Source organism: Paenibacillus sabuli, assembly GCF_014705605.1.
Classification (GTDB): domain Bacteria; phylum Bacillota; class Bacilli; order Paenibacillales; family Paenibacillaceae; genus Paenibacillus_D; species Paenibacillus_D sabuli.
Map to the genome: position 1 here is coordinate 1 of NZ_JACXIZ010000017.1, position 113325 is coordinate 113325.

113 protein-coding genes are annotated in these 113325 nt (G+C 60.2%); 86 read left to right on the forward strand and 27 right to left on the reverse strand.

The features are described from left to right. Positions 1-314 precede the first annotated feature (314 nt). Positions 315-1772: a collagen-like triple helix repeat-containing protein gene (locus tag IDH44_RS10460; protein ID WP_190917386.1), complete on the reverse strand. Its 1458-nt coding sequence runs from the start codon at positions 1770-1772 to the stop codon at positions 315-317. Between the two features lie 101 nt (positions 1773-1873). After that, positions 1874-2716, reverse strand: coding sequence for an AraC family transcriptional regulator (locus IDH44_RS10465; RefSeq protein WP_190917388.1), 843 nt, complete (start codon positions 2714-2716; stop codon positions 1874-1876). A gap of 173 nt (positions 2717-2889) precedes the next feature. Between IDH44_RS10465 and IDH44_RS10470 the strand changes: the two genes are divergently transcribed. Beyond that, entirely contained in the window at positions 2890-3957 is a 1068-nt protein-coding gene (locus tag IDH44_RS10470) for a Gfo/Idh/MocA family protein (RefSeq protein WP_190917390.1), read from the forward strand. 163 nt (positions 3958-4120) lie between these two features. Here IDH44_RS10470 and IDH44_RS10475 read toward each other — a convergent pair whose 3' ends face one another. Further along, complete coding sequence (locus IDH44_RS10475; RefSeq protein WP_190917392.1) at positions 4121-4573, reverse strand: MarR family winged helix-turn-helix transcriptional regulator; 453 nt, start codon at positions 4571-4573, stop codon at positions 4121-4123. A gap of 182 nt (positions 4574-4755) precedes the next feature. Between IDH44_RS10475 and IDH44_RS10480 the strand changes: the two genes are divergently transcribed. The 21 genes from IDH44_RS10480 to IDH44_RS10580 all read left to right on the forward strand — a co-directional run bounded on the left by IDH44_RS10480 (position 4756) and on the right by IDH44_RS10580 (position 30575). Further along, positions 4756-6264 carry an MDR family MFS transporter gene (locus IDH44_RS10480; protein ID WP_223869564.1) on the forward strand — a complete coding sequence of 503 codons (1509 nt, stop codon included), beginning with the start codon at positions 4756-4758 and terminating at the stop codon, positions 6262-6264. Between the two features lie 358 nt (positions 6265-6622). After that, entirely contained in the window at positions 6623-7885 is a 1263-nt protein-coding gene (locus tag IDH44_RS10485; RefSeq protein ID WP_223869565.1) for an MFS transporter, read from the forward strand. Between the two features lie 154 nt (positions 7886-8039). Next, a complete protein-coding gene (locus IDH44_RS10490; RefSeq protein WP_190917396.1) occupies positions 8040-9638 on the forward strand; it encodes a spore germination protein in 1599 nt (532 codons plus the stop codon). Positions 9639-9655: 17 nt separating this feature from the next. After that, on the forward strand, positions 9656-10861 hold the full coding sequence (locus IDH44_RS10495) for a Ger(x)C family spore germination protein (protein ID WP_190917398.1): 1206 nt from the start codon (positions 9656-9658) through the stop codon (positions 10859-10861). Between the two features lie 5 nt (positions 10862-10866). After that, on the forward strand, positions 10867-11100 hold the full coding sequence (locus IDH44_RS10500; RefSeq protein ID WP_190917400.1) for a hypothetical protein: 234 nt from the start codon (positions 10867-10869) through the stop codon (positions 11098-11100). Between the two features lie 16 nt (positions 11101-11116). Beyond that, the gene (locus tag IDH44_RS10505; RefSeq protein ID WP_190917401.1) at positions 11117-12208 is read left to right on the forward strand and encodes a GerAB/ArcD/ProY family transporter; all 1092 of its coding nucleotides are present in this window, start codon (positions 11117-11119) and stop codon (positions 12206-12208) included. Positions 12209-12350: 142 nt separating this feature from the next. Beyond that, entirely contained in the window at positions 12351-14420 is a 2070-nt protein-coding gene (locus IDH44_RS10510) for a bifunctional aldolase/short-chain dehydrogenase (RefSeq protein WP_190917403.1), read from the forward strand. A gap of 13 nt (positions 14421-14433) precedes the next feature. Continuing rightward, on the forward strand, positions 14434-14805 hold the full coding sequence (locus IDH44_RS10515) for a sensory rhodopsin transducer (protein WP_190917404.1): 372 nt from the start codon (positions 14434-14436) through the stop codon (positions 14803-14805). Between the two features lie 34 nt (positions 14806-14839). Beyond that, positions 14840-16060, forward strand: coding sequence for an L-rhamnose isomerase (gene rhaI, locus IDH44_RS10520; RefSeq protein ID WP_190917406.1), 1221 nt, complete (start codon positions 14840-14842; stop codon positions 16058-16060). After that, positions 16057-17526, forward strand: a complete 1470-nt coding sequence (locus IDH44_RS10525; RefSeq protein WP_190917408.1) for a rhamnulokinase — start codon at positions 16057-16059, stop codon at positions 17524-17526. The genes rhaI and IDH44_RS10525 overlap by 4 nt, the downstream gene beginning before the upstream one ends. Before the next feature lie 876 nt (positions 17527-18402). Beyond that, a complete protein-coding gene (locus tag IDH44_RS10530) occupies positions 18403-19161 on the forward strand; it encodes a DeoR/GlpR family DNA-binding transcription regulator (protein WP_190917410.1) in 759 nt (252 codons plus the stop codon). 271 nt (positions 19162-19432) lie between these two features. Next, positions 19433-20161 (forward strand): (Fe-S)-binding protein, encoded by a 729-nt coding sequence (locus tag IDH44_RS10535; protein ID WP_190917412.1) that lies wholly within the window; start codon positions 19433-19435, stop codon positions 20159-20161. After that, positions 20158-21687, forward strand: coding sequence for a LutB/LldF family L-lactate oxidation iron-sulfur protein (locus IDH44_RS10540; RefSeq protein WP_190917414.1), 1530 nt, complete (start codon positions 20158-20160; stop codon positions 21685-21687). Before IDH44_RS10535 ends, IDH44_RS10540 begins: the two co-directional genes overlap by 4 nt. Beyond that, positions 21680-22411: a LutC/YkgG family protein gene (locus IDH44_RS10545; RefSeq protein WP_190917416.1), complete on the forward strand. Its 732-nt coding sequence runs from the start codon at positions 21680-21682 to the stop codon at positions 22409-22411. The genes IDH44_RS10540 and IDH44_RS10545 overlap by 8 nt, the downstream gene beginning before the upstream one ends. Positions 22412-22418: 7 nt before the next feature. Further along, the gene (locus IDH44_RS10550) at positions 22419-23126 is read left to right on the forward strand and encodes a FadR/GntR family transcriptional regulator (protein WP_190917418.1); all 708 of its coding nucleotides are present in this window, start codon (positions 22419-22421) and stop codon (positions 23124-23126) included. 335 nt (positions 23127-23461) lie between these two features. Then, positions 23462-24229: a sugar phosphate isomerase/epimerase family protein gene (locus IDH44_RS10555; protein WP_190917420.1), complete on the forward strand. Its 768-nt coding sequence runs from the start codon at positions 23462-23464 to the stop codon at positions 24227-24229. 267 nt (positions 24230-24496) lie between these two features. Next, positions 24497-25444, forward strand: coding sequence for an ABC transporter permease (locus IDH44_RS10560; RefSeq protein WP_317890158.1), 948 nt, complete (start codon positions 24497-24499; stop codon positions 25442-25444). A 52-nt stretch (positions 25445-25496) separates the two neighbouring features. Next, positions 25497-26366 carry a carbohydrate ABC transporter permease gene (locus tag IDH44_RS10565; RefSeq protein ID WP_190917422.1) on the forward strand — a complete coding sequence of 290 codons (870 nt, stop codon included), beginning with the start codon at positions 25497-25499 and terminating at the stop codon, positions 26364-26366. Positions 26367-26400: 34 nt separating this feature from the next. Beyond that, on the forward strand, positions 26401-27924 hold the full coding sequence (locus IDH44_RS10570) for an extracellular solute-binding protein (RefSeq protein ID WP_190917424.1): 1524 nt from the start codon (positions 26401-26403) through the stop codon (positions 27922-27924). A gap of 96 nt (positions 27925-28020) precedes the next feature. Beyond that, complete coding sequence (locus IDH44_RS10575; RefSeq protein ID WP_190917426.1) at positions 28021-28776, forward strand: response regulator transcription factor; 756 nt, start codon at positions 28021-28023, stop codon at positions 28774-28776. Positions 28777-28793: 17 nt separating this feature from the next. Next, on the forward strand, positions 28794-30575 hold the full coding sequence (locus IDH44_RS10580; RefSeq protein WP_190917428.1) for a sensor histidine kinase: 1782 nt from the start codon (positions 28794-28796) through the stop codon (positions 30573-30575). A 52-nt stretch (positions 30576-30627) separates the two neighbouring features. Here IDH44_RS10580 and IDH44_RS10585 read toward each other — a convergent pair whose 3' ends face one another. After that, positions 30628-31488, reverse strand: a complete 861-nt coding sequence (locus tag IDH44_RS10585) for an AraC family transcriptional regulator (RefSeq protein WP_223869566.1) — start codon at positions 31486-31488, stop codon at positions 30628-30630. Then, positions 31485-32654 (reverse strand): LacI family DNA-binding transcriptional regulator, encoded by a 1170-nt coding sequence (locus tag IDH44_RS10590; protein WP_190917430.1) that lies wholly within the window; start codon positions 32652-32654, stop codon positions 31485-31487. The genes IDH44_RS10585 and IDH44_RS10590 overlap by 4 nt, the downstream gene beginning before the upstream one ends. A 558-nt stretch (positions 32655-33212) precedes the next feature. On the opposite strand from IDH44_RS10590, the gene IDH44_RS10595 reads away from it, so the two are divergent. Beyond that, complete coding sequence (locus IDH44_RS10595) at positions 33213-34712, forward strand: tagaturonate epimerase family protein (RefSeq protein ID WP_190917432.1); 1500 nt, start codon at positions 33213-33215, stop codon at positions 34710-34712. A 518-nt stretch (positions 34713-35230) separates the two neighbouring features. On the opposite strand, the gene IDH44_RS10600 is transcribed toward IDH44_RS10595, so the two are convergent. Next, positions 35231-35788, reverse strand: a complete 558-nt coding sequence (locus tag IDH44_RS10600; RefSeq protein ID WP_190917434.1) for a hypothetical protein — start codon at positions 35786-35788, stop codon at positions 35231-35233. Positions 35789-35885: 97 nt separating this feature from the next. On the opposite strand from IDH44_RS10600, the gene IDH44_RS10605 reads away from it, so the two are divergent. From IDH44_RS10605 to IDH44_RS10630, 6 genes are all read left to right on the forward strand, one after another. After that, on the forward strand, positions 35886-36479 hold the full coding sequence (locus IDH44_RS10605) for a TetR/AcrR family transcriptional regulator (protein WP_190917436.1): 594 nt from the start codon (positions 35886-35888) through the stop codon (positions 36477-36479). Positions 36480-36672: 193 nt separating this feature from the next. Further along, positions 36673-37419 (forward strand): SIMPL domain-containing protein, encoded by a 747-nt coding sequence (locus IDH44_RS10610; RefSeq protein ID WP_190917438.1) that lies wholly within the window; start codon positions 36673-36675, stop codon positions 37417-37419. Between the two features lie 187 nt (positions 37420-37606). Next, positions 37607-38056: an L-fucose mutarotase gene (gene fucU, locus IDH44_RS10615; protein WP_190917440.1), complete on the forward strand. Its 450-nt coding sequence runs from the start codon at positions 37607-37609 to the stop codon at positions 38054-38056. Beyond that, positions 38046-38897 (forward strand): amidohydrolase family protein, encoded by an 852-nt coding sequence (locus IDH44_RS10620; protein ID WP_190917442.1) that lies wholly within the window; start codon positions 38046-38048, stop codon positions 38895-38897. The genes fucU and IDH44_RS10620 overlap by 11 nt, the downstream gene beginning before the upstream one ends. Then, complete coding sequence (locus tag IDH44_RS10625) at positions 38897-39322, forward strand: hypothetical protein (protein WP_397326762.1); 426 nt, start codon at positions 38897-38899, stop codon at positions 39320-39322. Before IDH44_RS10620 ends, IDH44_RS10625 begins: the two co-directional genes overlap by 1 nt. 9 nt (positions 39323-39331) lie before the next feature. Continuing rightward, entirely contained in the window at positions 39332-40348 is a 1017-nt protein-coding gene (locus tag IDH44_RS10630; RefSeq protein ID WP_190917689.1) for a zinc-binding alcohol dehydrogenase family protein, read from the forward strand. Here the strand turns inward: IDH44_RS10630 and IDH44_RS10635 are convergent, their stop codons facing one another. Continuing rightward, complete coding sequence (locus IDH44_RS10635; RefSeq protein WP_190917443.1) at positions 40349-40570, reverse strand: DUF2905 domain-containing protein; 222 nt, start codon at positions 40568-40570, stop codon at positions 40349-40351. Between the two features lie 131 nt (positions 40571-40701). After that, on the reverse strand, positions 40702-40929 hold the full coding sequence (locus IDH44_RS10640; RefSeq protein WP_190917445.1) for a 3-dehydroquinate dehydratase: 228 nt from the start codon (positions 40927-40929) through the stop codon (positions 40702-40704). A gap of 182 nt (positions 40930-41111) precedes the next feature. On the opposite strand from IDH44_RS10640, the gene IDH44_RS10645 reads away from it, so the two are divergent. Further along, positions 41112-41726, forward strand: coding sequence for a hypothetical protein (locus IDH44_RS10645; RefSeq protein WP_190917447.1), 615 nt, complete (start codon positions 41112-41114; stop codon positions 41724-41726). A 38-nt stretch (positions 41727-41764) separates the two neighbouring features. Here the strand turns inward: IDH44_RS10645 and IDH44_RS10650 are convergent, their stop codons facing one another. Further along, entirely contained in the window at positions 41765-42745 is a 981-nt protein-coding gene (locus IDH44_RS10650; protein WP_190917449.1) for an aldose 1-epimerase, read from the reverse strand. A gap of 132 nt (positions 42746-42877) precedes the next feature. Between IDH44_RS10650 and IDH44_RS10655 the strand changes: the two genes are divergently transcribed. From IDH44_RS10655 to IDH44_RS27150, 17 genes are all read left to right on the forward strand, one after another. After that, positions 42878-43459 (forward strand): thioredoxin family protein, encoded by a 582-nt coding sequence (locus IDH44_RS10655; protein WP_190917451.1) that lies wholly within the window; start codon positions 42878-42880, stop codon positions 43457-43459. Positions 43460-43571: 112 nt separating this feature from the next. Beyond that, complete coding sequence (locus IDH44_RS10660) at positions 43572-44264, forward strand: response regulator transcription factor (RefSeq protein WP_190917453.1); 693 nt, start codon at positions 43572-43574, stop codon at positions 44262-44264. Further along, positions 44261-45745, forward strand: coding sequence for a sensor histidine kinase (locus tag IDH44_RS10665; RefSeq protein WP_223869567.1), 1485 nt, complete (start codon positions 44261-44263; stop codon positions 45743-45745). The genes IDH44_RS10660 and IDH44_RS10665 overlap by 4 nt, the downstream gene beginning before the upstream one ends. 97 nt (positions 45746-45842) lie before the next feature. Next, the gene (locus IDH44_RS10670; RefSeq protein WP_190917455.1) at positions 45843-46964 is read left to right on the forward strand and encodes a TolB family protein; all 1122 of its coding nucleotides are present in this window, start codon (positions 45843-45845) and stop codon (positions 46962-46964) included. A gap of 112 nt (positions 46965-47076) precedes the next feature. Next, positions 47077-48009: an aldo/keto reductase gene (locus tag IDH44_RS10675; RefSeq protein ID WP_190917457.1), complete on the forward strand. Its 933-nt coding sequence runs from the start codon at positions 47077-47079 to the stop codon at positions 48007-48009. After that, positions 48009-48797, forward strand: coding sequence for an alpha/beta hydrolase (locus IDH44_RS10680; RefSeq protein WP_190917692.1), 789 nt, complete (start codon positions 48009-48011; stop codon positions 48795-48797). The genes IDH44_RS10675 and IDH44_RS10680 overlap by 1 nt, the downstream gene beginning before the upstream one ends. A 492-nt stretch (positions 48798-49289) precedes the next feature. After that, the gene (ehuB, locus tag IDH44_RS10685) at positions 49290-50396 is read left to right on the forward strand and encodes an ectoine/hydroxyectoine ABC transporter substrate-binding protein EhuB (RefSeq protein ID WP_317890159.1); all 1107 of its coding nucleotides are present in this window, start codon (positions 49290-49292) and stop codon (positions 50394-50396) included. Positions 50397-50400: 4 nt separating this feature from the next. Beyond that, positions 50401-51057 (forward strand): ectoine/hydroxyectoine ABC transporter permease subunit EhuC, encoded by a 657-nt coding sequence (gene ehuC / locus IDH44_RS10690; protein WP_190917459.1) that lies wholly within the window; start codon positions 50401-50403, stop codon positions 51055-51057. Between the two features lie 3 nt (positions 51058-51060). Further along, positions 51061-51720, forward strand: a complete 660-nt coding sequence (gene ehuD, locus IDH44_RS10695; RefSeq protein ID WP_190917461.1) for an ectoine/hydroxyectoine ABC transporter permease subunit EhuD — start codon at positions 51061-51063, stop codon at positions 51718-51720. A 170-nt stretch (positions 51721-51890) separates the two neighbouring features. Then, on the forward strand, positions 51891-52709 hold the full coding sequence (gene ehuA, locus IDH44_RS10700) for an ectoine/hydroxyectoine ABC transporter ATP-binding protein EhuA (protein ID WP_190917463.1): 819 nt from the start codon (positions 51891-51893) through the stop codon (positions 52707-52709). A 35-nt stretch (positions 52710-52744) separates the two neighbouring features. Continuing rightward, positions 52745-53257 (forward strand): diaminobutyrate acetyltransferase, encoded by a 513-nt coding sequence (gene ectA / locus IDH44_RS10705; protein WP_190917465.1) that lies wholly within the window; start codon positions 52745-52747, stop codon positions 53255-53257. A 101-nt stretch (positions 53258-53358) separates the two neighbouring features. After that, positions 53359-54648 (forward strand): diaminobutyrate--2-oxoglutarate transaminase, encoded by a 1290-nt coding sequence (gene ectB, locus IDH44_RS10710; RefSeq protein WP_190917696.1) that lies wholly within the window; start codon positions 53359-53361, stop codon positions 54646-54648. Between the two features lie 31 nt (positions 54649-54679). Continuing rightward, complete coding sequence (locus IDH44_RS10715; RefSeq protein ID WP_190917467.1) at positions 54680-55063, forward strand: ectoine synthase; 384 nt, start codon at positions 54680-54682, stop codon at positions 55061-55063. Between the two features lie 91 nt (positions 55064-55154). Continuing rightward, positions 55155-56048 carry an ectoine hydroxylase gene (thpD, locus tag IDH44_RS10720; protein ID WP_190917469.1) on the forward strand — a complete coding sequence of 298 codons (894 nt, stop codon included), beginning with the start codon at positions 55155-55157 and terminating at the stop codon, positions 56046-56048. A gap of 3 nt (positions 56049-56051) precedes the next feature. Beyond that, positions 56052-56570, forward strand: coding sequence for a DUF2179 domain-containing protein (locus IDH44_RS10725; protein ID WP_190917470.1), 519 nt, complete (start codon positions 56052-56054; stop codon positions 56568-56570). A gap of 196 nt (positions 56571-56766) precedes the next feature. Beyond that, entirely contained in the window at positions 56767-57594 is an 828-nt protein-coding gene (locus IDH44_RS10730) for a CAP domain-containing protein (protein ID WP_223869568.1), read from the forward strand. Positions 57595-57685: 91 nt separating this feature from the next. Further along, a complete protein-coding gene (locus IDH44_RS27150; protein WP_190917472.1) occupies positions 57686-58330 on the forward strand; it encodes a 3D domain-containing protein in 645 nt (214 codons plus the stop codon). Between the two features lie 82 nt (positions 58331-58412). Here the strand turns inward: IDH44_RS27150 and IDH44_RS10740 are convergent, their stop codons facing one another. Beyond that, positions 58413-59666, reverse strand: a complete 1254-nt coding sequence (locus tag IDH44_RS10740; RefSeq protein ID WP_190917474.1) for a methyl-accepting chemotaxis protein — start codon at positions 59664-59666, stop codon at positions 58413-58415. Positions 59667-59878: 212 nt separating this feature from the next. Here IDH44_RS10740 and IDH44_RS10745 point away from each other — a divergent pair, with 212 nt between their 5' ends. Continuing rightward, positions 59879-60289, forward strand: coding sequence for an O-methyltransferase (locus IDH44_RS10745; RefSeq protein WP_223869586.1), 411 nt, complete (start codon positions 59879-59881; stop codon positions 60287-60289). A gap of 54 nt (positions 60290-60343) precedes the next feature. Here the strand turns inward: IDH44_RS10745 and IDH44_RS10750 are convergent, their stop codons facing one another. From IDH44_RS10750 to IDH44_RS10760, 3 genes are all read right to left on the reverse strand, one after another. Beyond that, a complete protein-coding gene (locus IDH44_RS10750; protein WP_223869569.1) occupies positions 60344-61297 on the reverse strand; it encodes a TIGR03943 family putative permease subunit in 954 nt (317 codons plus the stop codon). A 13-nt stretch (positions 61298-61310) separates the two neighbouring features. After that, positions 61311-62351 (reverse strand): permease, encoded by a 1041-nt coding sequence (locus tag IDH44_RS10755; RefSeq protein ID WP_397326763.1) that lies wholly within the window; start codon positions 62349-62351, stop codon positions 61311-61313. 144 nt (positions 62352-62495) lie between these two features. Beyond that, complete coding sequence (locus IDH44_RS10760) at positions 62496-62900, reverse strand: hypothetical protein (RefSeq protein WP_223869571.1); 405 nt, start codon at positions 62898-62900, stop codon at positions 62496-62498. Positions 62901-63440: 540 nt separating this feature from the next. On the opposite strand from IDH44_RS10760, the gene trpS reads away from it, so the two are divergent. Beyond that, the gene (gene trpS / locus IDH44_RS10765; RefSeq protein WP_190917478.1) at positions 63441-64430 is read left to right on the forward strand and encodes a tryptophan--tRNA ligase; all 990 of its coding nucleotides are present in this window, start codon (positions 63441-63443) and stop codon (positions 64428-64430) included. A gap of 26 nt (positions 64431-64456) precedes the next feature. Here trpS and IDH44_RS10770 read toward each other — a convergent pair whose 3' ends face one another. Continuing rightward, entirely contained in the window at positions 64457-64639 is a 183-nt protein-coding gene (locus IDH44_RS10770; protein ID WP_190917480.1) for a DUF5325 family protein, read from the reverse strand. Positions 64640-64771: 132 nt separating this feature from the next. Here IDH44_RS10770 and IDH44_RS10775 point away from each other — a divergent pair, with 132 nt between their 5' ends. Next, the gene (locus IDH44_RS10775) at positions 64772-64990 is read left to right on the forward strand and encodes an alpha/beta-type small acid-soluble spore protein (RefSeq protein WP_190917482.1); all 219 of its coding nucleotides are present in this window, start codon (positions 64772-64774) and stop codon (positions 64988-64990) included. 125 nt (positions 64991-65115) lie between these two features. Here IDH44_RS10775 and IDH44_RS10780 read toward each other — a convergent pair whose 3' ends face one another. Further along, the gene (locus tag IDH44_RS10780; protein ID WP_190917484.1) at positions 65116-66099 is read right to left on the reverse strand and encodes a metal-dependent hydrolase; all 984 of its coding nucleotides are present in this window, start codon (positions 66097-66099) and stop codon (positions 65116-65118) included. A gap of 121 nt (positions 66100-66220) precedes the next feature. Here IDH44_RS10780 and IDH44_RS10785 point away from each other — a divergent pair, with 121 nt between their 5' ends. Beyond that, entirely contained in the window at positions 66221-66520 is a 300-nt protein-coding gene (locus tag IDH44_RS10785) for a hypothetical protein (protein WP_190917486.1), read from the forward strand. On the opposite strand, the gene gerQ is transcribed toward IDH44_RS10785, so the two are convergent. Further along, a complete protein-coding gene (gene gerQ / locus IDH44_RS10790) occupies positions 66495-67007 on the reverse strand; it encodes a spore coat protein GerQ (protein ID WP_190917487.1) in 513 nt (170 codons plus the stop codon). The two genes, IDH44_RS10785 and gerQ, sit on opposite strands and share 26 nt — an antisense overlap. Positions 67008-67028: 21 nt before the next feature. Further along, positions 67029-67451, reverse strand: coding sequence for a cell wall hydrolase (locus IDH44_RS10795; protein ID WP_190917490.1), 423 nt, complete (start codon positions 67449-67451; stop codon positions 67029-67031). 234 nt (positions 67452-67685) lie between these two features. On the opposite strand from IDH44_RS10795, the gene cyoE reads away from it, so the two are divergent. Further along, on the forward strand, positions 67686-68543 hold the full coding sequence (gene cyoE / locus IDH44_RS10800) for a heme o synthase (protein WP_190917492.1): 858 nt from the start codon (positions 67686-67688) through the stop codon (positions 68541-68543). 65 nt (positions 68544-68608) lie between these two features. After that, positions 68609-69550, forward strand: coding sequence for an AEC family transporter (locus IDH44_RS10805; protein WP_190917494.1), 942 nt, complete (start codon positions 68609-68611; stop codon positions 69548-69550). A gap of 6 nt (positions 69551-69556) precedes the next feature. Here IDH44_RS10805 and IDH44_RS10810 read toward each other — a convergent pair whose 3' ends face one another. Both IDH44_RS10810 and IDH44_RS10815 read right to left on the reverse strand, forming a co-directional pair. Next, entirely contained in the window at positions 69557-69913 is a 357-nt protein-coding gene (locus IDH44_RS10810; protein WP_190917705.1) for a toprim domain-containing protein, read from the reverse strand. 60 nt (positions 69914-69973) lie between these two features. Beyond that, positions 69974-71131 carry an MFS transporter gene (locus IDH44_RS10815; protein WP_190917496.1) on the reverse strand — a complete coding sequence of 386 codons (1158 nt, stop codon included), beginning with the start codon at positions 71129-71131 and terminating at the stop codon, positions 69974-69976. 139 nt (positions 71132-71270) lie between these two features. On the opposite strand from IDH44_RS10815, the gene IDH44_RS10820 reads away from it, so the two are divergent. The 19 genes from IDH44_RS10820 (at position 71271) to IDH44_RS10910 (ending at position 95999) form a co-directional block, all read left to right on the forward strand. Continuing rightward, the gene (locus IDH44_RS10820) at positions 71271-71723 is read left to right on the forward strand and encodes a hypothetical protein (RefSeq protein WP_190917498.1); all 453 of its coding nucleotides are present in this window, start codon (positions 71271-71273) and stop codon (positions 71721-71723) included. A 36-nt stretch (positions 71724-71759) separates the two neighbouring features. After that, positions 71760-72920 (forward strand): transglutaminase domain-containing protein, encoded by a 1161-nt coding sequence (locus IDH44_RS10825; RefSeq protein ID WP_190917500.1) that lies wholly within the window; start codon positions 71760-71762, stop codon positions 72918-72920. Between the two features lie 368 nt (positions 72921-73288). Beyond that, a complete protein-coding gene (locus IDH44_RS10830; protein WP_223869573.1) occupies positions 73289-74896 on the forward strand; it encodes an amidase in 1608 nt (535 codons plus the stop codon). 690 nt (positions 74897-75586) lie between these two features. Further along, positions 75587-77413, forward strand: a complete 1827-nt coding sequence (locus tag IDH44_RS10835; protein WP_190917502.1) for a cache domain-containing sensor histidine kinase — start codon at positions 75587-75589, stop codon at positions 77411-77413. Next, positions 77388-79226 (forward strand): response regulator, encoded by a 1839-nt coding sequence (locus tag IDH44_RS10840; protein WP_190917504.1) that lies wholly within the window; start codon positions 77388-77390, stop codon positions 79224-79226. The genes IDH44_RS10835 and IDH44_RS10840 overlap by 26 nt, the downstream gene beginning before the upstream one ends. Before the next feature lie 425 nt (positions 79227-79651). Continuing rightward, complete coding sequence (locus IDH44_RS10845) at positions 79652-80566, forward strand: carbohydrate ABC transporter permease (RefSeq protein WP_190917506.1); 915 nt, start codon at positions 79652-79654, stop codon at positions 80564-80566. Positions 80567-80568: 2 nt separating this feature from the next. Continuing rightward, positions 80569-81414, forward strand: a complete 846-nt coding sequence (locus IDH44_RS10850; RefSeq protein WP_190917508.1) for a carbohydrate ABC transporter permease — start codon at positions 80569-80571, stop codon at positions 81412-81414. 117 nt (positions 81415-81531) lie between these two features. Then, a complete protein-coding gene (locus tag IDH44_RS10855) occupies positions 81532-82875 on the forward strand; it encodes an ABC transporter substrate-binding protein (protein WP_190917510.1) in 1344 nt (447 codons plus the stop codon). 98 nt (positions 82876-82973) lie between these two features. Next, the gene (locus tag IDH44_RS10860; RefSeq protein ID WP_190917512.1) at positions 82974-83864 is read left to right on the forward strand and encodes a glycoside hydrolase family 43 protein; all 891 of its coding nucleotides are present in this window, start codon (positions 82974-82976) and stop codon (positions 83862-83864) included. Between the two features lie 162 nt (positions 83865-84026). After that, positions 84027-86078, forward strand: coding sequence for a glycoside hydrolase family 65 (locus IDH44_RS10865; protein WP_190917514.1), 2052 nt, complete (start codon positions 84027-84029; stop codon positions 86076-86078). 236 nt (positions 86079-86314) lie between these two features. After that, the gene (locus IDH44_RS10870) at positions 86315-87073 is read left to right on the forward strand and encodes a Cof-type HAD-IIB family hydrolase (RefSeq protein WP_190917516.1); all 759 of its coding nucleotides are present in this window, start codon (positions 86315-86317) and stop codon (positions 87071-87073) included. Positions 87074-87079: 6 nt separating this feature from the next. Further along, entirely contained in the window at positions 87080-87559 is a 480-nt protein-coding gene (locus IDH44_RS10875) for a DUF456 domain-containing protein (protein ID WP_190917518.1), read from the forward strand. A gap of 1 nt (position 87560) precedes the next feature. Continuing rightward, complete coding sequence (locus tag IDH44_RS10880) at positions 87561-89216, forward strand: putative polysaccharide biosynthesis protein (protein ID WP_190917520.1); 1656 nt, start codon at positions 87561-87563, stop codon at positions 89214-89216. A 251-nt stretch (positions 89217-89467) separates the two neighbouring features. Further along, on the forward strand, positions 89468-91051 hold the full coding sequence (locus IDH44_RS10885) for a copper amine oxidase N-terminal domain-containing protein (protein WP_190917523.1): 1584 nt from the start codon (positions 89468-89470) through the stop codon (positions 91049-91051). A gap of 26 nt (positions 91052-91077) precedes the next feature. Continuing rightward, positions 91078-91428 (forward strand): thioredoxin family protein, encoded by a 351-nt coding sequence (locus tag IDH44_RS10890; RefSeq protein ID WP_190917525.1) that lies wholly within the window; start codon positions 91078-91080, stop codon positions 91426-91428. 264 nt (positions 91429-91692) lie between these two features. After that, complete coding sequence (locus IDH44_RS10895) at positions 91693-92631, forward strand: COX15/CtaA family protein (protein WP_317890160.1); 939 nt, start codon at positions 91693-91695, stop codon at positions 92629-92631. A gap of 1 nt (position 92632) precedes the next feature. Beyond that, positions 92633-94396 (forward strand): UbiD family decarboxylase, encoded by a 1764-nt coding sequence (locus IDH44_RS10900; protein ID WP_190917528.1) that lies wholly within the window; start codon positions 92633-92635, stop codon positions 94394-94396. Between the two features lie 43 nt (positions 94397-94439). Next, a complete protein-coding gene (locus IDH44_RS10905; RefSeq protein WP_190917530.1) occupies positions 94440-95159 on the forward strand; it encodes a Cthe_2314 family HEPN domain-containing protein in 720 nt (239 codons plus the stop codon). A gap of 69 nt (positions 95160-95228) precedes the next feature. Beyond that, on the forward strand, positions 95229-95999 hold the full coding sequence (locus tag IDH44_RS10910) for an SDR family oxidoreductase (protein ID WP_190917709.1): 771 nt from the start codon (positions 95229-95231) through the stop codon (positions 95997-95999). Positions 96000-96102: 103 nt separating this feature from the next. On the opposite strand, the gene IDH44_RS10915 is transcribed toward IDH44_RS10910, so the two are convergent. Next, positions 96103-96345 (reverse strand): NifU family protein, encoded by a 243-nt coding sequence (locus IDH44_RS10915; protein ID WP_190917532.1) that lies wholly within the window; start codon positions 96343-96345, stop codon positions 96103-96105. A gap of 83 nt (positions 96346-96428) precedes the next feature. Between IDH44_RS10915 and IDH44_RS10920 the strand changes: the two genes are divergently transcribed. After that, positions 96429-96698, forward strand: a complete 270-nt coding sequence (locus IDH44_RS10920) for a YuzB family protein (RefSeq protein ID WP_190917711.1) — start codon at positions 96429-96431, stop codon at positions 96696-96698. A gap of 180 nt (positions 96699-96878) precedes the next feature. Here the strand turns inward: IDH44_RS10920 and IDH44_RS10925 are convergent, their stop codons facing one another. Next, positions 96879-97940: an NAD(P)/FAD-dependent oxidoreductase gene (locus tag IDH44_RS10925; protein WP_190917534.1), complete on the reverse strand. Its 1062-nt coding sequence runs from the start codon at positions 97938-97940 to the stop codon at positions 96879-96881. A 41-nt stretch (positions 97941-97981) separates the two neighbouring features. Next, positions 97982-99085 carry an aminofutalosine synthase MqnE gene (mqnE, locus tag IDH44_RS10930; RefSeq protein ID WP_190917536.1) on the reverse strand — a complete coding sequence of 368 codons (1104 nt, stop codon included), beginning with the start codon at positions 99083-99085 and terminating at the stop codon, positions 97982-97984. A 447-nt stretch (positions 99086-99532) separates the two neighbouring features. Here mqnE and erpA point away from each other — a divergent pair, with 447 nt between their 5' ends. Next, complete coding sequence (erpA, locus tag IDH44_RS10935; protein WP_190917538.1) at positions 99533-99892, forward strand: iron-sulfur cluster insertion protein ErpA; 360 nt, start codon at positions 99533-99535, stop codon at positions 99890-99892. 429 nt (positions 99893-100321) lie between these two features. On the opposite strand, the gene IDH44_RS27155 is transcribed toward erpA, so the two are convergent. Then, positions 100322-101308 carry a methyl-accepting chemotaxis protein gene (locus tag IDH44_RS27155; RefSeq protein ID WP_190917540.1) on the reverse strand — a complete coding sequence of 329 codons (987 nt, stop codon included), beginning with the start codon at positions 101306-101308 and terminating at the stop codon, positions 100322-100324. Positions 101309-101569: 261 nt separating this feature from the next. Between IDH44_RS27155 and IDH44_RS10945 the strand changes: the two genes are divergently transcribed. Next, entirely contained in the window at positions 101570-102241 is a 672-nt protein-coding gene (locus IDH44_RS10945; RefSeq protein ID WP_190917542.1) for a YheC/YheD family protein, read from the forward strand. A 252-nt stretch (positions 102242-102493) separates the two neighbouring features. Further along, positions 102494-102637, forward strand: a complete 144-nt coding sequence (locus IDH44_RS26965) for a sporulation histidine kinase inhibitor Sda (protein WP_190917713.1) — start codon at positions 102494-102496, stop codon at positions 102635-102637. Positions 102638-102749: 112 nt separating this feature from the next. Here the strand turns inward: IDH44_RS26965 and IDH44_RS10955 are convergent, their stop codons facing one another. Then, on the reverse strand, positions 102750-103748 hold the full coding sequence (locus tag IDH44_RS10955; RefSeq protein WP_190917544.1) for an NAD(P)/FAD-dependent oxidoreductase: 999 nt from the start codon (positions 103746-103748) through the stop codon (positions 102750-102752). Positions 103749-104063: 315 nt separating this feature from the next. Between IDH44_RS10955 and IDH44_RS10960 the strand changes: the two genes are divergently transcribed. Both IDH44_RS10960 and IDH44_RS10965 read left to right on the forward strand, forming a co-directional pair. Continuing rightward, positions 104064-105257 carry an NAD(P)/FAD-dependent oxidoreductase gene (locus tag IDH44_RS10960; protein WP_190917546.1) on the forward strand — a complete coding sequence of 398 codons (1194 nt, stop codon included), beginning with the start codon at positions 104064-104066 and terminating at the stop codon, positions 105255-105257. Then, positions 105257-105499, forward strand: a complete 243-nt coding sequence (locus IDH44_RS10965; RefSeq protein WP_190917547.1) for a hypothetical protein — start codon at positions 105257-105259, stop codon at positions 105497-105499. The genes IDH44_RS10960 and IDH44_RS10965 overlap by 1 nt, the downstream gene beginning before the upstream one ends. A gap of 62 nt (positions 105500-105561) precedes the next feature. Here IDH44_RS10965 and hemQ read toward each other — a convergent pair whose 3' ends face one another. Next, positions 105562-106308 carry a hydrogen peroxide-dependent heme synthase gene (gene hemQ / locus IDH44_RS10970; protein ID WP_190917549.1) on the reverse strand — a complete coding sequence of 249 codons (747 nt, stop codon included), beginning with the start codon at positions 106306-106308 and terminating at the stop codon, positions 105562-105564. Between the two features lie 151 nt (positions 106309-106459). Between hemQ and IDH44_RS10975 the strand changes: the two genes are divergently transcribed. The 3 genes from IDH44_RS10975 to dnaI all read left to right on the forward strand — a co-directional run bounded on the left by IDH44_RS10975 (position 106460) and on the right by dnaI (position 109378). Further along, on the forward strand, positions 106460-106747 hold the full coding sequence (locus IDH44_RS10975) for a YuiB family protein (RefSeq protein ID WP_190917551.1): 288 nt from the start codon (positions 106460-106462) through the stop codon (positions 106745-106747). Between the two features lie 141 nt (positions 106748-106888). Continuing rightward, positions 106889-108403, forward strand: coding sequence for a replication initiation and membrane attachment family protein (locus tag IDH44_RS10980; RefSeq protein ID WP_190917553.1), 1515 nt, complete (start codon positions 106889-106891; stop codon positions 108401-108403). 12 nt (positions 108404-108415) lie between these two features. After that, a complete protein-coding gene (dnaI, locus tag IDH44_RS10985) occupies positions 108416-109378 on the forward strand; it encodes a primosomal protein DnaI (protein ID WP_190917555.1) in 963 nt (320 codons plus the stop codon). 138 nt (positions 109379-109516) lie between these two features. Here the strand turns inward: dnaI and IDH44_RS10990 are convergent, their stop codons facing one another. Next, complete coding sequence (locus IDH44_RS10990; protein WP_190917557.1) at positions 109517-109846, reverse strand: helix-turn-helix domain-containing protein; 330 nt, start codon at positions 109844-109846, stop codon at positions 109517-109519. A gap of 155 nt (positions 109847-110001) precedes the next feature. Here IDH44_RS10990 and IDH44_RS10995 point away from each other — a divergent pair, with 155 nt between their 5' ends. From IDH44_RS10995 to IDH44_RS11010, 4 genes are read left to right on the forward strand one after another with little or no spacing between them, the layout of a single operon-like run. Next, positions 110002-110655 carry a hypothetical protein gene (locus IDH44_RS10995; protein ID WP_190917559.1) on the forward strand — a complete coding sequence of 218 codons (654 nt, stop codon included), beginning with the start codon at positions 110002-110004 and terminating at the stop codon, positions 110653-110655. Continuing rightward, a complete protein-coding gene (locus tag IDH44_RS11000; RefSeq protein WP_190917561.1) occupies positions 110615-111127 on the forward strand; it encodes an accessory gene regulator B family protein in 513 nt (170 codons plus the stop codon). Before IDH44_RS10995 ends, IDH44_RS11000 begins: the two co-directional genes overlap by 41 nt. A gap of 4 nt (positions 111128-111131) precedes the next feature. Next, positions 111132-111254 carry a cyclic lactone autoinducer peptide gene (locus IDH44_RS11005; protein WP_190917563.1) on the forward strand — a complete coding sequence of 41 codons (123 nt, stop codon included), beginning with the start codon at positions 111132-111134 and terminating at the stop codon, positions 111252-111254. A 16-nt stretch (positions 111255-111270) separates the two neighbouring features. Continuing rightward, entirely contained in the window at positions 111271-111636 is a 366-nt protein-coding gene (locus IDH44_RS11010) for a LytTR family transcriptional regulator DNA-binding domain-containing protein (RefSeq protein ID WP_190917565.1), read from the forward strand. Positions 111637-111744: 108 nt separating this feature from the next. Here IDH44_RS11010 and IDH44_RS11015 read toward each other — a convergent pair whose 3' ends face one another. Beyond that, positions 111745-112188, reverse strand: a complete 444-nt coding sequence (locus tag IDH44_RS11015) for a protein-tyrosine phosphatase family protein (protein ID WP_190917567.1) — start codon at positions 112186-112188, stop codon at positions 111745-111747. Positions 112189-112391: 203 nt separating this feature from the next. On the opposite strand from IDH44_RS11015, the gene IDH44_RS11020 reads away from it, so the two are divergent. Then, positions 112392-113216: an alpha/beta hydrolase family protein gene (locus IDH44_RS11020; protein ID WP_190917568.1), complete on the forward strand. Its 825-nt coding sequence runs from the start codon at positions 112392-112394 to the stop codon at positions 113214-113216. The last annotated feature ends 109 nt before the right edge of the window (positions 113217-113325 follow it).

Consider the following 113325-nt stretch of genomic DNA (forward strand, 5'->3'; position numbering starts at 1 on the left):
ATGGCTTCCTGGCGAAGATTGACTGGTACATCGGCAAACGGCTGATGATCTTCTGCAGGAAGAAATACAAGCGATGGAGATTGAGGCAATCCAACTTCTTCGAGGTTCTCAAGACAGAAATGCTGAAATCCGCTACCACATGGCGAAGTACGTACTGCGCAAGGTGAAGAACGTCGGAAAGCCGTATGCGGGAAAACCGCACGTACGGTTTGATGAGGAGGGGCTGGTGCTACCAGTCCTTTACTCTACAGAGCTGTTCGCCAGTGCGCTCGCCCCATTCCGGGGCTGTCTTCTTCGGGTAAAAAGAGGTTGCCTTATCGCTGATCGCTGATTGTAGCAGTGCTATTGTTGGCAGCCAGCGCAGTGAGCGGATCGTAGGGCGGGCCGGAGATCGTGCCTGCGAGCAGCGCGATATCGACGGCGTTGACCGGACTCCCCCAGGAATTTCCCGACAGAACGAAAACGGCGCCATCAATGACAAATCCGCGAGTATTGTACACCACGTTATCGAGTATGTTGCCGGTCGAATTCGGATTGAGATAGGCCGGTTGCCGCAAGGAATAGAACAAGCAATCGCGCACTATCAAGTTGGTCACGTTGGATTGGGTGACAAATCCGCGATTGACGACCCATCCGGTGGAAGGCCCGGCCTGCGGCGGACCGTAAATGACATTGTTGGAGAGTCTGTGATTAGAGCCGGCCAATTGAATAAATTCGACGGGGTATGGCAGGTCGCTCGTAATCGTCAGTCCATCGACCGTAATTCCTGTACCCGTAATCAGGAACGGGATGACAGCAGCTTGAAGGACGATCAGCGCATCGGGATAGCCTTGCAGGGTTACTCCCGTCTTGTTGACGGTTATCTGGTCAGCAAGGGGATACGTGCCCCCGAGAATATGCACAGTACCCGTTGGAGCAACGGCGGTTACGCCGGTCTGGATCGTGCCGAACGGGCTCGCCTGAGAGCCGTCGCCGCCGACCGCGCCGGCCTGCACAAAAACATCAAACGGACTGGGTTCGAGCGTGCCGGTCGGTCCCGTCGGCCCAATATCACCGGTCGGCCCAGTTGGCCCAGTCGGTCCGGTCGGTCCGGTGACGCCCGTCGGGCCGGTAGCGCCGGTGGCGCCAGTGTCGCCAAAGCCGGTCGGTCCTGTCGGTCCGGTCGGTCCGGTGATGCCTGTCGGGCCGGTAGCGCCGGTGGCGCCGGTGTCGCCAAAGCCGGTCGGTCCCGTAGGTCCGGTCGGTCCGGTGATGCCTGTCGGGCCGGTAGCGCCGGTGGCGCCGGTGTCGCCAAAGCCGGTCGGTCCTGTAGGTCCGGTCGGTCCGGTGATGCCTGTCGGTCCGGTAGCGCCGGTGGCGCCGGTGTCGCCAAAGCCGGTCGGTCCCGTCGGCCCCGTCGGCCCTGTGGGTCCCGTCGGCCCGGTCGGCCCAGAGGCGGGTCCTGTAGGTCCTGTAGGTCCGGTTGGACCGATCGCGATTGGCGTGCTGAGAATGCTCTCCAGCTTCGCCTGAAGCAGCCATTCTTTGTTTGTCAACACTTTGACCGTATCGCGCACACTGGCATTCATGCTTAGCAGATCGCTGATTGTGGCCGGGGGCGCGGTCACGCCGGGTAATGTGCCGAGCACGTATTGAAGATTCTCTCCTTCGGCATTGAGGATATGGCTGAGGCCTAGCTCCTCCAGTGCAATCGAGGACAACAATAATGTGATGGCATCGTCTCTGGTCACATTAATAACCGGCGTTATGTTGGGGATATTCCCCTGAGACACGGCTGCACCTCTTTTCGATTGGAAAAATTTACTTCATCTTATTCCTGCTTTCTACGATTGGTGTCTTCGCCTCATCTGAATGAAGGGGAAGCGAAGAATGCTTAGCCGCCGAAACGCGCAGGGGCGGCTGCGGGCTCGCTGTCGCGATATTGACTCGGCGCCAGCCCGAACCGGCGTCGAAAAGCGCGGCTGAAGTAGGGGTAGCTGCGGAAGCCCGCCGCCCGTGCGACCTCCTCCAGCGAGGCGCCGCTGGAGGCGATGCGCTCGGCCGCGATGGCGAGACGCACCTCCACCACATAATGCATGATGGATTGGCCGAAGGCCAGCTTGAAATGATGGCAGGCGCCGGAGATGCTGACGCCGAGGGCGCGTGCGATGCGCTCCAGGGTCAGCGCATCCGTGGCATGCTGCTCCACATATCGTTTGATCGCATACGCGACATGCGATCCGCCGCGTGCGAGCTGCCGCTGCTCGACTTGAATCAACCGATCGAGCGACAGGCAGAGTACCCGCACCAGATAGTCCTGCAACTCTTCGTTGCCATCGCTCAGGTTGCGCTTCTCCAGGATCAGCTTGCGCCACGTAGAAAGCAGACCTTCGTCAAGCGGAACGCGTACGATGGTCGAGCGGGACGAGCGGCTCCACCATTGGCGCATCCATTCCCCCCTGCAATTCAAATGATAATCGCCGCTATCGATGCAGCCGCTCACCGGGTCCGCGCTGCAGGCTTCCTCGACGTGAAGGACGTATCCTCCTCCGGGAGGCGAGAGGATCAGATCGCCCGGTCTGATCAAGTGATCCTCGCCGTCCAAGATCGCCCGGCATACGCCCTGAACTTGCAGACGAAGAAGATAACGATCGAGATGATTGCGCACACTTGATGCATATGGCTTGGTGTGGTGGGAATAACCGACGCCTTGCACGATAATTTCCGGAATCTTCATGCTCTCCTCCTGTATCTTCTTTTAGAAGCGGATAAGGTCACCCTACAAAAATTTGCAAGATAAGTCAAATGAATAGTCGATCGGGTATTCCAATTTTTTGTCGCCACGGTATACTAGGAGCAGAATAAATGCAAGCGCTTGCCTGATAAGCGCTGAAACAGGAGGATCATTAGATGAACAAGACGTACAAAGTGGGGATCGTCGGAACAGGCAACATTTTTAAAAGTGCGCATTTGAAGCCGTGGCTGGAGCACGACGAGGCGGAACTGGCGGCACTCTGCGATACAAATGGCGCGCGGGCGCAAGCCATTGCCGATGCCCATGGCATTTCGGATGTATACACCGATTATCGCGAGCTGCTGGCGGATCCGAGCATTGAGGTGGTGGACATTTGCACGCCTAATCTGTACCACTCCGAAATCGCGGTTGCCGCGCTCAAGGCTGGCAAGCACGTCTTCTGCGAAAAACCGGATGCGGTAAGTCCGGAGGAAGCGCAGCGCATGGCGGATGCGGCGGCGGAAAGCGGCAAGCTGCTGATGGTGATGCGCAACAACCGATTTACGCCGGCTTCGCGATTTCTCAAGCGCTACATTGAAGAAGGACGAATGGGAGACATTTATACCGGACGCTGCGGCTGGTTGCGCCGTCGCGGCATTCCGGGCAAGGGCGGCTGGTTCACGACCAAGGAGTTGTCTGGTGGCGGGCCGCTGATCGATCTGGGCGTGCATTTTATCGATCTGGCGATCTGGCTGATGGGCAATCCCAAGCCCGTCGCGGTCAGCGGCGCGACCTACACCAAGTTTGCGAACAACGAGCTTTCGGACTCGATACATTCCAATTTTGGCGAGAAGCAAGACAACGGCACCTTCGATGTCGAGGATTTGGCGACCGGCTTTATTCGCTTCGACAACGGCGCCACGCTGCAGCTGGAATTCAGTTGGGCCTCCAATGTCGGAGAGGAGATGAATTTCGTCGAGTTGCGCGGCACCGAGTCCGGCGCCAGCATCAAGCGCGGTGAATTGCAGATCTTCTCGGAGGCAGCCGGCGGTCTGGTCGACGTTCAGCCGCTGTTGCACAAGCAGAAAGCCGCGCCGGCGCACGGCGAGAATATTCGTCATTTTGTCGATTGTCTGCAGGGCCGCTCCGAACCGACGATCCGGCCGGAGCACGGCGTCGATATGATCAAAATTTTATCGGCAATTTATGAATCTGCAGCGAGCGGCCGGGAGGTCCGGCTGTAGCAGCGCTTGATCAACTGTTTTCGAGCATTACAAAATAAGCAAAGTTGAAATTTTCGCTTTTTCTACGTTCACAAAAACGCCTTGGCCTTGCGGCATTGCCGCAAGGCCAAGGCGTTTTAAATGCCGTTATCGTTGTGAGCCAACCGCGGACCGGGCGATATCATTAGCTGTGATCCTTCATCAGAATCGTACGCACTTTGTTCATGTGCTCGATCATTTCCGTCAAGTCGTTGTTGTCGAATTCACTGAGCATATGCTTGAATTTATTGCTAACGACACGCTGCATCTGCTCGCATACCTCGTCGCCATAGCCGGTAATGCTGACATCTACGGCCCGGCGGTCGTGCTCGCACACCCGGCGCTCGGCGAGCCCGAGACGGACGAGCCGATCGACGAGCGGCGTCATGTTCGGACGCGATATATTGAGCTGCTCGGAGAGCACGGATACCGTCGCGCTGCGATGCTCCTGCAGCAGCACGAGCACGCGGCAGGCGGCAGGGGTGAGCTTGATTCGCGGCACCTCCTCGGCCCCGATGGTATCGAATACTTTCTTTTGCAGCAAGGGCAGCATAATCATGAATTGCTCCGCCAGGGTGTCGATCAATTCAGCCCGCAAATGCACACCTTCCCCGTTCAAAATGGTTGCTTTTAGTTTAGCATAAGCTTTGTAAAAAAGATATTGCTTCATAATAGTTATTAAACTATAATTAGTTTCGGATTGGAGGTTGGTTCAAAAAATCAGAGCAACTTGCTGTCACAAAAAAGAGAAGAATGAAATGCAAGAAGGAGGAAACCAACTTGAATAGCGCAACTGCCGCCGGTGCCCCGCATCGGGATCTCGGCGAGGTCAAGCGGCTGCCGATTTTGATTTCGCTGATCATCGGCGCCTTTTTTTCGATTCTGAACGAAACGTTGCTTAATATTGCGTTTTACGATCTGACGATCGACTTGGAAGTTCCGTACTCGACGATTCAATGGCTGTCCACCTCATACATGCTCACCGTTGGCATTTTGATTCCAGTGTCTGCCTTGCTCGTGCAGTGGTTCACTACCCGCCAGATGTTCCTGGGCGCGATGATTCTATTCTCGCTGGGCACGCTGATCTGCGGCCTCGCGCCGGAGTTCCCGGTGCTGCTCGTCGGACGGATCGTACAGGCGCTCGGCACAGGGCTGATGCTGCCGGTCATGATGAATACGATTCTGATCCTGTACCCGCCGGAGAAGCGCGGCGCGGCAATGGGCAGCATGGGGCTGGTCATTATGTTCGCACCTGCAATCGGCCCGACGCTCTCCGGCCTCATTCTGGAGTCGCTGCATTGGCGCTGGCTGTTTTTCCTGGTGCTGCCGTTTGCGATTTTTGCGGTCATTTTTGCGGCCGCCTTTCTGAAAAATGTATCCGACGTGACGAAGCCGCGGGTCGACATTTTGTCCATTCTGTTGTCGACGATCGGCTTTGGCGGCATCGTATTCGGCTTCAGCAGCGCCGGCGAGGGAGGCGCCGGCGGCGAGGGCCACGCGGGCTGGTCGAGTCCGCAGGTATACTGGTCGATCATTGTCGGCGGAGTCGCGCTGCTGCTGTTCATCTGGCGTCAGCTCAAGTCCAGGGAGCCGATGCTCGACCTGAGAGCCTTCAAGTTCCCGATGTTCGGCCTGACGGCGGTGCTGCTTATCATCGTCATGATGTCGCTGTTCTCGACGATGCTGCTGCTGCCGATCTTCTTGCAGCAGGGGCTGCTGATGACGGCATTTGCGGCAGGACTGGTGATGCTGCCGGGCGGCGCGCTCAACGGGGTGCTGTCACCGTTCATGGGCAGGCTGTTCGACAAATTCGGACCGCGTGTGCTGGTCATCCCCGGGACAATCCTGCTGATTGCCGTCATGTACATGTTCACCCGCATCAACCTCGAGACCACGAGCGGGTACCTGATTCTGCTCCACTGTCTGATGATGGTGGCGCTGGCGATGATCATGATGCCGGCCCAGACCAACGGACTCAACCAACTGCCGCGGCGCTATTACCCGCATGGCACGGCGATCCTCAATACGCTGCAGCAGGTTGCCGGAGCGATCGGCGTCGCGTTTTTTATCAGCATCATGACGCGCGGTTCGAATCGCTATCTGGCGGGCTCGAGCGATCCGACCTCTCCTCAGGAGCTGCTCGTGGCGCTCAAGGAAGGGGTGCAGGGCTCGTTCCATATCGGGATGTACCTGGCCATCGGCGCACTCGTGCTCGCACTGTTCATTCGCCGGACGAAGGCGCCGGAGGAGCAGGCAGCGCAAGCGACTCAATCGCAAGCGCCGCATTAATCTAACATTTGGTACTGTCAGGGGGCGTCCTTCAGTCATTTTTAATGACTGAAGGACGCCCTTTCTTCGATTTGTTGCACAGCGCATTTTCTGTCATCTGTAACGGACGGAAATGACCGTTACAACGCTGAAGCCGTCGCATTCGAATTGTAACGGACACATTTGTCCGTAAGCGGGATCTGGTGCCTGCGTTCCTGCCAAGATCTATGTCTAACGGACAAAAGTGTCCGTAAGGTGAAGGGGTCTCAGTTTCTCCGTCCACATGTGATCGTTTGATTTTTTGGCTATTCAAGCGGCCGGGATTCGGTGTATGATTAGACAGGCTCTCACGAATTCATCCGGGAAGAGGAATATGCAAATGATGCTTAAGACGAATCGGCGGAAGCGGCAAGACGCGACTGTCGAATCGCAAGACGGAGCTGCCGTATCGCAAGACGGAGCTGCTGTCGGGCCGCAGGACGCGACTGGCGCGCGCAGGGCTCCGCAGCTCAAGCTGCTGCGCGGGCTGACGGCTTCTTATCTGGCGACCAATGCGATTATCGTGCCGTTTTTGCCGATTTACTTCGGCAATCAAGGGTACTCGCCCTCGCAGATTGGCCTGCTGATGATGCTCGGCCCATTTTTGTCGATTTTTGCCCAGCCGTTTTGGGGCTTTGTCAGTGACCGGTACAATACGCTTAAGCGAATTATCGCGCTCTTGTGGATTATGACGGTCGTGGCGAGCGTCGGGGTTTTCAACTCGAGCTCGTACGCGGTGACGCTTATTTTTATGCTGGCCCTGTTCTTTTTCGTCTACCCGTCGACCGCGCTGCTCGACAGTCTGTCCGTGCGGACGGCGGCCGAGGCGGGCCGCAGCTACGGCTCGATTCGCCTTTGGGGCTCGGTCGGCTTTGCAGCGGTGGCGCTCAGCTCGGGTGCGATCCTGCCGCTGATCGGCGGCGTCGAGCACGTGGCGTACTTGTATTGGGGCGTGTGGGCGGCGGCGCTGCTGCTGTTGTTCTTTTTGAAGGACGAGCCGGGCACGGGGGCGCGGCTGTCGGTGCGTCAGCTGGGCGCGCTGCTCGGCCACAAGCCCTTTTTGCTGCTGCTCGCGGTCTCCTTTCTCATTATGGTACCGCACCGCATGAATGACGTGCTGTTCACGCTTCATTTGCAGGAATTGGGCGGTACGGATGCGATGGCCGGCCTGGGCTGGGCGCTGGCGACGCTCGCCGAGATCCCCACCTTCGCGCTGCTGGGCCGCTTCTTGCATCGCTATCAAGAGCTGGCGCTGCTCGGCATCGCGGCGTCGCTCTATGTGGTGCGCTGGCTCGCCTATGCCTGGATCGACGATCCCGTTTTGCTGATTGCGTTGCAGGCGAGCCATATGGTCACCTTCGCGGTATTCTGGATTACCGGGATTCATTACGCCGTCAAGCTGGCGCCCGAGTCGATGCGCTCGACTGCACTGGCCTTGTTCTCGGCCGTCTTCCTCGGCCTGGCCGGCATCGTCGGCGGGCTGGCCGGCGGCGCCATCATGGATCAGTGGGGCGGATCGGCCATGTACGTGGCGGGGGCCGGCTTGTCGCTCGTCGCGGCAGTCGGGTTGATGGCGGCGCGCTGGCGGATTCGGGTACGTTAAAGGTGCGAGCAGACTTGCAGCCTCGCGGCATGCCGCGAGGCTCTTTGGCGTGCTGATGCATCCCGCTACCGAATATTGGTCATACTACTGGTCAATTGGCAGTCAGCCGCGAGCTGCGCCGAAATACGCAACTTGAGCAGGCAGGTGATGCCCGATGGGCATGCTAACGAAATTGTTGCGAAGCTGGGTCGCGCGCAGCACGCCCGCCCCTTCCAAGCCGAGCGAAGACGATCGCGCACGCCCGATATCAGGCAGGCTCGGTCAAGACTTTGCCGTCATCAAGCAGGCTTTTGGCGGCTCGGTCGATGTAGCGGGCGTCGAGATCAGTCTCGATCCGCAGGGGCGGCAAAAAATCGGGCTGGCGTATATCCAAGGTCTGGTCAACAGCGCAGCCGTTCAGGATTTGACGAAGGAATCGTTGATTTTGCGGGCTTCGGACTTTGGCGACGCCCTCATCCAATCAAGCAGTATAGCAGAAAAGGAAGCGCTGCTGCGCAATCTGATTGCGCCAATCGGCAGCATCGCGAGGGTCGGTACGATCGACGAGGTGCTGGCCGCCATGCTGAGCGGCTTTGCGGTCATATTGGCGGAGGGCTTGCCATGCGGATTCTCCACCGACACGCGCAAGGACAGCGACCGCACGGTGGAAGAGCCCGCTACGCAGTCCGTCGTGCGCGGACCGCGCGAAGGCTTCACCGAATCGCTGGAGACGAACGTGTCGCTAGTGCGCAAGCGCATTCGCTCGCCGCAGCTGTGGCTGGAGACGTCGCGGATCGGACGCGCGACGCAGACCGAGGTCGGCTTAATGTATCTCAAGGGAACGGCCGATGAAGCGGTCATCGAGGAGGCTAGAAGACGCCTCGCCCGAATCGACATCGACGGCATTCTGGAGAGCAGCTATATTGAGGAGCTCATTCAGGACGAGACCGCCACGCTGTTTCCGACGATGTACAACACCGAGCGACCGGATGTGACGGCAGCAGGCCTGCTGGAGGGGCGCATTGCGATCGTCGTCGACGGTACGCCGTTCGTATTGCTTGCTCCGGCACTGTTTATCCAGTTCTACCAATCCGCGGAGGATTATTACCAGCGCTTCGAGTTTGCCACGCTGATTCGGTTGCTGCGGTACGTTTGTTTTTTCATTACGCTGCTCGCGCCGGCGTTATATATCGCCATTACGACCTTTCATCAGGAGCTGCTGCCCAGCCCGCTCTTGTTTAACCTGGCGGCGCAGCGCGAGGGCATTCCGTTTCCGGCTTTTGTGGAGGCGCTCATCATGGAGGTCACTTTCGAGATCCTGCGCGAGGCCGGCGTCCGCTTGCCCAAGACGGTCGGGCAAGCAGTGTCGATCGTCGGCGCGCTCGTCATCGGCCAATCGGCGGTAGAAGCGGGGCTGGTCTCCCCGGGCATGGTCATTGTCGTCGCGATCACGGCGATTTCCAATTTCGTCATCCCTTCGTTTAATATGGGTATCTCGATTCGGATCTTGCGGTTCGTACTGATGGTCATCGCCGCGATCTTCGGGTTGTTCGGCGTGACGATGGGGCTCGTTGCGATTGTTCAGCATTTGTGCACCCTGCGCTCGTTCGGCGTACCGTATATGTCGCCGATGGCGCCGTACAACAATGCCGATCAGAAGGACACCATTTTACGATTGCCGCAATGGGCGATGTTTGCGCGTCCGCGCCATCTCACGCGCAACCGGATTCGCCAGCGCGATGCCAGGGCGGCCGGTCCCAGGCACAAGGACTGATAGCGGAGGGAACTCGGATGCAACGAAAACGTCAGGCCTTAATTCTCTTATGCCTCTGCGTACTGGGGCTGGCGCCGGGCTGCTGGGACAGCCGCGAGCTCAACGAGCTGGCGATCACGGTCGGCCTGGGGCTGGACAAGAGCGGCGACAATGTTAAAGTCACGACGCAAATTGTCAATCCCGGCGAGGTCGCCTCCAAGCAGGGCAATCAGGGCAACCGCATGCCGTTCACGACGATCAGCTCGACCGAGCAGACGGTGATCGAAGCGCTCCGCAAGCAGACCATTATCCTGCCGCGTGCCGTTTTCACCTCGCATCTGCGCATATTGGTCATCGGCGAGGAGCTGGCGCGAGACGGTATCCTCAAGGTGATGGACGGCTTGTCGCGCAATCGCGAGATGCGCTCCGATTTTTATATCATTGTCGCGCGGGACGCCGAGGCGGAGGATATCCTGGCGACCTTGACCCCGATGGAGCGCATCAGCGCCTACAAGATGTTCAAGACGCTGGAGATGTCGGCCGAGGAATGGGCGCCGACGGTGGATGTGGAGATGGACCAGCTGCTGCATGATCTGGCCAATCCGCTCAAGGATACCGTGCTGGCCGGGATGGTCATCGAGGGGAACAAGGAGGTTGGCTCGGAGGCTCACAACCTGGATCGATCCAAGCCGTTTACCTCGCTGGTCTTCTCGGGCCTGGCCCTGTTCCGCGACGACAAGCTGGTCGATTGGCTGAACAGCCAGGAGAGCAAGGGCTACAATTACATCATGAATAATGTCGATACGACGGCGGGGCATCTGGCTTGTCCGGACGGCGACGGCTTCATCGCGATGGAGGTCACACATGCCAAGTCCAGCATCAACGGAAGCGTGGATCAAGAAGGAGAGCCATTCATCGATCTATCCTTTCAATTGGAGGAAAACGTCGGCGAGGCGCAATGCGAAATGGACTTGAGCGATACCGCGTCCTTGGAGCGGCTGGAGCGAGTGGCGACCCGGCAGCTCGAGGAAATTGTCCGTCAGACGATCGCCAAGGCGCAGCGCAACAAAGCGGATATTTTCGGCTTCGGGGAGCGCATCGAGGATGCGGCGCCGCGGGAGTGGCTGCGGCTGAAAGACGATTGGCGCGAACGCTTCGCCAAGCTGAAGGTCAACATCGAGGTGGATCTCAAGGTCAGACGAATCGGCACGACGATCAATCCGTTGTCGGATAGGAAGGAGTAGCGAATATGCTGGGCACGCTCGCCATCTTGTTTGCCGGCGCGGGTATCGCGGCGCTTGAACTGCCCGCTCTGCTGCGACGGCACAAGTTCAAAGACGCTGCGATTTTTTTGAGCCTGTTGGCGCTGGGCCTGATCCTTGCGATCTGGACGGCCTTGCCTCAGGAATTGCCCAATCCGCTGGATTGGATTATCTGGATGTTCGAGCCCTGGGGAGAGCAGCTTCATCGCATACTGAGTTGAAGGGAGGCTGGAGGCTATGCTGGACAAGGGCCGAATCGGGCTGCATCAATTGACGGTGCTTGCCATTTTGTTTACAGTAGGCAGCTCCGTCCTCATTGCGCCATCCTCCCTCGCCTACGAGGCGCGCGAGGATGCCTGGATCGCGGCGCTGCTGGCGCTCGTCGTAGGATTGCTGGCCGTAGGCTTGTACAATGGACTCGCTCGCCTCTTTCCCTCCGCGACCCTGGTCGGGATGGCGCGGCTCTCGCTCGGCCGCTGGCTGGGCGGGGCGGTAAGCTGGCTTTATCTCGGTTATTTTTTTATGTTGTCCGCGCTTGTATTGCGTAACATCGGCGATTTTATGACGACGCAGGTGCTGCCCAAGACGCCGATTCAATTTATTCATATCTTTTTTTTGCTCGTGGTCGTCGCGGGCATTCGCAACGGCCTGGAGCCGTTCGCACGCGCGGCGGAAATTTTTCTGCCCTGGGTCATGTTGTTTTTTGTCACGATGGTGGTCCTGCTCCCCCCGGAGTTCCATATTGAAAATTTGCAGCCGGTGCTGGGATACGGGATCAAGCCGGTGCTGCGGGGCACGATCTCGTTATTCAGTACGCCGTACACCGAGGTCGTACTGTTTCTGATGATTATTCCGCTCGTCCGCAAGCGCGACCGCTCAGGCAAGGCGCTCTTGACCGGCGTGCTGATCGGCGGCTTGATGCTGGCGATCATCGCCTTGCTCTCGATCCTCGTTCTGGGCGCCGACCTTGCCACCAAGCAAGCCTTCCCGAGCTACAGTCTGGCCAAAAAAATCAGCATCGGCGATTTCCTGGAGCGGCTGGAGGTCGTCATGGCGGGAATCTGGTTCATTACGATCTATTTCAAATTAGGACTTTGTTTTTACGCTTCCACAATGATCCTGGGCGAGTTGACGGGCGCCTCTGATGTGAAGCCGTTTTATTTGCCGCTCGGCCTGAGTTTGCTCGCGCTCTCTATCGTCATTTATCCCAATTTTGCGTATTTCGTGACGTTTGCTTCGCGCGTCGACTTTCTGTATTCGCTCCCGTTTGCGCTCGGGTTTCCGCTATTGTTTTGGATTGGATGGCTGATCCGCGGCAGACTGGGCTAGTTCGCGACAAGCGTGCCTGTATCGGCATGCTTGTTTTTGTTTTTGTTCGAAATAAAGGTATTCAAACAAAAACAAAAGTGATATACTCCGTATAAACAAAAGAAATTCAAACACTTTATTCTACTGCTACGGAGGTAATCAAATGGTACAAAGCTTGTGGGACAACTCCGCCGCCGAGGCGCTCTCCGGCGGTCTGGACGAGCTCGTCTACCGCTCGAACATCATCGGCGCCGATCGCCGCGTCTGCAACTGGGGCGGCGGCAACACGTCGAGCAAGACGATCGTGCAGGATTTTCGCGGTCGCGACGTCGAAGTGATGTATGTCAAGGGCAGCGGCTCCGATCTGGCGACGATGAAAGCGGGCAACTTCACCGGATTGCGCATGGACGACATTCGGCCGCTGATCGAGCGAGGCGAGATGCCCGACGAGGAAATGGTCGCGTATCTGGCGCATTGCATGATCGACGCCAAGCATCCGCGCGCCTCGATCGAGACGCTGCTGCATGCGTTCCTGCCGTTCAAGCATGTCGATCATACGCATCCCGATGCGATCATCAGCCTGTGCTGCGCCGACAACGGCAAGGAGCTGGCAAAAGAGATCTTCGGCGATCGCTTCGTCTGGGTGCCGTATGTGCGTCCGGGCTTCACGCTGTCCAAGATGATCGCCGAGGGCGTCAAGGCGAATCCGAACGCGGAGCTCGTATTGATGGAGAAGCACGGCCTCGTCACCTGGGGCGACACGTCAGAGGCCTGCTACGCGCAGACGATCAAGATCATCAACGAGGCGGAGAGCTACATTGAAGCGCGCGTCGACGAGGCGAGCCTGTTCGGCGGCACGAAGCACGAGCCGCTGGCGCCCGAGCTGCGCCGCAGCATCGCCGCGCAGGTGATGCCGCTCGTGCGCGGCGCGGTATCGGACGAGAAGAAGATGATCCTCACCTTCGACGACGAGGACGACGTGCTCCAGTTCGTCGGCGGGCGCACCTCGCCGGAGCTGTCGCAGGTCGGCGCGGCCTGTCCGGATCACCTCGTGCATACGAAGGTCGTGCCGCTGTTCATCGACTGGACGCCGGTTACCGACGACGTGGAAGGGCTGAAAGCGAAGCTGCAGGAGGGCATCTCGGCCTACAAGCTGAAGTATGCGGAATACTTCGAGCGCAACCGCAGCATCGGCGACGTGATGTTCGAGGCGGCGCCGCGCGTCATCCTCATCCCCGGCATCGGCATGATCAACACCGGCAAGAGCCATGCGAACGCGCAGGTGAGCGGCGCGCTGTACCATCGCGCGATCGCGGTCATGCGCGGCGCGACGACGCTCGGCAGCTTCGTCTCGCTGAGCGAGAACGAGTCGTATAATGTGGAATACTGGCCGCTCGAGCTGTACAAGCTGTCGCTCGCGCCGGCCGAGACCGAATTCTCCCGCAAGGTCGCGCTGATCACCGGCGGCGCCGGCGGCATCGGCAGCGAGACGGCGCGCTGCCTCGTCTCCGAAGGCGCGCATGTCGTGCTGGCCGACCTCAATCTAGAGGGCGCACAGAAGGTCGCGGGCGAGATCAACGGCGAGTACGGCGCGAATCGCGCACTGGCGGTCAAGATGGACGTCACCAAGGAAGACGACATCGCCGCGGCTTACGCCCAGACGGCCCTCACCTACGGCGGCGTCGACATCCTGGTCAACAATGCCGGTCTGGCCACCTCGAGCCCGTTCGAAGAGACGTCGCTCAAGGAATGGAATCTGAATATGAACGTGCTCGGCACCGGCTACTTCCTCGTCGCCCGCGAGGCGTTCAAGCTGATGAAGGAGCAGGCAATCGGCGGCAGCATGGTATTCATCGGCTCCAAGAACTCGATCTACGCCGGCAAGAATGCCAGCGCCTACAGCGCGGCGAAGGCGCTCGAGGCCCATCTGGCGCGCTGCATCGCGGCCGAGGGCGGCGAGCTCGGCATCCGCGTCAACACGATCCTGCCCGACGCGATCCTGCAGGGCTCGGCGATCTGGAATTCGAATTGGCGCAACGAGCGGGCCGCGGCCTACGGCATCGAGCCGGATCAGCTCGAGGAACATTACCGCAAGCGGACGACGCTGCTGGTCAACATCTACCCGCGGGACATCGCCGAAGGCATCGCCTTCTTCGCCTCGTCCAAGGCGGAGAAGACGACGGGCTGCATGCTGACCATCGACGGCGGCGTGCCGGCGGCGTTCACGCGCTAGGGAGGGACGACGCATGGCGGCAGGCAAGGGAGAGAAGCACTGGATCATTCCGGACGGGTATATCCCCGAGATCAGCTCGGGCGTGCTGGAGAGCCACGAATCGATCTGCGTGCTCAATGCGGGCCGCGAGGACGCGCTCCTGACGATCACGATCTTCTACGAAGATCGTGATCCGCTGGAGGAGATCGCCGTCTTCGTGCCCGCGCGCCGGACGAAGCATATCCGCACCAAGGAGCTGCAGGCGGGCGGCGTCGCGATTCCGCACGGCGTGCCGTACGCGATCGAGGTCGTCAGCGACGTCCCGGTCGTCGTGCAGTACAGCCGGCTCGACGCGACGCAGGCTGAGAACGCTTTAATGACGACGATGGGCTATCCGTTGAAATAGGCTGGATTCATTTATCCGACAGGAGGGTGTCACGATGAGCGACAAGGCATATGCATTATTCGAGGAACAGCAGCAGGCGCGGGGGATCGATCTGGGCTGGGTGAAGCAGCAGCTGTCCAAGCTGAAGATTGAAACGCCGTCCTGGGGCTACGGCGATTCGGGAACGCGCTTCAAGGTATTCCAGAAGACCGGCGTGCCGCGCAATCCGTTCGAGAAGTTCGAGGATGCGGCGCAGGTGCACAAGTATACCGGACTCGCGCCGTCGGTCGCAATCCACATCCCGTGGGACAAGGTGGACGACTACGGCAAGCTGCGCAGCCACGCGGAGGGCCTGGGCCTGGCGATCGGCGCAGTCAATCCGAACCTGTTCCAGGAGGAGGAGTATGAGCTCGGCAGCGTCACCAACGCCGACGCCGCGATCCGCCGCAAGGCGACCGATCATCTGCTGGAATGCGTCGATATCGCCAAGGCGACCGGCTCGCGCGAGCTGAGCCTGTGGTTCGCCGACGGCACCAACTACCCCGGCCAGGGCGACATTCGCCAGCGCAAGGCGTGGATGCAGGAGGCGCTGACCGAGATGTACAAGGCGATGACGCCCGAGATGCGCATGCTGATCGAGTACAAGTTCTTCGAGCCGGCCTTCTATCATACCGATCTGGCGGACTGGGGCATGGCGTACAATCTGGCGCAGAAGCTCGGCCCGCAAGCCGAGGTGCTCGTCGATACGGGCCACCACGCACAGGGCACCAACATCGAGCACATCGTCGCCTATCTGATCGACGAGCAGCGGCTCGGCGGCTTCCACTTCAACAGCCGCAAGTACGCGGACGACGATCTGATCGTCGGCTCGGTCAACCCGTACGAGCTGTTCCTGATCTTCTATCAGATCATCGGCGCGGGACTGGATCAGGATGCGGGCGTGCGCCGCACGGTCGAGGATATCGCCTACATGATCGACCAGTCGCACAACATCGAGCAGAAGATCCCGGCGATGATTCGCTCCGTGCTCAACGTGCAGACGCAGTACGCCAAGGCGCTGCTCATCAACCATGAGGAAGTCGCCGAGGCGCAGCGCCGGGCCGACGTGCTGGGCGCCGAGGATGCGGTGCGCAAGGCGTTCGAATTCGACGTGACGCCGCTGCTGCATGCGCTGCGCGAGGAGCAGGGGCTGCCGCTCGATCCGATGAAGGCGTACCTGGACACTAGCTACGGCAAGGACATCCTGGTGCGGGGCAAAGGCGGAGCGAGCTGGTGATCGCGCTCGCATACGACCTGGGGGCGAGCAGCGGACGCGCGCTGCTCGGCCGCCTCTCCGGCAACCGGATCGAGGTGGAGGAGATTCACCGCTTCCCCAACGATCCGGTGCAGGCCGGCGGACGGCTGTACTGGGACATCCTGCGACTGTACCACGAGATCAAGCAGGGGCTGCTGGCGGCCAAGCACCGCGGCGCGCTGCCGCAGACGCTGGCGATCGACTCCTGGGCGGTCGACTTCGGCCTGCTCGGACGCAGCGGCGAGCTGCTGGCCAATCCGTACCACTACCGCGACGCGCACACTGAAGGCGTGATGGAGCGGGTGTTCGAGACGGTGCCGCGCGCGGACATCTTCGCCCGCACGGGCATTCAGTTCCTGCCGTTCAACACGATCTACCAGCTCGCAGCGTTGAAGGCGGCCAGAGCGCCGCAGCTGGACGCGGCCGAGCACTTCCTGATGATCCCCGATCTGCTGCGCTACTTCCTGACGGGGGAGCGGGCTAGCGAATTCTCCAACGCCACGACGACGCAGCTGTACAATCCGCTCGCCGGCGACTGGGATGGGGAGCTGCTGACGCGGCTCGGCCTGGAGCGGCGCTGGTTCGGCAAGGTATTGCAGCCCGGCGAACGGGCAGGCAGGCTGCAGCCGTCTGTCTGCGAGGAGCTGGGGGTGCCGGCGATCGAGGTCGTGGCGGCGGCGGAGCACGACACCGGCTCGGCGGTCGTAGCGGTGCCGGCGCGGCAGCGGCCGTTCGCCTATCTGAGCTGCGGCACGTGGTCGCTGATGGGTACCGAGACCGAGCAGCCGGTGATGGGGGAGCAGGCGCTGGCGCTCAACTTTACCAACGAAGGCGGCTACGGCGGCACGTATCGGCTGCTCAAAAACATCATGGGGCTGTGGATCCTGCAGGAGACGCGCCGGGAATGGGAGAAGCAGGGCCAGTCCTACGGCTTCCCCGAGCTGGTGGCGCTGGCGGAGCAGTCGCCGGCCTTCGGCGTCTGGATCGACCCGGACGACGCGGCGTTCCTGGCGCCGGGCGACATGACGCCGCGCATTCGCGATTATTGCGCGCGGACCGGGCAGCGGGCGCCGCAGACGCCGGGCGAATTCGTGCGTTGCATTATGGAGAGCCTTGCCTTAAAATACCGCTATGTGCTCGAAATGACGGAGCGGCTCTCGGCGCAGCGCTTCGAGGGGCTGCACATGGTCGGCGGCGGCATCCAGAACACGCTGCTGTGCCGCTGGACGGCGAGCGCGATCGGCAAGCCGGTGTGGGCCGGTCCGGCCGAGGGCAGCGCGATCGGCAACCTCGCGGTGCAGTGGATCGCCCAGGGCGCGTTCGCCGACATCTGGGAGGCGCGCGCGGCTATTGCCGACTCGTTCCCGGTGACGACGTACGAGCCGCGGGACGGGGCCGCCTGGAACGAGGCCTACGGCCGCTTCCGCGAGCTGGCGGGGCTAGGCTGAGGCCGAGCCAGACGAGGCGGCGAATCGGGGTTCCCGCAGACCGAGAGCGATGAGGCGAATCGGGGAGCCTGCGAGGTGCCCTGGCTGAGCATGGACAGCATGTGGAGCGTGAGGCCGGGCGGGATGAGGCCGCGGAGCAGGAAGCGGGAGGCTGAGCGAGCTGGGGCGGCGAGGCGCCCACAGATCAGGCGAATCGGGGAATCGGCGAGTCCGGGAGCCTGGTAGACCGGGCGAGATCCGGGAGAACGGGCGGGATGAGGTCGCGAAGCAGGAAGCGGGAGGCTGAGCGAGTTAGCATGTAGAGCGGGATGCCTGTAGACCGAGCGAGCTGAAGCGGGGAGGCGGGGTGCCCGTAAGACCGAGCGAGCCTGAGGCGGAGAAGCGGGGTGCCAATAGGCCGAAGAAATCGTGACGTCACCGCGCCCGCATCCCATCCAACGGAAGGCGAACTGCAAAAGTACAGTTGGGACGTCGCATTTTCATGGAATGGGAGAAACGAACTGTAAAAGTACAGTTATTTTTTCAATATATCGAGCTTTTTGACGAAAAAGCGCGATTTAAACTGTACTTTTGCAGTTGATGGACCCAAATTGGCGGATCGCGCTGATTTTAACTGTACTTTTACAGTTCGCATTAGCGCCACCGCGCCACCGGCAACCACACTAGGGTCGCAGCCCGCAGCCCGCAGGCACGCAGCTGCATGCGTGTGCGACTCAGCACGCGGCACGCAGCTGCATTTGCTAGCGACTGCGGCAACGTGGAGGAAGCCGCACTGCTGGCTTGCATGTCGGTGAGGAGCGACTATGCGGCATGACGTGACACAAGTTGAGACGCCGCCGGGTGCAATTGAACGTACAAGGAATGGGGGATGGCCGGATGTTGGTCGCAGAACGATATGAGCGCATCGTGCAGCTCGTCAACGATAGAGGCAGCATCCGGGTATCCGAGCTGAGCGAGATCTGCGGGGTGACGGAGGAGACGATCCGGCGCGATCTGGACCGGCTGGAGCAGGCGGGGCGGCTGCGGCGCTCGCACGGCGGTGCAGTCAGCGTCCGGGAGCAGCAGCCGGAGATTCCGTATCTGGAGCGGGAGATCACGCACGCGGAGCAAAAAATGCGGATTGCGGACGAGGCGATATCGCGCATCGCGCCGAAGGATCGCATCCTGCTCGACGCGAGCACGACGGCCTGGTACATGGCGGCGCGGCTGCCGGATATGCCGCTGACCGTGCTGACCAATTCGATCCGTGTCGCCACGGAACTGAGCGCCAAGGAACGGATCGAGGTCATCTCCACCGGCGGCCAGCTGGCGCGCCGTTCGCTGTCCTACGTCGGCCCGCTCGCCGAGCGCTCGCTGGAGAGCTATCATGTGCACAAGCTGTTCCTCTCCTGCAAGGGCGTTCATCTGGAGCGCGGAATCAGCGAGTCCAACGAACTGCAAGCGCGTCTCAAGCAGCGCATGATCGGCATGGCCGACGAGGTGCTGCTGCTCGCCGACGGCAGCAAGTTCGGGGTGCAGGCGTTCACCCATGTGGCGGATCTGACGGAGGTCGACACCATTGTCACCGATAGCGGGATCGCGCCTGATCTGCTACGCGAGCTGCGGGAGCGAGGACTGGACGTGACGGCAGTGTAGGAGGCTGGGCCGCGATGGCTGTTCCTCCAAGCCGTTGCCTCGCTTTTCCTGCTTTGTCGTAACAGGCCCGGCCTCACCCGACGACCCTTGCGGTGGCGCGTCAAAGCGTTACGCGCATGCATTCCCTTCCGGCTCGCGCCTATGCAAGCGCAATTTTTTTCTTCAAACTTGTCTGACAACCTGATATAATACACGTAAGCGATTCTGCGAAAAGGAGAAACGTATACGCGAGATCATTTACTTTCTATCATTTGAAAGAAGAGGTGCGACGATGAAGGTATCGTTATTCATCACATGCTTGAGCGACGCCATCTACCCGCGGGTCGGCGAAGCGATGGTGCGGCTGCTCGCCAAGTACGGCGTGCAGCTGGATTTCCCCAATGTGCAGACGTGCTGCGGCCAGCCCGCGTTCAACAGCGGCTACTGGGACGAGGCGCGCGCCACGGCGCGCACGATCATCGACGCGTTCGAGGACAGCGACTTCGTGATCTCGCCGTCGGGTTCGTGCACGTACATGATCCACCATTACGCCGACCTGTTCAAGGACGATCCGGCGATGCTGGAGCGGGCGCAGCGGCTGCAGGCCAAGGCGTACGAATTCACCCAGTTCCTCGTGCAGGTGCTGGGCGTCAGCGACGTCGGCGCGGTGTTCAATCACAAGGTAACGTATCATCCGTCCTGTCACGGCAGCCGGCTGCTCGGCGTCAAGGACGAGCCGATGCAACTGCTGCAGGGCGTCGAGGGGCTGGAGTTCGTGCCGCTGCCGTTCGCGGAGGACTGCTGCGGCTTCGGCGGCACGTTCGCGGTCAAGATGGCGGACATCTCCGGGGCGATGGTGAGCGAGAAGGTCGATCATATCAAGGAAACGGACGCAGAGGTGCTGGTCGGGCTGGACATGGCCTGCCTGATGAACATCGCCGGCAATCTGCGCTACCGCGGCGAGCCGGTGCGCGTCATGCACCTGGCCGAACTGCTATACGAAGGGGTGACGCAGCGATGAGCCACGCATCGACGGCTACGAAGCCAAAGACGGTCAAGGCCCGCGCCGATCTGGCGCTCAACGACGAATTCCTGCGCAAGGCGGTCAAGTTCACGACCGAGCGGCTGCGACTGGGCAAGAAAAATGCCTCCGAGGAGCACGGCAACTGGGATGACTGGCGCGAGCGCGGTCGCCAGATCCGGCTGCACACGATCGCCCATCTGGATTATTACTTGAATCTGTTCGTGGACAATGCGCGTGCGAACGGCGTGCATGTGCACTTCGCGGACACGGCGGACGAGGCGGTGAAGCTGTCGCTCGCGATCGCCGAGCGCAAGGCGGCCAAGTCGGTCGTCAAGTCGAAGTCGATGGTCACCGAGGAGCTGCATCTCAACCATGCGCTCGAAGGCATCGGCGTCGAGGCGGTGGAGACCGACCTGGGCGAATATATCATACAATTGGCGGGCGAGACGCCCTCGCATATCATCATCCCCGCGATTCACAAGAATCGCTATCAGATCGCCGAGCTGCTGTCCAAGGAAGCGGGCGAGACGCTCGAGCCAGACACGCAGGTGCTGGCGGGCTTCGTGCGCAAGAAGCTGCGCGAGAAATTCCTGGAGGCGGACATCGGCATGACCGGCTGCAACTTCGCGATCGCCGAGACCGGCTCGATGGTGCTCTTCGAGAACGAGGGCAACGGCCGCATGGTGTCGACGGTGCCGAAGACGCAGATCACGCTGATGGGCATGGAGCGGATCATCCCGTCCTTCGAGGACCTCGAGGTGATGGCGACGCTGCTGCCGCGCTCGGCCACCGGGCAGAAGCTGACCGTCTACATGTCCGGCATCACCGGACCGCGGCGCGAGGTGGACGGCGACGGCCCCGAGGAGATGCACATCATCATCGTCGACAACGGGCGCTCGCTCCAGCTCGGCGATCCGGAGTTCCAGGAGCTGCTCAATTGCATTCGCTGCGGCGCCTGTCTCAATGCCTGCCCGGTATACCGCCATATCGGCGGCCATGCCTACGGCGGCACGTACAGCGGTCCGATCGGCGCGGTGCTGACGCCGGCGCTCAACAAGAACGTCGGCGAGTGGGACGACATCGCCAATGCGTCGAGCCTATGCGGGGCATGCTACGAGGCCTGTCCGGTGAAGATTCCGCTGCATGACATGCTCGTCTATCTGCGCCGCCGCAAGGTCGAGCGCGGCCACGGCAACCGCGCCGAGGGGATGGGCATGAAGGGCTTCGCCGCGGTCGCGGGCAATTCGGGCCGTATGGCGCGGGCGCTCAAGCTCGGCAAGCTCGGGCAAAAGCTGGTCGCGCGCGACGGCGGCATCCGGCTCAAAATTGGCCCGCTCAAGGGCTGGAACAGCTACCGCGTCACGCCGGAGCTGCCGAAGCAGTCGTTCCGCGACACGTGGAAGACGCTGGAGGGCGAGCTGCGCGGCGGCTTGCAGGAGATGGACGAGGCGACCAGGGATCGGATGGCGAGAATTGTACAGGAACGCGGCCAGGGCGGCAAAGGAGGCGGGCATCATGGCTAATTCGCGCGAGCACGAGGCGTGGCTGCAGGAGCTGGAAGCGGCCTCACGGGTCAAGCAGCGCACCTTCATGGACGGCATCGCCGGCAAGCTGAAGCGGCCGCGCGTCACGGAGGCGCCGGCTCACCCGTATCGGGGCGCGCCGGACTTCTGGCGGGAGATGGAGTGGGACGAGGAGGAGCGCGTACAGCGCTTCACCGACAACTTCAAGAGCGTCGGCGGCCATGTCGTGCGGCTCGCCGGCATGGAGGAGGCGAGTCGCTTCATCGCGGACAAGGCGCAGGAGATGAGCGCGCATTATATCCTGCGGCAGCAGGAGTCGGAGCTCGATGCGCTCGGACTGGAAGCGGCGCTGCCGGAGGCGCAGGTCTCGGTGTGGAACAGCGACCCGGATACGGACTGGAAGGCGCGCGCCGCCGAGGCCGACTTCGGCGTCGTGCTGGCCGACTATGCGGTCGCCTACACCGGCTCGATCACGGTGCTGTCCGCGGCGGGCAAGGGGCGCACGGTCAGCCTGCTGCCGACGGTGCTGATGGCGATCATCCCGGTGGAGCGGCTGCGGACGCGGCTCGGCGAGGTGCTGACGGGCTTCGACCAGGCCGAGCGCGAGCAGCTGCCGGCTGGCATCCACTTCATCTCCGGGCCGAGCCGCTCGGCCGATATCGAGAACGATCTGACGATCGGCGTGCACGGACCGGGCATCGTCTACGCGATCCTCGTCGGGTAGCCGGGCGATGGAGATTACGAAGCTCACCAAGCGCAATCATTACGAGGCGATCACCGAGCAGCTCGCGCGGCTGATCACCGAAGGGAGATTCAAGGTCGGCGACAGGCTGCCCTCGACCAAGGCGATGTCCGAGCAATTCGGCGTGGGACGCTCGACGACCCGCGAGGCGCTGAGCGCGCTCAAGGCGATGGGCCTGATCGAGATCCGCCAGGGCGGCGGCTGCCGCGTCGTCAGCCAGACGCCGCGCGACCCGGCCTTGCCGGGCCTGGAGGCGCTGCGGCTCAATCAGACGCAGCTGCTGGAGCTGCTCGAGGCGCGCCAGGCGCTGGAAGTGTCCAATGCGTCGATTGCGGCGCGCAAGCGCACCGACGCCGATCTGGCGGAGCTGGACGGGCTGCTCGCCGAGATGGAGGATGCGATCGGCGACGACATCGAGGGCGAGCGTACCGACCTCGCCTTCCACCAGCTGCTGGCGCGGGCGACGCACAATGCGATTATGGTCCAGCTGCTTGATACGATCCTGGCGCAGATGGAGATGGCGATCCGCGAGATCCGGCGCGTGGAGCTGTACGCCAGCCGCGCGATTGCCGAGCAGCTGTACCGCGATCATCTGGCGATTGCGGAGGCGGTGCGCACCGGCGACCGGGAGGCGGCGGCCGCGAGCATGCGCCGCCATCTCGAGCGCGTCGAAGGCATCCTACGTAAATATATATAGAAGTGTGGTGAAAAAGTGCCAGAGTGACCGAAATTGCGTTGGAGAAAAGCATATGCTTTCGAAGTTGCAGAACGTTTCAGCGTCTGCCATTTTGCTCCTCGATTTCTCCCGATAAATAGGATAATTCAAGAAATCGAGGAGGTACAATGTTTCGAAGAAACATCGCTACGGGAGCATGCGGAAACGCATTTCGGACACGTCGGCATTACTTTTTCATCACACTTCTGGCGAACCACAGTCAAGTATTCGCCCGTATACCGCACTGACAGAGAAGCGGGCGAGGACTTGGCATGGTATAATGAGGATCAAATTGTGCATGTTTAGGAGGGGCTTGGATGAAGCTTTCAACAATTGGCGCGCAATTGTACACCGTGCGCGAGTTCACGAAGACACCGGAAGACCTGAAGGAAACGTTCCGCAAGATTAAAGATATCGGCTATACGACGGTGCAACTGTCCGCCATCGGCCCGATGGATCCGGAACAAGTGAAGGCGCTTGCAGACGAGGCCGGCCTGTCGATCTGCGCGACGCATATTCCGTTCAATCGGCTGCAGGATGAGCTGGATCAGGTGATTGCCGAGCATAAGCTGTGGGACTGCAAGTATGTCGGGCTGGGCTCGATTCCTCCCGATTATCGCAACGCCGGCGCGGCCGGGTATGCCAAATTCGCCGCAGACACGGCGGGATTCACGAAAAAGCTGCATGAGAACGGGCTTCAATTTGTGTATCACAATCATAAATTCGAATTCGAAAAATTCGATAACGGACGCCTCGGCATGGACATCCTGATCGAGGATACGGACCCGGCTCATTTCGGCCTCGAGCTCGACTTGTATTGGGTGCATGCGGGCGGCGCCGATCCGTCCGAATGGGTGCGCAAGGCGTCCGGCCGTCTGCCGGTCGTGCATCTGAAGGACATGGCGATCGTGAACAACGAGCAGGTATTCGCGGAGATCGGCGAAGGCAACCTGAACTATCGCACGATCGTCGATGCCTGCCGCGCCAGCGGCGTCGAGTGGTACGTCGTCGAGCAGGACGTCTGCCGCCGCGATCCGTTCGAGAGCCTGGCGATCAGCTTCCGCAATCTGAAGGAGCTTGTGTAAAAGAAAGATTCGCTTGTCTGCGAAAAGCAGACCCCCTACGCTGCACGGTGTGAAAAACGCCGTGTGGCGTTTTTTTGTTTTGATTTGCACCGCGTTTACTGACCGTCGGGAACTCCGCTTAATATTACCCGAAATTGTGATGTTACCGTGTACCTTTATCGCGCGAAGCGTTCTATAATGGGATACAGCAATCATTTGTAAGTGCTTACAATAGTGATGCTCAGACAATCAAGCACCATGATTCAGACAGGCGAAGGAGGAGTGGAAGTGGACGCACCGGCTGTGAGCGGTACCGGGAAGCGCAGCGGAGCGAAAAGAAGAGTCAAGGATCTGCTGCTGGATTATCAGCTCTATCTCATGCTGATGCCTGCGTTGGCCGTTTTGCTAGTCTTCAAGTATATCCCCATTTACGGCGCGTTAATTGCGTTTAAGGATTATAACCTGGTTGAAGGCGTTTTCGGAAGCGAGTGGGTGGGACTCAAGCATTTTCACGATTTGTTTCAATCCGACAAGTTTTATGAAGTATTTGTCAATACGCTGTTGATCAATTTGTACAAGCTGGTCTTCCAGTTCCCGATTCCGATCATACTGGCGCTATTGATTAATGAAGTCCGAAGCACGTTTTTTAAACGGTTCAGCCAGAGTGTGACCTATTTGCCGCATTTCCTGTCCTGGGTCATTGTCAGCGCCGTTTTTGCGAACCTGCTGTCGCCGACAGGCGGCATCGTGAACGAACTGCTGGGCTACTTCGGCATCGACCCGATCATGTTCATGAGCGACGAGCGATTTTTCCGCACCGTGCTGGTCGTGTCCTCCGCATTCCGCGAGAGCGGGTGGAGCTCCATTATTTATCTGGCGGCGATCATGGCCATCGATACCCAACTGTATGAGGCGGCGCGCATCGACGGGGCGGGCAAGCTGCGCCAGATCTGGCATATTACGCTGCCCGGCATACGCAGTGTCATCGTGTTCATCATTATGCTCCGGCTCGGAGCGGCGCTGGCCAACGATCTGGAGCAGGTGCTGATGTTCTATAGTCCGATGGTCTATCGCGTAGGCGACGTCCTCGGGACCTACGTCTATCGCGTCGGGTTGGGACAGATGAAATACAGCTTCAGCACGGCCGTCAATCTGTTCCAGTCCGTCATCGGCTTTGTCCTGATCATCGTGGCCAATACGATCAGCAAGCGATACGGAGACCGCGGATTATGGTGACGGGCTGGCAGCGAACCGTGACGATCGTCGCGGCAGGAAGGAGGAAGTTCCGTTGAAATTAAAAACGAGCGGCGAGAAGGTATTCGATGTCGTGAATGTGGGGCTGCTCAGCTTCATCATCGTGATCTGCCTGCTGCCTCTCCTGAACATCGCCGCGAAGTCGTTCAGCAGCGACGCATACGTGCTGGCGGGGGAAGTGTTCATCTGGCCCAAGGGATTCAGCGTCAATGCGTACGAAATCGTGCTGGGGAGCCGGCGATTCTGGGATTCCTTCGGCAATACGGTATTTATTACGATCGTCGGCACGGCTTTAAATACGTTTTTAACGATTCTTGCCGGTTATGCGCTTTCCAGGAAGCGGCTCAAAGGACAGCGGCTCTTTATGTTCCTGTTTATTTTCACCATGCTGTTTAATGGAGGCATTATTCCGACCTATCTGGTGGTCAAGGAAGTCGGCTTGCTGAATTCCTTGTGGGCGCTCATCATACCGGGGCTGGTGGCGCCGTTCAACATGATTATCATGCGGTTGTATTTCTTCAACATTCCGGACAGCATGGAGGAGTCGGCCAAGATAGACGGCGCTTCCCATTTCCGTATTTTATTTTCGATCATGATCCCGCTTGCCATGCCTTCGATCGCTACGATTTCCTTGTTTTATGCGGTTGAATACTGGAACAATTATTTCGAAGCACTGATCTATATTACCAATCACGAGCGCTTTCCCCTTCAGGTCTTCCTGAGAGAGATGATTAGCAACGCTTCCAGCGCGGACATCAACAATATGGACTTGATGATGAACACCGCCCAGGAGTCGGTGCGCGGGGCGACCGTTGTAGCGGCTACAGTACCGATCCTGCTCGTCTATCCGTTCCTGCAGAAGTACTTCGTCAAGGGCGCCATGCTCGGCGCCGTGAAGCAATAACGAATCCTTACACCATAACCGGGAGGTCATACAAATGAAAGAAAACAGATGGATGAAAGCAAAGAGCGGTCTGCTTGTCCTGCTGGCGGCGATGCTGATTGCGGGCTGTAGCGGGGGCGGGAGCCCGTCCGAGGGCGCGAATGCGGGCGAATCCGGCCAGGATAGAACCGCGCAAAGCGAAGACGGGACGAAGCTGCGGGTGTATGTGCCGTCGAATGTGGAGGAATTCCCGGCGGGCACGAATCTGAACCATAACGAAATCGCTGCCTATATCGCGGAGCAGACAGGCTTCGATATCGAGTGGGAACTGCAGCCGAAGGAGAATCCCGATCAAAAAATCAACATTATGATGGCGTCCGGGGAAACACCGGATCTGATTATCACGCCGAGCAAGGATATCTATGCGAACCTCGCGCAGCAAGGTCTGCTGGCGCCGCTCGGCGAAGCGCTGGAGCAGCATGGGCCTCGCATCATGGAGAGCGTGCCGGAAGAGACGTGGCAGGCGGTCACCTACGACAATCAAATTTACGCGATCGGCGTTCCGCAGAACCAGAAATCCACATTCGGGATGCTGGTTCGGACCGATATTCTGGAAGAGCTGGACATTGCGATTCCGAAGACACTCGAGGAGTACGACACTGCCATGCGTCAAATCCACGACAAGAAACCGGATCTGATTCCTTACGTCGGCGGAGCCGCTAATAATAACGGCAATGCGTTCGGCTACATCGAGAGTTTCGCGGGCGCGTTCGGACTGGGCGCAGAATATGTTGTGGAAGACGGTGAGGTTGTGCATACGTACACGCAGCCTTACGCCAAGGACTTCCTCGCTTATATGCGGGAATTGTACGCCGACGGGATCCTTGGCCGCGAATATCCGGTGAACAAAAGTGCCAACATTCAGGAAAAGATGATCAGCGGTCAAGCCGTGATGACCACGGCCGGATGGGTGGATGCAAAAGTCATTACGGAAGCGCTCCAAGAGAAGCAGCCGGACGCAAAGCTGGAGCTGATTCATCCGCCTGTCGGCGCGGACGGTCAATTCGGCTACGAGCAGAGGACGCCTGTACGTGTCTACATGATCGTACCGAGAGCAAGCGCAAAGGTGAACGAGGTCGTGAAATTTATTAATGCCTATATGGCTGAGGACGTGCTGAAGGTCGTATCGTACGGCTGGGAAGGCGAGCATTACACGGTGAAGGACGGCGCCATTGTAGCCGAGCCTGCGGCCGAGGACATTCGGTACCGCATCTATTATCAGTTGTGGGATTCCGAGGAGAACTTCGTGAATCGGGTGACGTTAAAAGGCTTTGGCCCGTATTACTTCCCGCTGACCGAATTCCCGACCTACACCAATATTGTGCAATACGCGCCACCGATCGCGACCGTCGAGGAGAATGCGCAGACGCTGACGGATTTACGGAATGAGTATTTTATCAAAATCATTTCCGGAGCATTGCCGCTGGAGGCCTTCGACGAATACGTGTCCAAGTGGGAAAGTCTTGGAGGAAAAGAATCGCTGGAGGAAATAAGGTCCTGGTACGCTACCGTTCAGTAACAAGCGATCATGAAACTTCTAGTCATGGTATAATGAATGTCGTGGCAAACGCTTTCAATAATCGCACGACGGAGCAGCGGCTGGAGGGAACAAGGCATGATATCCATGATCCTGGTAGACGATGAGGAAATTATCCGGGAAGGCTTGCGGGATTGCGTCGATTGGGCAAGTGTGGGCATTACAATATGCGGCGAGGCTTCGGATGGCAAAGAAGCGTTGCAAAAAATAAAGGAATTGCGGCCGGATATCCTGCTTACCGATGTTGTCATGCCTGGCATGAACGGCATCGAACTGATCCAGGCCATCCGGACGGAGGCGATTCCGGTGGCGATTATCGTCCTGAGCGCATTTGAGAATTTCCAATATATTCAATCCGCGCTCAGGCACGATGCAGCCGATTATCTCGTCAAGCCGTTCAACGAGACGGAGCTGGCGCTGGTGATGAACAAGGTCGTGCAGCAGGTGAAGCGCAACCAGCTGATTTCGGAATACATTCCGGAGCATGCCCTGCTCCCCGAAACGGGTTCGCGCGATCAACGCATTTCGCAAGACATCGCCAGGCTGATCGAGGATCGATACGCCGAGAAGCTGACGGTGCAGGACATTGCCGGCGAGATTTCGCTCTCCAGCAATCATATGATGAACATCTTCAAGAAGGAGACGGGAGAGACGGTCGGGGACTATATGACAAAGGTTCGGATGCGTCACGCGAAGCGGATGCTGCGGGATCCGCTCGTCAAAATTTACGAGATTGCGGAGGGCGTCGGCTACGCAGACCCCAATTATTTCGCCAAAGCATTCAAAAAATATACCGGCCTCAGTCCGAAAGACTATCGGGACGGACATCTGTGAGAATGGGCGGAAGGAGGGTGCGCCTGACGTTTCGCCGCAAGCTCGTATTGTCTTATCTCGCGCTGGTCGTATTGTCTACGGCATTGATCGGCATCTTCTCTTACCTCAACGCGACAAGGATCGTTGAAGAGCAAATCAGCGTCACGTACAAGCAGGCGCTGCATCAGGCCAACATCAATATTGTATATCGGCTCCGGGAAGTGGAAAACGTCTCGGAGCTGATCCTGATGGACACACGCTTGCAAGAAGTTCTGAAGCGGGAGCAGCAGGGGTACAGCTTGCAGCAAAGAGAGCAGATGCTGGACGATTATTACGCGCTCATGGATGTCATCACCAACCTCGAGAGCAATCGGAATATTTTTCGGATCCGACTGTTCGTGTCGGGAGATGCCTTGTACGCAAGGGAACATAATAATATCTTCAATATGAGGGAGCTGGATGAGGTTCTGCGCCAGCAGCAGTTGCAGCAGCAGCGAGAGATGTTGTGGAAGAGCACGTATGAGCAGGAATACTTGCCGATGCATCGCCTGCAGGTGCTGTCTTTGTTTCGCTCGATTTACGATTTCAAAAGCTTGACCTCCAGGCTGGGTATCGTCGCTATCGATGTCAGAGAGGACACGCTGCGCGAGGTCATTGAAAGCGTCAATTTCAGCAGGAATGGGGCCATCTACGTCTATAACGGCAAGCAGCGGATCACCTCCCTCGCTTCGTCCTCCCTGGCTTCCTATCCCGAGGATGAGATGATGCGTCAATTGCTGACGGTGGATCGCGCCGCCAGGATGCCGATTCTGAACGTGGGTGGCGAGGATTATTTTACGATCTTCCAGCCGATCGATTATAACGGCTGGGAGATCGCGGCGCTGGTGCCCGTAGACGAAATCCGGGGGATGAGCGATGTCATCGGTCAGTATACCGGCCTTATCGGGCTGCTGGTGGTCGCGATCGCCATCCTGCCGGTCATTCTGCTCTCGAACCGGTTGACGCGCGGTCTTCGTTCGTTGGTTCATCATATGCAGGAGGTCAAGCAGGGACATTACGGCACGCTTGTGCCCGTGACGGGCAATGATGAAATTTCCGGCCTGCAAGCCCAGTACAACAGCATGCTTCTGCGTATTCGAGAGCTGGTGGACACGGTTTATCGTATGGAGATTCGCAAGCAGGCCGCTGAGCTGATCGCGCTTGAGTCGCAGATCAAGCCCCACTTCCTCTACAATACGCTGGACACGCTGAAGTGGATGGGCATGAAAATCAAAGCGGAGCGGATCGTGCTGCTCGTCGACGCGCTGTCCAAGTTTTTTCGGCTCGGCTTAAATCGCGGCAGGGAATTGACGACGCTGGTGGGCGAGCTGAATCATGTTCAGGCGTTCATGAATATTCAGGATATCCGCTATGCCGGCAAGCTGAACTATTATTGCGAGGTGGACAGCGATGTCCTGAGCGTGCCGATCATGAAGCTGATTCTCCAGCCGATCGTCGAGAATGCCGTGCTGCACGGCATTCAGCAGAAGGAAGATCACGCGGGAACCGTGATCGTGCGCGTGGGCATCGCAGACAAGCAGCTTATTTTTGACGTCATCGACGATGGGGTAGGCATGTCCGCCGAGCAGGCGAGAGTGCTCCTGCAGGAAGGCCGGGGACGGGGATACGGCGCCAAAAATGTGCATCAGCGCATCCGGCTGTATTATGGCGAGCCATACGGAGCGGAATGCTATAGCCGGCAAGGCATCGGCACATTAATACGCATCCGTCTGCCCTTGGATGTCGCAGCCCGGCACGAGATGGACAGGATCAAGCTGTAATACGCAACAAGCGACAGGGTGGGTCAACCATTGCGCGCCAGCCATGCAGGTATCAGAATCGCCCCTCCGAACGGTAGGAGCCCGGCGTGCGGCCGACGATGCGCTTGAAGACGCGGTGGAAGTGGGGCAGGCTCTCGAACCCGCACCGGGCGGCAATCTCGCCGATGCCGTCGTCGGTCCGGGCCAGCAGCTCCTTGGCGCGGACGATGCGCTTGGTGGTAATGTACGCCGTCACATTGAGCCCGGTCAGCTGCCGGAAGACGCGGCTGAAGTGGGCGGGGCTGACCGCCGCGCGACGCGCCAGCAGTGACAGACTGAGCGTCTCCGTGAGGCGATCGTCGATGAAGGCCATGCTCTCCCGCATCCAGGGGGGACCGGCCGTCTGCGGTCCCTCCGTGCCGCCGCTCTGCAGCCGGCGGCCAATGAGCAGCAGCAGCTGCAGGAGCAAGAGCCGCGCCGCGCTGCGGGCGCCATGCCCGAAGGCGCCGAGCTCCGCGTGCACTGCGTCCAGCAGCGTCCGGGTCTGCCGGCCAAAAGCCTCGTCGCCGGTGTACTTGTACGCCTGATGCGCAGCGCAGTAGCGGAAGCTGTCGAGATAGGCAAAGTCGTCGTACACCGTCTGCTGCACAAGTGCAGGGCTGAAGTAGAGCGCTGTCGAGGTGACCGGATTGGCGGCCTCGGGGAAGGCGCGGTGAATCGTATTGCCGGGAATCAGGAACAGATCGCCGGCCTTCATCTCATAGAGGGAGCGATCGATGAAAAAAACACCCGAGCCGGCGTAGACATAGACAAGCTCGTACCAGTCGTGCAAATGGTCGGGCAGCTCGCATTGCGAGCTCTTGGTGTCGCGGTAGGCAAGCGCGAGCGGCATGTCCTCGGCGGCGAATTGCTTGCGCAGCGGCGCCGGTCTCATGTCGCGCGCCCCCGGCGCTCGGGCGGCGCGGTGGAGCCGCGGTCGACGAGCTCCGGCGCCAGTTGCAGCGAGGCTCCGCCCGCGCCCGCTTCGGAGTCGCCGTCTCGAGCGTCCGCGGGCCAGACTGCGCCGCCCTCGTCCGAACGAACCGAAGCGTCCGCTGCGGAGGCGGCTTCGTGCGGCGCATCGGGCGCCCTGGCGCCGCCGTCCTCCGCTCCGGTCATACGCATCAATTGCGCGGCGATGGTGCGTGCGATCCGGCGCACGTCGACGCCGACGGCGCTGATCGGCGGCTGCAGCTCCGCCATCCGGGGGATATGGTCGTAGCTGATCAGCGACAGCTGGACGGGGATGTCCAGCTCCAGCTCGGCGGCGGCGCGCAGGATGCCGCGCGTCAGATCGTAGCTGCCGCTGATGATCGCGCTCGGGCGCGCGGCGGCAGCGGACCCGGCGCCGCTGGCGTCCGAGCCTTCCGCCGGGCTATGCACGCCCAGCACCTGCATCGCGGCCAGATAGCCGTCATGCGATTCGAGACTGTGCACGGGCACGCTCTGCGCAGGCAGGCCGAGGGCGGCCAGCTCCTGCTCGTAGGCGGTGAGCTTCTCCTGCTGCAGCAGATCGCGGTACGCGGGGGCGCCGAGATAGGCGATCCGGCGATGGCCGAGGTCGTACAGGTGCCGCACCGCGAGGCGGATCGCCTGATCGCGCATCACGTCGACGGCGGCATACGGCGTCTGACCGCCGAGTCCGTAATAGAGGACGGGGATCCGGGTCGGGTAGGGCATCCGTTCGACGAAGGTGGCGTCGCGGTCGTAGAAGATCAGGATGGCGTCCGTCTGGAACCGGTTGAACACCTCGAGCGCCGAGTCGATGCGGTTCATGGAGAGCAGCGTGGTGTAGCCGCGCTGCTCGAGCTCCTCATTGATGAGTGTGATCAGGATCGACGGCGTCACGCGCTCGACGCTCGGCCAGACGACGCCGACGGCGCCGCTGCGGCGGGAGACGAGCCGCCGGGCCGCGTTGTTGGGCTGATAGCCGAGCTCCTCCGCGATGCGGCGGATTTTGGCTTTGGTCGCTTCTTGGACGAGCGGACTGTCCCGCAGCGCTTTGGAGACCGTCGAGAAGCTGACGCCGGCTACCCGGGCAATATCCTTGATCGTGGTCATGCGCGGGCGCCTCCATTTCTAACGGTATTGTTCGTGCGTAGGGTGAGCAGGCTTTGCAGGGCTTGTAGCGCTCCTGGGCGCGTAGCGGCCGAATCGACCGCAAGACTGTCCCCATTATAGCTTATTTTTTTGTGGAATAACAACGTTGTTAACGCACAGGCCTGGCTGCGGCAGCAGTCGACACGGCGAATCGCAGGCGGGGCGAGGCAAATCATCGCAAGTAATGTAAGTTACCCGCATTCTCGCATTTGGACCCATTTCGGCACGATAAGCTTTGACGGGCAATAACAACGTTGTTATAATGGGCATGACAACGTTGTTATTTAGCAAACATCCGGTTGCCGACAAGCGTCTCAAGTCAGGGTGTCGCTGCAAGCATGATCAAGCTGTATGGGATCTGTCTTGCATGATCGCCCTGCTTGAACATCCCACCGGCTTGTACGTCTCGCATGATCATGCCGCATGATGCAGCATGTGGATTCGTATGGCATGGTTAGTGCCGGAATCGGATCGGATCGAACTTTTGCATTGCAATCTAACGAAGAGGTGAATCGAACAATGAGTGGAATCGCAGCAATTGCGCGCCAGCTCGCCGCCGAAGCGAAGGCGCCGGCCGACAGCGCAGCAGTCAAGGTATACGAAGCCTCCTATTCGGAGCATGGACCGACCCGCGTGGTCATGGTGCGCGACGGCATCGACAAAAAGCTGCTGGCTGCAGGCGGCGGCGAGCTGTACGAGGCGCTGCAGGGCGAGGAGCAGGACGGTGTCAAGCGCGCGCCGCTCTCGCATGAGAACCGGCTCGTCTTGAATCGTTATTTCGACTATACAGTGCCCAAGGCGTTCGGCAAGCAGGTCGCGACGTTCGGGCTGGGCGACCGGCTCGGCCTGGCGAGTCCCGGCCATATCCAGACGATTCGCGGCCGCGACGTGAAGCCGATCCTGGCGCAGCAGAGCATCCGCGAGTTGGCGCTGACCGGCCGCAACTATCGCGAGGTCATCGACGCGGCGTGCTATGCCGCTTTTCAGGAAGGCTACAAGGACGGATTCGGCGCCGACGGCGACCATCTCAAGGTTGAGGACGACATTCGGATGTCGCTGGAGCTCGGCTTTACGATGCTGACGCTCGACTGCTCCGAGTACATCGACAATGACATCGAGGGGCTGGACGAGGCTGCGCTGCGCGCGAAATATGCCGAGGTGCCCGCCGACAAGCGCTCGCATTACGAGGCGACCTATCTGAACCGCAGCTTCGAGGTCGGCTCCGAGCAGGTGGCATTCGACGAACTGAGCCTGATGAAGAACGTGCTCACCTACGATCCGGCGATCGGCTACATGCTGCATATCTACGACACGTTCATCAAGACGGCCGGTCGCGAGATCGACTTCGAGATCTCGATCGACGAGACGATGACGCCGACCGCGCCGGAATCGCATTATCTGGTGGCGAAGGAGCTGTACGACCGCAAGCTGGACATCTTCAGCATGGCGCCGCGCTTCTGCGGCGAGTTCCAGAAGGGCATCGACTACATCGGCGATCTGGCGCAGTTTGAGCGCGAGCTCAAGGTGCACGCGGCGATTGCCGACCACTTCGGCTACAAGCTCAGCATTCACTCCGGCAGCGACAAGTTCAGCGTATTCGAGCTGGTCGGCAAGTACACCGGCGGACGCTTCCATGTCAAGACGGCCGGCACGAACTGGCTGGAGGCGGTGCGCACGGTCGCCAAGGTCAATCCGGACCTGTATCGCCGCATGCATCAGTACGCGCTCGATCATTTCGAGGAGGCGCTGGCGTACTACCACGTCACGACCGATCTGTCCAAGATCAAGCCGCTGGCAGACGTATCGGACGCCGAGCTGCCGAATTACATGAACGAGGACAATGCGCGTCAGCTCATTCACATCACGTACGGCATTCTGCTGCAAGCCAAGAACGAGCAGGGCGGGCCGCTGTTCCGCGACGAATTCTACCGCACGCTGATCGAGCAGGAGGCGCAATACGACAGCTCGCTGGCCGCGCACATCGGCCGCCATCTCGACCTGCTGGGCAAGCGCAAGTAACCGGCTAATCGGCGCGCCTCCAGGGGAGCCGTGCCAGGCTATCAAGCATGTACAGCTTGCAGAGAGTCGGTGCGCTCGGCATGCAATGCAATGACGCACCGGCGTTCCATGGGTGTGCTGTTGTCCAATATTCGCTGGCGCTCTATGCGGCGCTCTAAGGTGTGCTGCCCGTTGTCGCACTGACGCTCCATGTGTGTGCGTGCGTCTCATGTCCCAAGCACTTCGTAATTGGTGATCCGACGCCGTCCCTGTTCAGGGGCGGTCTTTTTTTTATGACTATGCGATCGTATGCTGGCTGTACTTGTAATGGACATCAGAGACGCTTAGCGCCGTTTTTTGGCTTCCTGCTCTGTGTAACGGTCATGAGCGACGCTTAGCGGGGGTTATGGGCCGTGTAGGTGGCGGAAATGTCCGCTAAGCGTCGCTGGTGTCTGTTAGAGCTGCCATGAGTAGGCCCGTCCCGCGCTGTTCCGCGCGCATTGCGCTTGTCTGGCTGCCCAGCTCGCGAACGCGGCGCATCAATCGGGCTCCAGTTCGCGAACGACACGCGCTCTTCGCGGCCAAATGGAGAAGCTGAAGCTGTACAGAAAGTCAATTGCAACGATAACGGACCACAGCTGCAGAATGCGGATCAGGCTCTCCGTGCGGGACGCGTCCCGAACATACGCGATCATACCAAGCAGGACTGCCCCTCCAATCATCCAGGCAAGCCAATGACGGAGCCACATGCGACGCTCATAGCTCGCATGTTCCGGGCCGCGCTTGGGTCGAGGCTCAGGAGCAGGGCCTCCTGCAAAACGGTAGGCGAACCGTTTATCCGCCCACCGGATCATTTGGTGACCGTAAGCAATGGACACGCCAATATAAATAGCCGCAATGCCGTGGATGGCGGTTGCGGTGGCGCCGCCGCGCAGATCGAGGGCTGTCGCAACGATCAGAACGAGATCGACTACGGGCGTCAGCAGCAGAAGCATGGCGCCCAGCTTAGGCCAACGAAGCAAGTAGCGACAAGCGAGACCCGCGAGCACGAGCCCCCAGAAGCCGATCTCGCAGCCAATAATCAATGCAGGAATCATAGGAAAATACGCTCCTTTTTAATACACTCGTATTATTAATGAATGGCGCTATTATCGCACAATTGTATTAAAAAATCCAGTATGTTAAATTAAAAGTATGCCAAAAATCGTGAATCACGATGAGCGCAAAGAACAGCTTGCGGAAGCGGCTTGGCGCGTCATACGCCGGGATGGCTTGGAGGGAGCCTCCGTGCGAAGCATCGCGGACGAGGCGGGGATGTCCCTCGGCTCGTTGCGGCACTACTTTATGACGCAGGCAGAGCTGCTGCAATTCTCCATGCGGCTGGTGTCGGAACGCGTTCGAGCAAGAATTGAACATAAGGTGTACAGTGGCGACCCCTACCGGGATATCGCGGCAATTATTGGCGAACTGGTGCCGCTGGACGAGGAGCGGCTGGCGGAATGCGAGGTCTGGCTGGCCTTCGTCGGGAGCTCTGTTGCCGATCCGGCCTTGCGAGAGCTTGGGCAGGAGGTGCACAACGAGCTGTATAGGGGCTTTCGTCAAATTGTGGACTCGCTCATTCGGCTCGGTCTAGCGAGGCCGGGAATCGACGCAAGCCTGGAGACGATGCGTCTTCACGCACTGGTGGACGGGCTTGTGGTGCACGGTGTGACGCGTCAGGGAACGATGACCCGGGAGCACATCCAGCAGATTATCGCCTATCATATGGATGAGTTGTCGGGCAACTAGGGAGATCTGTTTTGAAATCGAGCCGATCCTGCGCTGCAGATGCAGGAAGAGCCGCTCGATTTTGCGGAACGAAGTGTTGCGCGGACGGAAAATTGTCCGCGCCACTTCGCCTTACCTGCAACCTTCCCCGCGCCCCCTGCGTCTAGGACAGTAGCAAGTGGGAAAACCTACCTCGCGAAAGGAGAACGAAACGATGCAGATGAAAAAGTGGGTCCAGACCGGTCTGATCGCCGGAGCGTTGATGCTCGTCTATACGGCAGGAGGGCTCGTCCAGCAGCACGCTCCCCAGCAGGCCGCGGCACAGGAGGAGACACAAGTGAACAGTACGATCACCGTGCAGGGCACGGGCATGCTGAGCGCCAGCCCCGACTGGAGCGAACTGCGCGTCGGCGCCGAGACGGAGGGCGAGACGGTAGCCGCAGCGCAGAGCGCCACGGCCGAGTCGATCGCCGCCATCAAGGAGGCGCTGCTGAAAAACGGCGTGCAAGCCGAGGACATCAAGACGGCGGAATTCAACGTTCGCCCGAATTATCAGTATGACGAAAAGGGCAGTCGCAGTCTGAACGGCTTCGTCGTCACGCATATACTTCATGTCGGCTACGGCGAGCTCGGCAGCGTGGGCAAGGTGCTCGATGCGGCGGCCAAAGCCGGAGCGAACCGAATCGACAATGTGCAATTCACCATCGAAGACCGCGGCGACCTCGAGATCAAGGCGCTGGAGAAGGCGGGCAAGCATGCCCGCGCCAAGGCAGAAGCACTAGCCGCGGCAGCAGGTAAAACCATCGTCGATATCCAGCAGGTCACCGAGCAATCCGGCGGCGGCGGTCTGATGGGCTTCGAACGAGCCGCGGCGGATGATTCGGACGGAGGCAGCACCTCGATCGAAATCGGCCAAGTGGACGTGAGCAAGAGCATCAGCGTGACCTATATTGTGAAATAAGCGCGACTAGACTACGCGTGAATCTAGAAAAGGCCCGTGGCCGCTGACAGGCGCACGGGTCTTTCGCATGTCGTCGGACGCACAACACAGATCAAAATCGGGTATAACGTTGCAAAAATTGATTCTTTCAATATCGTAAATTGTTGTTACAATAAAGGGGAATCGGTTTTGAAAGGTGGTTGCTAGCATGCTGAAAGGCATTCCGAACATTTTGCCCCCAGAGCTGCTCAAGCTGCTCATGGAGATGGGACACGGCGACGAGCTGGTGCTGGCGGACGGCAATTTCCCCGCCGCATCGACTGCGTCGCGTCTCGTGCGCTGCGACGGTCACGCCATCCCCGCGCTGCTGGATGCGATCCTGCAGCTGATGCCCCTCGACCAGTACGTGCCCCGTCCGGTCGCGCTGATGGAGGTCGTGCCCGGCGATCCGGTGGACACCCCGATATGGAAGCGGTATCAGGAGACAATTGTACGTCACGGCGGGCCAAAGGAGCCGTTTGAACAGATGGAGCGCTTTGCCTTCTATGAGCGGGCCAAGCGGGCCTATGCCGTCGTGGCGACAGGCGAAGGCGCGCAATATGCCAATCTGATCCTGAAAAAAGGGGTCATCCGGGAGGGAGACGCCGATGCGCATTGACGCACACCAGCATTACTGGAAGCTGAGCCGCGGCGATTACGGCTGGCTGTCGCCGCAAATGCCGACGCTGTATCGCGATTATTTGCCGGCCGATCTGCAGCCGTCCCTGGCGGCGCACCGGATCGACGGCACGATTGCGGTGCAGGCGGCGCAGACGCTGGAGGAGACGGATTATTTGCTGGAGCTGGCCGAGCGCGAGCCTTCGATCCTCGGCGTAGTCGGCTGGCTCGATCCGGCCGATCCGGCGTGCGTGGCGCATTACGAGCGGCATAGCCGTCATCCCAAGTATGTCGGCTTCCGAATCATGATCCAGGAGCTGGCCGACGCCGAGACGATCCTGGAGCCGGGCTATGTCGCCCGGCTGCGCGAGCTGGCGCAGCGGGACGCGCCGATCGATCTGCTCGTGCTGGCGCATCAATTGGATCCGCTCGTTCGGCTGCTGGATCAGATCCCGGAGCTGCGCGGCGTGGTCGATCATCTGGCCAAGCCGCCGATCGCGGCGGGCGAGCTCGAGCCGTGGCGCAGCCGGATGGCCGAGATCGCCGCCCATCCGGGCATCTATTGCAAGCTCTCGGGCATGGTAACAGAGGCGGATCATGATGGGTGGCGTCCCGAGGACCTGACTCCGTATGTGCGGGCCGTGTGGGAGCTGTTCGGTCCGGAGCGTGTCATGTACGGCAGCGATTGGCCGGTCTGCCTGCTCGCTTCGAGCTACGACCGACTTGCAGAGGCGCTGGAGCAGGCGCTGCCGGAGGGCCTGAGCGCGGCGCAGCGCGGCGCCCTGTACGGCGGCAATGCCGCCGCCTTCTACAAGCTGAACACGAAAGGAGACGTGCGCTAATGAAGGTTCGCAAGCTCGGAACCACCGGTCTGGAGGTGTCCGCACTGAGCTACGGCGCAGCGGCGCTCGGCTCGGTATTCCGCGATATCGATCCCGCCGAAGGCGTGCGTACGGTGCACGCCGCCGTCGACGGCGGCGTCAATCTGATCGACGTCAAGGCGGCATGCCGCGACACCGCCCGATGGTGCGCCGACCAGGGCGTCGATCTGGCCAAGCTGGCGGTGCAATATGCCACGCAAGCACGAGGCTATCCCGACGACGCTCGTCAGCACGGCCAACCCGCGCAATATGGCGCGCAACATCGCCTGGGCGGAGGAGCCGCTCGACCGCAGCGTGCTGGAGCAGGTGCTGGAGCGGCTGCGTCCGGTGCACAATATGACGTGGCCGAGCGGCCGGGCGGAATACGACACGACAAAGGCAGGTGAACGCACATGATGAAGCAGATTGTATGCGAGCAGCCCGACCGGCTGCGCATGGAGGAGGCGCCTGTGCCGACGCCGCAGGCGGGAGAGGCGCTCGTGCGGATCCGGCGCATCGGCATCTGCGGTACGGATATGCATGCCTACAAAGGAAATCAGCCGTTCTTCACCTATCCGCGCGTGCTCGGCCACGAGCTCGCGGGGATCGTGGAGCAGGTGGAAGGACCGGATGCCGGTATCCGCATCGGCGATCAGGTGGCCGTCGTGCCGTACCTGGAATGCGGGCGCTGCATCGCCTGCCGGGCCGGCAAAACGAATTGCTGCACGCAGATGCGCGTGCTAGGCGTGCATGTCGACGGCGGCATGCGGGAGCGGATCGTCGTGCCCGCCGATCATTTGCTCCGGACCTACGGCCTGTCGCTCGATCAGGCGGCCGTCCTGGAGCCGCTGAGCATCGGCGCGCATGCGGTGCGCCGCAGCGGGCTGGAGGCGGGCGAGACTGTGCTGGTCATCGGAGCGGGCCCGATCGGGCTCGGCGTGATGGCCTTCGCCCGCCATCGAGGCGCCAAGGTTATCGCAATGGATATTAATGAGGAAAGACTTGCATTTTGTCGCTCGTGGGCGGGGGCGGACGAGGCCGTAAATGCGCTGGAGGAGCCGTTGCAGGCGCTGGAGGCGTTGACCGCCGGAGATCTGCCGACCGTCGTGTTTGACGCGACCGGCAACGTCCGCTCGATGACCGACGCCTTCCGGTACGTCGCGCATGGCGGCAAGCTGGTGTATGTCGGCCTGGTCAAGGCCGATCTGTCATTTCACGATCCGGAGTTCCACAAGCGCGAGCTGACCTTGCTGGCCAGCCGCAACGCGACGCGGGAGGATTTTGCGGTCGTGATGGAAGCCGTGCGCGGCGGCGCGGTCGACATTGCCCGCTACATCACGCATCGTGCGGCGTTCGCGGATATGACGGACCGCTTCGAGGGCTGGCTGAAGCCGGAGTCCAAGGTCATCAAGGCGATGGTGGAACTGGATTGATCACTTGGTGAGCCAGCGGACGACGGAGAGAATGACGGTGCCGACGACGCTGATCAAGATGCAGGTGACGATCGGAAAGTAGAAGCGGGCATCGCCTTTCTCCACGACGATATCGCCCGGCAGCCGTCCGAGTCCAAACCATCGCCCGCCAAGCATCCAGACGGCCCCGATGAGGACCAGCACGGCCCCGGCCACGATCAGCAGCTTGGGAACATTGTTCATGAGCGCCCCCCTTTTGATGCAATCGTTGTATTTATGTATTGGATACCCAAAAAGACCGGATTCTACACGGATTCCGGTCTTTTTGTATGAGTAGAATAGCCTGTATAAAAAGAAAGGATCGTTTGTCCTGTTTAAAATAATGAAATGGTCAGCGTATCTTTTTCGTTGATGGCGTGGAGCGTCGCTTCGCTGCCTACAACCTCGACGCTGATTAAGGAACGCAGACAATTCTTCAACGCGTTTTTGCCAAAAACCCATTTGCGGTTCAGCGTTTCGGCGAGCCTGTCCATCGTCTTTTTATTGCTCTCCGATAAATAAACGGGAATTGTACGGTTTTGGAACATGATCACGGTTTGCATGCCAGGTCACTCCAATCCTATAGAGTTTCTTATCTTATACGGTCAAGTATAATGGAAGATTATTAAAAATATCTTAAAAGCAATTTACAATATTGTGATCTTTCAGAATTCGGATGCGAAAAGCGAACAGGAATTGCTCGGTTTGTGTCGAAGGGAGTCTATACAGAGAGGAGAGATCGTGCTTGCGATTGTTGTGGTTCATTGTATGGGTATTGTTCATTGGCTACGCGGTATGGCTCGCGCCCGGCGAGGGCGTAGGCGACGATCCGATCTTTGCGGAGTTGCTCCGGCTGCAGGCGGAGGAGCCGCTGGTGCTGATGATGTTCGCGTTGCTTGGCGTGTTTCCGCTCGTATATGCTTGTCTGCTGCTGCGCGACGACCGCGGCTCCTGGCCGGCATGGCCGTTTGTAGTGTTGTCGCTTGGACTCGGCGCATTTGCGCTGCTGCCCTATTTTTTTGTGTCGTTGCCCGGACGTCGCATCCATCATCGCGTCTCCGGCGGACTGCGCAGCGTATGCGAGAGCCGGCTCGTTCAATTGCTGCTGCTGGCGCTGACGCTTGGACTGGTCGCGTGGGGCGTCGGCAGCGGCGATCCGGAGGCGTATGCGGAAGCCTTCATGGCTTCGCACTTCGTGCATGTCATGACGCTCGACTTCGTACTGCTCGCGCTCCTGTCGGTGTATGCCATCGCCAATCAGCAGCGTGGGTATCGCAGCAGGCCGGGGGCAGCCTGGCTCGGCCTGCTGCCGCTCGTCGGTCCACTGCTGTACACGCTGTTCTCCCGCGTCCCGCGCTAGCTAGCTGCGATCCGCCGCTATATCCAGCTTCCGCCCGGCTAGCGCGCGCTCACGCTGATCTGGGTGACTGCGACCGCCCGCTGCCCCGGCGCGACCGCGCGCAGCCCGGTCAGCTCGGCGGGGGCCTTTACATTCGGCGCATTGGTGACCCAGGTATACGGCTCGGGGCAGAGAAAGCCGGATTCGCCCCCCGCATTGTAGACGACCCACTGGCCGAACTGGCTGTCGGCGCGGTAGACGATGCGCAGCCCGGCCTGTTCATCGGTCAGCACGGCTTCATTGTCGCCCTGATCCCGGGACTGGAACACGTCGTCGAGCGCGATGCCCTGCAGCGACAGGCCCTGCTCCAGCTCCTCGCGGCGCGGCGCAGGCAGCAGCCGTCCGGTGGGCAAGAGACGTTCGCCCAGCTCCCAGATCTGATCCGTCTGCAGTTGGAAGGTGCAGTGCGACAGGTCGCCGCCCGCGGTCAGCGGAAAATGAAAGGTCGTATGATAGCCCAGTCCCCACGGCATCGGCGCTTCGTCGTCGTTGTCGACGGTGAAGGTCTGCGTGACACGTCCCTGCTCGAATACGAACCGCATGCGCGCGGTAAAATCATGCGGCAGCGCGGCGAAGACGGCCGGCACGTCCTTGGCCCGCACGGCCGTCTCGACGACGGCTGCGCCCTCATCTGCGGCAGTATGCGCAATGGTCCAAGGGGCGTCGACCAGCACGCCGTGGATGTGATTGCCCTTGTCCTTCTCGTTGACGGGGAAGGTGTAGGTGCGTCCGTTGAAATCGAAGGTGCCGCCGTCGATCCGATTGGGCGGGAACAGCACGGGCGTGCCGTGCAGCACCGGCTTGGCCAGATACGCCTCCCGGCTGGCCGGGGTGCGTAGCAGCGGCGTGCCGCTCTCGCGCCAGATCAGACTGATCAGATTGGTCCCCCAAGCGGGGACGATGATGCCCTCCAGCAGCGGTGTCCGCACGCGCAGCGCCGCTTCTTCCATATACGTGATGTGCTCGATCGTTGTGCTCACTGTTCATCATTTCCTTTCCTGCATTGATTCCCCTCCATTATACCACGCCACCACGCCGAGCGTGGACAGCTGTAAGCGTTTTTGCTATACTCCACACAAGACCCATGCTAGGCATGGAAGGAGGAGAAAGGGATGGCCTTTACGCTCGAACTCGGCGCCCAGGCGCCCGAATTTTCGCTCCCGGCCACGGACGGGAAGACGTACGGCTTGGGCGATTTTGCCGACGCCAAGGTGCTCGTCGTATTTTTTACCTGCAATCATTGTCCGTACGTCGTCGGCTCCGACGAGGTAACTCGCGCCACGGCGCTCAAGTATGCGGACCAAGGGGTGCGTTTCGTCGCAATCAATGCCAACAGCGTCAATACGAAGCCGGACGATTCCTTTGGCCATATGGTGCAGCGGATGGAGGAGCAGCAGTTCCCGTGGACGTATCTGCATGACGAGAGTCAGGCGGTCGCCAAATCGTATGGCGCGCTGCGTACGCCGCACTTCTTCGTGCTGGACGACGCACGCCGGCTCGTATACACCGGACGCGGCGTCGATCAGCCGCGCGACACGTCCAAGATGACGGTCAACAATCTGGACGAAGCGCTGGCCGAGCACTTGGCCGGCAAGCCGGTGTCGACTCCGCTGACCAATCCGATCGGCTGCAACGTCAAGTGGGACGGTCAGGACGAGCACTGGATGCCGGTAGAAGCCTGCGATCTCGTATAATTGACAACTGACGCGATGTCTTGCGAAGCCGCTCCGGCAGGGGCGGCTATTTGACGTGGTGGGCACAGGCCGCCTGCTGGGGTACAATAATGAAAAAAGGGAGGGATGCGCGATGACGGCTGAGCCGCGCTTATTGGTGGTCGATGACGAGCCGGGCATCGTCGGCGCGATTGCCTATGCCTTCCGGCGCGAAGGCTACGCGGTGGAGACGGCGCAGGACGGCGAGGAGGCGCTCGCCAAGGTGGCGGCGTTCCGGCCGCAGGTGATGGTGCTCGATGTGATGATGCCGGGGCTCAGCGGCTACGACGTCTGCCGCCGTCTGGAGCAGCGCCAGGGGCTGGGCATCATCCTGCTGACGGTCAAGGACGATATTGTGGACAAGGTGCTCGGGCTCGAGCTGGGCGCGGACGACTATATGACCAAGCCGTTCGACGTGCGCGAGGTGGTGGCGCGAGTGAAGGCGCTGCTGCGGCGCATGGAACGCGATCATCAGCAGCATGAGCCGGGCGAGCTGAGGCTCGGTCCGGTGACGATCCGCCCGGCGAGCCGGAGCGCCGTCGCCGGCGAGCGGGAGCTGGAGCTGACGCCGAAGGAATTCGATCTGCTGGCGCTGCTCGCGGCCCATCCCGGACGGGTCTATACGCGTGAGCAGCTGCTAGAGTTCGTATGGGACATGGACTATGCAGGCGGGACCCGCACCGTGGATATTCACATCCGGCGCCTGCGGCAAAAGCTCGGCCAGGTCGGCGCGGAGCTGCTGCAGACCGTGCACGGCGTCGGCTACCGCGCGAGCGCGGCGCCATGATGCGCATCAGCATCAAGGTCAAGCTCAGTCTGCTGCTGACGGTGCTGATTGTCGCCGCGGTGGCGATCCTGGCCCGGCTCGTGCTGCAGGGCATCGACGCCAGCCAGCGCGCCGAGACGGAGCGCGAGCTGGCGCGGCAGAGCGAGATCGCAGGATTACGCGTGCGTCAAGCGTACATGCTCGGCGACCGCAAGGACGACGACGAATTTTTGCGGTTGCGGGGGCAGGGGCTGGCGATGGAGATCAGCAGGCAATCGGGCCTGCCTGTCGTCATCTACGACCGCGCTGGCGAGCCTGTCGGCAATTCGCTGCAGCAGCTGGAGGCGCTCGACATCCGCGATACGCTCGACTATGCGCTGTCCGGCCGCACGGCCTACCAGGTGTCCGGCGCCTCGCTCGTATACATGGCGCCGCTGGCCGGGTCCGCCGGCCAGGTCGGCGTGGTGCAGTTCTACTATTCCCTGCAGACGCAGCAGGCGTTCCACGCCTCGATCAAGCGGCTCTTCCTCACGACGGGAGCGGCGGTCGCCGGCGCCGGTCTGCTGATCGGCTATCTGTATCTGCACCGGTTCAGCGGCGCCATCTATCGGCTGCGGGATCTGGTCGGCGCGATCCGGCGGGGCGACTATCCGCACGCCGCCGCGCGGGTGCGCGGCGACGAGCTCGGCGAGCTCGAGGCGGGCATCTACTATATGAGCGATGCGATTCGCAGCAATATCGACGGGCTGCAGGCGGAGCGTCACAAGCTGACGCTCGCGGTGACCAAGCTGCAGGCGCTCGAGCAGCGCCAGAAGCAATTCATCGGCAGCATCAGCCACGAATTCAAAACGCCGCTGACCTCGATCCGCGCCTACGGGGATCTGCTGGAGATGTACGCCGACGATCCCGAGCTGGTGGCGGAGGCGCAGGTCAATATCAGCCGCGAGGCGCAGCGGCTCCAGGAGATGGTGGACAAGGTGCTGCGGCTGTCGGCGCTGGAGAAGTACGAATTCGAGAGCGAGGCCGGGCCGGTCGCGGTGGATGAGCTGCTGGGGGAGCTGTGCGGGCGGCTGCGCGGCAAGGCGGCGCGCTTCGGCATCAGCCTGGAGAGCCGGCTCGAATCGGCTGCCGTATGGGGCGACCGCGAGCTGCTCAGCTCGATTTTTATGAATGTGCTGGATAATGCGATCAAGTACAACGTCCGGGGCGGCGAGGTCTGCGTCACTTGCGCCCAGGAGGACGGACGCGTGCGCGTCGCGATTGCCGATACGGGACTCGGCATCCCCGCCGAGGAGCGCGCGCGCATCTTCGAGCCGTTCTACACCGTGAGCAAGGACCGGGCGCGCCGCACGGGCGGCAGCGGACTCGGCCTGGCGCTCGTGCGCGAGATGACGGACAAGCAGGGCGGCGAGATTGCCGTGGAGGCGGCGTGCGGCGCGCGCGGGGGCACGCGTTTCATTTTGACCTTTCCCGGGCATTCGAGCGAGCGCTCGACCGACTAGCGCAGTCGCCAGATGTTACAATTCGGAAACAACTCGGGCACGAAGTGGAAATAACCGGTTGGTATGCTGAAGGCATCCAATACGGGAGGGATACCAGATGAAAAATCAACGGAACCATCAACCAACCAAACGCACAGCGCTCGCGCTGATGGCGGCCTGTCTGCTGGCGGCGGGCTGCGGGCAGAGCAACGCCAACGAAGGACGCGAAGTGATCGAAAAGCCGGACAAGGAGATTACGGTGCTCGAAAACGGGGCGCAGGCCCAGGACAGCGCAGCGCAGGTGCAGACGATCGACGAACTGGAGGCGCTGCGCGGCTTCGATTGGCTGAACGAGGAGGAAATTATCGTCAGTCAGCCGAACGAAGAGGCCGAGCCGATCACGGTCGAAGGCGAGGCGCGCTACCCGAACCATCTCTATGCGTACAACCTGACTACGGACGAGCTGGAGCCGCTGCAGGAGAGCGACGAGGAACAGAACTTTGCGCTGCTGTCGCCGGACCGCAAGCATTTGTTCTACAAGGTGATGGAGGAAGCGAGCGGCTTCCCGCATATGCTGGATCTCGAGTCGGGGGAATCGATCCGGCTCATGGAGGACCAACTGTTCGCGTATGAAGGCGACTGGGCGGACAATACGCATGTCGTGTTCGGCACGGTGACCGGCCAGATCGTCAGCGCCGACGTGGAAGGCAACGTCGAAGTGCTGGCCGAGGCCGGCGGCGTCGTATCGGATGTGCACCGCATCGACGATCGCCTCTATTATCAGAACGGCGGCGTACTCTACATGCTGGAGCTGGCGGACGACGGAACGGCCGGCGAAGCGCGCGAGCTGATGGAGGGCGTCGACTGGGTCGTGCCGTCGCCGGACGGTCAGCAGCTCGCGATCGTGCGCCAGAGCGGCGAGGCCGAGCGGACGCTGATGCTGACCGATCTGGAAGGCAACGAGAAGACGTCGCTGGCGACGTCCACCCAGATCTTCGGCACCTCCTGGGCGCCGGACGGCACGCGCCTGGTCTACAATGCCGTATCCGAGTCGGGCGGCGACAAGGGTGTCTTTATCGCCGACGCGGTCACCGGCCAAACGACGCAGATCGCCGTCGATATGGAATACGCCGCCGACAAGATTCGCTGGAGCCCTTCCGGCGCGCGCCTTCTGACTGCGCAATCGGTCGAGACGGATGAGGGCTATACGTTCAAGACGTATGTCATCACCTTGCAATAAGCGATCCGAAAATCGTTATATTGCAGGTGAAAACCCTTTTATATGCGTGCAAGCGACTCTCGTTTATAATAGAATCGATATTGAAATTGTAAACGCGAGGAGATGAGCGGCAGTGAAGCAATTGACGATTGAAGGTCTGAATAAAGGCGTATCGCGGCTGATCATGGGGTCGGATTATTTCCGGCCCTCCGTCTACGAGCTGGTCTGCGCCAACCTCGATGCCTACACGGCGATCGGGGGCAATACGATTGACACGGCGTTTATTTATTGCGGCGGGGAGAGCGAGCAGGCGATCGGCATGTGGGTCGAGGAACGCGGTAATCGCGACGCAATCAACCTGTGGACCAAAGGCGGCCATCCCAACAAGGACGGCAATCGAGTCAACAAAGCGGCGATTGCCGAGGAACTGACGATCAGCCTGGAGCGGCTGCGGACCGACTATGTCGACCTGTACGCGCTGCACCGCGACGATCCGGATATGCCGGTAGGGGCAATTCTGGAGGCGCTCAACGAGCACGTCGAAGCGGGGCGAATGCTGGCATTCGGCGCGTCCAACTGGAGCTGGGAACGGCTGCAGGAAGCCAACGCCTATGCCGCCGAGCACGGCCTGCGCGGCTTCACCTTCAGCAGCCCGAACCTGAGCCTGGCCAAGGCCAAGGAGCCGTATTGGGCGAATTGCGTCAGCGTCGATGAACAGACCCAAGCCTGGCACGAGGAGAGCAAGCTACCCATCCTGTCGTGGTCGTCGCAGGCGCGCGGCTTCTTCACCGGGCGCTTCACGCCGGAGGATACCTCCGACGCCGATCTGGTGCGGGTATTCTACAATGACGACAACTGGGAGCGGTATCGCCGTGCCGAGCAATTGGCAAAGGAAAAAGGCGTCGAAACGATTCAAATTTCGCTGGCGTATGTGCTCAGCCAGGAATTTCCGACGGCGGCGATTATCGGGCCGCGCAACGAGGCCGAGCTGCGCTCCTGCCGCGAGGCGGTCGACATCGATCTCACGAAGGAGGAAGTGCGTTGGCTGGATCTGAGAACGCGGTAATGGAGCTATGGCCCGAGGGTGCGCCGCACGCGGCGGGGAGCGGGGATGAGGATCGCCCCGCTATCACCGCTTACCCGGCGCCAGGCGCCCGCTCGGCTGTCATCGTCTGTCCCGGCGGCGGGTACAGTCACCGGGCCCAGCACGAGGGAGAACCGATCGCGCAGTGGCTCAATACGCTGGGCGTCTCGGCGTATGTGCTGCGATACCGGGTGGCGCCCTATCGCTACCCGTGCGCGTTGCTCGACGTGCAGCGCGCGGTGCGTACCGTGCGTGCCGGCATGGCGGCCGGACAAGCCGAGGCGCCGGAATTGGTCGGCGTGCTCGGCTTCTCGGCCGGCGGCCATCTGACGGCGACGGCGGGGACGCATTACGACAACGGCGATCCTGTGGCCGAGGACCCGATCGAGCGGCATTCCTGCCGGCCCGACGCCATCGTGCTCTGTTATCCGGTTGTGACGCTGCAAGATCCTTACGCCCATGCCGGCTCGCGAACCAATTTGCTGGGAGAGGAGCCCGATCCTGAATTGGTGGCCAGTCTTAGCAACGAGACCCAAGTGACGCCGGACACGCCGCCGACGTTCCTGTGGCACACCTCCGAGGACGGCGCAGTGCCGGTGGAGAACAGCCTGCTTTTTGCCGGCGCGCTCAGCCGCAGCGCCGTGCCGTTCGACCTTCATGTGTACGATCACGGCGGCCATGGGCTGGGACTGGCAGGGGATGATTCGCATATTGCAAATTGGTCCGATGTATGCGGAAAATGGCTGAAAACACGCGGGTTTTACAGTTAAAAGACGCAAATAACGTGAATCATTACCCCGTAAAACGTTATTTGAAACAATTTAGAACGAATTTGGGCGAAAAAGCAGCGAATCATGCCGGTTTTAAGGCAATTTGCTGCTTTTTCGTTTGTTTTCGAGCCGTAGCTTCACCGCATAACATAAAACCAAAATCGGGTAAACGGCCGATATTGCAATGATAAGGCCCTATACGGGAGGAATAAGGAGGCTCAGCCAGTTAATCTCTCCTCTTCCCAATTGAGCGCGTTTTCAATGGAATTATGGAAGGCTACTGGAAATGACCGGTACCGCTTATCCATGTTAGCATTATTGTTGACCCCGAAGCGCAAGGCAAATTTTCCACCTCGTGCGACGCGAAATGGACGCGAAATGTTCGTTACATTCGCGACTCAACTTGCGGGATACCCGATCCCCATCTCCGGAATACTACTACTGCAAACTTGAAAATCATCATGTTTATGCAGCGGCAAGTTGGTTTAATACATGACGGTATGGAAAAGCCCGCTGCGCGATGGTGTGGTCCAGGCGGCCTGCGCCCCTGCAACGAGCACTGGAGCAAAGAGGGGGGAAATTAAAGAAATGAAAGGTTGTGGACCGAACGTGAAAGCAAGAAAGACCATGGTTATGGTATTGCTGGCTGTCGTGTTGGCGATCGCTACTGCATGCGGCGCGAACAATGAAGGGACCAACAACGGAGGAACGACGAATACCGGGGGCAACACGAATACGGACATGAACACCGGAAGCAATGACGGCGGCAACAACGCCGACAATGCCGGTGAAAACGACGGAGACATGGGCGACGCGGAAAGCACGCTAGAAAAAGCGCGCGCTGCCGGAACGATTAACGTAGGCTTTGCCAACGAGGAGCCATACGCGTATCAAACGGCGGACGGCGAGCTCACCGGCGAAGCGGTGGAAATTGCCCGCGTCATTCTGAACAATCTGGGAATCGAAGAGATGAACGGACAGTTGACGGAATTCGGCGGGCTGATCGGCGGCCTCAAAGCGGAGCGTTTTGACATCATTACCGCCGGTATGTTCATCAATCCGAACCGTTGCTCGGAAGTGGCGTTTGCCAATCCGGAATACAGCATCGGCGAGGCGATCGCAGTGCCGGCCGGCAATGAAATGGGCATCATGAGCTACGCTGACATCGCCGAGAAGGGCGCGAAGGTAGCAGTCATGACCGGCGCCATCGAGATCGAATACCTCGAAGCGGCCGGTGTCACCGAGGACCAAATGGTCATCGTACCGGATCAAAATGCCGGCATCAGCGCCCTGCAATCGGGCTCGGCGGACGTCTTCACCGCTACAGGTCCGGCCCTGCAATCCCGACTGGACGCTGCCGGCGACAGCAACATCGAGCGCGTAGCAGACTTTGAACAACCGACGAATGCCGACGGTGAGAGTGCCAGAGGCTACGGCGCAGCGGCCTTCCGTCAGGCCGACGCCGAGTTCGTCGAAGCTTACAACGAAGAGCTGCAGAAGATGAAAGAATCCGGACAGCTTCTGGAAATTCTTCAGGAATTCGGCTTTACCGAAGCTGAGCTGCCGGGCGATATGACGGCTGCGGAGCTGTGCGGATAAGACGATGAATCCATCCCTATGGATGGAATGGGCGCCGCTGCTTTGGAAGGGATTGGTCACCACTGTACAGGTGGCCCTCCTCTCCGGGGTGGTCGCACTGTTCCTGGCGGTGTTGACGGGCATCTGCCGCCTCTCCAAATACAAGCTGATCCGTGGAATTGCTTACGTGTACGTCATGCTGTTTCGCGGGGTGTCGCTGCTGGTATTGCTTTTTTGGGTCTACTTTTCGCTCCCGGCACTCGGCATTGAGTTTTCGGCTATATCCGCCGCCGTGCTGGCATTCGGCCTGAATTACGGCGCTTTCGGCTCGGAGATCGTGCGCAGTTCGATTCTGGCGGTGCCGAAGGGACAATGGGAGGCCGCGCTTGCGCTCAACCTGACGCCGGCCCAGCGCATGTTTCGCATCATTTTACCGCAGGCTGTCGTACGCATGCTGCCGCCGATCAACAACCTGATGATTGAGTTGCTGAAGGCGACTTCGCTTGTATCGTTTATCACGCTTGCCGACTTGACCTTTCAATCGCAGATTTTGCGCGGTCAGTTTTTCGGCAATACGATTGAGCTGTTCACCATCGTATTGATTCTGTATTTCATCTTGTCTTCGTGCATCACGCTGGTTGCCCGGCTGTTGGAGCGCAAGCTGTCAGCGGGGAGGATGTAAGCTATGGAATTGGATTGGGAATACGCGTTTTCAATACTGCCTACCCTGCTCAAGGGTCTGAAGACGGCGCTTTACGCGACGGTGGTCGGCTTTGTGATCGCCTGTGTGGCCGGTCTCGTACTGGCACTGCTCGTGCGCGTTCGCGTCAAAGTCGTCAAGTGGGTCACAAATGCGTTTATCGAATTCGTTCGGAGCACGCCGCTTTTGATCCAGCTGTTTTTCCTGTATTTCGGCCTCAACAAGTATTTTCAACTTTCGGCCTTTACGGTGGGCGCAGTCGCGCTCGGTATCCACTACAGCACATATCTTGCGGAGGTGTACCGCTCCGGCATCGACAATGTCGAAAAGGGACAATGGGAAGCTTCGCGGGCGCTTAATTTTTCCAAGGGGCGTACTTGGACGTCGATCATATTGCCGCAGGCAATTCCGCCAATTTTGCCGATTATGGGCAATTACTTGATCGTCGTGTTCAAGGAAACGCCGCTGCTGGCCGGCATCACCGTGCTGGAGATGCTGACGCGCAGCAAAAACATATTGTCCAGGGACTGGAAGCCGTTTGAGCCGTATACGATGGTCGGTCTGATTTTCCTGGTGCTGAGCTTGACGATGGCCATTGTGTTCGAGTTGATGGAGCGGAGGATGAATCGTCGCTTTACCAAATAAATCGGAAGCCTAATCTTGACTATTGCTGTGTTTTGCCTAAGGGCAAAGGGGTGAGCATAGATTGCGCTGCTTGAAAGCTAAGTTTTCAGATGAAAATAATCGTTTTGTACCCGTGCCTGTTTTTGGGCGGCGTCAAGCGGGTATAAGGACCAAAGAAGGGAGGCCTAAAGATGAGCACGACAGTACAAGAGCGTGAGCCGCATGCCGTTTCGGGAGGGGAGACTGCCCTGCCGATCGTCAAATATAACGACGTCAAAAAGTCGTTTGGCGATCTTGAAGTGCTGCACGGCATCAATCTGGAGATGCGTCCCGGCGAAAAAATTGCCATTATCGGGCCGAGCGGATCAGGCAAAACGACGCTCGGACGGATGCTGATGACGCTCGAGGAGCCGACTTCCGGCACCATTGAGGTCGACGGCGAGCTCTTGTGGCACATGGAGCGCGGCGGCAAGCTGGTGCGGGCGAGCGAAGCCCACCTGCACCGTATGCGGACGAAGATTGGCATGGTGTTTCAGCATTTCAACCTTTTTCCGCATATGAAGGTGATCCGCAATGTCACCGAGGCCCCGCGCAAAGTTCTCGGTCTGTCCAAAGAAGAAGCGCATGAGCGTGCAGTAGAAATGCTGCGCAAGGTCGGTCTCGAAGACAAGCTGGATGTCTATCCCTCCAAGCTGTCGGGCGGACAAAAACAGCGGGTGGCGATCGCCCGAGCGCTCGTTATGCGCCCCAAGGTCATGGTGTTCGACGAAGTGACCTCGGCGCTCGACCCCGAGCTGGTGGGCGAGGTGCTGGAGGTCATCAAGGAGATCGCGCTCGAAGGTGAAATGGCGATGATGCTGATTACCCATGAAATGGATTTTGCCCGCGAGGTGGCAGATCGAGTCATTTTCGGGGCCGACGGCCTCATTGTCGAGGAAGGCCCGCCAAGCGAGCTCTTTGAAAATCCGGAGAGCGAGCGCCTGCAATCTTTTCTGAGACGCATGAATTAATACCAAGCTTGAATACCTTGAAGGAGGCGACGCACATGTCCCCATCTCATCCAATCTCGCTGCGTCCTCCGACCAAGCAAGACGGCACGCCCGTATGGGAACTGATCCAGCGAGCTGGAACCCTGGATCTGAATTCCACCTATTGTTATCTGCTGCTGTGCGACCTGTACGCCGATACATGCATGGTGGCCGAGCAGCACGGACGTCTGGTCGGATTCGTATCGGCGCTGCTGCGCCCGGACAATCCGGAAGCGCTATTCGTCTGGCAAGTGGCCGTCGACCCCGAAGCAAGAGGGCAAGGATTGGCCAAACGAATGCTGACCGAGCTGCTGGCGCGGCCGCAAGCGGATGGAGTTCGCTATGTCGAAGCGACAATCGGTCCGTCAAACGCGGCGTCGCGCGCGCTGTTTCGCTCCTTGGCGAAGGTCGGCGATTGCAGCATGGAAGAGTCGCATGAACAGGGCTACGGCTCGACGCTTTTCCCCGCTGGTCAGCATGAGGATGAACCGCTCATTCGAGTTGGACCGCTTGCGCGGCGACCGAGCTGAGCGCATACGACTAATTTTTAATGATCATTTTTCAACCAACTAACCTATGAAAACAATCCGGGAGGGATTCGGTGAGTACTCACAAGCAAGAGAAACCGTCGATGAAGGTGTTTGAACAACTGGAATCCGAGGTTCGCAGCTACTGCCGAAATTTTACCACCGTATTCCAAAAGGCACGCAATGCGAAGCTTTGGGATGCAAGCGGAAAAGAATATACCGATTTTTTCGCTGGTGCAGGCGCACTGAACTATGGACACAACAACCCGCGTATCAAACAAAAGCTGATCGATTATTTGCTGGATGACGGCGTAACGCACAGCCTCGATATGGCCACGATGGCAAAGGAAAACTTCCTCACTCGCTTCCAGGAGCTGATCCTGAAGCCGCGCAACCTCAATTACAAGACGATGTTCCCCGGCCCGACGGGAACGAATACGGTCGAAAGCGCAATGAAGCTGGCCCGCAAGGTGACCGGCCGCACGGAAATTGTCTGCTTCACAAACGCCTTCCACGGCATGTCGATGGGCGCGCTGTCGGCAACGGGCAACGGCTTCAAGCGCGGAGGCGCAGGCGTATATCTGCCGTATACGACCTTCATGCCGTATGACGGCTACTTCGGCCGTCTCGTCAATACAGCCGCTTATCTGGAGAAGCTGCTGGACGATCCGGGCAGCGGCGTAGATACGCCGGCAGCCGTCATCCTTGAGACCGTACAGGGCGAAGGCGGTCTAAACGTGGCCAGCGACGCCTGGCTGCGTCAAATCGAAGAAATCTGCCGGGCGCGCGACATTCTGCTCATCGTCGACGATGTGCAGATGGGCTGCGGCCGCACGGGCACGTTCTTCAGCTTCGAAGAAGCGGGCATCGAGCCGGACATCGTCTGCCTGTCGAAGTCGATCGGCGGCTACGGACTGCCGATGGCGCTGACGCTCATTAAGCCGGAATATGATGTCTTCAACCCGGGCGAGCACAACGGCACGTTCCGCGGCAATAATCTGGGCTTCATCGCCGCCGCCGAAGCGCTGGAATATTGGGCTGACGCCAAGCTCGAAAAAGAAATTGCCGAGAAGGCCGACATGATCAACGGCGCACTCAGCAAAATGGTGAACGAGCATCGCGAGATTGAGGCCGAGCTGCGCGGTAAAGGCTTTATTCAAGGAATTGCCTTTACCGGAGAGCCCGAATTGGCTTCCAAGCTGTGCGCCGCCGCCTTCGAGCGCGGCATCATCATGGAGACGTCGGGTCCGCGTGACGAGGTAGCCAAACTTATGCCGCCTCTGACGATAGAAAAAGAATTGTTGGAGCGCGGCCTCGCAGAAGTCGTCGAAGCGATGAACAGCATCATGAGCGCATTCAAGCAAGAAGAAAAAGAGCTGCAACTGCAATCTTAATCGCCATTAAATCGAGAGGAGCAATCGCAACATGATCGTAAAACAACTGAGCGATATTTTGAACACGAAGGACGACGTCGATACGCCGACATGGAATGCCAGGAGGCTGCTGCTGAAGCAGGACAATATGGGCTTCTCGCTGCATGACACGGTCATCAAGGAAGGGACCGAAACCTACATCTGGTATAAGAACCATGTGGAAGCCGTCTACTGTATCGAAGGCGAAGGCGAGATCGAGGTGATCGGCGGGGAGACGTATCCGCTGCGTCCGGGCACGCTGTATGCGCTCGACGGCCACGAGAAGCACTGGCTGCGGGCGAAAAAACAGCTGCGCATGGTATGCGTGTTCAATCCTCCTCTCACCGGCCGGGAGGTACACGACGAAGAGGGCGTCTATCCGCTCGTCGTCGATTAAGTACGACAACATGATTGACTATAAATATAAGTTGGATGAAGGATGATGCAACTCGCGTTATCGCGAAATATTCTGAGGGAGGAATTCATTCATGTCTGTGAATCTGGAAACGAATGCTGCCGTCGACAAATACCCTTCGCGCATCAGCGACAAGCCTGAGCTGCTGGATCGCAAGGATCCCGTGGTGTATACAGAATGGAAGGAAAGCAGCGGCGTGACGAAGGAGCAGTTTGATTCGTACGATAAAAACGGCTATCTGATGCTCGACAGCTTTTTCTCGGAGGCGGAAATTGCCCAGTGGCGGGCCGAGCTGGCGCGTCTGCAAGAGGAATTCCGCACGAAGCCGAAGGAAGAAGTGATTCGGGAGCCCGGAGGCGACGAGGTGCGTTCGATCTTCGCCGTGCACAAGCAGAATGAAATCTTCAAAAAAGTGTCGGAGCATCCGCGCCTGAAGCAGCTTGTGGATAACCTGCTCGGCAGCGAGACGTATATTCATCAGTCCCGCATCAATTACAAGCCAGGCTTTAATGGCAAGGAATTTTACTGGCATTCCGATTTTGAGACGTGGCACGTCGAGGATGGCATGCCTTCGATGCGCGCACTGAGCTGCTCGATCGCGCTTGAAGACAATTTCCACTACAATGGCGCGCTGATGGTCGTGCCCGGCTCGCACAAAAAATTTATCACCTGCGTCGGCCAAACGCCGGAAAATCATTATAAAGACTCGCTCCGCAAGCAGGAATACGGCGTGCCGGATCAAAACAGTCTGACGCAAATCGTCAAGGAGGGCGGCATTGACACGGCCGTCGGCAAAGCGGGCTCGATCCTGCTGTTCGATTGCAACACGATGCATGGTTCGAACAGCAATATTACGCCGCTGCCGCGCAGCAACGTGTTCCTGGTCTTCAACAGTGTGGAAAATCGTCTTGTAGCGCCGTTCTCTGGCCAACAACCACGTCCGGAGTACATCGCCACCAGGGATTAGTCTATGGTATGGTCGCTCATCGGGACGATTATTGTCATTAATGTCGTCTATGTCTCGACTTTTACGCTGCGTCTGATCCTCGTGATCAAAGGCCGCACCATTGCGGCTTCGCTGTTGTCGATGGTTGAGGTGTTCGTTTACTTGACCGGCCTCAACCTTGTCCTGGACAATCTCGACAATCCCTTTAATATGGCGGCATACTGTCTCGGCTTTGGCATTGGCGTCTACCTCGGCGCACGCATCGAGGAGTATCTCGCCCTGGGTTATCTGGTCGTACAGGTCATCGTCAACGAGCTGGAGGTCGAGCTGCCCAACAAGCTGCGCGACCATGGCTATGGCGTATCTTCTTGGCCGGCCGACGGTCGGGACGGCAAGCGGCTGGTCATGCAAGTTCTGGTGAAGCGCAGCAATGAGAAAAGATTAATGGACACCATTAAAAAACTTTCCCCAAAAGCATTTGTTATTTCCCATGAACCGAAGCAATTCAAAGGCGGTTTTTGGGTCAGAATCACCAATCGCTAAAGCAAAAAACGGACATCACAGCCTGAATCTCAGGAGCGTGTGTCCGTTTTTTTGTTTGTAATTTTCCAATTTCACCATTAAAAAAGATTAATCTTCCAATAATTATGGCGTGAAAACGAATTCGCTTCATGTTACCATGAATGGCGTCGACAACGAAGTCCTTATCACTTTTTATACACACGAGGAGGAATGACCCATGATGAAGCAAAAAACGGTTCGCCGCGGCTTTGCCTTGTTGATGACAGCCGGTCTCGTAGTAGGTGGCACCGCAGTAAGCGCGGCGTCGACCGGCAGCACGCCGACAGCGAATGTGATCGTAAAGCAACTGCAATTCACAGATTCAAATGACCTCGCGCAGCAGCTCGGCGGGCTCGATCTGAACGAGCTGCTGGGACAGCTGCCCTCGGGCGAAGGCGGTCTTGACCTGAGCGGTGTCCTTGGCCAGTTGCCTACGAATGGAGGCGGCCTGGACCTGAACGAATTGCTGGGTCAACTGCCGACGACTGGCGGCAACGGCTACGGAGGCAGTGGGACAGTGGAGGAGACGCAAGACGAGGTTGATACGCCTGCCGTACCGAGCACGCCCGCTCAACCTTCGCAGCCTGCAGTCCAGCAGCCTGCAACGGACAATGACGCAGCCGATACCGCACAGAGCGATAGCGGGTTCGAGGCGGAGGTCGTCCGCTTGGTCAACGCCCAGCGCGCACAAGCCGGACTAACGGCTCTGACCTCCAATGCGGAGCTTGCCGAAGTGGCCATGGCCAAGGCGAAGGACATGGACGCCAATAATTATTTTGACCACACGTCGCCGACCTACGGCTCGCCCTTTGACATGATGCGGCAGTTCGGCATCAGCTTCAACTATGCGGGCGAGAACATTGCCAGTGGTCAGCAATCCCCGCAGCAGGTCATGAACGATTGGATGAACAGCACCGGTCACCGTCAAAACATCATGAGCGCGAACTTTACGCAGATCGGTGTCGCTTATTACAATGGCGAATGGGTGCAAATGTTTATCGGTTAACGCTGACTCATTATTAAAATGCCCGCCTTGTCCGGCACCGTCCGGGCAAGGCGGGCGAATCCTGAGCTGTCCAAGGAAAGGGGAAATTACAATGAAACGATACATAGCAAAAGGCGGAGCTACGTTAATGCTCGCTGCAGCGCTGGTGTGCTCCGGCGCAGCTGCAGCGAGCGCGGCGACGACGCATGTCGTCAAGGATGGGGATACCTTCTGGAAGCTCTCGCGCAGCTACCAGGTTCCTCTGGATCGTCTGATAGCAATGAACGCGCAGTATGATCCGCTGAACCTGTATGGCGGCCTGAAGCTAACGATTCCGGACTCGGCCCAAAAGACGGCTGTCGCGAACACGAACCAAACCGCCCAAACGACCCAAGCCGCGAAAACGGTGAGCGTTAACGGCTCTGCACTGGGGTTCACGAAGGTCGTGCAAGCCAAAGCGAGTGCGTATACGGCGGCCGCGGAGGAGAACGGGGGTTGGGCGGGACTTGATTACTTCGGCAATGCGCTGCGCATCGGCACTGTGGCGGTCGATCCGTCCGTCATCCCGCTCGGCTCCAAGCTGTACATCACCGGTTACGATTATGACGGTCTTCCGACCGGAGGAATGCTGGCGACGGCAAGCGATGTCGGCGGAGCGATCAAAGGGAACCGCGTCGATCTGTTCGTAGCGGATTCGCGCCAAAAAGCGCTCACGTTCGGGTATCAATATGTGAAAGTCTACGTACTGGCCGAGTAAAACGGCTGGAATGTCCAAATCCCCCTTACCGCCGTAAGGGGGATTTTTGCTTCTTGGACAAAGCCTTAACTTCGTCACGATGCTAAAACTTGAAGATTTGAATTGTGCGCTGCAGTTGCACGACCATTTGCTGCATGCGCTCAGTTTCTTCCACGACGGCTTGTACGGAGGCGATCTGCTCGTTCATCGAAGCGGATACCTGCTCTGTGCCGGCTGCGGATTGCTCGGTGATGGCGGAGATGTTTTGAATCGCGCCCGAAATTTTTTGGGCGCTGTCCAGCATCGCGTCGCTTTCGCTGGAGAAGACCGCAATTTGTTCCGTTATAAACTTGACGCTGGTCACGATTTCTTTAAAAATTTCCTCGGAATCCCTCAGCATGACATCCTGCTGTTTGACCACCTCTTCATTGATCTGCATGTTCGAAATGGCTTCCTGTACACCTTGCTCAATACTGCGGACGAGCTGAAAAACCTCTTTCGTCGAGGAGGAGGATTGCTCGGCCAGCTTACGGACCTCTTGGGCGACGACCGCAAAGCCGCGCCCGTGCTCGCCCGCGCGCGCCGCTTCAATCGAAGCGTTGAGCGAGAGGAGGTTCGTCTGCTCCGCCAAATCGGAGATCGATTTGGTAATATGGGAAATGCCTGCGGCTTGTCTGGACAATGCTTCGATCGTACTGGCTACGGCTGCGGTCGCCTCCAGATTGCGGCGCATGCCTTCGGCCTGGCTTTCGACGGCGTCGCGTCCGCGCCCGACGAGGACAAGCGCGCTCTCAGAGCGTGCATTCATCGTTTTGGTGGAGCTGGCGTATGTGGATACCTTTTCTTCAATTTCGCGAATCGATTCGCTCATGCCGGTGACATCCTCGGCAATTTCGTTCGCGCCGACTGCGAGATCGTTGGACGATTGTGTGACCTGCTCCAGCACGGTCTTCAAGTTGGTATTCTTATTGTAAATGCTTCGACTTGTATCCGAGACATGCCGGGTGATGCCGGAGGTCTCGTTCAAAATTTCGCGCAGCTTGTCGATCATGCTGTTGAAGGAATGACCGAGCTCGCCGACCGAAGAGGTGACATCGACGCGTTGCGAAAAATCGCCCTTCGCAATGCGGAAGGCTACGCTGGTCATCTCGTCGATGGACTCGGTGAGCGTACGCTCGACAAGGCGTGAAACAGGGAAAGTAAGCGCTACCAGGATGACGATAACAAGCAGGGCGGCAAGAAAATTGACCCCCGACAAAAGGACCAATGCTAGGATGGAAACGGCGCTTAAAGTCACAATTGCATAGCTACCGGCCAAAATTTTGTTGCGAATCGACAACGAATGCAGCCATTGCATAAGCCTCTTCTCCTTTATCTATGTAGAGTACCCACATTATAGCATTGATGTGCCGGTATGGTCTATTAGTAGTTTTCGATAACGTGTCCCAGGTCCTACGTTTTGTAGCAAAAGGTTGTAATCTACCATAGCCAGTTTTATAATGGTTCTCATGCACTGCATATAGTAGCTTTAACTAATATATAGGTGTACTGGAGGGAATAGACGTGAATATGGAGGGAATGCCGTTGGCGCGCCAGGTCGACATGGTTTTTCGTAAGCTGGAGGAGGAGCTTACCGATGCCGTCGCAGGAACCGTAAGCATATGCATACGCAACAACAGCATCGGCAAGTTTGGCGTTCGGCATAACCCGATCGAGAGCCGAGACGGACACTTGGAGGAAGCGGCCAAAGGAATGAGCGCCGCGCAGGTTCGGGCTTTCCGTCAGATGGCGATCGATGCGCTCAAATTAAAACGAAATTGGACACACGGTGAGATCGTATATGATTTTTCGGTCCGCTCCGGGGGAAGCGGATGGTCGGCGAGTGTGCAATACGAGTCCAACTACAATTCGTCCAGCTGGATCTATCGCAATCCGGGAACCGGAGAGGCCAGCCACAGGTCGTACCGGGGCTTCAAGTAGGCGCGCCGTTCACAAGCGCGTTTGTGAACGGCGTCTGCGCGCGGCGGGCAAACCTCACGGTTCAAACCCGAATTCGTAGTCGGGATAGACGTAAGGCGATTCCGGCGCCGCAATCGGGGCAATGCGGGTCGCCTCCAGAATCATAATTTCGTTGCCGCCGTATTCGTCCAGCCCGAGCCGGCCGGATACTTCGATCCAACTGTCGGCGTCGTAGCTGCCGGCCTCGTCCGCGCGAAGCATGATGCCGTAAGGCAGCGAATCCGCGGAGCAGCAATTCATGGCGAAGCGGCTGACCGCAAGCCAGTCCTTGGGCATCGCAGGCTCGCGATAGACGAAGCCGCTGACCACGACTGTTTTGCCGACGAAGTGCTGACGGTAAAGGTCAAGCGTTGTGAGCGTTTCGATAAATTGCTGCTCCGGCACTGCGATGGCTTGCTCTTGCAGATACAGCTTCTTGGCATGCGCGGCGTAGGTCTCGGTATAGACGTCGGCCGGAAATTTGGCGTCAAGCGGATCTTGCGGCGCGGCAATGTCTTGCTCTGGGACCTCCGGCGCGGCGGTAGGCTGTGGTGTGGCGGCGGGCTGCGCGGCGCGCTCGACGTTGTGCGCCCCGGCGAAGCTGACGCCTTTTTTGGCGGCCAGCGTACTGCCCATGATCGTATCCGGCAGCAAGAACCCAAGCGCCAGCGGGAACACGAACAGGCCGTAAAGGAGCGCGTTTTTCCACAAAGAGGCGCTCGGCGCGTGGTCATGGCCGCAACCGCAGTCGTACGCGCTGCCGGCGCCTCTTCGACCGAGCCACAGCTGCAGCGCGGCGTACAGTTGATAGACGGCGGCGGCATATAGGCCGAGCGCGGACAGCTTGACGTAGCCCGCCATGCGCGGGGCGATATACAGCCCCAGATCCCCGCTGCGGACCAGATGAAGGATCAGCATGGCAAAGCCGGCCAGCAGCAAGCCGCGAAGCAGATGGTGGAGAAGCCGCGATCGTGAGCCTTCGGACATCATGGACACTCCCTTCTCATGTAAAGACTGCAACGTGGAACATATAAGACCCGATGAGCACCAGCACGAAGCACAGGACAATCAGCGTGAGTACGATTCGCGTGCGAAACACCGCCAGCAGCATCAGCGTGTTTTTGAGATCGATCATCGGACCGAAGACCAGGAACGCCAGCAGTGCGTCCGAATTGAAGCTGCCTGCGAACGAGGCTGCCACGAAGGCGTCAGAGGTGGAGCAGATCGAGAGCAAAAAGGCGAAGCCCATCATAAAAATCGGCGAAAGCCAGGCGTATTCGCCAATGCCGCTTAGCGCTTCGCGGGGGAGTGAAGTCTGGATGAGCGCCGTCAGCAACGCGCCGAAAATCAAATACTTGCCCATCTCGAAAAACTCGTCCGAAGCATGCCCTAAAATGGCGGTGAAGCGCCCCTGTGCTCGATTGGCAGGGTGCGCGTGCGAATGATCTGCGTCATGTCCAGGTCCGACGACCTGCGCCATTGCGGACTGGGGCAGGTGCTCGCGCAGCGGATTGCGGCGCATGTAGCGATACAGCAGCAGGCCGATCGTGATCGTGACGGCCAAGGCCAGTCCCATGCGCGAATAGGCCAGCGCAGGCGTGTTGCGAAACGCCATAAAGGTGGACGAATACACGACCGGATTCACAATGGGACCGGCGAGTATGAAAACGATGCCTATGTAAGCTGGCATTCCCTTGCGGATCAACCGGCGCACCACCGGTATCATGCCGCATTCACACAGCGGAAAAATCACGCCGAGCAGGCTGCCGAACAAAACCCCAAGCACAGGCTGCCTGGGCGTCAATCGCTGGATCATTCGGTCGGAGACGAAAACCTGAAGCAGCGAAGAGACGAGCACGCCGAGCAGGATGAACGGAAAGGCTTCCAGGATGAGGCTAAGGAAAATGATTTTGAAGCTGTGGAGCGCGGTCTCGTCAATCGCCGGGATTCGAAGCGGAAGGTCAAACCAAATGACGATCACCATGCCGAGACAGCTCAAGGTTAACAGCGAAGGAGCCAGGCGCAGCAATAAACGCGACAACACGCATCCCACCTTTGCGGATTAGCCGTAATAATTACTAATGTAGTATAGCGTATGCGCAAAGTCGCGTCCATAGGACAGACCCGGAGCAGAAAATGAAAAAAACCGGCTCCTCATCGGGCCGGCTTATCCGAGTAACGCTTTCAATCAAGATTTGAACTTGTAGCTAAGCGCAGTGCGAGCTTGGTCCTTGCGTTTGCGCTCAAGCGCGAACATATCCGAGATGTCGGAGGAAATGCGCGTGCGGCAGGAGGTGCACAGATGACCGCTTCGCGTAGGCCTCTGACACAGATCGCAATGGTCGGCTAAATTGGGATAAGCGGCAATGGCCAGCTTGTTGCTGCGTATCCAGCCTCTGATCCGGACGAGTGGAATTTGGGTGCCTTCCGCAAGCTGTTCCGTTGTGGCGTCGCGATGCCGCAAAAGGTAGCGCTCCAGCGACTCCAATTGTCGATCCATTTCCGCAGAACAGTTGCCGCACAGCTGTCTAATGTTTTTCTGATAGACCTTCCCACACTCCGTACAATGATCGACGCATAGTTCGCTCAGCATAGGGCACCTCGATCCTGGTTCTAATGGCCCAAGTATAGCATAATCGATTAGAAAAAAATACCCTTTTTTCGCCGATTCGAATCCAGTCCCTTTGGCATGCTTGGAGTTGGTGCTTGACATTTTGACTCGCATCGTTATAATCGGGATAATGGCGCTGACAGGAACAAGTAAGCGCGGAACACTCGCTGCAGAGAGCCGGTGTAAGCTGCGAACCGGTGCGAGCTCCGCTGCCGAATGGAGCCTTGAGCCGAGCGGCGGACCTTTCCATGGATGGGCTTCGCACCGCTCCGTTTTGCCTGCGTTACAGGCGCTAAGGCTCGATCCGCCGCATGGCGGCATCCGAGCGAATAAGGGTGGCACCACGGTCCCTCGTCCCTTGCGGCGGGGGATTTTTTGCGTTTTGCGGCAGCTACGCGCCAGCATGGGTGGAAGCTACGCGCCAGTATGAGTGAAGCCGCGCCGCGGTACGAATGAACATATGGCGAAAATGCAAGAGTGATCGAAATGCGTTGGAGTAACGAAGCCAAAGGAGGGCAAAAGATGAAACGCGTATTATCGGGCATCCAGCCGAGCGGCCAACTGACGCTGGGCAATTATATCGGCGCGATGCAAAATTTCGTCAAGCTGCAGGATGAGCAGGAATGCTTTTTTATGGTGGTAGACATGCATGCGATTACCGTCCCGCAGGAGCCAAAGGCGCTGCGCGAGCAATCGGAGGCGGTGGCGGCGCTGTTCATCGCGGCCGGCATCGATCCGGTCAAGTCCAGTCTGTTCATGCAATCGCATGTGCGGGCGCACGCCGAGCTGGGATGGTTGTTCACCACGCTGGCTTACATGGGCGAGCTGGAGCGAATGACGCAGTTCAAGGACAAGTCGGCAGGCAAAGATTCGGTCGGGGCGGGGCTGTTCGTGTATCCGACGCTGATGGCGGCGGATATTCTGATCTACAACGCGGATCTGGTGCCGGTTGGAGACGACCAGAAGCAGCATCTGGAGCTGACGCGCGATCTGGCCGGTCGGTTCAACAGCCGCTACGGCGACTATTTCAAGGTGCCCGAGCCCTATATTCCAAAGACCGGGGCCCGCATCATGTCGCTGGACGATGCCGGCAAAAAAATGAGCAAAAGCAACCCCAATCCGGGCAGCTACATCGCCTTGCTCGATCCGCCTGACGTCATACGCAAAAAAATCAGCCGGGCAACGACCGACTCGGGCAGAGAAATCCGCTATGATCCGGCAGAGAAGCCGGAGGTCAGCAATCTGATCAGTATCTATGGGCAATGCGCCGGACTGACAGTAGCGGAAGTAGAAGCGCGCTACGAGGGGCAAGGCTACGGTCCATTCAAAAAGGAACTGGCCGAGCAGGTGGTGGCGGTGCTGGAGCCGCTGCAGGCGCGCTATCGCGAGGTCCGCGCCTCTGGCGAGCTCTACGACCAGCTGGCGAGCGGCGCGGAGCGCGCGGCAAAGGTGGCCGATCAGACCTTGCGCGACGTTAAGGAGCGAATGGGCTTCCTGCTGCCCCGAGCATAAAAAAGGCTATAGAACTGAAGCGCCGTTCAGGAGGACGCGCCGCCGCTTCGGCGCTGGCGCGCACGCACGATGAATCCGGCGCCGATCGTCAGCATCGTCAGGACAAAAAACAATACGGCCAGCCAGCCGTTGTAACTGATGGAGACGGCAGTCGCGCTCATCATGAGAACGGAGGCGAAGGCAAACAGCAGCGAAAGGCCTTTGGACATGACGTAACCCTTCTTTCACTTTTTTTTTGAAAAATCGAAAGGATGAAGCATATTCTCCCGGACTTCGAATCATAATAAGCTTGCAAGACGAGCTCCACACACAAAAGTGCAGAGAACGAAAGGAGAATTCGCATGGCAGGCTCATCCCGCAACAGCAATACACTGGTGGTTCCGCAAGCGACTCAAGCTTTGCAGCAAATGAAAATGGAGGCTGCTCAAGAACTGGGCATCCAAATCCCTGCTGACGGATATTACGGCAACTTCGCTACGCGCGACGCAGGCTCGCTCGGCGGATACATCACGAGAAAGCTGGTCCAAATCGCGGAACAGCAGCTTGCTGGCCAACGCTAATTCCGGTTAGCGCAGGCAATGCATGATATACGGCTCCGACGTCATCATAGGCGTCGGAGCCGTTGTCGTTGTCCGCGCATGCTTGAATCGCCCATCCTATATTGTGAAGGATGGGCGCAAGGCAGTCAATAGGTGCACATCTGGACTTGACGAGCCCGGCGGCGCCGGCTGTGCCAGCCGACATAGCATCCGACCGGCTGCAACGCGCTGTCGAGCAAGACACGCGCGGCGAGCGGGTATTGTCTGTCTCGGCGGTAGCGCACATCGATCCAGCACACCTCATATCCCCAGCTGAGCGGTGTGACCCGGGCGCAATGGAGCGTGGTAAACGACAGGAAGGCCTTGACTTCCGGGTGTTGGGCGGCAGCTTGGGCGGACGGCTCGTCCGAACAATTGAGCTCGTCTGTCCAGACCAGTATCTCTCCGGTCCATTCGCCGATTAGATAGCCGCCGTCGGGACGGCATTTCACGACATGCCACCTCCGCAGCGAAGGAGTCGGCAGCACCACATAGCGCAGTACCTGTCCGCCCCCGGGATCGAGACCGGGCAAGCGCTGCGACAGACGCCGCCGCTCCGCCAATCGCCAGATCAGATAGACGCCAATCGCAATATACAGCAGCGGCAGCAATACGTCGGCCGGTGTGCCGAGCAGCGTCCAGGCGAGCAAGGCTGCGGCATGGCCGCCGAACAACAGCGGGTCGAAGCCCGGAAGGATGCTAAACGCATAGCGCTTGCGCCTGGGGTAGAGCAGTCTGACGCCGTCGTCGTTGCACAGATCCAGCAGCAGATGCGAAAGCACGGCGATGAAGGTCCAACCGGCCAGCGCCGGCAGTGGCAATGTGCCGCCCCACAACGCTTGCAGGGCAAGGGCGATGCCAAGGCTCCACAGCGGGGCCGCGGTCAGCGCGTGCGAAGCGCTGCGGTGTTGGCGCAAATAGGCGGCTTTGCTGCGCAGCCGGGCGAGACAGTCGAGGTCCGGGGCCTGGGCGCCAAGCACGCTACCGGCGATCAAGCCGGCTGCGATGCCGGGGTGTCCGGCGGCCAGCGCCTCCGAACCCGCCCATGCGCCGAGTCCGAGTCCGACCATGAGATGCGAGCCAGTATCCATGGAGCTTTCCCTCCCGCGAGCGGCCATGTGTGTTATAATGGCCTGTATTATTATAGTAGGAATATGATTTAGTATCGGCCAATGGCATCGAAAATATCAACGCGGGCGGGGAGTGGGGAAGATGTACATTTGCTTTGTTGAATACCGTATTGCACAAGATGCGACGGAGGCTTATCTGGAATGGATTGCTCCGCGTGCGGAGCGGTATGAAGCGCTGACGCTGCATGAGGGCGTCGGGCAGCAGGATCTGTATGTGGAGGTATGGACGATGCAGACCGAGGAGGAGGCGCACCGCATCCGGGAGGAGCGGCGCAGCGCGCACTCCTCCTGGAGCGAGATGAACCAGTGGGTTGCCGGCGTCCCGGCTCGCGTGCAGGCCTGGGTGTTTCGGCCGGTCAGCTTTGGCCGTTCATCGGTGTGACGTTGGAAATGACGCCGCCCTGGAACGGGTACTCGTAGTTGATCGGTTCGTCAAAGGTGATGTAATCGAGGTTGAGCGTCAAGAGCAGATAGCGCATTCCGGTGGCGGGGTCGCTCAGAATAATGTGGTCACGGCCGGCCGCCTCGATGACGCCTTTGAAAATTTTGGCGTTCCACTCGCGGTTGTTTTCGTAGGTCATGTAGACGGTCGCTTTTTTGCCGCGATTCATGCGGAGAATATTCTCAATGTACGATTCTTCCGTCATGGGCCCGACGATCGTCGTGCCGCCGGGCGTCACCATTGCCCCGCTCGGCACGTTCGGCGGCATCATCGCTTGCTGCGCCTGCATGCCCATCGCATGGTTCATCTGCGGCGCGCCGTACATGTGGGCAGGGCCGACCGATTGTCCCATTGTCTGGGCGCTTCCGTATCCGCCGCCGTAGGGCGCGTACCCGCCTTGTGTGTTGCGATAGCCGTAGATCGACATTTCATTTTCCTCGCTTTCGTTCTAATATACGTTCGGACAGTCCTCGGGCGTCGGGGCGAAGAAGCAATGTGCCTTGTAACGTCCCGTATTGGCCTGGTCGTACCAGGTGGCCGGACAGCCGCCGGCAGGCCGGAAAAACCACAGCGCGTTGCTGGCCGGATGCTGACGTTCGCCGTTGATGACGCGTTTGGCGAGTCGAACCTCGCTGTCGCGGGCGCGTTGGTAAAAGTACGATTTTTGCGTCGCTTCAAAGCCTCCCGGACTTTGAAAGACCATCTGCGGAATCGAGCGAATGTCGCGGAAATCGATGCAATTGCCGCGTACCCGATTGACGCCCACATTGCCGACCATCAGCATGCCGAGGTCGCCTTCTCCCTCCGCCTCCGCGCGCATCAGCCGAGCCAGCATTTTCGTGTCATTGGAATTCGTTTTGATGACAGCCATATGCGGTCGGGTTCACATCCTTTCTTTCGGGTCCCATGAATTCGAACTGGGCGAATGCCACATCCTTAGTGTATTGCGGAAGGGCCCAAAGGGTTCCGGCGGACATGTCAATCTGATGAACAACGGCCGCATTGCATTGTCAAAGCGCGGTTTTTCCGGTATGATTGAAATCAATTGTCGAATTTGGACGCGCTCTACACACTTGCGTATGGACGGTAAGACTGGAGGCTCAATGTGTTTAAGGATTTCGTAGCCCTTACGAAACCGCGCATCATTCGTTTGAACCTGGTTGCGGGGTTTGGCGGATTTTGGGTGGCTTCCCGATGGGATATCGATTGGATGCTGCTCTTGTATATGCTGATCGGCTCCGCGCTGACGATGGCCAGCTCTTGCGTCATCAATAATTATTGGGATCGCGAGCTCGATACCAAGATGGCCCGCACCCGGGACCGGGCGCTGCCCGCAGGCCGCATCAAGCCGGCAGTGGTGCTGCTCTATGGACTTGTGCTCGGCGCAGCCGGGCTGGCGGTGTTGTTCCTGCTCGTCAATCCGCTTACGGGATGGCTCGGCTTGCTCGGCATGTTTGTGTATATTGTGATCTATACGATGTGGCTCAAGCGCTCGTCTACCTGGAGTACGTCGGTCGGCGGCATCTCCGGGGCGATGCCGCCCGTGATCGGATATTGCGCGGTCACGGATACGGTGGACGCCGGCGCATGGATTTTGTTCGCGCTCTTGTTTTTGTGGCAGCCGGCGCATTTCTGGTCGCTGGCTATTCGGCGGGTTGAGGAATACCGCGCTGCGGGCTTTCCGCTGCTGCCGGTCGTCAAAGGCATCGACCGAACAAAATGGCAGATGATTCCATATGTTTTGCTGCTTATTCCGGCCGGGATTGCTCTTTATGCGTATGGCTATGTCGGCTATTTTTATCTGGTGCTCTCTGTGGCGGGCGGGCTGGTCTGGCTGTGGCATACGCTGCAGGGGATGCGGGCCCGAGATACGGAGAAGTGGGCCAAGACGAACTTTATCATTTCGGTCAACTATTTGATGGTGCTGTTTCTGGTCATGGTTCTCGACACCCTCGGCAGCTAAAAAGACAAGCCCGGCGCAAATGAATTGCGACCGGGCTGTCGAAGTGAAAGCGAGCGCGCCTCAACATGGATATTTTTTGGCATGTGCTGATGAACAATTTGCTCCCGCTCTCGGTGATGATTGCGCTTGGCGTCGTCCTGCAGCGGGCTTTTTCGTTGGATATCAAGACGTTATCCAAGCTGAACTTCTATTTGTTTTCGCCGTCCATTATTTTTAATTTGCTCTACACCACCGACTTGTCGGTCGCGATGGTAGGCCAGGTGCTCGTGTTTTTTGTGCTCTTCATGCTGCTGCAATACGGCGTGCTCGAAATTCTGGTGCGCGCAAGGGGATATCGGGGCGGCATGCGGGCGGCGGTGCGCAACAGCGTCTTATTCTACAATAGCGGCAATTATGCAATTCCGCTCAATCAGCTGGCCTTCGGCGGCAATCCGTATGCGCTTTCAGTGCAGGTGCTGATCATGATGATGCAATCGCTCATTCCCAATACATACGGCATATACGCGGTCAATGCGCACCGCAGCGACCTGCAGCGCATCATGCGGACAATCTTGTCGATGCCGGTAATCTACGCCATCCCGCTCGCCTTTGGCCTGCGGGGACTCGGCGTCGAGCTGCCGGTCTTCATCCATGCGCCGATCGGCTATCTGGCGGATGCCTTCATCGGGACGGCGCTGGTGACGCTCGGCGTCCAGCTCGGCAGCATGAAGTGGCAGATCAAGGGTCCGATGATGACCGATCTGGGCCTGGCGATCGCGCTGCGCCTGCTCGGCGGACCGCTGCTGGCCTGGCTCGTCGTGATGGCGCTCGACGCGTGGGTGATGGACGTGCCTGCGCTGATGGCGGCGGCGCTCATCGTCTCCTCGTCCGTGCCGACCTCGCTCAGCAGCGTGCTGCTGGCCGTCGAGTTCGACAACGAGCCGGAGTTCGCTTCGCAGGTCGTGTTCCTCTCGACGATGCTTAGCATCGTGACCGCCACCGGCGTCATTTATTTGCTGCAGGCGTAGGAAGGGTCACAGCGGAGGATAGGAGCCGGGCTCGGGGTACAGAATGTACGACTCGAGTCCGGCTTTTTCGAGCTGTTCGATCAAGTATTCGGGGGGCGTGCCCTCCACGCCGGGATAGCCGCGCCGCGTGTACATATGATGAGCATCGGGAAAGGCATCGCTGAGAATGCCGCGGATCTTGCGTCCGGAAGCGTCGTTGTCCATGAACAGATAGACCTCGCGGTCTCCGACCTGCTTGAGCAGGCGCTCGACCTGACGCGTGCCCGGCGTGCCGAACGTGCAGTGAACGGGTACTTGGGCGTCCAGCACCCGGCGCAGCCGCGAGCGGTCGTTTTTGCCTTCGACGACAATGGCGATGTCGATCTCCATAGCGGATTCACCTCATCTCTATTGTACATCGAACAGGCCTGGAACACGAGCGGCTCAGGTCAGCCGCGTCCGGCGCGCGGGGTCGCGATACAGGCCGAGCGGCATGGCAATCGAGGCGATCATCAGCACGACGAAGGCGATATAATAGGGCGAGAGCTCGCCGCGCAGCTGGCCGGCCAGCATCGGGCCGAGGAAGGCGCCGATGGAGAAGGCGATCGACAGCAGCGAGAAGGTGCGGCCGTAGCGCTTGCCGCCGCTGAGCTCGATCAGCAGCGAGCTCAGCGCGGGGAAAATGATGCCCTTGGCCATGCCGAGCAGGAGCAACAAAACGGCAAACGGAATCGGGGAGTCGACGGCGAGCATAAAATAGGTGAGCGCCAGCGCGACTGCGCCCCAGAGCGAACGGGCAAACGGCGAGTAGCGGTTGAGAAACAGCATGCTCAGCGTCACGAGCGCGCCGAGGCTGACGACGGAGAACAGCAGCCCGGTCGTCATCATCGCGTCGGCGGTGACGGCCATCAGCGGCAATTCGAACGACAGAATGCCCTGGGCGCAAGACATCGCGATCGGCAGCAGATAGATGAGCCAGGGAATCGCGGTCGGCGGCTCTTCCGGCTCGGGCGACGGCTTCGCGCTATGCTCTGCGTGTGAAGGGGGGGAGCTGCGCGGCGCATTGCGGATAAAGAAAAAGGCGCATAGTGCGGTAAAGACCAGAATCCACCCCAGCGCATTAAAGGCTTCGGTGAAGCCGATGCGCGCCACGAGCAGTGCACCCGCAGCGGGCGAAATGACCGAAGCGAGCGTGTGGACGAGGCCGTTGCCGGCCATCAGCTTGCCTTGCTTGAGCGGGTTGTGGCTAAGGTTGGCGAGCAGCGCCATGCAGGCGGGCGAGAGAAAGGCGAGCACAAAGCCGCTGATCGAGCGCAGCACGAGCAGCTCCCACGGGTTCGTGACATGCGATTGCACGAGGAGGATAATGCCCGCCAGCAGCAGGCTGAGGACGATGAACAGCCGGCTGCCGAAGCGGTCGACACTGTAGCCGGCAATCAGGTTGCCCGGCAGATGCGTGATGGAGTAGATCCCCATCATGAGCCCGATGAAGGAGGGCGCGGCGCCGAGCGACAAGGCGAACGGCGTCAGGATCGGGTATTGCGCATGCAGGTCGAAAAAGGCGACGAACAAAAACAAGTAGAGCCAAATTGCAGTTTTCACGTGCGTTCCCTCCAGTCGTACAAACCCTATACTTAACATTTACGTGGCCGAGGGACGGGTTATGCCTTTCGTTTACGGCGCGTGCGCGCTGGGTTATAATGAGGAAGATGGCAAAGATAAGCTGATGGGGGATTACGTGATGGACTATAATTGGGAGACATGGTCGCAATTTTTTCAAGAAAACTGGCTGGTGCTGCTGGTCGCCCTGGTGGTGTTGTTCATTGTCGTCAATGTGGTGAAGACAGTCATCAAATGGGTCATCGTGGCTGTTATCGTGATCGCGATCGTCGTATATAGCGGCTACAATCTGGAGGATCTCAAGACCAAGTTCGACGATCTGAAGGAAATGAGCACGCAGGTGGCGGACTCGGTCCGGCAGGAGGCCATGCAGGCGATGGCCGGCGAAATGACGGATGCCACCTATACAAGCGGGGAGGACGGCTCGTACACGGTCCGCACCGACAATCTCCAACTGAGCGGCCGGATCGGCGACAACGAGGTCGCTGTCATATATCGCGGAGCTCCGCTGGGCAAATGGAAGATCGATGCGACGATTCAGAGCCTGATCGAGCATTCCAGGCAGAACGGGTAGGAAAAAGCATCGGCAACGAGAAGGGGAGGAGCGTCGATGGCGGAGTGGGGTAACGCGTTGACGGCAGTCGAGCCGGTAGCGCTCGTCGTGCTGCTGCTGCTGGCCGTCTCGCTCGTGCTCGGATTTTGGCGCGGCGCCTCCGGCTCGGCCAGGCGGCTGCTGCATTTCCTCGCGGATACGCTGGCGGCCGTGGTGGCGCTGCTCGCGGCGGCTCGAATTGCCGTGTGGCTCTCCCCGCTCGTCCGGCAATGGCTGGTGAATCGGGAGATCGCGCCGCCGGAGCAGGAGCTCAGCGCGCTGGAGCGGGCGTGGCATACGCTCGTTACCGGCCTGCGCGATTTTGAGCTGCTGCGATTCGGGGCGCTGATGCTCGTGTTCTATGTGGCCATTCGGTTATTCCTGGGCCTGTTCACGCGGCTGCTGCCCCCGCTGGATCCGATCCAGTCGGCAGCCGGCTCCGAGGCGCGCGGGCGCGCGGCGCAGGTTCGGACGCTGGCCGGCCGTGCTGCCGGCGCCCTGCTGGGGCTGCTGCACGGCGCATGCCGCGCGCTAATCATCATGGCGGTGCTGTTCGTATACGTGTCGCTCGCGCCGGGCGGACCGCTGGCACCGGAGATTCGCAGCTCGCCGCTCTACCGCCAGGCTTCGACGACGCTGCTCGAGCCGCTGGCCGGAGGCATGATCGCCGATCGCGGACCGGTGCTGGCTGAGGCGGTGCAGTCCGAGTTCAGACAGGTGCTCGACCGCCGCTATGAGCTGATCGACTATGCGATTCCGGAGGAGGTCGACGCGGCCGCGGCACAGATCACGGCCGGGCTGGAGACCGAGGAGGCGAAGGCGCGGGCGCTGTACGATTGGATCGGCACGCGCATCGCTTACGACTGGGACAAGGCCGACGCTTACGAGGAGCGCGGCGAGTGGCGGGAGCAGACGCCGCAGCAGACCTTCGACACGCGCACGGGCGTATGCATCGACGTGGCGAGGCTGTATGCGGTGATGGCGCGCAGCGCGGAGCTCGAGGTGCGCGTCGTGACGGGAATGGGGGCGGACGGCCGCGGCGGCTACGGGCCCCATGCCTGGAACGAGGTGTACCTCCCGGACGAGCAGCGTTGGGCGCCGCTTGACGCCACTTGGGCGGAGTCCGGGGACTGGTTCGACTCGCCGGAGTTCGAGCGGACGCACATTCGCGAGACTTGATCTGTGCAGGCAGCATGACACGAGCCGTCCAGGCGGGAAAGCGACGCCACGCCTACAGCGGCGAAGGCAGAAGGACAGCCTTCGCCGCTTTTTTGTTGCGCTTTTTTAGGGAACGATTTGCGTGTGTGCGTCGATTTATTATTTTCAAGTTATATTAATTAACGTTATTGACGAATATTTTTTTGTCGAATCTAGTATAAGCGACTTAATTTGTTATATTATCTAACATTGTTATTGACGAGGTCATATATTCGCGTATTAATAGAGAGAGGAGGTCGTACATACCGAGCTAGAGTCTTCCTAAATTTTGGGGGAGGATGCAGACCGAAGTCATTATCTTTTGAACCGGGAGAGGAGCATGAATCGATTTGAAAACGCGCGGCATGGCTGATGTGAGGCGGATGGTGCGGGCCCAAACAAGATGGACGATAATGCTTGTGCTGGCGATGGCGGTCGGAGCTGGAAGTGCTTCGATTGCGGCGGCGGCGCCTTTTGCGTATGAAGAGATGACAGTACGTCAGCTTCAGGCGGGGTATGCGGACGAGACATACACGGCGGAGGAGGTCGTCGAGGCGTATCTGGCGCGCATCGCGCAATACGAGCCAAGCTACAACGCCTTCACGTTCATGAACGAGGACGCGCTGGAGGAAGCGCGGGCGTACGACCTGCTGCGCGAGTCCGGCGAGACGCCGGGAGCGCTGGCCGGGGTGCCGATCGTCATCAAGGAAGCGGTCGACGTGGCCGGATTCCCGACGACCTTCGGCTGGGCGCCGCTGAGCGAGGAATTGGGCGGCATCTCGCTGATGCCCGAGCGCGACGCGCCGGTCGTCGCCCGGCTCAAGGCCGCAGGCGCGATCATCCTCGGCAAGACGAATATCCCGGCCTTCAGCGCCGACGGCACGCGGGCCAGCTCCAGCTGGGACGGCGACACGTACAATGCCGTCGACCGCTCGCTGGCGCCGGGGGCCAGCTCCAGCGGGACGGCGATGTCGGTCTCGGGCAACTTCGCCATGCTCGGCATCGCGGAGGAGACCGGCGGCTCGATTCAGAACCCGGCAGCTGCGCAAGCGCTGGTCGGCATCAAGCCGACATTTGGCCTCGTGCCCAATGCAGGCGTCGTGCCGCTGGCCGGCAGCACGCGCGATGTGATCGGGACGCATGCGCGGACGGTCTACGATGCGGCGCTGATGCTGGACGTCATCGCGGGCTATAGCGTAGAGGATGCGAAGACGCTCGCTGCGATCGGCAATATGCCGCGCGGCGGCTATACGTCCAAGCTCAACAAGTCGGAGCTGTACGGCAAGCGCGTCGGCCTGTACGGCCCGGGCTGGCGCGAGCAGGAGCTGACGGCGGAGACGCAGGAGCTCTACGACCGCGCCATCCGGGAGCTGGAGCGCCAGGGCGCGACGGTCGTCACCGATCCGTTCGCCGGCACGGGCTTCGCCGCCTTCGTCGAGGAAGCGGGCTCGGTCGGCCTGGAGTCGATGATCTACGACATGGAGCAATACTTGAAGCGGCTCGGTCCGAGCGCGGCGATCGGCTCGGTGGAGGAGCTGATCGAGATGACCGGCGAGACGCCGTCGCTGTTCGAGCGCTACGAGGAATCGCTCAAGGATCCGGGCGCGTACCCGGACTTGACGAATTTCACTGCCGTGCGGACGAAGTACCTGGCCTACATCGGCGACGTCATGGACAAGCATCGCCTGGATGCGCTCGTCTTCCCGCAGATGTTCAAGGAGACGCCGCAGCTCGACAGCGAGGACCGGATCGGCGCGACTACGGTATCCGAGATCAATATCGCGGGCGTGCCGCTGGTCACGGTGCCGGCTGGTTATTACGAGAGCGGCTCGCCGTTCGCGCTCGCTTTCTTCGGCCGCATGTGGAGCGAGGCGGAGCTGCTCGGCATGGCGTACGACTACGAGCAAGCGACCAAGCTGCGCAAGGCGCCCGTGCTCGTCGAGGTGAGCGGGGAATAGCCGTCTTTTTCGCCAGCGAACGGACGGATGACGCGGGCACTTTGCGTGAGTCAGCGGTTTCCTGGGACGCCGAGCGCGCGTGCTTGTGAGCGCCGTGCGCAGCATATAATTTAAAAACAAGCCGTCTGCAACTACAATTTGCGGGCGGCTTGTTTTGTTCAATATTTCGAATGGTGCTTCGGGTGAGATGTGTCGTATGAGTGACGGCTACCTCGTGCGGAGGTCCGTATGACGGTATGCCATTGCACTCCGGTCCGCGCGCAGCACCCAGCGCGGGGTCCGGCGGCATGACGGCGGTCGGACGACCACATGCGATGTTCGGCGATAAGCTGGCGTCAAGCTGATCCATGCGACTTCCCCTTGTGAGCAGATTCGTGAGTGGGTTCACAATGCGACCGCTTGCTGGTTGTACTTGTAATGGACATGAGAGACGCTTAGCGGGGGTTATGAGCCGTGGAGGTAGCCAAAATGACCGCTAAGCGTCGCTGGTGTCCGTTAGAACTGCCCCGCGCCGTCCCGGTCGCTACGAGTGGCGCCGCTTGCGTAGCTGCAACGCGCATATGGTATGATACAATCGACATCAACAATTCCACTATCGAGTAAGCGGCGATCTCGGCCGGAGAGCATAGAACGCGCGACCCTCTCCGGGAAAAAACGATAGCGCCGCGCGGAAGGGAGCCTCGACGCACGATGCTGTACTCGCTCAAAAGTCGGCTCATCGCCTCGTTCATCGTGCTGTTCGTACTCTCGTTCGGGGCGATGTCGGTGGTGCTGTTCAACGAGGCGCGCTCCGTCATCCGCTCCTATATCGAGTCCTCGGCGCTGGAGAAGATGACGGAATACGGCTCGTACATCGAGATGGTACAGGCGCAGATCTACGATATCTCCTCGCTCGTATTCAACAGCGACATTACCCGCAGCTGGGACAAGGCCGTCTCCCGGCCCGATCTGAGCGAGGGAGAGAAGATGCTGCGTCATCTGGAAATGAGCGACTTCCTGACGCGGGCGACGAACAGCTACTCCAGCGTTTCTTCGGTCACGCTGTATCGGCAGCAGGGGCTGTGGGTCGGGGTGGAGGATCGGATCGTCGAGGAGGACGATTTTTTGCGCGCATCTTGGTTCGGAGATTTCATCGCGCGCCGCGAGCATTGGGTGCCGTCGCATGTCGATCCGGTCGAGCTGCGCGGCGGCAGCGCGGAGCCGGTCGTCAGCATGCTGATGCCGATTGGCACGTTCCAGCCGGCGCTGGCGCGCACGGTCATGAAGGTGAACGTGAGCGCCGATTACTTCCTGGAGCCGCTGGGCCGCATCCATCTGGGTGAGAGCGGCACGATCTATCTGCTGGACAAGCAGGGGCTGCCGCTGCTGTCGCAGTCGAATTATCGGCCGGCGGCGGATATGGCCGTCGCGGTGCAGCGGGCGGCGGGCGGCGCGCAGCGGGAGGGCGTCGTTGATCTGACCGGAGAGGGCGGGGTCAAGGAGATCCTCGTCTACAAAAAGCTGGCGCGCACGAACTGGATGCTGGTCGGCTTCGTCTCCGAAACCGATCTGTACGGCTCGCTCTTCCGCTTGCGCGATACCGTCGCCGTGCTGGCGCTGCTGCTGCTCCTGCTCTCGATCGGCGTCGCGATCTGGCTGTCGCACGGCATCTCGCGGCCGCTGTCGCGACTCGTGCCGGCGATGCGGCACGTGCAGCGCGGCGACTTCGAGGAGGCGCGGCTGCGGCTGCCGCCGGCGGGCAGCGTCCGCAACGAGGTCGGCTTGGTAACGGCGACCTTCCGCAACATGGTCGATCGTCTGCGCCAGCATATCAAGACCGAATTCGAGCTCAAGCTGATGCGCCAGCAGGCGGAATACAAGGCGCTGCTGATGCAGATCAATCCGCACTTCCTGTTCAATACGCTGGAGCTGATGAGCTCGCTGGCGATGCAGCGGCGCGCCGACGACAACGTCCAGGTGATCGAATCGCTGGGCCGGATGCTGCGATTCTCGCTGCGGATGAGCGATGATCTGATCCCGCTGGCCGACGAGCTCGCCTACGCCCGCGAATATGCGGCGATCCTGACGGTGCGCTTCGGCGACCGGCTGGACCTGACGATGACGGCCGAGCTGCCGGAGCCGAGGCGGATCATGATCATCAAGTTCATCCTGCAGCCGCTGATCGAGAATGCGGTCAAGTACAGCTTCGGCGCGGGCGCGGAGGCGACGGTCTGCGTGCGCGTGGTCCGCGTCGACGAGCGGCGGCTATCGCTGACAGTGGAAGACAACGGGCCGGGCGTCCCGGGCGAATTGCGCGAGCGTCTGCTGCAGCAGGCGGCCGAAGCGCGGCTGGACGATCTGCTCGTCAGCCGCAGCCGCCAGATCGGGCTGGGCAATGTGCTGTCGCGCTGCAGGCTGTATTATGGGGCGCTATTCGAGGCGCGTATCGAGACGAGCGCGCTCGGCGGCGCCCGGATCGAGCTGATCGTACCGATTCAGGAGGTGAATGCGGATGTACCGCGTATTGATCGTGGATGACGAGCCGGAGATCCGGATGGGGCTGCGGCTCAAGGTCGACTGGGAGGCGCTGGGGCTTGAGGTTGCCGCTGAGGCGTCCCACGGCGAGGAAGCGCTGCGCGTGCTGGAGCAGACGGAGGTCGACATCCTCATTACGGATATGAGCATGCCGGTGATGGACGGCCGGCTGCTGATGGATACATGCCGGGAGCGCTACCCGCAGCTGCGGCTGATCGTCGTCACCGGCTACGAGGACTTCGAGTATGCGCGGGCCGCGATTCGCAATCAGGCGCGCGACTATCTGCTCAAGCCGGTCGCGCGCAGCGAGCTGGCCGCCGTGCTGGAGAAGGTGAAGCGGGAGCTCGACGAGGCGCGTCAGGCGGTCGCCGACCGGGCGGCCGAGCAGTGGAAGCTGTCGCAGTATTATGTCGAGCTCAAGGAGCAATTCATCCTGCACGCGGTGAAGGGCGCCTTTGAGCGGGAGGACGAGCTATTGGCCCGGGCCCGGCTATTCGAGATGCAGACGTGGCAGCAGGAGCGGGTGCGCTTCGTGACGGCCGGGATGCTGTCTCGTCCATCGGACCCGGTCGACGAGGGTGGGCAGGCGCGCGACAAAGGCGCAGTCCGCGGTGGGGGCATGGCAGACGCGCCTGTCTTCGGCTCTGGCAGCGCCGCGTCTGCGAAGCGTGACGACCAGTTGCAATGGTCCGCGGGACTGTGCGATTCTGCTGCATTCGCCTCCGCCGCAGCGGCAGGTCAAGCTGCGGCGAATACCCGTGCCGAAGCGGAAGAGGGCGCGACAGAGGGCGTGGTAGAAGGCACAGACGCGGCGAGGGGGTTGGCCGGAGCGAACGGCTTGGCCTCGTCGGCTCGCACGCCGGACAAGTTCCGTCTCGCCTTCGAGCTGCTGTGCCGCGAAACGGCCGCGCAGGCGGGCATTCGGGCGCTGGCTTATCGCGATGCCGGCTATCCGGGACTCATGCACTTCATTGTTCGCGACGGCGCGGCGCAGCGGCAGCTGGAGGAAGCGCTGCGCCGCCATACGGACGAGCACCTGGGGTTCGGGTTGTCGGTCGGCATCGGCGAGCCGGTGCTCGGCTACGGGCAGTGGAAGGAAGGGTACATGTCGGCGCTGCTCGCCTGGAGCATGCACGAGAGCAGCGCCGTCAGCGGCGGCAAGCTGCAGGATCAAGGGGCCGCGCTCTCCGAGGAGACGCTGCAGGTGATGCGGCGACTGCTGCAGCGCGGCGAGCTCGAACGCTACAACGAAGCCGTCCTGCAGGAGCTGCGGGCGGCGGCCGCGCGCTCGCGCGGCCATCTCGTCAAGACGATCCTGCAGCTCTATCTGGTGCTGGATGCGGAGGCGACCGCAGCGCATGTGCGCCCAGGCAGCGGCGAGCAGCTGTGGGTGCGGCCGGAGATGGCGCTCGCGCTCGACACCCCGGACAAGGGCGCGCGCTTCCTCGCCGCGCTGGCGCGCCGGATCGCCGAGGAGCGCCGTGCCGAGGCAGGCGGAGACGAGCAGTTCCAGATCGGTGAAGCGCTGCAATACCTGGAGGACAATTACATGTACGATCTCAATCTGCCGATGCTGGCGGAGCGCTTCAACTACCATCCGACCTATTTCTCGGAGCTGTTCAAGGCGCGCACCGGCAAGACGTTCATCCAGGCGCTGACAGAGGTGCGGATGAAGCACGCCCGGCAGCTGCTTCGGCAGACGGAGCTGGGGCTGTGGGACATCGCCGAGCTGACCGGCTTCTCCAATGCCAGCTACTTCAGCGCCAAGTTCAAAAAAATGTTCGGCGTCTCGCCGTCGGAGTTCAGGGGCAGCTAAATAATATGCAGGTGAGGTCACGAAGCGAAGGCCAGCTCTGGAAGTGCGCCCGCTGTAACGGACAAGGGAGCCGCCTAGCGCCGTTTTTCAGCTCCCTTCACGGTCTAACGGACATGAGAGGCGCTTAGGGGGGATCATCGTCCTTGTAGCGGACCCAAATAACCGCTAAGCGTCGCTGGTGTCGCTGGTGTCCGTTAGGATCGCGCATGCGTCCAAAGATGCGCCCAAGCCGCTGGTCTCCGTTACAGCTGCCGCCCTCTCCGTCCGCTTGCGCCGCCGATCTGAAAAAAATACAAGCGGATAGCCGAATAAATCGCATTCAAACCAAACGCGACCCTGCGTATGATTAAGGTACATCGCGCGCAATCTAATCCGTATTTCGGAGCTTGCGCCTGTACGTTAATGCATAAGGAGGGTCATTTGCAATGCGCACAACACGGCGTTCATTGGCGGCGGAGCAGAATCGGACGGCCTATTTGTTTCTGTTGCCGTGGCTGATCGGATTTTTCATGCTGACGGCCGGGCCGATGCTCGGCTCGCTCTACCTGTCGCTGACCGAGTACAAGCTGCTGACGCCGCCGACCTGGATCGGCCTGGACAATTACATTCGCATCTTCACCGACGATTCGACCTTCACCGGCTCGCTCTGGCTGACCTTCAAGTACGTGTTCATCTCGGTGCCGCTGCGGCTCGTCTTCGCACTGCTGGTGGCGATGGCGCTCAATCGCGGCATTCGCGCGCTCGGCATCTACCGCACGGTGTATTACGTGCCGTCGCTGCTCGGCGGCAGCGTGGCGATCGCGATCGTGTGGCGCCAGATTTTCGCCGGCGACGGCGTGGTCAACGACTTCCTCGGCTGGTTCGGGATCACGGCGCCGTCGTGGATCTCCCATCCCGACTACATCATCTACACGATCATCACGCTGTCGGTCTGGCAATTCGGCTCGGCGATGGTCATCTTCCTCGCCGGTCTCAAGCAGATTCCGGCGGACCTGTACGAGGCGTCGCAGATCGACGGGGCGGGCAAGCTGCGCCAGTTTTTCCGGATCACGCTGCCGATGCTCTCGCCGGTCATCTTTTTCAATCTGATCATGAGCATCATCAATTCGTTCCAGGCGTTCACGCCGGCCTTCGTCATCGGCGACGGCCGCGGCGGTCCGCTCGACGCGACGATGTTCTACACGCTGTACCTGTACCTCAAGGGCTTCTCGTTCTTCGACATGGGGTATGCGGCCGCGCTGGCGTGGATCATGCTGATCATCATCGGGCTGTTCACGGCGATCGTGTTCGCCACCTCGCGGTACTGGGTCTTTTACGGCGATGAGAAGGGGGGCAAGTGAACATGGACATCACGCTTCGCAAGGCGGCCTCGCGCACGCTGCGCCATGTGCTGATCATCGCGCTCGGCCTCCTGATGATCTATCCGGTCGTCTGGCTGGTCAGCAGCTCGTTCAAGCCCAATACGCTGATCTTCTCCGAGCCGGGCCTGTGGCCCAAGGAAGTGACGCTGGATAATTATATCAACGGCTGGCGGGGCTTGCAGGGCGTCTCGTTCGCCCGCTTCTTCTCCAACTCGGCCATAATCGCGATCCTGTGCGTGCTCGGCAACGTCGTCACGTGCTCGCTGGCGGCGTTCGCCTTCGCCCGGCTGCGCTTCAAGTTCAGCAAATTCTGGTTCGCGATGATGCTGGTGACGATCATGCTGCCGTACCACGTCACGCTCGTGCCGCAGTATATCATCTTCAACGAGCTGCACTGGATCAATACGTACTATCCGCTTGTCCTGCCGAAATGGCTGGCGACGGATTCGTTCTTCATCCTGCTGATGGTGCAGTTCATCCGCGGCATTCCGCGGGAGCTCGACGAGAGCGCGACGATCGACGGCTGCGGTCTCAAGCAGACCTACGCGCGCATCATCCTGCCGCTGCTCGTGCCGGCGCTGATCACGACCGCGATCTTCTCGTTCATCTGGTCGTGGGACGACTTCTTCAGCCAGATGATCTACCTGAGCGATATCCGGCTGTTCACGGTGCAGCTCGGCATTCGCTCGCTGTTCGATCCGACGGGGCAGTCGGACTGGGGCGCGCTGCTGGCGATGTCGACGCTGTCGCTGGTGCCGATTACGGCGATCTTCCTGATCTTCCAGCGCTACTTCCTGGAGGGCATCGCCACGACCGGTCTGAAATAATCGCATGCGCCGCGATCCGAAAAAATCGCATCGCAACATCCGAAGGAATGACATTCGCAGCGCATCGGCTCTGCAGTATGATGGGCGTATCAACCACAAAAAGGGGAGACGTGTAAAATGAAAAGAAAATCGACGCTGACGACGGCGCTGCTGGCGCTCATGCTGGTCCTGGCGGCTTGCTCGGGCGGTACGAGCTCGGGAGGCTCCGGCACAAGCGACAACACCAACGGGAATGCCGGCGACAATGGCGACGCGGGCTCGGGCGAGCAGGTCGAGCTGCGCGTCATGTGGTGGGGCGACCAGAAGCGCGCCGACCGCACGAACGAGGTGCTGCAGCTGTTCCAGGAGAAATACCCGAACATCAAGGTGATGGGCGAGTTCGCCCCGGGCTCCGGCTACTTCGACAAGCTGAATACGCAGCTGGCCTCGGGCACCGCGCCGGACGTTTTCTTCCTCGGCGGCAACGTCGTCGATTACGCCACCAAGGACGTCCTGCTGCCGCTGGATCCGTACGTGGGCGAGCAGCTCGACCTGTCCGACATGGATCAGGCGATGATCGATTACGGCACGCTCGGCGGCGAGCTGCTGCACATCTCCGCCGGCGCCAATGCCCGCGGCATCCTGATCAACAAGACGCTGTTCGAGGAGGCCGGTCTCCCGGTGCCCGAGGATGGCTGGAACTGGGACGACTATGCGCGCATCAGCCAGGAGGTCTCCGAGCAGTTGGACGGCGTGTACGGCACTTATGATTTTACGTACGAGGGCATGGACATATATTTGAAGCAAAACGGCGCCAAGCTGTATAATCTGGAGGACGGCACGCTCGGCTTCGAGGAAGCGGATGTGCTGCCGTGGTTCCAATACTGGAAGTCGACGGCCGAGAGCGGCGGCGTCGTGCCGCCGGAGCTGGCGGTCTCCAACCCGCCCGACGACACGAGCAAGTCGCTGGTCATCACCGGCGGCGTGGCGATGAATCTGATTCCGTCGAACCAGTTGGCGGCCTTCCAGAATCTGACCGAGGACGAGCTGACGCTCGTGCAGCTGCCGCGCGGTCCGAAGGGAACGGGCGTCGTGTTCGAATCGAGCCAAGGCCTCTCGGCGTACGCCGAGACGGAGCATCCGGAGGAAGCGGCACTGCTGATCAGCTTCTTCATCAACGATCCTGAAGCGGCCAAGGTGCTCGGCAATGACCGCGGCGTGCCGGTCACGTCGGCCAACCGCGAGCTGCTCGGCGAGGATGCCGACCCGGTCGACGAGATCGTCTACGATTACACGAGCCGCGTCTCCGATGCGGCCAAGGATGAGCCGTTCGACGTCAGCTACAATCCGCCCGGCTTCGCCGAGTTCGACAAGCTGGCCCGCACGACCGTGCAGGAGATCGGCTTCGGACGCAAGAGCGTCGAGCAGGCGGTGTCGGATTTCTACAGCGGCACGACCCAGATTTTCCAGAGCAATCAGTAAGCGAGTAGCTTGACATTGGCTCCGGCAAGGCTGTCGACATTCGGCAGCCTTGCTGGCATGTCCGGCGCTCGCATTCAAGTCTGAAAGGAATGGTTAGCATGGAAGCATGGAAGCTGGCGGATATCCAGATTCGCGATCCGTTCGTATTGCCGCTGGAGCGCGAGGGGCGCTACTATCTGTACGGCAGCACAGACAAAAATATATGGGGCAAGGGCACCGGCTTCGACGCCTATGTCAGCGCCGATCTGCAGACGTGGGAGGGCCCGCATCCGATCTTCCGGCCGGAGGCCGGCTTCTATTCGGATACGAACTTCTGGGCGCCGGAGGTATACGCGTACGGCGGTCGCTACTATATGTTCGCGACCTTTCGCCGCAAGGACAACGACCGGCTCGGCACGGCGGTGCTGGCGGCGGACGGGCCGCTCGGCCCGTTCGTCCCGCACAGCGAAGGGCCGGTGACGCCCGAGGGCTGGAGCTCGCTGGACGGCAGCCTGCACGTGGACGAGGCAGGGCAGCCGTGGATGGTATTCTGCCACGAATGGCAGCAGGTCGGAGACGGCGAAGTATGCGCGGTGCGGCTCTCGGCCGATCTGCGGCGCGCCGAGGGGGAGCCGCAGCTGCTGTACCGGGCCTCGGAGGCGCCGTGGACGACGCCGTTCGAGTCGGCGCGCTTCCCCGAGCAGACCAACTATGTCACCGACGGCCCGTACATGCTGCGCCTGGCGGACGGCAGTCTGCAGCTGCTGTGGGCCAGCTTCATCGACGGCCGCTACGCGCTCGGCATCGCGCGCTCGTCTACCGGCCTGCTGGCCGGCCCGTGGGTGCAGGAGGAGGAGCCGCTGTACCGCAGCGACGGCGGCCATGCGATGGTATTCCGCAGCTTCGACGGCCGGCTCATGCTGGCGATCCACAGCCCCAACAAGACGCCGAACGAACGTCCGCATCTGCTCGAGCTGGCGGAGCATGCCGGTCGTCTGCAACTGCGCTGACGGCGATTGGCGCGCAGCCAGGCGATTCCTCATCAGATGATTATGGCGGCTACGCGGCATCTGATCTAGTATAGGAGAGGCGCGGCCTTGCACGATTGCGCAAGCACATATGGCGCAAGGACACAGGCGCGCATTCATCATCTATTCCGCAGGAGGTTGTTCATGACCATTGATCGTTATCAACTCGTGGCGCGCAACAATCCGGTGCTCGCGGAGGCCGATTGCTTTGCTCCGCTGACGGTGGGCAACGGCGAGTTCGCGTTCACGACGGATGTTACCGGCTTGCAGACGTTCGCGGAGTCGTACGAAGCTGCGATTCCTTTGTGCACGATGTCCAATTGGGGTTGGCACACGCTGCCGCTCCCGAAGGAGGATGTCCGCTCAATCCAGCCCGAGCTGTTCGACACGTACGGCAGGCCGGTCGGCTATTTTTCATCTGCCGAGGGACAAGAGACCATCTTCCACTGGCTTCGCGAAAACCCGCATCGCTATCACCTCGGCCGCATCGGCTTCGAATTCGACATGCCCGGCGGCGCGCCGGCGCAATTGGAAGACCTGCAGGTCGTCGATCAGACGCTGGACATGTGGACCGGCACGATCAAGAGCCGATTCGTCATCCTGGACGAGCCGGTAGAAGTGGAGACGCGCTGTCATCCGGCGGAGGACGTCATCGCCGTCCAGGTCCGGTCGCCCCTCGTCGCGCAGGGGAGGATCAGGCTGGCGTACCGCTTCCCCTACGGCTCCGGGACGATCAACGGGGCGGACTGGGAGGCGCCGGAGCGCCATCATACGACCATAACCGCGCGCACCGCACGCTCTGTCAAGTGGGCGCGGGTGCTGGATCAGGACCGCTACGAGGTAGAAGCGGCGTGCTCGGCTCCCTTCACGGTAAAAGAAATGGCGCCGCACCACTACGGGATTGCCGTCGACGCCGACTCGGATACGTTCGAATGGACGACGCGCTTCGCGCCGCAGCCTGCGCGCCGCGAGCTGCCGTCCTGCGGCGCAGTGGCCGCTGCGGCGGCGCGGCATTGGCAGGACTTCTGGATGACGGGCGGCGCCATCGAGCTGGCCGACAGCCGCGACCCCCGGGCGGCGGAGCTGGAGCGCCGCATCGTGCGGTCGCAATACTTGACGGCTATCCAATGCGCCGGCTCGATCCCGCCTCAGGAGACCGGGCTCACCTGCAACAGCTGGTACGGCAAGGCGCACCTGGAGATGCACTGGTGGCATGCGGCCCAATTCGCGCTGTGGGGACGCGTCGAGTTGCTGGAGAACAGCCTGGGCTGGTACAAGGCGATCCTGCCCAAGGCGGAGGCGAACGCCAGGCGGCAAGGCTACGCCGGCGTGCGCTGGCCCAAAATGGTCGGCCCCGACGGCGCCGACAGCCCGTCCCATATCGCGACGCTGCTGATCTGGCAGCAGCCGCATCCGATCTTCTACGCGGAGCTGTGCTACCGGGCCAAGCCCGGCCCGGATACGCTGGAGGCGCATCGGGAGATCGTACTGCGGACGGCTGAATTCATGGCCTCGTTCGCACAGTGGGACGCGCAAGGCGAACGGTACGTGCTCGGCCCGCCGGTCATCCCCGCCCAGGAGAACCATGCGCCGACGGACACGCTCAATCCGACGTACGAGCTGGAATATTGGGCGCAGGGGCTGGCGCTCGCCCAGACGTGGCGGGAGCGGCTCGGCCTGACCCGGGACGAGGCATGGGACCGCATTCTCTCCCGGCTGTCGCCGCTGCCGGTGCGGGACGGCGTCTACCTGGCGCACGAGCGCTGCCCGGACACGTACGAAGCGTTCAATCAGGACCATCCGTCCATGCTCAATGCCTACGGCGTCCTGCCGGGGCGCCTGGTAGAGGTCGAGACGATGCGGCGCACGCTCGCCAAGGTGCTCGAATCGTGGGACATGCCCCACACCTGGGGCTGGGATTATCCGGTGATGGCGATGACCGCGGCCCGGCTGGGCGAGCCGGAGACGGCGATCCGCTGTCTGCTGCTGGATACGCCCAAAAATGTGTACTTCCCCAACGGTCACAACTTCCAGCGCGAAGGGCTGCCGCTGTACCTGCCCGGCAACGGCGGGCTGCTCGCTGCGGTCGCAATGATGGCGGCAGGCTGGGATGACGGGCCGGAGGCGCCTGCGCCCGGGTTCCCGACGGACGGCGAGTGGGTCGTTCGGTACGAAGGCCTGCAGCGGTACATGTAGCAGTGCAGCGGTACATGCAGCAGTGCGGCAATAAGGTGCTGGATAAAGTGCGGCGAACATGTAGCGGTGTGGCGATAAGGTACGGCGCTCAGGTACCGGAGTGGCCGAAAATGCGTTGAGGATTAGCTGGTGTCCGTGAGAATGATGAACCACATGCGGCTGACAAGAGGCGGATGCCGAGGGCGGAGGGGATGTGCTAGAATAGGAGTACTGTGGATAGGATCAAGGAGGAAGAGATGAGCAACTACAAATTGGTCGCCCTCGACATGGACGGCACGCTGCTGAACGACCGCAGCGAAATCAGCGACGAGAACGCCGCCGCCATCGCGCGCGCACTGGAAGCCGGCGTGCTCGTCTGCTTCTCGACCGGCCGCGGCTTCCAGAGCGCGCTGCCGTTCGCCGAGCAGATCGGACTCGAGACGCCCATGATTACCGTCAATGGCGGGGAGATCTGGCACCGCCCGCATGTGCTGCACCGCCGCCGCTATCTGGCCCCCGACATCGCCGAACGGCTCCATGCGCTCGCCGGCCGTCACGATTCGGTCTGGTACTGGGGCTACACGATCGAGAACATCTACAATAAGGAAAGCTGGCTCGATCCGGGCGAGCGCATCGCGGACAAGCACTGGATGAAATTCGGCTACGACACGCCCGACGACGCGCTGCGGGCCGAGCTCGTAAGCGAGATCGAGAGCTGGGGCGGCCTGGAGATTACGAATTCGTCGCCGACCAATCTGGAGATCAACCCGCAGGGCGTCTCCAAGGCGGCGGCGCTCGGCGAGCTGTGCGAGCTGCTCGGTCTCACCATGGAGCAGGTCGTCGCGGTCGGCGACAGCCTCAACGACATTGCGGCAATCCGCGCGGCCGGACTCGGCGTCGCCATGGGCAATGCGCAGGAGACGGTCAAGGCGGCCGCCGATGTCGTCACGGTCACCAATAACGAGCATGCGGTGGCACGCGTCATCGCGCGCTACGTGCTGGGCGGAGGCGACTGACGCGTTATGGACATCGCAGGCTGGATTCTCGTTATTGTGTTGTTTGCCGTCGGCATGGCGGGTGCAATTTTTCCGATTCTGCCGGGGGTGCTGGCGATCTACGCCGCGTTTTTCGTCTACGGCTTTTTCATCAGCTTCGCGCCGTTCGGGTGGGTCTTCTGGACCTTGCAGACCCTCATCCTGGCGGCGCTCATCATCGCCGACTATGCGGTCAACGCCTGGGGCGTCAAGCGCTACGGCGGCTCGCGCGAATCAGTGGTCGGCAGTACGGTCGGGGTCATCATTGGGCCGTTCGTCATACCCGGCGTCGGGCTGATCCTCGGGCCGTTCCTGGGCGCGATGCTCGGCGAGCTGCTCGCCCGCTCGGATCTGAACAAGTCGCTCAAGGTCGGCTTCGGCTCGGTGGTCGGACTCTTTACGAGCACGGTTGTCAAAATTGTGTTGCAGGCCGTCATGATTATTCTGTTCGTCATCTGGGTGGTCTGATATGATCAAAAAAGATTCGCTGCTCAAAGGCACGGTCGTCCTGGCCGCGGCCGCGCTGATCGCCCGCTTCCTGGGAATCTTCCAGCGCGTGCCGCTCGATTATCTGCTCGACCCGGCCGGCATCAAGTACTTCAATCTGGCCAATACGCTGTATCTGTTCCTGCTCGTCATCGCGACGGCGGGCATCCCGAGCACCGTGAGCAAAATGGTCTCGGAGCGCTACGCCCAAGGGCGGGTCGCCGAGGCGCAGCAAGTGTATCGCGCGGCCCTGCTGTTCGGGGGCGTCACCGGTCTGATCATCTCGGCCTTATTATTCGTCACGGCGCCGTTCATTACGGCGCATATCTCCAAATTCCCCGGCGCCAAGCTGGCGGTGCAGGCGATCGCGCCGTCGCTGCTGCTGTTCCCCGTGCTGGCGATGATGCGCGGCTACTTCCAGGGCCGGCAGATGATGAGCGCCGGCGCGATCTCTCAGATCGTCGAGCAGGTGCTGCGCGTCGTCTCGGCGATCGGGCTGCTGCTCCTGCTGCTGGGGCTCGGCTACAGCAACGAGTGGCTCGCCGCCGGCGCGGCCGCCGGTAGCGTGGCGGGCAGCATCGGCGCCTTCGTCGTCATGCTCTGGTATGCGCGCAAGCTGCGCCGCCAGGACGCCGCCGAGCGGCTGGCGCAGGCGGCTGCGGCCGCGCAGGGGGTCGGCGATCCGAGCCGCAAGCTGAAGCTCTCCGCCATCTACGGCGAGATCTTCCGCATGGCGGTGCCGATCGTCATGACGGCGGCGACCGTGCAGTTCCTGTATATGGTGGACGTGACGCTGTTCGTGCGGATGACGGCGGGCTTCTACGATGCGGCGCAGGCCGAGCTCGTCGTCGGCTGGCTGGGCAACCGCGCCCAGCCGCTCGCCAGCATCCCGCCGATCCTGGCGATCGCGCTGAGCCAGTCGATCATCCCGGCGATCTCCTCGGCCTACGCCGTGCGCAACATGGCCGAGGTGCAGCGCCAGGGCTCGCTGGCGATGCGGATCGTGCTGTTCACCGGCATCCCGGCGGCGCTGGCGCTGACGGTGGCGGCGGTCTCGGTGACCGGCTTCATCTTCGAGGATGCGCAGGGCAGTCTGATCGTGGCGGCGCTGACGGCGGGGACGATCTTCCAGATCACGATGATGACGTCCAATTCGATGCTATTCGGCCTGGGCAAGCCGCGTGCGCCGATGCTGCATACGATGTGGGGCATGGCGGTCAAGGTGGCCGGCAGCCTCGTGCTCGGTCCGCTGCTCGGCGTCTACGGCCTGATCCTGGCCTCGACGCTGTGCTTCGTGCTCGTCACGACGCTCAATCTGCGGGCGATCCGCGCCGAGGTGTCGCTGGATGTGCTGGGCGGGCGCTGGGCGCGCTACGCGGGGGCCGTGCTCCTGACCGCAGCCGCGGGCGTCGGCGTCGAATGGGGCGCCCGGACGCTGCTGGCGCCGCTGCCGGACAAGCTCGGCTACTTTTTCAGCGCGGCGATCTGCGGCGTCGTGATCCTCGGCTTGTATCTGGCCGGACTCGTGCTGCTGCGCGTCGTGACGCCGGCCGAGACGGCAGGCTTCCCGGGCCCGGTGCGCAAGCTGTTCGGGCTGCTATTCCGGGTATTGCCGACTGCCCGGCGAGCGCGGGGTTAGAGGTTGTTATTCTGCGACCGTCTCGGAGCGCGGGGGACGGTCGGCACGAGGGCGTCCGGGACGACGCACGCATCAGACCAAAGCCGTCGCTGCTTAGAGCGGCGGCTCTTGCCCTAAGATTAGTGCGAAACGCACGCGGATTCGCTTCCGTATTATTCATATGTTGTCCTAAGCTATCCGGCGAACGGGCGACATGCTAAGATGGGCTGGTATCCTGTTAAATGGGATCCGGGAGAGGGGTAGATGATTACATGAAACATTGGAAGCTGCGTACGATGATGGCGCTGCTGCTGGCGGCGGTGCTGCTCGTGGCGGCGGGGTGCCAGGCGGTCGGCGGGGTCGACCTGAACAAGGCGCTGCAGCAATCGCTGCGTGTGACGTCCGGGGAAAGCGCACATACGCTGGAGCTGGAGCTGACGTTCGCGGAGGATGCGGCGGATCAGATGAGCGCGGAGGAAGCGGAGATGCTGCGCCTGTTCTCCTCGATCAAGCTGGAGCTGGATGAAGTCAAGCAGCAGGCGAATGGCAATGCCTCGATGCGGGGCGCGCTCGCGCTCGGCGATCTGGAGATCGGCTTCCGCGCGGTCGCGACCGATACGCTCGTCATGGTCGAGCTGGACGGTGTGGCGCGGCCGCTGGTGCTCGATCTGAATGCGATGCTGGAGGAGAGCGGCGAGCTGGACGACAGCACGGCCGCACTGTTCGATGCGGATGCGCAGGCCGAGCTGACGGAGCTGACCCGCGAGGCGGTCTATACGGCCGGCGACTTCCTGATCGGCCATCTGCCGAATCCGGAGCGGATCGCGGTCGGCGGCGTGCAGGAGGAGATCCACGGCGAGACGCTGAGCCTGATGAAGGTGTCGGCTGAGCTGGACGGGACAGAAGTGCTGGGCTGGGCGAAGGGTTATCTCGAAGCGCTGCTCGCGGATCGCGCGGGCATCGAGACGCTGCTGACCGAGCTCATGGCGCTCGCCGAGAGCGACGCGGCGCAGGAGCTGCTCGGCAGCCTCGGCGTAGAGACGATGCTGCCGGCGGATATGGACGAGGCCGCGCGCGCCGAGCAGATCGCAGAGGGCGCGGAGGAGATGGTCTCGACGCTGGAGATGCTGCTCGACGAGCTCGAGACGTTCGAGGCGGACAACGGTGATTCGCTGGCCGGCTGGCTCAACGAGCAGTCGTACATCGCCGCCGATCTGTACATCGACAGCAAGCTGGACGTGCGCAAGAGCGACATGGAGCTCGTGCTGCAGCCTTCGGAGGAGGCGTTGATGTGGCCGCTGGAGCGGATCGCGGTCCGCTCGTCGGCCGAGCTGTGGAATGTAAACGGCGCGGTCGAGGTAGAGGCGCTGGAGGCGCCGGCGGATGCGATCCCGCTGGAGTCGCTGATGTGGATGGAGTCATACGACCTGATGCAGGAGATGGAAGCTTCGTCCGATCTGTACCGGCTGTTCGAGCGACTCGGACTGAACCGGCAGGAACTCACCCTGTACGCGCAGTACGATTATTATCCGCCGATCGTGACGCCGGACGGGGTGACGATCGTGCCGCTGCGGACAGTCGCCGAGGGACTCGGCGGCGAGGTGACGTACGAGGCCGCCACGGGACGCTACGTCGTGTACGACCCGGCCACGGGCACGACGATCGCACTCGCCAAAAACGACGATTCGGTCCTCGTCAACGGACTGGCTCGGACCTGGTCTTATCCGGTCATCAATCTCGACGGCGTCCTCTACGTGCCGGCCCGCAATATGGTCGAGGCGCTGGGAGGCACGCTGCATTGGGTGAACGACGAGGAGCTCGAGCTGCGCTATCTCGAAATCGAGCGCGTGCTCTAACGCGCCTGACAAGGAGGTGAATGCACATGGATAAGCTGACTACGGAGGCGGAATTCCGCGCGCGGACGGCAGCGGGCGATGCGCTCGCGATCGTCGTATTCAAGACGACCTGGTGCAAGGATTGCCACTATATCGAGCCGTTCATGCCGGAGCTGGAGCGGCAGTATGCGGGACGGGCGACGTTTTTGGAAGCCGATCGCGACGAGCTGCCGGAGCTGTGCGAGGAGCTGCGCATTCTCGGCATTCCGAGCTTCATCGCCTTTTACAAGGGGCAGGAACTGGTCCGCTTCGTCAACAAGCTGCGCAAGTCGCGCGAGGAGATCGAGCAGTTCGTCGACCGCGCGCTGGAGGTAGCGGCGGCACTTGAGCAGCGCTGAGGCGTCGGTCGACTCCGGAGCCGGCGGTCGTCCGACCGCCGTCAAGGCTTCGTTCCCCGCGCACCGCGCACCGCGCGCGGATAGCAAGCCGCTTTTGGCTAGCACCCGCTTTCCCGGTCCATGCGGATCGGGGGAGGCGGGTGCTTTGCCGATTTTAGCCGCCCGGGCGGTCTGACCGCTCAGCGCTCGGAGTTTTCACATTTTCAACATGGCTTTTGCCCGGCGATCCCGCTATAATGAAACTTGGTCAATACCCGGAAAGTGGTGATTGCTTTGGTATCCAGCCGTTATCGCAGACTGACCGTCGTCGTCTGCATCGGCATGCTGCTCGTCTTGCTGGCCGGCGCGCTCGTCACGAATACGGGCTCGGGCCGCGGCTGCGGCGACGACTGGCCGCTCTGTCACGGCAAGTTCATTCCCGCCTACACGCTGGAATCGATGCTCGAATATTCGCACCGCGCCGTGAGCGCAGCCGTCGGCTTCCTCGTGCTTGCGTTATTCATCGCTACGCTACTCCGCTATCGCCGTCACGGCGAAGCGGTTCTCTATACGTCCAGCGCGCTGTTCTTCACGATCCTGCAAGCGCTGCTCGGCGCGGCGGCGGTCATGTGGCCGCAATCACCGAGTGTGATGGCGCTGCATTTTGGCTTCTCGCTGCTCGCCTTCGCCAGTACGATGCTGATCGTGCTGTGGGCGTATCGCCGGCGCACCGCCGAACAAGCGGCGCGGGCGGAGCGGCTGCGCCGCGTGCCGCGCTCGGTGCTGCGGTATTCGTGGGCGCTGTTCGCGTACACATATGTGGTCGTGTATGTCGGCGCATTCATCCGGCACACCAAGACCTCCGGCGGCTGCGGCGGCGACTGGCCGCTCTGCAACGGCGCGGTCATTCCCGAGCTGAGCGGAGCCTCCGGTCTCGTCTTCACGCATCGCGTGCTGGCGATCGTACTCGTCATCAACGTAATTATTCTGATGGTGCACCTGCGTCGCCTGGCGGGCCAGGAAGAGCTGACCCGTGTCGCCACGTGGATGGCGGTCCTGGTCGTGGTGCAGGTATTCAGCGGCGCCCTGCTGACCGTGACATTGACGAACGAGAATGTATATATCTTCACAGGCCTGCTGCACAACGTCATCATCTCGCTGTTCTTCGGACTGCTGGCGGATGTGTGCATCCAGGCATGGAAGCATCGGGGGGGACGAGCTTGATATGACCTATACGAATCTGCCAAGTCTGATTGAAGCGCTGCGCCGAGAGGGCGAGCTGACCGTCATCGAGGCGCCGGTCGATCCGGTGCTGGAGCTGGCCGAAATTCACCGCCGCGTCATCGACGACGGCGGTCCGGCGCTGCTGTTCACGAATGTGAAGGGCAGCGCTTTTCCCGTGGTCACGAATCTGTTCGGCACGATCAAGCGCGTCAACCTGGCCTTCGGCACGCGGCCAGAGGAGCTGATGAAGCGCGTCGTCGGCGCCGTGGACAAGCTGTTGCCGCCGAAGCCCGCCGCCCTGTGGGGCGAGCGTGACATGCTGTGGGACCTGATGAAGGTCGGCCTGCGCCGCGTGCCGGCCTCGCGCGCGCCGATCCGGGCGCATCATCTGGACCGGGACCCGCTCGCCGGGCTGCCTGCGATCACGTCGTGGCAGGAGGACGGCGGCCCGTTCGTGACGTTGCCGCTCGTCTATACGGAGCATCCGCAGCACCAGAAGCAGCACAATCTCGGGATGTACCGGATGCAGGTGTTCGACGCCTCGACGACCGGCATGCATTGGCAGATTCAGAAGGGCGGCGGCTTCCATCATCACGAAGCCGAGCTGCGCGGGGAAGCGCTGCCAGTGTCGGTGTTCCTCGGCGGCCCGCCCGCCTTGATCGCCTCGGCGATCGCCCCGGTGCCGGAGCATCTGCCCGAGCTGCTGCTGGCCTCGCTGATCGTCGGCGGCAAGCTGCCGGTGACCGACAATCCGCACAGCGCGCATCCGATGCCGGCCGAGGCGGAATTCGTCCTCAGCGGCAAGGTGCCGCCCCATGTGCGGCGGCTCGAAGGGCCGTTCGGCGATCACTTCGGCTACTATTCGCTGGCGCATGAGTTCCCGGTGTTCGAGGTCGGGCATCTGTGGCATCGGCGCAATGCGATCTACCCGGCGACGATCGTCGGCAAGCCGCGCCAGGAGGACTACTACCTCGGCGACTTCCTGCAGCGGCTGCTCTCGCCGGCCTTCCCGATGGTGATGCCGGCGGTCAAGGAGTTGTGGACGTACGCCGAGACGGGCTTTCATTCGCTCGCGGCGGCCGTCGTGCGCGAGAGCTACTCGCGCGAGGCGCTCGTCTCCGCGTTCCGCATTCTCGGGGAGGGCCAGCTGTCGCTGACCAAGTTCCTCATGCTGACGGACCAGCCGGTGGAGCTGGTGCATTTCCCGCAGCTGCTGGAAGCGGTGCTGGCGCGCTTCGACCCGCACACCGACCTGTTCGTCTTCGACAAGACGAGCCACGATACGCTCGATTACACCGGGGGCAAGCTCAATCACGGCTCCAAGGCGGTCATGCTCGGCGTCGGCGAGCCGCGGCGCGAGCTGCCGGCTGTGTACGACGAGGGCGCAATCGAGGAGGTCGGCCGCATCGAGGTGTACTGCCGCGGCTGTCTCGTCGTCTCCGGCGCGGCCTACACCGAGGAGCCGGAGCTCGCGCAGCGGCTCGTGCAGCGCCTGTGCGCGCGCGGTACGGCGTGGCCGCTCGTCATCCTGGCGGACGAGGCCGGCGTAGCAGGCGATCAGACAGCCTTCCTGTGGACGGTGTTCACGCGCTTCAATCCGGCCGACGATATCTATGCGGAAGCGGTGCTGGCGAAGCATCACGTCGGATATGCGCTGCCGCTCGTCATCGATGCCCGGATGAAGCCGGGCTATCCGGACGAGCTGATTCCGGACCCTGCCGTGACCGCGCTGGTGGACCGGCGTTGGAAGGAATATTTCGCTTGAGGGCATACTGATACGGACGTCATGGCGAAAGGGGGCTAGGCCAATGCTGCGCACGCTGCTCGGACAACCGCCGCGCACGCCCGAGGGGCGCACGGCGCGCACGATCAAGGCGATGGAGCACTTCATCGCACAGCTGATTCAGCAGCGCGAGGCTGCGGCGCATGATTACGAAGTGGCCAAAAAGCTGCGCACCTACGAGATCTGGACGCTTGGCCTGGTCGCTTCGCTGGATGAGCTGGAGGAGAGCCGCTTTGCCTCACACTATTTTGCGTCTCGCATCGACGCGGAATACTTGAGCGAGATGAACGAGGCCGAGCTGCTCGATTATGCGCGTTACGTTTATTTCGATAAAAACGCCTTCATCCGCATCTTCTCGCTGCTGGACAAGCTGGGTACGCTGCTCAACGATCTGCTCGCACTCCGGACGGAGCGCATGAAGCGGCAATTCTCGTATTTTACCGTCGTGCGGCGCATGAGCGGGGAGCCTGCGCATCAAGCGCTGTGGAAGCGTCTGGAGGCGGTGAAGGAGCAGCACCGCGAGCCGATCTCGCGGCTGCGCAAGCGGCGCAATACGGAGATTCACTTCATGAATTCGGAAATGCACGACGATCTGCTGCATCTGAACGCCGGTCTGGAGGAAGAAGCGCGGCTGGAGGATATCCGCGCTCAGCTGGCCACGCTCGACCGCGGCTGCGAGATGGTCAAGGACTCACTGCGGCTGGCCTTCGAGTATGCGGTGGACAGGATGAGGGAAGCGCGCTGATGTGCTATACTGATCGTGCATGGCGGCTTGCCCGCAGATGGAGAACGGGGGGGAATCGCATCCGTGGAGTTGAAGGGCAAAACGGCACTCATTACGGGAAGTGCCAAAGGGCTCGGGAAAAGTACTGCGCTGCATCTGGCCCGCATGGGATGCAATATCGTGATCAATTATGTCCATAGCGAGCGCGAGGCCGGACAGCTCTGTGCCGAGCTCGAGGCGCGCGGCGTGCGCGCGGCGGCGATCCAGGCCGATATCGCCGACCCGGAGCAGACGGAGCGGCTCGCGGAGCAGGCCGAGCGGGAGATGGGCGGCATTGATATCCTCGTCAACAACGCCGGGCCGTTCATCCGCGAGCGGCGGCTGTTCGCCAATTATGCACGCGAGGAGATCCTCGGCTTGGTCAGCGGCAATCTGCTCGGCGTGATGCTGCTCGACCACAAGCTGCTGACTGGAATGCGGGCGCGCAACTGGGGACGAATCATCCACTTCGGCTTCGGACACGCCGGCGAGGCGCGGGCCTGGCCGCAGCGGGCCGTCTACGCCGCGGCGAAGACGGGACTCGTCTCCTTCACCAAGACGCTCGCAGTGGAGGAAGCATCGTATGGCATCACGGTCAACATGATCTGCCCCGGCGATATTCGCGGCGCCAACAAGGAGCGCACGATCGACGAGGTGCAAGGCGAGACCGACGAGGAGGCGCCGCGCGGACGCCCGGGGACCGGCGAGGATATCGCCCGCGCGATCGGATTCCTGTGCGAGGCGCGGTCCGATTTTATCACCGGCAACATCCTCGACGTGACCGGCGGGCTTGATCCGATTCGCGGCACGCTCAAGGGATGATCAACTTTTATCCGTTCCAAAAAAAAGCGTCTCGCCGCCGAATCATTCGGAAGCAAGACGCTTTGTTGTACAAGTATAGTGAAGACCTACACTTTGTATGCTTTTAAAATACTTGGACGACCTCTTGCACACCTTCGACCTCTTCGACGAGGGCGCGTTCGATGCCGGCTTTCAGCGTAATCGTGGAGCTCGGGCAGCTGCCGCAAGCACCCATCAGCTTGAGCTTGACGATGCCGTCTTCGACATCCACCAATTCGACGTCTCCGCCGTCGCGCTGCAGGAAGGGCCGAAGCTTGTCGAGCACGTCCAGCACTTCGTCGTACTTTGAGGTTTGTGTATCGCTCATTGCAATCCACTCCTTTCTTTCTTTATTATAGTACAAAACGAGCCAAATGAAAATGGTTCGCATAAGGTTAGGTGAAAAAAATGATCAAGCCGATCGTGGAATTTTGCACAAGCAACATGCATCACGGCACCGACAAGGTCATGCGCGAGCTGGAACAGGACCCGGAGGTCGATGTCATCGAGTACGGCTGCCTGGGCAATTGCGGCGAATGCTACCTGTTCCCTTACGCTATGGTAAATGGCGAAATCGTCGCCGCCGAAACGGCCGATGAATTGCGGGATCGCATTGCCGCTTCGATCGAAGAGCAAAAACAGCACACCAGCCAGCTCGACAAGCTTATTGACGATCTATAGAAGCGTGGTGAAAAAGTGCCAGAGTGGCCGAAAATGCGTTGGAGAAGCGAAGCGTCCGCCATCTTGCTCCTCGATTTATTCTTCTTCTTAGAGAGATAAATTCAAGAAATCGAGGAGGAACGGCGGTCGGAAATGCATTTCGGGCACGGCGGCGTTCGTTTTTCACCACTCTTTTAATGCTTAACCGAAATGATGCTTGGACATCCACAGGACGCCGCTCTTGAGCACGCGCGGCACGTACCCCATAATCGGCGTCTTGCCCATAATGCCGAACCCGGCTTTTTTGCCGAGCGAGCCGAGCACGCCCTTGAGCTTGATCTTGCCGAGCCGGGGCGCCTTGCCGGCCCAAAAAGCCTCCATGACCTCGGCAACCTGCTTGCCCTGCGCTTCGGCGGCCTGAGCGCTCGGCGAGAACGGCAGGCTGGCGCAGTCGCCAATGACAAAAATGTCGGGATAATCCGGCAGCTGGTGATGCGGATTGATCACGAGCCGACCCTGCGTATCCTTGGGCAGCTGCAGCTGTTGGACGAGCGGGACCGGCTGAATGCCGGCCGTCCAGACCGTCACGTCTGTAGCGATCTCGGTCTCGCGGTCGTAGACGACGCCTTGCTCCAGACGCGTAATCGAGGTATGGCCGCACATCTGCACGTCATGCGCCTCGAACCAGGAGGACACGTAGCGCTGCAGCTTGCCGGGAAAAGCGGACAGAATCGTCGGCCCGCGATCCAGGATGCGAATGTTCAGGTCGGGCCGGCTCTCCCGCAGCTCCGCCGCGACTTCGACGCCGCTCAGTCCGCCGCCTACAATCGTCACCTGGCCGTAAGGCTTGGCGTCGCCGAGCAGATGGTAGGTCCGGCGCGCAGCGGCAAAGGTCTGCAGCGAGACGGAGTGCTGCTCCGCGCCTTCGATGCCGTGATATTTGTCGGTGCAGCCGAGCGCAATCGCCAGCCATTCGTATTGGACGGGATCGCGTCCCTCCATCAGCACCTGCTTGGTCGCCGGATCGATTCCCGTCACCTCGCCGTGCGTGACGATCAGGCGCGGATCGGAAGGGTAGGAGACACGCAGCTCGTAATCCGATACCGTGCCGGCCGCCAGCGCATAATATTCCGTCTTCAGGCCCTGGAACGGCATGCGGTCGATGAGCACGATGACCGTATCGTTCGGCAGTTCCTTCTCCAGCAGCTCCTGCGCCAGCGTCAGACCGCCGTACCCGCCACCCAGGATGACAAATTGCTTCATAGTCCTATCCCAACCTTTTTGGAATTTTTCCGTGCGGCGCCTTATTCGTATACCTTGATCTTGTTGTAGAAGGTATCGCGCTCGATCGGCGTGCGGCCCGCGCCCTTGACGAGCCAGATCAGATCCTCTCGCGTGATGCCGCTCGGCGTCAGCGCGCCTGCGGCGTGGCTGATCCGCTCGCGCACCAACGTGCCGTGTACGTCGCTGGCGCCCATCGTCAGTGCCACCTGGGTAAGCTGGGTGCCGATGTTGATGAAATAGGCCTTGATGTGCTGAATGTTGTCCAGCATCAGACGGCTGATGGCAATCGTCTTCAGATCCTCAAAGGCGGAATTGCGGCGGCGGATGCCGGCCTTCGGGCTTTTGGGCTGCATGGAGAGCGGGATAAAGACCATGAAGCCGTTCGTTTCGTCCTGAAGCTCGCGAATTTTGACCATATGGTCGATCCGCTGGGCATGGCTTTCGATCGATCCGTACAGCATTGTCGTATGCGTGCGCAGGCCGAGCTGATGCGCCGTCCGGTGGACCTCCAGATATTCGCTTACGTTGGCCTTGTCCACGCGCATTTTTTGACGGTATTGATCGGACAGAATCTCTGCACCGCCGCCGGTTAGCGTGTCAAGGCCGGCCTTGCGCAGCTCTTGCAGCACCTCGCCGTAGCTTAGCCCGCTGATGCGCGAAAAAAAGTCGATTTCCGCGGCGGTGTATGCCTTCAGCGTGACGTGCGGATATTGTTTTTTCAGCGCCGCAAGGCTGTCTACATAGTATTGGAACGGAACATGCGGATTATGTCCGCCGACAATATGGAATTCCCGCACCCCGGGATGAATATGCTGGTCGACGTATTCGATCATCTGCTCGCCGCTCAGCGTATAAGAGCCTTCCTCGCCCTCGTCCTTGCGGAAGTTGCAAAAGGCGCAATGCGCTTCGCAAACATTGGTAAAATAAAGACTCAGATTTTCGATAAAATAAACGTCGGTGCCGTTTTTGCGCAAATTCGCTTCGTTGGCCATTTGTCCAATGGTCAGCAAATCGTCGGAGCGGTATAAAAACTCGCCGTCCCCGGCGGTAAGCCGCTCGCCGTGCTTGACTTTCTCCACGATGTCCTGCATGCGCTTGTCCGGACTGGATACGATGGTATTCATGGCAGGAGCCTCCTTCGATAAAAATGGCCTGATTCATATAAGGGCCTGATTAATTGCCGGTCGGCAGCGAAGATGCCGACCGGCTGAATTGTAAAAGGTCAAGGTTGAATGACAAAATGTTTGTGAAAAAAGGAACAAGGTTAGTCTGAAAAGTGGCTCGATTTCTTTTCATTATAAACCTGTTGCGATAAAGCGGCAACCATAAAAGTCAACCAATCTTCAAAATTCAACACGTTCTCGTGCGAGCTGCAAAACAGCAGACCCGCCAACCAGCCCTCTTGCGAGCTGCAAAAGTCCACCGACCAGCGTTCAAATTTTTCGGCCAGACTTGAGCGAATTTTTAAAAAGCAGTATACTGGAGCTGTAAATGAAAAGCAGGCGCGCTGTTGAGGGCGATTGCCGCCGGCCGAGAGCCGGCTCGATTTTTCAAGAACGGAGGGATTTTCTATGATTCAAATTAGCGATAGCGCATCGAATAAAATTCGTGAAATGCTGGCCGAGGAAGAAACGCCCGATTTGTTTTTGCGCATTGGCGTCAAGGAAGGCGGCTGCAGCGGCTTTTCCTATGGCATGGGCTTCGACGACGAGCAGCAGGAGACCGACGAGGCCTTGGAGCTGCAGGGGCTCAAGGTGGTCGTGGATCAGGACAGCATGAAATATTTGAACGGTCTGCAGATAGACTTCAAGGAATCGGCGATGGGGGGCGGGTTCACCATCGAGAATCCGAACGCCTCCGCGACCTGCGGCTGCGGTTCCTCGTTTCGCACGGCGACCGACGCGGGCAAGCCGAGTCCGGAGCAGTGCTAGAGGCTGCGGTTAATATCCGGAATCTGCGGATTAATCATTAAGATTCGGTCGATTGAATCGTTGGATAAACGATTGCAAGTTCATAAGCAAGCACGTGGCGGCTCCCTGGGGGAGCCGTTTTTTTTGAAGGAAATAAGCGTAAAATGTGAGGCTGCACGGCGGAAAACGCTCAGGTGGTTGAAATAAGCGTAAATTATGAGGTTACAGGGTTGTCGGGCCGGATGAGCGCCTTGCATGCGGCGCATAGATATTTGCTGTTCATGTTGAATCAGGCAGGCTCTCGCATCGAGAACCTGCCTGATTCGCATGCCCGCAATTTCTCAGGCCTTCAAAGTTCGCATGCCCGCAAGTTCGCAGCCTCTCGAATCGATCTGCATCAGAATGAGCTGCGCGCGTCCGCGAGGATCGCTTGCCGGTTGATTGTGCGCGCTAACCGGTTTCCTCCAATTCGGATTGCTTCGAAACGGAGTGCTGCTCCCCGGTATCGGAATGCTCCGCCATACCCAGCCCGTTGGCTTGCGCATCGAGCTGCTGTGCAGCCGCATGAATGCCCTGGAAGGCGGCGACCGCTTGCCTGACCTGTTGCTCGCAGGCTGCGATCATGCGCTTGGTCTGGTCGGTGCCGGCTCCGATGCGCGCGACTTGCTGCGATACATTCTCGACACGGCTGCGCGCCTCCGTCGTCGCTTCTTCGACTCGTTCGGCCAGCTTGCGCACCTCCGCGGCCACCACATCAAAGCCGCGGCCGAACTCGCCGGCATGGGCCGCCTGGATGGCGGCGTTCAACGCCAGAAGATGTGTCTGCGAGGCGATCTCCCGTATCGTGCCGACCAGCCCTTCGATCAAGCGCATATGCTCGCTGAGCGTGTGCAGCGCGGCTGCGTTCGCTTCGCCCTCCTGCACGGCGTTGTCCATTGTAGCGGTCATCAAGCGGCTGTTCTCCACGCCAGCGTCCGCTTTTTGCTTTAATTCCTCCGCCATCGCCTGCAATTGATCGATCAGGCGCTCGTCGGCTTGCTCCCGCGCCGTAATGTCGGTCGCCAGCTTGAGCACGGCCCGCACGTCGCCCTGCTCGTCCAGGATCGGCATGTAGGTCGCTTCCAGCCATAGCAGCTCGCCTCTGCGCGAGACGCGCTGAATCTTATCCTGTACTTGCCGCCCTTCACGCAGTTGGCGCCAGAGCGCCGCGTAGGCGGGGCTGGCGACGTATTCGGGCGTGCAGAATTGAGTATGATTCATACCGACGAGCGTCTCGGTACGATAACGGAGCGCCACTGCGAAGTTGGTGTTGGCCCATAATACTTGTCCATCCAGGTCAAATTCGATCATGGCCAGCGATTGTTCCACTGCGGCAAGAACAGCGACGGGATCCAGCACTTGCGACGAACGAAGAGTCGAGAGCGGTTTTCTTTCCATCTTGGGTGTAAGCTCCTTTTCTAAATTATCGCCTTGGTCAAGATTCTTTCTTTCTTATACGCTGCAGGATGCTTTTTGGATGTACCCAATCTGAAATTGTTTGATCGGTAGCTAAAATAAATGATCGGTCATGTCATGTGCGGAATTTCAAGTGCGCACAGACAACCATCCAAGAGCCGCGGCATGCTGCGACATATGTATAACACATGCAGAAGTCTGGCCGGACCCAGCCGGCAAAGACTACGGAAAGGAGTCCAGCTGATGGCGGAGACGAACAGCAGGCAATTGGCCAGCAAATGGACCAAAACGGCGGCTCTGATGAGCAATCAAACGATTGCTTCGCATATTCCGGAAACACGCATGTACAGCAAGAGCAACTTGCTCATGATGCTGAACGTGCATGCCATGGTGGTCATCAAGCCGGTCGTAGGAGGCGGAGGCCACGGCGTCATCAAGGTCGCCCGCGAGCAAGGCGGATACAGCTACACGTACAAAACGGAACGCAAAAGCTGCGCGACCTTCAACGGCTTGGCCGATGCGCTCCAAGGCATGCAGCGCAGCAGAAGGTACTTGATTCAGAAGGGCATTCAGCTGGCGTCCATTCAAGGGCGTCCCATCGATTACCGTGTCAAATATGTCAAGGAGGGCGGGCGCTGGAGCTATCGAGCGATGGTGGGCCGATTGGCGCGCAAAGGGCTGTTCGTGACCAACCTGTGCCGCGGAGGCGAGCAACTCAGCGCTTCGGAAGGTTTGCGGCAGTCGCTCGCACCGGGCCAGGTCAGGCGCAAAAAAAGGGAGATGCGCAAATTGACGGCGCTCTCCACACGGGTGTTGGAGCAGCACTTCCCCGGGATCGGACAGCTCGGATTCGATTACGGCATTGATAAAAAAGGGAAAGTATGGATTTTTGAAGTCAATACGCGACCCTCGTAAACGTTACAAACTTGATAGTTTTGGGTAATGTTGGTGCATAGCCTTATTAAAGATTTTTATTAACAAAAGCAGACGGACGGGTGTGGATAACCTTATCCCCATTATCCCGTCCGAAAAAACCTAACATTCGACGATTATCCACATCACATCCACACCGAATCCACAACGGGGTGTGGATAATCGGAACGCTTGTTCTCTATCGATTGGACATGCTATGATAGAGAGGAAGAATTTAGGAAGGGTGTGAAGGCTGTGCATATTCTTTCGGACGACATTTTGGTAGAATCGTACGAACTGGCTTTGCAGCTCAAGCTGGATCCTGAATTTGTTCAATTGCTGCTAGACGAGATGCATCGTCGATCTCTCTCATCGGAAGTGAACCGCGTCGGAGCCTGAACGGCTAATTGACGATAAATGGCGCCCGAGGTGCCTCTAACAAAATTTTGGCATCCCAGACCAGCCGGCCGGGATGCCTCTTGTCGTGCTTGGGCCCAAGGCAATAGAGGTATTATAGCTTCATGTTGCTGCTGTGTCCGGGCGAGAGCTTGGCGGTCGGATCGATATACACCTTGGCGTTGTTGATGGCGGTGGGCGCTTCGCCGAATCCGACCGCGATCAGCTTCAGCTTGCCCGGATAGGTGGTGATGTCGCCGGCAGCGAATATGCCCGGAATGCTTGTCTCCATGCGCGAATCGACAACGATCGAGCCGCCTTCGATATCCAGGCCCCATTCGGCGATCGGCCCGAGGCTGGAGACGAAGCCGAAGTTGACGATGACCGCGTCGACGTCCAGCGTGGTGACCTCTTTGGTTTTGACGTGCTGCAGGGTGGCCACCTGAATGAAGCCGTCGCCGTGCAAGCCGGTAATTTCCGTCGGGGTCAAGATCTCGACGCTGGATTTGAGCAGATTTTCGACACTGTGCTCGTGGGCGCGGAACTTGTCGCGCCGGTGGATGAGCGTCACCTTTTCCGCGATCGGCTCAAGCATCAGCGCCCAGTCGACGGCCGAATCGCCGCCGCCGCTGATCAATACTTTCTGCCCTTTGAACTGATGCAGATCATTGACGAAATAGTGCAGGTTTTTCTTTTCGTACTGCGCCGCTTCCGGCAGCTCCAGCCGCCGCGGCTCGAAGGCGCCGACGCCGCCCGTGATAATCACGGCCCGGGCAAGGTGAGTCGCTTTGTCGGTCGTAATTTCGAACAGACGCTCTTCCTTTTTGACGACGCCGAGCACTTTTTCTTCAAGACAAATTTCAGGATCGAAATGCGCCATTTGCCGGCGCAGCTGATCGACAAGCTCCTGTGCGGTGACTTTTGGGAATCCGGCGACGTCGTAAATATATTTCTCCGGATACAAGGCGGCGAGCTGCCCGCCGAGTTGGGGCATGCTTTCGATAATTTTGACCGAAGCCTTGCGCATGCCCCCGTAGAATGCGGCGAACATGCCGGCCGGCCCGCCGCCGATCACGGCAATATCCACAACCTGAGGGAGTTCCTGACTGTTCAACGATGCACACCTCCAAGAAAATATAATACCTTTTTCATTATAAGGGTAACCCGAACGACAGGGAAATAAATTATTTGTATGTTTTTCTAAACTTTTTCGTATAATTTGTACTTGAACTTTTGCGCAAAAGCCGATATGATGTCAGATGTACATGAGCATTTAGAGCTGCCTCTCGCTTCAACATAGGGAATGCGCGACAAACCACGAATGAGATCTAAAACCTTTAACTTGGTTTGTGTAATTTTTCACAATGTTTTGCAACATAGCATGACCAAGCCAGACAAACTAAGAATGAAGAATGGAAGGGATTCAACGATGAGCAACATACCGAAGATTGTTATTCTTGGCGCAGGATACGGCGGCGTCCTGACTGCGCTGCGCCTGCAAAAAGAACTGAATTACAACGAAGCGGACGTGACCCTGGTCAACAAGCATGACTATCATTACATCACGACGCATCTGCACATGCCGGCCGCGGGCACGGACAATCCGGAAAACGCGCGCGTGAGCATCTCCAAGCTGATCGACGAATTCAAAATCGACTTCGTCAAATCGACGGTGGTGCAAATTCGTCCGCAGGATAAGAAAGTCATTCTCGAGGACGGCACGCTCTCCTACGACTACCTGGTCATCGGCGTCGGCGGCGAGCCGGAGACATTCGGCATCCCGGGCATGCTCGAGCATGCGATGAACATCCGCAGCATCAACTCGGTCCGCCTGATTCGCGAGCATATCGAGTATCAATTTGCCCGCTTCAAGCGCGAGCCGCACCGTACGGATTATTTGACGTTCGTCGTCGGCGGCGCCGGCTTCACGGGCATCGAGTTCGTCGGCGAGCTGTCCGACCGCATTCCGGAGCTGTGCAAGCAGTTCGACGTCGATCCTTCGATCGTGCGCCTGTACAACATCGAGGCGGCGCCTACTGCATTGCCGGGCTTCGACCCCGAGCTCGTGGAATACGCGATGAACGTGCTGTCCAAAAAAGGCGTGACCTTCAAAATCGGCACGGCGATCAAAGAGTGCACGGCTGACGGCGTCATCGTCGGCGAAGGCGAGGAGATCCGCTCGCAGACGGTGATCTGGACCGGCGGCATCCGCGGCAACCGGCTGATCGAGGAAGCCGGCTTCGAAACGATGCGCGGCCGCGTGAAGGTGGACGAGCATCTGCGTGCGCCGGGCCACGAGAACATCTATATCGTCGGCGACAACTCGCTGATCATCAATCCCGAGGGACGGCCTTACCCGCCGACGGCTCAGATCGCCATGCAGCAGGGCGTGCTCTGCGCGCATAACCTGGTGGCCTCGATTCGCAATCAGCCGCTCAAGGGCTTCGAATTCAAAAACAAAGGCACCGTGGCATCGCTCGGCAAGGGCGAAGCGATCGGCATTGCCTTTGGCAAGAAATACAAGGGCCGTTTTGCGGCTTGGCTGAAAAAAGCGATTGATTTGCGGTACCTCTTCATCATCGGAGGCATCCCGCTCGTGTTCCGTAAAGGGAAATTCCTCTAATGCGACATTGCAGCGTACAAGTCCGAGGTCTGCTCACACGGGAAGAACTGGATCGGTACAATGCATTAATGGAGGTCGGCGGCTACCTGGAAGCGCAGGGCCGCCACGACCTGGCGTATCCGGTGCAAAAGGAAGTGGATCTGCTGATCCAGCCCGGCATCGAGCGCTTGAAGGAAAAAGGGCGGGCGCGGGATCGCGCCACCCAGGAATATTTGGAACAAAAAAACCGGGATGCGGACTAAAGCCGCATCCCGGTTTTTTTCTGCAAAACAAAAGCTTTAGCCGTTGCGCCCTAAAAGTCGCCTCACAGCTCCAGCGCTCTGAAGGCATCTTCGGCCGGCAGCAGATTGCCGACGTAGAAGTCGCCGAAATCGCCGTAGCGGGCGCTTACCTCGTCGAAGCGCATTTCGTAGACCAGCTTCTTGAACTGAATCGGATCCTCCGCGAACAGGGTGACGCCCCATTCCCAATTGTCAAAGCCGACCGATCCGGTAATGATCTGCTTGACCTTGCCCGCATACTGGCGGCCGATCATGCCGTGGCTGCGCATCATGGCGCGCCGCTCGTCCATGCCGAGCATGTACCAGTTGTCATTGCCCTCGCGCCGCTTGTTCATCGGGTAGAAGCAGACGTGGCGCGCTTTCGGCAGAATCGGCTTGAGCCGCTTTACGATCTCCGGATTGTCCATCGGATCGGCGCCGGGCTGGGTCATATAATTGCTCAGCTCGACGACGCTGACGTACGAATAGGCCGGGCGCAAAAAACGCGCGAACGCCGAGCGGTTCAAGGCCGTCTCGAGCACATTCAGCTCTTCGAGCGTCTCCCGCAGGTGCAGGATCATAATATCGGCCTTCTGTCCGACAATGCTGTACAAGGCGGTACTGCCGGCGCCGGCTTGCTCGCTCTCCATCCATTCGGCATGCAAGGCGGTTAGTTCTTGCCGGGCTTCAGCGCGCTCGTCCGGCGCTGCCAGACGCCAGGCGGTCCAGTCGACGCTGCGGAAGTCGTGGAGGGCGAACCAGCCCTCCAGCGTTTGTGCCACTTCACTCATTTCCTGTCTCGCTCCTTCGGCCCGCAAAATAGGGCCCAGAATTCCACACATGTCCCCACTTTACCACATTTGTCACATCCCCGTAAATTGACTTCCCCCGGGGCATCCTCTAAAATTAGGAAAGCAACGAGTTTCGGGAGGAGTGCGTGGCATGCTGCAGGTTGTCATTGCAATGCTGCTGTTTTTTGTGATGATGTTCGGTATCGGCTTTATTTTGAATATGCTGATGAAAACGACCTGGTTTCCGGTCTATCTGTTTGTCATCGTATTGCTGCCTTTGGGTATCTACTATACGTGGGACGATCAATTGAGCTTCGGCGGCAATCTGACGGCGTATTCGTTCGTGGACGTGCTGCCGGCCATTACCGCACTGATTGGCGCGTTTGTAAGCGGCTGGGCGATGCGGGCGCTGCGGCGCGGCGGCTATCGAATGTTTTAAGGCCAAGGATCCAAAAGAGGCTCTCCTGTAGGGGAGCCTTCCTTTTTTTCTAGAGGCAATGCCGTTATGGGGAATGCCGTCGAATCGACGGCGATAGTGTGTTAAAATGGAGATAACGACGAAGAACGGAGAAGATGCACCATGCGCATCGCCAATATGCACCAGTTCACGGAGCATCATCGTTTTTATATGTACCGCAATTTTGCGCTGAGCGTGCTTGATCGCAAGACGCTGCAGCTGATCTATCAGCCGATGGTCGGGGCCGGGGCCGCTGCGTTCTATGAGCTGCTGTACCACCAGGTCGAGGAAGGCCGGGTCGGCTACTCCGCCATCGAGCCGGCGCGCCGGCTGCTGATTGGCTTGGGCATGGAGCTGCACGAGCAGGCGCGGCGCGAGCTGATCGCGCACGCCTCGCGGCTCGAGGCGGTGGGGCTGCTGCAGACGTCGCGGCTCGTGCTGCCGGGAGAGAGCGACGCGATCTATGAGTTCGAGCTGGCTGCGCCGCTGCATCCGGACGAATTTTTTACGAACCAGCATCTCGCGCTCTACCTGCGCGATCGGATCGGCAAGTTCGCGGTGCTGGCCGCGCGCGACGCCTTCGTGGCGCGCGAGCCGGACGACCTGGCGCTGGCCGAGCTGCCGCGAGACAACATCTCGACGCCGTTTTACGAGCTGTTCCGGCTCAATGCGCAAGTGGTTGACGAGGAGCTCGACCAGGCGCTGGCGGAGGCGGCGCCGACGCGCGCCGCGCCCAGCGCGGCCGTGCCGGAGGAGGCTGTCATCCATTACGGCGAGCTGATCCTGCGCTTCCCCCGCCAGGCTGCCAATCGTCCGCATGTGGAGCGGCTGCGCGGCGACGAGCGGCGGCTGGCCGAGCTCAATTACGTCGCGTACAAGTACGGCCTGGGCGTCGTCGACATCTGCCGGCTGCTGGACGAGGACGGCATCTTCGCGCCGTCGGGCGAGCTGCAGCTCGAGGCGCTGCAGCACAAGGCCAGCCTGCTCTATCAGCAGGACCGCAAGCGCACGGGCGAGCGTCAGCGCATGCTGCATCGGTCGGAGCAGGCGCGTCAGAGCGGCGAGGACAGCGGCGATCCGCCGCAGGAGCACGAGGTGCGCGAGGCCGATCGGCTGCCCGTGCCGGCGCAGCTCGCGGGGCGGTGCGACGTCGCGCAATACAATATGCTGATGCGCAACGAGCCGCACACCCGCTTCCTGCAGCGCTTTTTTCCCGGGGCAGTGCCGGAGTGGATCGATCGGATGATGGAGCGCATCGATGTGAATTACCGACTCCCGGACCCGGTCATCAATGTGCTGGTCCATTACATACTCGGCGGAGAGCAGACGCAGCGCGTCAGCAAGGCTTTCGTCGAAGCGGTGGCGTCGAACATGCTGGTCAAGCAGGTCGACTCGTTCGAGAAGGCCGTCCACTATGTCCGCCAGCAGGCGCAGCAAGAGGAGAAGAAGCAGCGGCGCGGCGCAGACGGCGAGTCGGGCGCGGCATCCGCGGGCGCGGGCGGGCGTGCCTGGAATCGCGGCGGTCGGCGCAAGCCGAGCTTGCCGATCATCGAGGATGTGCCAAGCGGCGGCGAGATGTCGGCCGAGGAACTGGAGGAGATCCGCCGTCTGGCGCGGCGTCTGGACGGCAAGGGTTAAGGAGGGATGGCAATGGAGTCGCTAGGCGATGTATTGAAGCAATGGTCGGGCGGACAGCGGATGCAGGCTCGGGCGGATCAGCTGCGCGAGGAGCTGATGGACGATCCGTTGATCGTCAAGCTGCGCAGCAGCTACACCGAGCTCAGCGACGCGGTGCTGCGGCGCAATCTCAATCTCCTGTATCAATATCGCAACGAGCATCGCAGCTGCACGCATTGCCCGGGCCTCGACCGCTGTCCCAATGCACTGGAGGGGCACTACACGATGCTGGCCGCCGAGGAGCGGGGAGCGGGCGGCGAGGTCGGGCTCGTCGACCGCAAGGTGCCGTGCCGCAAGCTGCTGGCGCGCCGGCATGAGCAGCAGCTGCGCAGCCGCGTGCGGAGCTTCTACATGGACGAGGCTGCGCAGGCCGGAGGCTATTCGGCCGACGAGATCCTCGAGAAGGATCTGGAGCGCGCGAAGGCGGTCGGCAAGCTGATGCAATATATCGACCTGACGCGGCGAGAGGGCCTGCAGCGGCGCGGCCTGTACCTGGCCGGCAAGTTCGGCACGGGCAAGACCTACCTTATGGGCTATATGCTCAGCGAGCTCGCCAAGGCCGGCTATTCCGGCGTCATCGTGTACATGCCGGAGTTCGTGGAGGACCTCAAGTCGATGTTCCAGGAGCCGCATCGCATCCGGGAGACGATCGAGCTGATGAAGGAGACGGATCTGCTCGTCTTCGACGATATCGGCGCGGAGAATCTGAATCCGTGGGTGCGCGATCACGTGCTCGGCACGATTCTCAATTACCGGATGAACCGCAAGCCGACGTTCTATACCTCGAATCAGGACCTGGACGTGCTGGAGCGGCACTTCAGCTTCACGAGCAAGGACGGCGACGAGCTCCACAAGGGACAGCGGCTGATGGACCGGGTCCGCCCCTTCGTCGACTATGTACTGGTGGGCGGGACGAACAAGCGCGGCGCCGATTAAGGGATTCAATAGCAAGTAACGGGATCGGTGGGCGGCGGGCGAGGTGGTCGCTTTTTATGATTTGAACAAAACAGGCATCGCCTTAAAAATGGCGATGCCTGTTTTCCCCTATGCATGTCCAGCGTTTGCAAATGCAAATTAGGCTTTGAAGTCGACAATCTGACGCACGATGGAGGCGATCAGCTTGATCTTCTCGGGGGAGCAGCCCTCCAGCATGTCGATGATTTCGTTGCGCAGGAAATCGTCGGATCGGCTGTTGGTGCCGCTCAATATGTATTCGGTGTTTTTGTCCAATATGACGCACAGCTCGGCCAGACGCTCCAAATTGATCGGCGTGCGTCCGCGCTCGATCTTGCTGATATAGGCGTTGGAGACATCCAAATGCTCCGCCAGCTTCTCCTGTGTCAGGCCCTTGCTCTCGCGGGCCTTGCGAATGCGCTTGCCGATCAGCGCGTAGTCAAAACTCATGCTTGATCACCCACTTTTGACTATATCAATCATCCCAATGCGGTCACATGCATAAAAATTCAACTTGAACCTTAAAGTTCAAAATGCTATAATCGTGTCAAGATTTAACATATAGGTTCATTTTTCGGAGGGTGAATATGGAGGCGGCGCTCGCTTTGCTGTTTTCCATGCTAGAGTCGGTCGCGATGCTGGCCATTATGCTGTCGTTGTTCCGCTATCGCATCGGCGAGTACATGCATTACTATATGTTGGCGGCGCTGCTGTTATCCGTCTTCAGTCACCTGCTCTGGAGTGCAGGCGGGCGCAGCGATTACTTGCCCGCCGGGACTGTACTGTTGTCGGCTGCGGCGATCCGGCTGCGGACGAGCATCGGCGCGGGCGCATCGTTGCTCGTCGCCTGCACCGGCTATCTCGCCTATGGCACCGTACAATCGCTCGTCGTCTGTACGCTGCACGCGGCGGGCTGGATCGATCTGGCCCGGCTCGGGATGCGCACCGGCGATACCTATCTGATGCAGACCTGCAGCTCCGGGCTGCTGCTCGTGCTCGGCAGGCTGCAATACCGCAGCGGACTGGGCTTCACCTTCCGCCTGCGACCGCTGCGCTGGAACAGAGGCGACGCGGCTGTCCTGTGCGTGCTCGGCGCGGCGCTGTTGCTGCTCGCGCTGCTGCCGACGCTGGTCGAAGGCGGGGCCGCGCTCGCCACGGTATTGTTGACGACCTTGCTCGGCGTACTGCTGTATACGCTTCACCGGGAGGAGAGACGCCATGTTGGAGAGGCTGTCGGTCCGGCTCGCGAGCCGGATTAGGGCGGAGGTCCCCGATCATCCGCGCAGCGAGGCCGTACTGGCATACGGGCTCAAGCTGATGTTCAATACTGCGGCCACGCTGCTGCTGGGGGTGTTGCTGGGCATGCTGCTCGGTATGCTGTCCCGCGTCCTCCTGGCGCTTGGCGCCTTTGCGCTCCTGCGCGTGCTGAGCGGCGGCTATCATTTTCGCTCCGCGCTCGTATGCGTCATCGTCTCCTCTGTGGGGGCGGCAGTCCTGGCGTATGTTCAATTGTCTCCGGCGGCAGTCGCGGCGCTCAACGGGATCAACGCCTTGCTCGTGCTCGGCTACGCCCCGTCCGGCATCGAGCGGCAATCGCGCATCCCCGCCGCTTGGTATCCGCACCTGCGCGCGGCGTCACTGTTGATCGTCCTCTCGAATTTTTGGTTTCAGTCCCCCCTGCTGGCTGCGACTTGGTTTTTGCAGGCGGTATCCCTGCTGCGAAGGAGGTGAGAGCATGCGAGCGCGAGCGATCAAGGCGGCGGCGACGCTGATCGGCTGCGTGGCGGTTTTTTCCGTCGCCACGGCCAGCTTTTTGTGGGGCAATCAGCCGGACGTTCCCGAAGAATTACTGACTTAACGTTTGGAGTGGAGGCATGTATATTTCTGCAACCCGCGACAAGGAGGGAGGAGGGCTGGAGAGCATTCCGATCGAGCGCGTCCTGTTTTTGGAGACCTCGCAGAATCGGATACTCGTGCACACGAGCGATGCCGTCTATTATGTAGCGAACACGCTGGAGCGCTGGCTCCACGCCCTCCGATCGGCCGGACAGCCGTTTGAGCAGGTCGACCGCTGCTGCGTCGCCGATCTGTCAAAGGTGAAGGAGCTCGACGCGAAATGGAGCCGTATCTATTTCAGCGAAGGACCGCTTGCGGGGAACAAGCCGTGCAACGTCGCAAGAAGCAATTTTCGCATGATTGCCAAAAAAGTCAATCAACAAAACGACCCCGGGCTGCTCTAGCCCGGGGTCTCGGCGCGTGGACAGGTTGACGTGTCGTCGGCATAATCATGCGAGCAAGCATGCGGCAAACTTGACAAGGGCACCTGCTTCAAGCGTGGCCAAAACGCCTTAAGCGTACAGATTATTGAGCGAGCGCATCAGCTTGGGATGAATCGAGATCGTCGGCCGCATCTTGCGAAGCAACTGCTCGGCATCGTCGATGGTGGAGGCCTTGCCGAAGCGCACCAGCAGCGCGGTCGCCACGCAGCCTGCACGGCTCAAGCCGCCGGAGCAATGAAGCGCGACCTTGTGCCGGCTGTGGACGAGTTTCTCCACCGCGTCGACCGCCTCCTGAATTCGGGATTCCTGATTCTCGCAGCCGTCGAACATCGGCACAAGCAAATAATGCTGCGGGTTCTCCTTGCCTGTCGGCTCCTTCTCGCCGCGCAGGTCGATGACGATATCGCAATGCTCCTTCTCCACCAAGGCCGTCACATCGCTCAGATCGCCCAGCCACACCTTACCCTCGATTAATTCCTGATATGAAGCGGCTCTGCTCGTCACTCCCGGCATTATAATCCCTCCTGAACATAAGGACCGCTACCTCCCCACTGGGCCGATAACGGTCAGTCTATATATGTGTATTAACCGAATATCCAGAAAATGAGACACCCGACATAAAAAAATTGCGGATTGACAGCACCCGATAGGATTGATAAAATGCTCAAAACAAACTAAAAAGGTAGGAATAATAAGTTATGGGGAGCGAATCGATTATGGAACGACACTTTCACATTCGCAGTGCGCCGTGGGAGCTGGCTGCTACGCTGCATTATCCGCCGGAGCGAGAGGACGGACGGGCGCATGAGCGCCTGCCGGCCGTCGTCATCTGCCACGGCTTCCTCGGCAGCCGCATCGGCGAGAACCGGCTGTTCGTCAAGGCGGCCCGCTACCTGAGCGGCCTCGGATATATGGTGCTGCGCTTCGATTATGCCGGCTGCGGCGAGAGCGAGGGCGAATACGGCGAAGGCGGCCTGGACGCGCTGGTCGAGCAGACGCGGCTGGCGCTGGACTATGCGCTCGATATCGACCTGGTCGATCCCGAGCGCGTCATCCTGCTCGGCCACAGCCTCGGCGGCGCCGTCGCGCTGCTCACTGCGGCCGCGGACAAGCGGGTGAAGCGGCTCGTCATGTGGGCGCCGGTGGCGCATCCGTTCACCGATATCGTCGGCATCACCGGCCGCGCCGTGTTCGACGATGCGACCATACAGGGCAGCGCGGACTATCTGGGCTACCGCTTCACACCGGCCTATTTCGAATCGCTGACTGCGCATCAGCCGCTGCGCGAGCTGAGCCGGTTCGGCGGCGATGTGCTGCTCGTGCATGGTACATCGGACGAGGTCATCCCGGTCGATTATACCTTCCTGTACCAGAAGGTGTTCTGGACGAGGAGCGAAGGTCAGTGCGACAAGGAGATCATCCTGCAAGGCGATCATGCCTTCTCCACGCAATCGGCGACGGAGCAGGCGCTGGCGGCGACAGCCCGTTGGCTAGAGGCGGCGCAGCGCCGCCTGGAGGAATGGGATCATTGGAGCATCTGACCGCTATCGCACAGAAAAAAAGGATTGACAACCAAATTAACGTGCTGTATGATTCGTAAATACCAAGTAAAAACATGGGAATAATCGAGTAGCGACCGGACGAACCGGA

What these genes read in the sequence shown, in the direction of transcription:
- IDH44_RS10465 (WP_190917388.1), bottom strand. Translation starts at nt 2,716, where the DNA reads ATGAAGATTCCGGAAATTATCGTGCAAGGCGTCGGTTATTCCCACCAC.
- IDH44_RS10470 (WP_190917390.1), top strand. Translation starts at nt 2,890, where the DNA reads ATGAACAAGACGTACAAAGTGGGGATCGTCGGAACAGGCAACATTTTT.
- IDH44_RS10485 (WP_223869565.1), top strand. Translation starts at nt 6,623, where the DNA reads ATGATGCTTAAGACGAATCGGCGGAAGCGGCAAGACGCGACTGTCGAA.
- IDH44_RS10490 (WP_190917396.1), top strand. Translation starts at nt 8,040, where the DNA reads ATGGGCATGCTAACGAAATTGTTGCGAAGCTGGGTCGCGCGCAGCACG.
- IDH44_RS10495 (WP_190917398.1), top strand. Translation starts at nt 9,656, where the DNA reads ATGCAACGAAAACGTCAGGCCTTAATTCTCTTATGCCTCTGCGTACTG.
- IDH44_RS10500 (WP_190917400.1), top strand. Translation starts at nt 10,867, where the DNA reads ATGCTGGGCACGCTCGCCATCTTGTTTGCCGGCGCGGGTATCGCGGCG.
- IDH44_RS10505 (WP_190917401.1), top strand. Translation starts at nt 11,117, where the DNA reads ATGCTGGACAAGGGCCGAATCGGGCTGCATCAATTGACGGTGCTTGCC.
- IDH44_RS10510 (WP_190917403.1), top strand. Translation starts at nt 12,351, where the DNA reads ATGGTACAAAGCTTGTGGGACAACTCCGCCGCCGAGGCGCTCTCCGGC.
- IDH44_RS10515 (WP_190917404.1), top strand. Translation starts at nt 14,434, where the DNA reads ATGGCGGCAGGCAAGGGAGAGAAGCACTGGATCATTCCGGACGGGTAT.
- rhaI (WP_190917406.1), top strand. Translation starts at nt 14,840, where the DNA reads ATGAGCGACAAGGCATATGCATTATTCGAGGAACAGCAGCAGGCGCGG.
- IDH44_RS10530 (WP_190917410.1), top strand. Translation starts at nt 18,403, where the DNA reads ATGTTGGTCGCAGAACGATATGAGCGCATCGTGCAGCTCGTCAACGAT.
- IDH44_RS10535 (WP_190917412.1), top strand. Translation starts at nt 19,433, where the DNA reads ATGAAGGTATCGTTATTCATCACATGCTTGAGCGACGCCATCTACCCG.
- IDH44_RS10540 (WP_190917414.1), top strand. Translation starts at nt 20,158, where the DNA reads ATGAGCCACGCATCGACGGCTACGAAGCCAAAGACGGTCAAGGCCCGC.
- IDH44_RS10545 (WP_190917416.1), top strand. Translation starts at nt 21,680, where the DNA reads ATGGCTAATTCGCGCGAGCACGAGGCGTGGCTGCAGGAGCTGGAAGCG.
- IDH44_RS10550 (WP_190917418.1), top strand. Translation starts at nt 22,419, where the DNA reads ATGGAGATTACGAAGCTCACCAAGCGCAATCATTACGAGGCGATCACC.
- IDH44_RS10555 (WP_190917420.1), top strand. Translation starts at nt 23,462, where the DNA reads ATGAAGCTTTCAACAATTGGCGCGCAATTGTACACCGTGCGCGAGTTC.
- IDH44_RS10570 (WP_190917424.1), top strand. Translation starts at nt 26,401, where the DNA reads ATGAAAGAAAACAGATGGATGAAAGCAAAGAGCGGTCTGCTTGTCCTG.
- IDH44_RS10575 (WP_190917426.1), top strand. Translation starts at nt 28,021, where the DNA reads ATGATATCCATGATCCTGGTAGACGATGAGGAAATTATCCGGGAAGGC.
- IDH44_RS10585 (WP_223869566.1), bottom strand. Translation starts at nt 31,488, where the DNA reads ATGAGACCGGCGCCGCTGCGCAAGCAATTCGCCGCCGAGGACATGCCG.
- IDH44_RS10590 (WP_190917430.1), bottom strand. Translation starts at nt 32,654, where the DNA reads ATGACCACGATCAAGGATATTGCCCGGGTAGCCGGCGTCAGCTTCTCG.
- IDH44_RS10595 (WP_190917432.1), top strand. Translation starts at nt 33,213, where the DNA reads ATGAGTGGAATCGCAGCAATTGCGCGCCAGCTCGCCGCCGAAGCGAAG.
- IDH44_RS10600 (WP_190917434.1), bottom strand. Translation starts at nt 35,788, where the DNA reads ATGATTCCTGCATTGATTATTGGCTGCGAGATCGGCTTCTGGGGGCTC.
- IDH44_RS10605 (WP_190917436.1), top strand. Translation starts at nt 35,886, where the DNA reads ATGCCAAAAATCGTGAATCACGATGAGCGCAAAGAACAGCTTGCGGAA.
- IDH44_RS10610 (WP_190917438.1), top strand. Translation starts at nt 36,673, where the DNA reads ATGCAGATGAAAAAGTGGGTCCAGACCGGTCTGATCGCCGGAGCGTTG.
- fucU (WP_190917440.1), top strand. Translation starts at nt 37,607, where the DNA reads ATGCTGAAAGGCATTCCGAACATTTTGCCCCCAGAGCTGCTCAAGCTG.
- IDH44_RS10620 (WP_190917442.1), top strand. Translation starts at nt 38,046, where the DNA reads ATGCGCATTGACGCACACCAGCATTACTGGAAGCTGAGCCGCGGCGAT.
- IDH44_RS10625 (WP_397326762.1), top strand. Translation starts at nt 38,897, where the DNA reads ATGAAGGTTCGCAAGCTCGGAACCACCGGTCTGGAGGTGTCCGCACTG.
- IDH44_RS10630 (WP_190917689.1), top strand. Translation starts at nt 39,332, where the DNA reads ATGAAGCAGATTGTATGCGAGCAGCCCGACCGGCTGCGCATGGAGGAG.
- IDH44_RS10635 (WP_190917443.1), bottom strand. Translation starts at nt 40,570, where the DNA reads ATGAACAATGTTCCCAAGCTGCTGATCGTGGCCGGGGCCGTGCTGGTC.
- IDH44_RS10640 (WP_190917445.1), bottom strand. Translation starts at nt 40,929, where the DNA reads ATGCAAACCGTGATCATGTTCCAAAACCGTACAATTCCCGTTTATTTA.
- IDH44_RS10655 (WP_190917451.1), top strand. Translation starts at nt 42,878, where the DNA reads ATGGCCTTTACGCTCGAACTCGGCGCCCAGGCGCCCGAATTTTCGCTC.
- IDH44_RS10660 (WP_190917453.1), top strand. Translation starts at nt 43,572, where the DNA reads ATGACGGCTGAGCCGCGCTTATTGGTGGTCGATGACGAGCCGGGCATC.
- IDH44_RS10665 (WP_223869567.1), top strand. Translation starts at nt 44,261, where the DNA reads ATGATGCGCATCAGCATCAAGGTCAAGCTCAGTCTGCTGCTGACGGTG.
- IDH44_RS10670 (WP_190917455.1), top strand. Translation starts at nt 45,843, where the DNA reads ATGAAAAATCAACGGAACCATCAACCAACCAAACGCACAGCGCTCGCG.
- IDH44_RS10680 (WP_190917692.1), top strand. Translation starts at nt 48,009, where the DNA reads ATGGAGCTATGGCCCGAGGGTGCGCCGCACGCGGCGGGGAGCGGGGAT.
- ehuB (WP_317890159.1), top strand. Translation starts at nt 49,290, where the DNA reads ATGACGGTATGGAAAAGCCCGCTGCGCGATGGTGTGGTCCAGGCGGCC.
- ehuC (WP_190917459.1), top strand. Translation starts at nt 50,401, where the DNA reads ATGAATCCATCCCTATGGATGGAATGGGCGCCGCTGCTTTGGAAGGGA.
- ehuD (WP_190917461.1), top strand. Translation starts at nt 51,061, where the DNA reads ATGGAATTGGATTGGGAATACGCGTTTTCAATACTGCCTACCCTGCTC.
- ehuA (WP_190917463.1), top strand. Translation starts at nt 51,891, where the DNA reads ATGAGCACGACAGTACAAGAGCGTGAGCCGCATGCCGTTTCGGGAGGG.
- ectA (WP_190917465.1), top strand. Translation starts at nt 52,745, where the DNA reads ATGTCCCCATCTCATCCAATCTCGCTGCGTCCTCCGACCAAGCAAGAC.
- ectB (WP_190917696.1), top strand. Translation starts at nt 53,359, where the DNA reads ATGAAGGTGTTTGAACAACTGGAATCCGAGGTTCGCAGCTACTGCCGA.
- IDH44_RS10715 (WP_190917467.1), top strand. Translation starts at nt 54,680, where the DNA reads ATGATCGTAAAACAACTGAGCGATATTTTGAACACGAAGGACGACGTC.
- thpD (WP_190917469.1), top strand. Translation starts at nt 55,155, where the DNA reads ATGTCTGTGAATCTGGAAACGAATGCTGCCGTCGACAAATACCCTTCG.
- IDH44_RS10725 (WP_190917470.1), top strand. Translation starts at nt 56,052, where the DNA reads ATGGTATGGTCGCTCATCGGGACGATTATTGTCATTAATGTCGTCTAT.
- IDH44_RS10730 (WP_223869568.1), top strand. Translation starts at nt 56,767, where the DNA reads ATGATGAAGCAAAAAACGGTTCGCCGCGGCTTTGCCTTGTTGATGACA.
- IDH44_RS27150 (WP_190917472.1), top strand. Translation starts at nt 57,686, where the DNA reads ATGAAACGATACATAGCAAAAGGCGGAGCTACGTTAATGCTCGCTGCA.
- IDH44_RS10740 (WP_190917474.1), bottom strand. Translation starts at nt 59,666, where the DNA reads ATGCAATGGCTGCATTCGTTGTCGATTCGCAACAAAATTTTGGCCGGT.
- IDH44_RS10745 (WP_223869586.1), top strand. Translation starts at nt 59,879, where the DNA reads ATGGAGGGAATGCCGTTGGCGCGCCAGGTCGACATGGTTTTTCGTAAG.
- IDH44_RS10750 (WP_223869569.1), bottom strand. Translation starts at nt 61,297, where the DNA reads ATGATGTCCGAAGGCTCACGATCGCGGCTTCTCCACCATCTGCTTCGC.
- IDH44_RS10760 (WP_223869571.1), bottom strand. Translation starts at nt 62,900, where the DNA reads ATGCTGAGCGAACTATGCGTCGATCATTGTACGGAGTGTGGGAAGGTC.
- trpS (WP_190917478.1), top strand. Translation starts at nt 63,441, where the DNA reads ATGAAACGCGTATTATCGGGCATCCAGCCGAGCGGCCAACTGACGCTG.
- IDH44_RS10770 (WP_190917480.1), bottom strand. Translation starts at nt 64,639, where the DNA reads ATGTCCAAAGGCCTTTCGCTGCTGTTTGCCTTCGCCTCCGTTCTCATG.
- IDH44_RS10775 (WP_190917482.1), top strand. Translation starts at nt 64,772, where the DNA reads ATGGCAGGCTCATCCCGCAACAGCAATACACTGGTGGTTCCGCAAGCG.
- IDH44_RS10780 (WP_190917484.1), bottom strand. Translation starts at nt 66,099, where the DNA reads ATGGATACTGGCTCGCATCTCATGGTCGGACTCGGACTCGGCGCATGG.
- IDH44_RS10785 (WP_190917486.1), top strand. Translation starts at nt 66,221, where the DNA reads ATGTACATTTGCTTTGTTGAATACCGTATTGCACAAGATGCGACGGAG.
- gerQ (WP_190917487.1), bottom strand. Translation starts at nt 67,007, where the DNA reads ATGTCGATCTACGGCTATCGCAACACACAAGGCGGGTACGCGCCCTAC.
- IDH44_RS10795 (WP_190917490.1), bottom strand. Translation starts at nt 67,451, where the DNA reads ATGGCTGTCATCAAAACGAATTCCAATGACACGAAAATGCTGGCTCGG.
- IDH44_RS10805 (WP_190917494.1), top strand. Translation starts at nt 68,609, where the DNA reads ATGGATATTTTTTGGCATGTGCTGATGAACAATTTGCTCCCGCTCTCG.
- IDH44_RS10820 (WP_190917498.1), top strand. Translation starts at nt 71,271, where the DNA reads ATGGACTATAATTGGGAGACATGGTCGCAATTTTTTCAAGAAAACTGG.
- IDH44_RS10825 (WP_190917500.1), top strand. Translation starts at nt 71,760, where the DNA reads ATGGCGGAGTGGGGTAACGCGTTGACGGCAGTCGAGCCGGTAGCGCTC.
- IDH44_RS10835 (WP_190917502.1), top strand. Translation starts at nt 75,587, where the DNA reads ATGCTGTACTCGCTCAAAAGTCGGCTCATCGCCTCGTTCATCGTGCTG.
- IDH44_RS10840 (WP_190917504.1), top strand. Translation starts at nt 77,388, where the DNA reads ATGTACCGCGTATTGATCGTGGATGACGAGCCGGAGATCCGGATGGGG.
- IDH44_RS10845 (WP_190917506.1), top strand. Translation starts at nt 79,652, where the DNA reads ATGCGCACAACACGGCGTTCATTGGCGGCGGAGCAGAATCGGACGGCC.
- IDH44_RS10850 (WP_190917508.1), top strand. Translation starts at nt 80,569, where the DNA reads ATGGACATCACGCTTCGCAAGGCGGCCTCGCGCACGCTGCGCCATGTG.
- IDH44_RS10855 (WP_190917510.1), top strand. Translation starts at nt 81,532, where the DNA reads ATGAAAAGAAAATCGACGCTGACGACGGCGCTGCTGGCGCTCATGCTG.
- IDH44_RS10860 (WP_190917512.1), top strand. Translation starts at nt 82,974, where the DNA reads ATGGAAGCATGGAAGCTGGCGGATATCCAGATTCGCGATCCGTTCGTA.
- IDH44_RS10865 (WP_190917514.1), top strand. Translation starts at nt 84,027, where the DNA reads ATGACCATTGATCGTTATCAACTCGTGGCGCGCAACAATCCGGTGCTC.
- IDH44_RS10870 (WP_190917516.1), top strand. Translation starts at nt 86,315, where the DNA reads ATGAGCAACTACAAATTGGTCGCCCTCGACATGGACGGCACGCTGCTG.
- IDH44_RS10875 (WP_190917518.1), top strand. Translation starts at nt 87,080, where the DNA reads ATGGACATCGCAGGCTGGATTCTCGTTATTGTGTTGTTTGCCGTCGGC.
- IDH44_RS10880 (WP_190917520.1), top strand. Translation starts at nt 87,561, where the DNA reads ATGATCAAAAAAGATTCGCTGCTCAAAGGCACGGTCGTCCTGGCCGCG.
- IDH44_RS10885 (WP_190917523.1), top strand. Translation starts at nt 89,468, where the DNA reads ATGAAACATTGGAAGCTGCGTACGATGATGGCGCTGCTGCTGGCGGCG.
- IDH44_RS10890 (WP_190917525.1), top strand. Translation starts at nt 91,078, where the DNA reads ATGGATAAGCTGACTACGGAGGCGGAATTCCGCGCGCGGACGGCAGCG.
- IDH44_RS10900 (WP_190917528.1), top strand. Translation starts at nt 92,633, where the DNA reads ATGACCTATACGAATCTGCCAAGTCTGATTGAAGCGCTGCGCCGAGAG.
- IDH44_RS10905 (WP_190917530.1), top strand. Translation starts at nt 94,440, where the DNA reads ATGCTGCGCACGCTGCTCGGACAACCGCCGCGCACGCCCGAGGGGCGC.
- IDH44_RS10915 (WP_190917532.1), bottom strand. Translation starts at nt 96,345, where the DNA reads ATGAGCGATACACAAACCTCAAAGTACGACGAAGTGCTGGACGTGCTC.
- IDH44_RS10925 (WP_190917534.1), bottom strand. Translation starts at nt 97,940, where the DNA reads ATGAAGCAATTTGTCATCCTGGGTGGCGGGTACGGCGGTCTGACGCTG.
- mqnE (WP_190917536.1), bottom strand. Translation starts at nt 99,085, where the DNA reads ATGAATACCATCGTATCCAGTCCGGACAAGCGCATGCAGGACATCGTG.
- erpA (WP_190917538.1), top strand. Translation starts at nt 99,533, where the DNA reads ATGATTCAAATTAGCGATAGCGCATCGAATAAAATTCGTGAAATGCTG.
- IDH44_RS27155 (WP_190917540.1), bottom strand. Translation starts at nt 101,308, where the DNA reads ATGGAAAGAAAACCGCTCTCGACTCTTCGTTCGTCGCAAGTGCTGGAT.
- IDH44_RS10945 (WP_190917542.1), top strand. Translation starts at nt 101,570, where the DNA reads ATGGCGGAGACGAACAGCAGGCAATTGGCCAGCAAATGGACCAAAACG.
- IDH44_RS10960 (WP_190917546.1), top strand. Translation starts at nt 104,064, where the DNA reads ATGAGCAACATACCGAAGATTGTTATTCTTGGCGCAGGATACGGCGGC.
- IDH44_RS10965 (WP_190917547.1), top strand. Translation starts at nt 105,257, where the DNA reads ATGCGACATTGCAGCGTACAAGTCCGAGGTCTGCTCACACGGGAAGAA.
- hemQ (WP_190917549.1), bottom strand. Translation starts at nt 106,308, where the DNA reads ATGAGTGAAGTGGCACAAACGCTGGAGGGCTGGTTCGCCCTCCACGAC.
- IDH44_RS10975 (WP_190917551.1), top strand. Translation starts at nt 106,460, where the DNA reads ATGCTGCAGGTTGTCATTGCAATGCTGCTGTTTTTTGTGATGATGTTC.
- IDH44_RS10980 (WP_190917553.1), top strand. Translation starts at nt 106,889, where the DNA reads ATGCGCATCGCCAATATGCACCAGTTCACGGAGCATCATCGTTTTTAT.
- dnaI (WP_190917555.1), top strand. Translation starts at nt 108,416, where the DNA reads ATGGAGTCGCTAGGCGATGTATTGAAGCAATGGTCGGGCGGACAGCGG.
- IDH44_RS10990 (WP_190917557.1), bottom strand. Translation starts at nt 109,846, where the DNA reads ATGAGTTTTGACTACGCGCTGATCGGCAAGCGCATTCGCAAGGCCCGC.
- IDH44_RS11000 (WP_190917561.1), top strand. Translation starts at nt 110,615, where the DNA reads ATGTTGGAGAGGCTGTCGGTCCGGCTCGCGAGCCGGATTAGGGCGGAG.
- IDH44_RS11005 (WP_190917563.1), top strand. Translation starts at nt 111,132, where the DNA reads ATGCGAGCGCGAGCGATCAAGGCGGCGGCGACGCTGATCGGCTGCGTG.
- IDH44_RS11010 (WP_190917565.1), top strand. Translation starts at nt 111,271, where the DNA reads ATGTATATTTCTGCAACCCGCGACAAGGAGGGAGGAGGGCTGGAGAGC.
- IDH44_RS11015 (WP_190917567.1), bottom strand. Translation starts at nt 112,188, where the DNA reads ATGCCGGGAGTGACGAGCAGAGCCGCTTCATATCAGGAATTAATCGAG.
- IDH44_RS11020 (WP_190917568.1), top strand. Translation starts at nt 112,392, where the DNA reads ATGGAACGACACTTTCACATTCGCAGTGCGCCGTGGGAGCTGGCTGCT.